An 82822-nucleotide genomic window follows, 5' to 3' on the forward strand; every position below is an offset into this window, starting at 1 on the left:
GTCGTTGGATGCGCATGGTAACGATTCCGAATCAGTCATCCGTGGCTAAGGCATTCCTAGAGTTTGATGAAGAAGGTCGTATGAAGCCTTCCGCTTACTACAATCGCATTGTCGATGTATTAGAAGAACTGATGAAATTCACCCTCTTGGTACGCGATCAAAAGGACTACTTGGTTGACCGTTACTCTGAGCGTGTCGAAACTGCTGAGCAATTAAGCAAACGTGTAAATCAAAAATCTATTTAGGAGCTAACAATGGGATTGTTTGAGCGCTACCTTACGATTTGGGTGGGATTGGCCATCATTGCCGGCATTATCGCCGGCAGTGTGATGCCTGATGTTTTTACCGTCATTGCGGGTTTAGAGTACGCCCACGTTAATTTCGTGATCGCGGTACTCATATGGTTAATGATCTATCCTATGATGGTGCAGATCGATTTTTCGTCTATCAAGGATGTGGGTAAAAGACCCAAAGGTTTATTACTAACCTTGGTCATTAATTGGCTGATCAAGCCTTTTTCAATGGCATTATTGGGCTGGTTGTTTTTCAAGATTCTATTCGCTCAGTGGGTGGACCCTCAAACCGCAAAAGAATACATCGCAGGGATGATTCTTCTTGGTGTAGCGCCCTGTACAGCCATGGTCTTTGTATGGAGCCAAATGACCAAAGGCAATGCAAACTACACCCTGGTACAGGTTTCTATTAACGATATCATTATGATTTTCGCCTTTGCTCCCATCGCAGGTTTCTTGCTCGGCGCTACCGACATCCATGTTCCTTGGGACACCTTGCTGCTGTCCGTTGTTTTGTATGTTCTAGTGCCATTAATTGCCGGCGCGTTAACTCGCAAAGCATTAGACAGCAAGCAAGATCACTCAAGGCTTGATGGATTTTTGCGCACTATGAAACCCTGGTCTATTGTCGGCTTATTGGCGACGGTTGTACTGCTATTCAGCTTTCAATCTGAAATCATCTTAGCCAAGCCACAAGCCATTTTATTAATCGCTATTCCCCTACTAATACAAACTTACGGGATTTTTGCCGTGGCTTATTGGCTGGCTCGTAAGTTTAAATTGCCCCATTCAGAAGCGGCTCCGGCAAGCATGATAGGTACCTCAAACTTTTTCGAGTTGGCTGTCGCAGTGGCCATTTCGCTATTCGGACTTCACTCTGGGGCCGCATTGGCAACGGTAGTCGGTGTGTTAGTGGAAGTGCCCGTGATGCTTTCACTAGTTTGGTTCGCTAATCGCACACGTCATTGGTTTGCTTAAAAGCCCCCTAAAAAGGATTCAGTATCATGATAGTGATTCATCATAACCCCGAATGTGGCACCTCACGCAACGTGCTTAAAACCATCCAAGATGCTGGCTATACGCCAGTGATTATCCCTTATTTAACGGAAGGCTGGAGCAGAGCACAATTATTGGCGTTATTTGCTGCAGCAGACTTAACCCCTAGAACAGCGTTACGTACCACCAAATCACCAGCACAAGAGCTGGGCTTACTGGATGAAAAGGTCACCGATGATGAAATTCTTGAGGCCATGCTAGTACACCCTGTGTTGGTCAATAGACCCATTGTTTGCTCTGAAAAAGGGGTCAAATTATGCCGCCCGAGCGAGCAGGTTCTCGACTTATTAGCACTCTGGCCAGCTGGCCCTTATTACAAAGAAGATGGTGAGCTTATTATCGATGAGCAAGGCCGTAAAGCGTCCTCTAAATAACGCCTAGCGGCTTTTTAAGCGGGCGTATAAAAAAAGAGGTATCGATTTCGATGCCTCTTTTTTGGTTCTACGTAGATGATATTTATGCGCTAAGTTTATGCACTAAGCCTTGAATGCCTAACGCATAACCTTGCACTCCCATGCCGACAACAATGCCTAAGGCAACAGGGGATATATAAGAGTGATGACGAAAAGCTTCACGTGTGTGAACATTGGAAATATGCACTTCGATCACCGGCACATCCGCCCCTTTAATCGCATCATGTAACGCAACCGATGTGTGCGTATAAGCGGCGGGATTGAACACCACGCCTAAGACTTCACCTTCTTTAATTCGACGCCCTGCTTCATGGATATAGTCAATTAACACCCCTTCATGATTAGATTGACGAAAGTCAATTTCATAGCCTAAAGCAGCAGCGGTATCACGACACAAAACCTCCACATCTGAGAGGGTTTCATGACCGTACATATCTGGTTCACGAGTGCCCAACAAATTTAAGTTTGGGCCATTTAATACCATAATGGTAGACATACAAATTTCCTCAACATGCAGAGAATCACACTTAATTGTGCACTCAAAATACCTAGAATCTCTGCATGATTATAAAGTAAATCACAGACCAAGAGACAGGCTTTAAAAAACGCACAAAAATCATCCTATAACCGACCTAGTGAACAAACTATGATCCGCTTGTTTTTGTCATGCCCTTTGACTACGGCGGACAAGAAAACCAAGTATTGGCTCTATTTAAGCCCTCTATAGATTCCCTATATACTATTTGAAAAATAGAGTGCCTATTAAAATCATAAGTTATAAGATGCTTATAAAAGATAAAAAGTAGAAAACAACTGATTAGTTTCAAGCTATTATTTTTTATTTCTTGTTATTCAGTTTTGGTATAGTTATTTATAAAAACAACATACAAGGATCGCAGTGTGGAAATGCAAATTCCTAATTTACGTCACCTTAGAGTGTTTCTCGCGGTTACCGAAAAAAAAAGCATCACGCGCGCTTCTAACAGCATTTTCCTGTCGCAGCCAGCCATCACTCAAGCCATCGCAAAATTAGAGAAACAACTAGGAGCGCCACTTTTTGAGCGCCATTCTGATGGTATGTACCCGACTGTTTCTGGGGAGGTATGGCACAATCGTGTGTCCCGTGCCATCGACCATTTACAAGTAGCGACCCTTGAAATAGTCAAAGAAAATACCCTAAAAGAAGTAACCCCTAAGAACCTCATCAGCTTAATCAGTACCACCCAACTTAAAGCGTTAGTCGCCGTGTGTGAAGTGCAAAACTTCAGTATAGCGAGCCGCAATTTGGCGGTGTCTCAGTCTTCTGTACATCGTGCAGCTCGAGATCTAGAGCGTTTACTGGGCGTGACTTTGTTTGAAAAAAACAGCATCGGTATACTCACAACCAAAGCGGCCAGAATGCTTTCTACTGCGACCAAACTGGCGTTCAGCGAACTGCGTCAAGGCATCTCAGAAATAAACGCATTGCAATGCCGCGATGTCAGTACCATTTCCGTTGGCTGCATGCCGCTTGCTCGTACCACCATCTTGCCGAAGTCGATTCTGCGGTTTAATGATGGCCACCCAGACGTCAACATCAATGTAACCGATGGGCCATATTCAGACCTATTGCATCACTTACGCCAAGGCGACATCGACATGGTGCTTGGCGCCTTACGTTACCCTGCCCCTGCCGACGATGTTATTCAAGAAGAATTATGGTCACCGGCGCTGTCAATTGTGGCTCGAAAAGACCACCCTTTAATGGAAAAAACGCAGCTATCTGCAGAAGATTTAGCACGCTATGCTTGGGTCGTGCCAGCCAAATCCACCCCCACTCGTCAGGCTTTTGAAGCTCTGTTTAACGATGCTAATGTGGCACCTCCAACGCGTATAGTCGAATCTAGCTCGCAGATATTAATTCGTGAATTATTGCTTGAGAGCGACCGATTAACCTTGATTACCGCAAGCCAAGTTGAACGTGAAATCAATATAGGATTACTAAAGAAAGTCGTCTTTTCTTTAGAGCACACTCGCCGCCCCATTGGGCTATGTGTCCGAAAAAGCTGGCTTCCAACTGTCACTCAGTCTCATTTTCTAAGCATGCTAAGAAATGTTTCAGATGATTTTCGCTAAACCTTTCAAAGCTGTCATTGCAAAATTTGAATACCTAACGCGGTTTATCGATTATTCCCTTACCTATCCCAATGCTAGATTGGTAAGCAATTAAAAAAACAAAGATCTAGTAAGCCCCATATCAACTTACCTTATTGCTGCTTACCTAGCTTTGATCATTTTCCACGCTCAGGAGTAGACTATGAAAATTTGTATCGCTGGCGCATCCGGTGCTTTTGGCATGAAACATATGGATGCGATTGCCGCTATAGAAGGAGCTGAGGTGGTCTCTGTTGTTGGTACCAAAATAGAAGCGATAAAAGCCTTCGCGACAGAACGTGGTGTACCACACTACACAACGGACCTAACTGAAAGTCTCGCCCGTGACGATGTCGATGCGGTGATATTGGCTACTCCAACCCAGCTTCATGCAGCGCAAACCATTCAGTGTTTAGAGGCAGGCAAACATGTCATGTCTGAAATTCCAATGGCAGACAACATTGAAGATGCTCGCCGTGTTGTCGCGCTAAAAAAAGCAACCGGTCTAGTGGCAATGGCTGGTCATACTCGCCGCTTTAACCCCTCTCACCAGTGGATCCAAAATAAGATCAAAGCTGGTGAGCTTAAGGTCCAACAAATGGACGTACAAACTTACTTTTTCCGCCGCTCTAATAAAAACGCGTTAGGCAAAGCTCGCTCTTGGACAGATCATTTGCTTTGGCACCATGCATGCCATACGGTCGATTTATTTCAATACCAAACGTCTCAAACGGCGAGTAAAGTACAAGCACTGCAAGGCCCTATTCATCCAGAGCTTGGTATTGCCATGGACATGAGCATTGGTATGAAAGTCCCAAGCGGCGCCATTTGCACACTCTCGCTGTCATTCAACAATGATGGCCCTTTTGGCACCTTTTTTCGCTATATCTGTGACAAGGGCACCTATCTTGCTCGTTATGATGACCTTTATGATGGCAACGATAACAAAATAGACTTGTCGGATGTTGCCGTGTCTAACAACGGCATTGAACTGCAAGATCGTGAATTTATTGCCGCTATTCAAGAAGGTCGAACCCCTAACGCTTGTGTAACCCAAGCCATTGAGGCGATGGAAACCTTGCATCGCCTTGAGCAATGCCTAGAAGACTAAAACAAGCTTTTTTTACGGGATAGGGAGCAGTCGCTCCCTGTTTTCGCTTTACCGCGCTATGATAGTCACACAAGCTATGGGCGTTTTGCTCAATCATTCAATACAGCACAACTAACCCCATAAAACAGCCCGTTACTTTGCCCAGCATCAAACAAGAAAGTAGCGGCATCACTGCGAGTAATAGACGAGGTAGCTATGTCTAAACATCCCCACCTAAGCAACCCCAGTATTGGCTTAGGCTGTATGAACCTTTCCCACGCCTACGGCTCCCCCCTGTCAGAAGAGGCTGCTATTAAAGCCTTACAAGCTGCTTTTGAAATGGGCTATCGTCATTTCGATACGGCAACTTTATACGGTGCAGGAAAAAACGAGCAATTAGTTGGTAAAGCGTTAAAAAGCCAACGTGACGAGTTTTTCCTTGCTAGTAAATGCGGCATGGAGATGCTGGATGGCAAACGAGTCATCAATGGCCGTCCGGAAACCCTACGCCGCCAATGTGAAAATAGCCTAAAACGATTACAAACCGAGCACATCGATTTGTACTATTTGCATCGTATGGACCCAGATGTTCCTATTGAAGAGAGCGTGGGAGCTCTGGGCGATCTAGTAAAAGAGGGAAAAATTGGTGGCATTGGCTTATCTGAAGTATCAGCAAGCATAGTGAAACGAGCTCATAAGGAGTCAGCACTGACCGCGCTACAGACCGAATATTCTCTCTGGACGCGCAACCCAGAAATAGCCGTGCTGGAAACAACACAAGCACTCGATATTAGCTTTGTTGCATTTAGCCCAGTCGCGCGTGGTTATTTATGTGGTGAGCTGACGGATATCTCAACATTAGAAGCCAATGATATTCGCAACAGCATGCCGCGCTTTAGTGCCGAAAACTACCCAAAAAACATGGCGCTACTGCAAGACTTTTTAGCGATGGCAAAAGACCTTGGCTGCACTCCAGCACAATTGGCACTTGCTTGGGTGCGTAGCAAAGGAGAGCATATCGTGCCCATTCCTGGGACACGTTCAATCTCTCATATGCAAGACAACCTGAACGCCAGCAGCCTCACTCTAAATGCGCAGCAATGCTCCGAACTGGATGAAATGATCCACCAAGGCAATGTCTCTGGTGCGCGCTATAATGCCGCTGCACAAGCAGATGTCAGCACAGAAGAGTTTGCTTAAATAGCCAATCAGCACATGGAATAAAAAAACGCGCCATCAACAATGGCGCGTTTTTATTTTCCATGCTGTGTCAAGATGCACAGGGTAAGGCCGCAATACTCGCAGAGTATTTAAACAATTTCGATGAGCATCTCGCCAGGTGTCACACGGTCGCCTTTTGCGACACAAACGGTTTTCACTGTACCTGCAACATTCGCATGCACTTCCGTTTCCATCTTCATTGCCTCTGTTACCAGTACCGCCTGCCCCGCGGTTACCGTGTCACCTTCAGCAACCAATACATCGATAATATTGCCCGGCATAGCCGCACTCACATGGCCAGGCTCTGTCGCTTTCGAACGACCACTGCCACCTTCAGAAATGTATTCATTTAAAGATTCGAACACCACTTCTTCTGGCATTCCATCAAGGGACAAATACAGCTTACGTTTACCAGCGCCAAAATCCCCTACTCCAGTAATTTCAACGTCATACACTTCACCATGCACATCGATCTTAAACTCAGTAGCAAGACCACCCGGTGCAGCTGCAGAGCTGGCTTGTTCTGGTGGTAATAAGGCTTCTGGCTCTAATGTGCCATCGGCACGCTGTTGCAAAAACTCACGTCCCAACTCTGGAAACATAGCAAAAGTAAGAACGTCTTCTTCTGATGTTGCCAACTCACCAATCTCTTTGCGCAATTTGTACAACTCAGGCGTTAAAGAGTCCGCTGGACGGCTTTCATTGACACTCTCATTCCCCACCGCTTTCTTTTGTATTTCACTATTAACTGTAGCTGGCGGTTGGCCGTAGCCACCTAATAGGTAGCGTTTTACTTCATTTGTGATGGTTTTATAACGCTGGCCTGCCAAGACATTATATACCGCTTGAGTGCCCACAATTTGTGAGGTCGGTGTGACCAATGGCGGGAAACCAAGGTCTTCACGGACGCGAGGAATCTCGGCAAATACATCGCGAATTTTGTCTAGCGCATTTTGCTCTTTAAGCTGATTGGCCAAGTTCGACATCATGCCGCCCGGCACTTGGTTAATCTGCACCGACACATCTTCACGGGTAAATTCACTTTCAAACTGATGGTATTTTTTGCGTACTTCACGGAAGTAGTCCGCTATTTCAGACAATAAAGTCAGATCCAAGCCCGTGTCATAATCCGTCCCTTTCAATGCCGCAACTTGGGATTCTGTCGCCGGATGGCTCGTACCACCAGCAAAAGAAGAAATTGCCGTATCAATACGATCCGCACCCGCTTCCACGGCTTTTAGCTGACACAAAGGAGCCAAGCCAGAAGTAGAGTGTCCGTGCACGGCAAGCGGTAAATCCACCGCCGCCTTAATGGCTTTGACCAAATCGTAGGTCGCATAAGGTGTTAACAGCCCCGCCATATCCTTGATCGCAATTGAATCTGCGCCCATGGCTTGCATGGCTTTTGCTTGCTCAACAAACAGTTCAGCATTGTGTACTGGACTGGTTGTATAACAAATCGTGCCTTGAGCATGCTTACCCGCTTTTTTAACCGCTTTCATGGCGGTTTCTATGTTGCGTAAGTCATTTAATGCATCAAACACACGGAACACATCTACGCCGTTATCTGCGGCTTTTTGTACAAAAGTTTCAACCACGTCATCGGCGTAATGGCGATAGCCTAATAAGTTCTGACCACGCAGCAACATTTGCAAACGGGTATTGGGCAATGCTGCCTTTAGTTGGCGTAAACGCTCCCAAGGGTCTTCTTTTAAAAATCGCACACAAGCATCAAACGTCGCGCCACCCCATACTTCTAGAGACCAGAAACCCACTTGATCGAGTTTTTCACAAATTGGCAGCATATCTTCGGTACGCATACGTGTCGCAATAAGTGATTGATGTGCATCACGCAGAGTAACGTCCGTGATTTCTACTTTTGTTTTGTTAACTTGACTCATGTTCCTTCCTCCTGCGGATTATCGACCAAGATGTGCGGCAAGGGCCGCAGCTAATACAAGCGCAATATCGCTTGGGTGACGTTTTACGGAATAATTTAATAACTCTGGATGTGCAGGCACAAAACCTGTGTTGAACTCACCTTTAATGAAATCTGGGTGTTTTAAGATTTCCTGGTAATAGTTCGCAGTGGTTTTAATGCCATGCAAACGCATGTCGTCGATAGCACGACGCCCACGGGCAATCATTTCTTCCCAAGTCAGCGCCCAAACCACCAGCTTCAAGCACATAGAGTCGAAATAGGGGGGGATTTCATAGCCGGTGTAAATCGCCGTATCTACTCGAACCCCTGGACCACCCGGTGCATAGTAGTGAGTAATGCGCCCAAAACTCGGTAAAAAATCGTTTTTCGGGTCTTCTGCATTGATCCGAAACTGCATGGCATAACCGGAATAACTGATGTCTTCCTGACGGAAACTCAGCGGCAATCCAGACGCGATTCGCAGCTGCTCGCGTACGATATCCACACCGGTAATTTGCTCCGTGATGGTATGTTCTACCTGCACACGAGTATTCATTTCCATGAAGTAGATTTCATTACCAGACAACAAAAACTCGACCGTTCCGGCATTTTCATAACCCACGGCTTCTGCGGCGGTTACCGCTAAATTACCTATGTATTGACGTTGCTCTGGTGTTAATTGTGGACTCGGAGCAATTTCGATCAATTTCTGGTTACGCCGTTGTATCGAGCAATCTCGCTCGTATAGATGGATAGCGTTACCTTGAGAATCAGCCAATATTTGCACTTCAATGTGACAAGGATCAACAATGCATTTTTCCAGAAAGACTTCTGCCGAACCGAACGCTTTTGTCGCCTCAGAAATAACTCGAGGATATTGACTCGTCAATTCTTCAGGGGTGTCACAACGGCGAATACCACGACCGCCACCACCTGAGGTGGCCTTGATCATCACCGGATAGCCAAATTTGTTCGCCAGCTGCAAGGCTTCATCAAGGTCTTTTAAGTTACCTTCAGAACCTGGAGTAACAGGAACTCCCGCCGCTCGCATGCTGTCGCGGGCTTGGGTTTTATCACCCATTTTGTTGATTACGCTAGATTTGGGTCCAATGAAAACAATGCCTTTTTGTTCACACAGTTCGGCAAAATGCGCGTTCTCAGACAAAAAACCATAACCTGGGTGGATCGCATCACACCCTGTTTCTACGGCCAAATTGACAATGCGCAGAGGATCCAAATAACCAGCGAGAGGGTCATCGCCCAACGAATAGGATTCATCCGCACGCTTAACATGCAATGCATAACGATCCGGCTCGGTGAAAATAGCCACTGAGCGAATATCGGACTCTGAACATGCACGTATTATACGAACCGCGATTTCACCACGGTTAGCGATCAACACTTTCTTCAACATGGGTCACTCCTTAACTTGGTGAAGTTTTAGCCTACTTAAAGAAATACAAAAGTAAAAATTGATATTTCAAAGGTTATCTATAAGGTATACGTGATGAATAAAAACAAAAATGAGGAGAAATATGGCGTCTTCCGTTCAAAATCTAGCCAACCGTCTAACTTTTAGACAGCTTCAGGTATTTAACAGTGTTTACGAATTAAATAGTTACAGCCGTGCTGGCGACATGCTTGGCTTGAGCCAACCTGCTGTCAGCAATCAAATTCGCCAACTAGAACAAGCCATCGAACAACCTCTGTTCGAGTATGTTGGTCGTCAGCTGTACAGCACGGCCATCGCTAAACGTTTAGCCGAGTGTACTTTTGCCATTTTTAATGAAGTGCAACGCTTTCAAAATGACCTAGGCGCCGAAAGCGGATTAGTGTCTGGGGAATTGAAACTGGTGGCGGTGAGCACAGCCCAATACATTGTGCCTTATTTGCTAAAAGCCTATAGCAGTCTACATCCAAACGTCACCATTTTTCTCGATGTCGTGAACCGTACTCAAGCGATTGAACGGCTCGAAAAAAATCGCGACGAGCTGACGATTATGGGCATGGTGCCAAACGATAAACCCATGTTAAGTATTCCTTTTTTGGGTAATGAGATGATCCCAGTTGTGCCCAAGGGACACCCATTGTTAAACCAGCAGGACCCAGTCACATTAAGTCAGTTTCTGGAACACACCTTGCTACTTAGAGAGCCGGGCTCAGGCAGTCGATTAGCGTTAGAGCTACACTGTCAGAAACAACGAGTTCGCTTTCAAAATGAAATGATCATGGGGTCAAATGATGCCATTAAGCATTCAGTGATCGCAGGACTTGGAGTTGCGGTGCTGCCACGCCTAGGTGTACTGCCAGAACTAACCTTGGGCTCCTTAGTAGAGCTCCCTATTAAAGATTTTCCGCTACGTCGCTCTTGGTGTTTGGTTAACCCTCAAGGTCAACATCCCACCCCAACCATGCGCTCTTTTATTGATTATGTGCAGCAAAACATCGGCCAATTTGAGTCCATGTTTCAACGCATCCAGACTCAGTAACCAGAAGCCGAGCCCATTGCCCATAAGTGGGCTCCGGCGAGGGCGCGCCATGGTGCATAATCAGCCAACCATTGCTCAGTCGCTTTGGCATCCATTACTGTCGGAGTCGCCAGTAAACTGGATAAATGACGACGTACCGCCACATCACCGTGCAATGACCCATCTAGCCAGCCAAAGCCCCTCAGTAAACCATAACTGACAGTCCAAGGCCCGATTCCTTTCAACGCCAGAAGTTGCTTGCTAAAAGCACCAATGATGGTGTGATCGAGCTGACTAGGCCAAACCAGTTTTTGCTGACAAATATGTTCAGCCAATAACAGCAATGTCGCTGCTTTGCTGTTTGACAGGCCACTCGCTTGTAAGCTCTCTGGTGTGGCGTGTTGCAGTGACTCAGCCGTTGGATAACACAATAAACCGCTAGAGTGCTCCATACCAAACGTTTGAATAAAACGCCGCCGTATTGAAATTGCCGCCTTGACACTGATTTGCTGACCAATAATAGCCCAGCTAAACGCCTCAAAGGGGGAAGCACTTTGCGGAATGCGCAGTCCTTTCTGCTGCTGCACTAAATGGGAAAAGGGCGTATTTTGACGGCTACAAAACCTCTCAAACGCCTCTATTCTCTGATCCAGACCCAACATATGATCAGCTAATTGCGATAATTTAGCGCTGTCTATCGACGCTTTTTCAGCATCGCAGTGTAAGCTAACCTGCACTCGATTTACGTCATTGAAATCAAAACAAAGACGCGCAGGATAAGCGCCCCAAATAAGCCCCTTTTCAATGACATTATCAGCATATCGCTCTGCCACCTCATGCTCATCTCGATGATGGAAAGCAATAAAGTCTTGCTTATTAAAGTCGCTCGGCAGAGCTTTGAACAAGGGATTGGTCATTCTTTGTTTCCTGCGACAAGGCTCGGCGCAGTTGATTCTCGCTCTAATAAACTGTGTTTACGCTCCACTCCCCAGCGGTAACCTGCTAAGCCACCACCTTTACGAATAACTCGATGACAGGGTATCAGCAAAGCGACTTTATTTGCCGCGCATGCCGTGGCCACAGCTCTCACTGAATTTGGTCTGCCTAATAACTCCGCCACCTCACTATAGGTTCGCGTTTCTCCTCGCGGAATCATTTGCAACGCTTGCCATACCTGTTGCTGAAAAGCAGTCCCCTTTATATCCAAAGGCAAAGCATCTGAACCAACAGCAGCCGAATTAGCCTGAGCTATCACTGCCTCAAACCAAGCCTTCCAAGTTTTTGAAGAAGACTTTATATCTGTTTCCTGCAAACCAACATTCTGCAAACACGCTGTGCCAACTTGCCCCTCTAACTCAGCCAGTAGTGCTTCCTTATCATCTCCTAGACTGACCGCACATATTCCCTTTTCGGTTGCTGCCATAAGACAAAAGCCAAGTTCGGTTGGCACTATTTGATAAAATACCGTTTGCTGTTGCCCCTTAAGCTGATCAGAGGGCGTTGTTGTTACTCTTGCCATACCCATTTTATGTACCTCTGAATAATAATGACCCGTTGAAGCGAAACCAGCTTGATAGGCGGCTTGAGTGATGTTTTTTGATTCAGCTAACGCCATTTTCATGCGCCGTATCCTCACTTGTCTTGCGTAAGATTTAGGACTCACGCCTACTTCAGCTCGAAAAACTCGTTGTAGATAGCACGGACTCCAGCCAACCCTTTGAGATAATGTCGCTAAAGTTAGCTGCGCCTCTTCAACTTCGATAATACGACATACCGTTCTGATTTTTTCTTGTTTTAGCGTATCACTGACTTCTGGGCGGCAGCGTTTACAGGCTCTAAAACCCGCTGACTTTGCATCGCAAGCCTGATCAAAAAAACGAATGTTTTCCAGCAAAGGCTGACGTGAAGAGCAATCTGGACGGCAGAAAATTCCCGTCGATAGCACACCATAAAAAAAATGCCCTACTGCTAATGAGTCGCGGTGCCGAATCGCCAAATACTTTGCTTGGGAAGTCTGATAGTGGTGCATTGAATTATGATCCCCCATTTACTCTGAGTACCATTAATAAGATGAGTATCAGCATAATCCGTTCTGTTTTATTCGGCACTCTAAATCTTGTTCTGTAATTGTAAGTAACTAGGCTCTTCCAAAAAAACAAACTCTACTCTTGATACTCTCATACACTTTTTTGTCACCTTTCTTCACATAATTATTGCATCAATTAAGTTGAATGTTTTTTATACTCCACACATCTATGTAGGATTTTCCCTACAAGCAACAACCAGAAAATCTTACTGATTATAGGGATGGAATGAACCATTATGTTTTTTAAGACAAAAGACAATAGCGCGGAAATTGAAGAAAAAAAGCGTACAGAATTAGACCGTGCCCTGATCCAGTCTTTGCACCAACACTGCGCTATTATTAGCTTTACCCCTGACGGTAAGATCTTAGAAGCTAACTCTCTTTTTCTTAACGCTACAGGTTACCAACTAGAAGAAATCCAAGGCAAACATCACGCTATGTTCTGTCTAGACAGTCTTACCAAAAGCCCTGACTATAAGCTTTTTTGGGATCAGTTAGCGGCAGGAAAAAGCCAAAAAGGCACCTTTCAGCGCAAGCGCAAAGATGGTTCAGACATCTGGCTAGAAGCCACTTATGTCCCCGTCGAGCTAGATGGAAAAATCGTTAAAATCATCAAAACAGCCAACGATATCACCCTAGAGAAATACCAAGCCGATAATCAAAAAGCCGTTTATAACGCCATTGACCGCTCCTCTGCTCTTATTGAGTTTTCACCAGATGGTACGATTCAATTTGCCAATGAAAATTTTTTGAAAACGATGGGCTATCACTCTAAACAAGAAGTCATTGGCAAGCATCATCGCATGTTCTGTCAAGACGAGTTTTATGCTTCTCATCCTAATTTCTGGCAAGAGTTGGCGACGGGTGACTTCAAGACAGGACAGTTCTTACGTATTGACAAACAGGGCAACAAAGTTTGGTTAGAAGCCAGCTATAATCCTATATTTGATGATCAAAATAAGGTCATCAAGGTGGTGAAGTTAGCCTCAGATATCAGCGCTCGCGTGTTGGCTCAAATGGCTATTCAAAACGCGGCAGAAGTGGCCCATACCACCTCAATGCAAACCGCTAAGGTCTCAGAAAATGGCGTAAAAATATTGCAGGATACGGTAAGTACCTCAAACCATATTATCAGTGAAGTTAACGCCTCAAGCGACCTCATTGAACAGCTCAACCGCCAATCAGAAAACATTGCCAAAATAGTCACCACCATTGCTTCGATCGCCGATCAAACCAATTTATTAGCACTTAATGCCGCGATTGAAGCAGCACGGGCGGGAGAACATGGGCGCGGCTTTGCGGTGGTTGCTGACGAGGTGCGCACGCTCGCCTCGCGCACTAGCAGCTCTACCGTTGAAATAGAAACCATGGTGGCACAAAACAGCGAACTGACCCGTAAAGCAAAGAGCAGCATGAACGGCATTCACAATTATTCGAGTCAAAACGCTGAACTAATTAGCCAAGCGGCTGATATTATTGATGAAATTCTAACTGGGGCAGAGCACGTATCAAGTACCGTTAATAAGCTAGTGCAAAGCTCTAACTAAAAACGCCTAATGAAAAAAATGGGAGCGCGAAGCAGATCGCTTCGCACTCCCAATGTAACTTATATCTTACAAGATACTTTTTACAAGATAGAAGCCAACTTAAGATTTTTCAGGCATTTCATGCTCAAGCAGAAGTAATCCAGCACCTGTATTTGAGATAGGTGCATGATAATTGCGATGCAACTGTGTGACCTTACCTCGAAGCGTACCACGCATGGCAATCCACATATTTAACTCAACCGTTTGCGCACCACCTTTTTTCACCAAGTCTAAGTTGCTATAGCGAGTCAATTCTTCTGGATTTGTCACCAATTTATCCATGTATTCAAGGTCGAACTCACGGTTTAAAGTGCCTGCCGCTTCGCCATCAAGTTGGTGAGACATGCCGCCCGTACCAAACACAGCAACGGTCAAATCTTCATCGTAAGATTCAATCGCCTTACCGATGGCTTGTCCTAGTGCGTAGCAGCGTTTAGGTTGTGGCATTGGATATTGCTCACAATTAATACACACAGGAATCACCTTTACATGGCCATAGTCATTACCCGGCCACATAAGGCTTAGCGGCACAGTCAGGCCATGGTCGACTTTCATTTCTTGGCAAATGGTCATATCAAAACCATCGTCGACAAGGCTGTTAGCAATATGCCAAGACAATTCTGATTCGCCGGTCACTGGCGGAATCGTTGCAATTCCCCAACCCTCGTCTGAGTTATGGTATTGATCGGCTACGCCAATCGCAAAGGTGGGTTTTTTATCAATAAAAAACTCCAAACCATGGTCGTTATAAAACAGCACAATGACATCAGGCTTTTTCTCATTAAGCCACTTTCTAACCGGTGGATAGCCATCAAAGAAAGGTTTCCAATAAGGGCTGTCTTCTTGTTTATTAGCCATTGCATTTGCAATGGCTGGAATATGAGAAGTCGTTATTGCGCCAATAATTCTTGCCATTAGCCTTCTCCTGATCCGCGTTTTTTTAACATTGCATTAAACGCGTCAAGGCTTTGTCCGCTTTGAATCGCACCGATATCCTGCATGTTTAACTTCAATAGCCCAGCAAACTTAGCCACATAATAAATACTGCCCCCTTCTTTCAGTAGGGCAATAATATTCCGCTCACGAATGGCTTTAATTTGCCTTTCTGTCAGGCCAAACTTCACACAATATGCATCAGGATCTTGATTAAATTCATCCCTTGCAGATTGCTCATTAAATGAGAAACACATTTTGTTTAAACCATACCCCTTTTTGGCCATATGACCATTAAAGAGGTAGGTGCCAGGAATAGGTTGTTCTGAGTCGTATTCGGACATGGTATGCGCCTTTTGATTATTTTTATGGCGTAGTCAATAGCGGTTCTTTAAGACCAATAAAGCCGCATTGGATTATCCACCAAGAGAGCTTGCTGAAGCTCAGCGGTCGGAGCAATGTGCGGGATAACATCCACCAGATGACCGTCATCTGGTACATGCACCTTCATATTAGGATGAGGCCAATCGGTCCCCCATAAAACACGCTCAGGAAACTTCTCTACTAGGGTTCGTGCAAATGGTACGACATCAGAATAGTCAGGGGCTTGTAAGGTTAAGCGCTCAGGGCAACTTACCTTGCACCACACATTGCTATTATCAGCCATAAAGTCGATAAAGCGTTTAAAATCAGGGTGATCAACACCATTGGCGACACTCGGTGTTCCCATATGATCAACCACAATTGTGGTGTTTAACTCTTTCAAGAAAGGGATTAGCTCAGCAAGATCCGCCGCTTCAAAATACACCACAATATGCCAGCCGAAAGGTCTGATTTTTTCTGCAATAGAAAAGAACACTTCTTTTGGTGTGCTATCAACGAGGCGTTTAACGAAATTAAAACGCACACCGCGAACACCCGCTGCATGCATCTCTTTTAACTCGGCTTCGGTAATCGAATCATCTACAAATGCGACCCCGCGCGCCAATTCACCAGCACTGTTTAGGGCGTCAATTAACGCTGAATTATCGGTACTATGACACGACGCTTGCACAATAACATTACGAGAAAAACCCAAATGATCACGCAGGGCAAAGAGCTGCTGTTTTGATGCATCACACGGCGTGTATTTACGTTTCGGGTGATAAGGAAATTTTTCTGCAGGACCAAAAACGTGGCAATGGGCGTCTACCGCACCAGCTGGCACGACAAAGGTCGGTTTACTGGGTGCAGGGTGAAAAGGAAGATAATCTTTATCCATCATGATTGTGTACCTATTGTTATTCTAGAAACAAAAAATCGCCTAAAGGCCATTTTTATGTGTAAATACCTGTCCATCTAGAAGCTTTCTAGCGGTTCTTAATATCGCAGCAGTGCCGATTTCGCCGTCTTCTGAGCGATCTAAAATGACCGTCATGGAACCAATCGGGTGCTCAACCTCTAGCGTCATACGGCTTGCTTCAGTCAATACCGCCACGGTTTTAGCCGGTGAGCCATCCAGTACTGCGGCAGTAGCGACACTTACCGCACCCAATACCCCGATAGAAGCATGGCAGCGATGAGGTATAAAGGTTCGCGTCGAAATGGCACCGCCATTTGTCGGTGCGCTGACCATGGTCATTTTCGGTACCGATTTAGACGACACATCACCAAGATTCATCATTTTTCCCGCCTGTAGACGGATCGATTCCAACTTCGCTTTTAGTGCCTCATTGGCTTCTAGAGTCTCACGGCTTTCGGTACCAGTAATCCCTACGTCCTGAGCGCACATCACGACTACCGGCATGCCATTATCAATACAGGTTACTGCAACGCCATCAATCACATCGACCGTGTTACCAGTGGGCAATAAAGCGCCACAACTGGACCCTGCAGTGTCTTTAAAAGTGATCGGCACTGGGGCCGAAAAACCCGGTACGCCGTCAATCCGTGCATCCCCTTCATATTGCACTTCACCCTCTTTGACCATGACGCGCGCCACGGCAATTTGTCCGGTATTTTGCATAAAGATTCGCACTGCGACTTCACCGTCCTGCGGCGCCTTAACCAATCCTCTTTCTAGAGCAAAAGGCCCAACACCGGCAAGAATATTGCCACAATTCTGTGCATCGCTCACCACAGCTTGGTCAACAAAAACCTGTAGAAACAAATAATCTACATCCGCATCCTGACGGCTTGATTGCTGAACTAAGGCGACTTTTGACGCTAACGGATCTGCCCCGCCGATACCATCAATTTGGCGATCGTCAGGGGAACCCATGACGCGCAACAAGAAAGCATCTCGCTGCGCTTCATTGGCTGGTAAATCGGATGCGATAAAGTAAGCACCTTTCGAAGTCCCGCCACGCATCCACATACAAGACGTGCCTTGATTAGACATATTTCAAACCTTTCGCTTCTAGGCGAGGGCGCATTTCATATATATCCAACCCTAACTCGCCATTCGCCATACGAACTCGCTTCGCCTCTTCATTCGCCATACGAGCACGAGCCAACTCCAGCACTTCAGCGGCTTTTTCACGACGTACAACCACTACCCCATCATCATCCGCCACAATGACATCACCGGCATTGACCGTTTGTTCTGCGCAAACGATTTGCACATTCACCGAACCCAGGGTTTCTTTGATAGTACCTTCAGAAAAAACAGCTTTTGACCAAACTGGGAAGTTCATTTGACGAAGGTCTCGTGTGTCACGAACACCGCCATCAATAATTAACCCCACAACGCCTCGTGACTGTGCTGATGTGGCCAACAAATCACCGAAGAAACCGTGAATAGAAGGAGAGGTCGGAGCGAAGACCATGACATCTCCTGCCTGACATTGCTCTATCGCAACATGCATCATCCAGTTATCCCCTGCGGCACCAGAGATGGTCACCGCCGAGCCTGCTATGGTTTTATCCATTTGGATGGGGCGTATATAGTGCGCTAATAGACCAACACGGCCTTGTGCTTCATGGATAGTCGCCACACCGCACTCAGCCAACCCGTCAATGACAGATTGCTCAGCTCGCTGGATCTGTTGAACCACTTTATTTTCCCTCATAACCTGCTCCTTATGCTTGTAGGCGACTAAAGACACGGCGCGCATTGCCTTCGAAAATTTCTTGCTTCTGCGCTGCACTCAATACTGTGTTGTTATCGATATAACGTTTTGTATCATCAAAATAATGGCCGGACTCTGGATCAACACCTCGCACTGCACCAATCATTTCAGAGGCAAACAAGATGTTCTTGGTCGGGATAATATCCAGCAACAAATCAATGCCACGTTGATGGTAAACACAGGTATCAAAATAAACGTTATTCAACACACGCTCGGCAAGGTCAAAACCTTGGTCTTGTGCCAATCCACGGAAGCGCCCCCAGTGATATGGAACCGCACCACCGCCATGGGGAATAATGACCTTAAGCTCAGGGAAATCCTTAAACACATCAGACATCATCAGCTGTTGAAAGCCTGTCGTGTCTGCACCCAAATAATGAGAACCCGTGGTATGAAAGCAGTCATTGCATGCTGCGCTCACGTGAATCATCGCGGGGATATCGTACTCACACATTTTTTCGTAAATTGGATAGAAAGAACGGTCTGCCAATGACGCATCTTGCCAATGACCACCACTCGGGTCTGGGTTCAAATTGATGCCAATGAAGCCCATTTGCTCAACCGTACGCACAATTTCGGCGACGGATTTCGCCGGATCGACACCTGGAGACTGAGGCAATTGAGCCACAGGGGCAAAGTTTTCTGGGAAAAGATCACACACACGACGAATTAGGTCATTTTGATGCTCTGTCCAATATTGGCTCGTGTACTCATTACCAATATGATGACCCATCCAGCTAGCACGCGGAGAAAAAATGGTTAAATCCGTGCCTCGCTCTTGCTGTAAGCGAAGTTGGTTATTAATAATACTGTCACGGATTTCATCATCTGAAACGACTACTTTTCCTTTTTCTCCAACAAACGAAGGGTCTTTAGCAACCTGCTCTTTTTGTTTATCTCGGTATTCACCTACCCCAGGAGGAGTGGTCGTGTAATGACCATGGCAATCTATAATCATGCTACTGCTCTCTTTCTTGTTTATGGTAACTAACACCCGCAAACAGCACACAGCGCAAAGAAAATGAAACACGCACCGTCTATGCCGCAAGTGAAAATTGATAGCTGAGTATTGATTTCTGACGCCACTTTGAACAGTTCAATTTAACTTAAAAGATATTGATTTTTGATATAGAAGAGAATTTAGATTTGAATATTCGCCTGACCCTTGAGCGCATAAAAAAGCCTTTAGTAATTTAAAGAGGGCATCTGAAAAACAAAACAAACAATTGATTTATAATATATTTTTTTAGAAATAGATATTTAATAACAAGACGTAACCAGTTCTTCTCAGCGATAGGCAGCCAAAAGAGGCACTTCCCCTTTTCCTATTATGCATTCAGTTTTTATGACATAAGAAAATCATACGCGATAAGCTAAGTCCCATAGCAAACCTCAGGCCAGCACCTAGACCGCTGACCATAAGGGCTTTACAGGTAAAAAAAAGCCGCTTCTAGAAGCGGCTATTAGACAATATCGTGTGTTGAATTAGAGTTGCGTTAATACGTATTCTGCAGAACTCACCTTGTATTCACCTGGCTCATCAAGCCATAGCTTTTGTACGATTCCATGATCGACTAACATCGCATAACGCAAGCTACGAATTCCCATTTTAGCCGCTGAAATATCCAGTTCTAAGCCAAGAGAATGGGTAAATTCTGCCAGTCCATCTGCTGCCATCACAAGGTGCTCAGCGTTGTTTGCTTCGCCCCATGCATGCATGACAAAAACATCATTAACAGACAAGCACACCACTTCATCGATGCCTTTTTCTTTAAACGCGTCGAAATGAACCACATAACCTGGAAGGTGGCTCGCACTACAAGTTGGAGTAAATGCTCCTGGCACTGCAAACATCAGTACTTTTTTTCCTGAGAAAAATTCAGTCACATCAACGCTTTCAGGGCCTTCAACACCCATAATTTGAAATTGACCATTAGGCAACATATCCCCAATTTGAACCGCCATTCTGATACTCCATAAAATAATAACGAGCGCATATTACAGGAAAAAAGCCTTCTATCGAGGGGCTACCCGCTAAATCCGCATTATTACACCGTTTTGAACTGTGTTAACAGTGCTCTTTGGTGTGTGGCCAAGGAAGAAAGTCGGCTACTGTCTTGCTCGCTTTGATCCGCGCCATGGGCGGCTTGATCCGACATGTCAGAAATCTCATGGACACTTTTGGTAATGTCCTGAGCCACTAAGGACTGTTGCTCTGCAGCGGTGGCAATTTGAGTACTTAAATCGCGTATTTCAGCCATGCTGGCTTGCAACTCATTAATAGAAGTTCCTACAAGACGGGTGTTTTCAACACTGCTGTAAGCCCCATTCCGGCTTTCTTCCATGCTCGCTACCGTTTGTTTCACGCTTTGCTGCAGCTGATTGATCACATGCTGTATTTCTTCTGTAGAGCTGTGAGTACGCGTTGCTAAAGTACGCACTTCATCAGCCACCACGGCAAAGCCACGCCCATGCTCTCCAGCTCGGGCAGCCTCAATTGCAGCATTCAAGGCTAACAAATTGGTCTGTTCCGCGATTTCTTGAATGACTTCCAATATGCGACCAATATTTTGTGAATACTCATCAAGCTGATTCACCACAGCCGTCGATTGCTCGAGTTGCGTAACCAGATGCTCTACATCGGTAATATTACGCTCCATTTGCTCACGACTTTCATTGGCTCGTAGGTCCACATGCTGAATTTGACTTAATGTAATTTCAGAGTTTTTAGCCACCTCTTGTACCGTCGCGGCCATTTCTGTCATGGCAGTCGCAACGCTCGAGGTTTGCTCATTTTGCGAGCGCATCAGCACTTTGGTGTCTCCCGCTAAACGAACATTATTCTGCGCTGACTCAGAAACATCATTTGATGCTTTATCAATATCCTTCATCACTTGCTGTAATTTTACAACTAAGTCATTGACCCAGCGTGATAAATCACCAAATTCGTCGTTTGTTTTCACTTGACTGCGCTGAGTAAAGTCCCCTTCAGAGATTTTCCCTAAAACGACCATAACTTCATTAAGAGGACGACGAATACTCCGACTCACCCACAGCGTAATGGCAATCGCAATCAAGACAGAAACCAGCAACACGACCCCCATCATCAAAGTAGAAAAAGCCGCACTGTCATTCGCGGCCACTTTCGCTTGATCACGCATAGACACAGTACTATTTAGTAACGCCTTGGTTAACTCATCGACTTTAGACATGCTAGAAGAAAGCTGCTTAGCAATCACTTCGGCTTCTTGATTGAGGCGGGTGTATTCATAAAAGTCATTGATGACACTATCTTGCTTCTGAATTTCCTCGGCCAGCAAATCAATTGAATCTTTAATATCCACGTTATTTAGATAGTTTAATTTATCCTCTAAACCAACAAACGTTTTGGCCATCGTTTCCTTCATGGACTGCATGTCCGTAAGGTCTGTCGTGTCAAAATAGTCACCTATTGATACTTGTAGGCTTTCTAGACGAATACGCACGTAAGATGCGGCAAACTTCGCCGCTTGGGTACCACTGTCATCACTAATGGATGTAAGGTCATCGATGGTGTAGGCAAGATCGTCTTTTAGATCGAATTTCTTATCTGGGATTTTGGCCTGCAGATTCAGCTTACGCTCATGATTCGTAAAAGCCACTTGCGTCGTTTTATAAAAGGTCTGCAGCTGAAGGTTCATCTCATTCAGCAGATCCTCCATCACGGGATGTTTGCTGACACTCTGCTGTAGCTCAGCAGACAACGAATCGGTATCGGCTTTATAACCCTCGAAAGATTTTTTTAACCCTGCTAATGAATCAGGTGATTTGCTTAACAGATATTGCAGCACGGCGGCATTGGCCAACGACAAATCATGGCTCAGCTCGTTACTTTGAGCGCTAATCTGAGCAACATTTCCTGTAATATCATTAAGACTGCCTTCAATTTTTTTAATACCAGTAAAGCCTGAGCCAGCAATAACAAGCAATAACAATAGTAAAACACCAAAGCCCAACAAGATCCTCTGGATTACAGATAGTGACATAACTAACCTCTAGCTAATGGAATTAATCTTCATATTATCTGCATGAAACAGGCCATATATTGGCAGAAAACCGACCTAATGGACAATTTATATCTAATGACACTTTTACTTCACTGACTGGCAGTTTAGCTCTTCTATCTGTGATCAAATGGCTAGCCATAGGCTTCCAGTAAGGGATCTGCTAAATTCAACTCATAATGACTATCAGGTTTCAGCTAGCCATGGATCAACCGCTCTACGAACAAGTCGCGCAGCAAATAGAAAAGCAAATTCTTGCAGGGACTTTTTTGCCCAATACCCGCATCCCTTCTCTAAGAAAATCCAGCAAACAGTTTAACGTTAGTATTGCTACAGTTATGCAAGCTTTTAGCCTATTAGAAGATCGCGGCTTAATAAAAGCGCGACCGCAAAAAGGCTACTTTGTACAAAGCCATCAACCCAACAGTGATGCGGCACAAATTACCCCAAAAAAGTACGATGGACATATGCACCGCTTACTCAATCAGCTGCTGCATGCCTCACAAGATAAAAACATTGCGCCTTTTGGCGCGGCCATTCCCTACAGTGATTTTCTCCCCATTAAGCAATTACAACGCTCTGTCGTGAGGTTAATGCGTGCCGACCCTGAAATTTGCTCCAGCTATGAGTTTACCCCTGGTTCACTAGAGCTTCGGCGACAAATTGCGATTCGCATGCTCGATACGGGCTGCCGACTGCAAGCTGATGACATCACCATTACGTTAGGCTGCCAAAATGCCATTATGCTGGCCTTGCAAGCCACCACCCAACCAGGGGACACAATTGCCATCGAAAGTCCGGCCTATCATGGCGTATTACAAGCCATCGAGGTACTGCACTTAAAAGCCATCGAAATTCCTTGCTCAGAAGACACTGGCATCGATCTTCAGCAACTTGAACAGGCCGCACAGCAATGGCCAATCAAGGCTTGTATTGTGACACCAAACAATCAAAACCCTACCGGGGCGACTCTCTCCAGCCACGCTCGGCAACACTTATTAAATATTGCCAGTCGCCATGATATCGCTTTAATAGAAGATGATGTTTATGGGGAATTGGGGTATCAAGAGCAACGTGAAGCGGCCTTAAAGGCCAATGACCACGAAGGTCGAGTCTTGTATTGCAGCTCTTTTTCAAAAAGCATCGCGCCGGGGTTTAGAGTAGGTTGGATAGTGGGAGGACGCTACCAAGACAAGATAGAGCATTACGCCTATGTTCAATCGCTGGCTATCCCCACCGTTACACAAACCGCCATCGCCCATTTTTTGGAACACGGCGCCTATGATCGTCATCTGCGTAAAACACGGCAACGCTATCAGGCCAACCTAGCCCGCTGCCAAACCTTGGTGCTTGATGCCTTCCCTGATGGAACACGCGTTTCTCACCCATCTGGAGGCTGCTTACTCTGGGTTACATTGCCTGATGCAGTTGATGCCATGCAGCTCTATCAGCAAGCAATGGCTCAAAAAATTGGCCTTTTGCCCGGCTTAGCGTTCAGCCTTTCAAACCAATTCTCCCATCATTTAAGGCTAAATTATGCTGTTTTATGGGATCAAAAAAACCTGCAAGCTTTATCAGATTTAGGTTCTTTAGTGCATGCCTTACAAAACGATGTGCTGACTGATAACGACATTTATCAACACTCTCCGACATAAGTTTTCAAAAACTCATGATTTATAACGTATTTTAAGTGGCAAACTGATAGAAAATGGATTAATTCTTAAATAGTGCCTGATTAAGGCTTTTTTCTTATAAGCTGAAGTTATGAATGTTTATTTTGCTATCTTAAAATTCGTCTGTACAGTCCGAACAGAAAGCGTACAATTCGCATTCTTTTTTAAACACTCTGCCTTTGCGGCCGATAACTTTAATACTTGAATTAGCTGGCTTGTTGCGATGGAATTTGTTTCACATCCGAAAGACCTTCCTTTAGAGATCACTCTCATAGAGGATCAACCTTTTCCTGTTTCAAATGGGAAAGATGTAGGGTTCGCCGGAATTACATGTTTTGCAGCCCAATACTTTGAAAGTGGGCGTTCAGTAAGAGTTACCCTAGAAGAAATCGACCCTAACTTTTGCGTTACTGGCCGTGTTGTCTGGTGTGACTGCGAAATGAACGAATACAAGGTCGCAATAGAATTCCCGATCAAAGACGAGTGCTATTGTGTGCGGATGGTTGAGCAACTGTCTCAAATTGAGCACTATCGACGCCAAGCTAAAACACAAGGCCGTCGTCTTAACTACAACGAAGCAGCGGCAGAGTGGATCCAGAAATTCGCAGCATCCTTCCCCGCATTTATCACCTAAAAGACCTTTATGACCCAATCTCTATCTCAACGTGATATTGACATTATCACTGACCAACTTGGTCGCACACCAAGTGGCATTAGCGCTATTGCACACTACTCTCCCAACCAGATTCCACAAGTACTCGAAATGGAAACCTGGGTGTTTGACCAACCTTTTCCCACACTGTACTGGTTATCTAGTAAAGCCATTGATAAGGCGCTTGCTAAAATCGAAAGCCAAGGGGTTGTAAAAGAGCTAGAACAGCGCATTAAAGACGACGAAACATTGCGCGAAGCCCACCACAATTCGCATCGCGACTACATTGCGCGACGCTGGGCAGCCATGAGTGACGAGCACAAAGCCATTATTGAAGAAAAAGGCTTTAAACCGTTATTTGAGAAACTCGGTATTGGTGGTATCAAAAACTGGGATCAAGTTCGTTGCTTACACATGCAATACGCCCATCACCTAGCTGGCGATAATGTCATTGGTCGCATTCTGGATGAAGAGTACGACATAAGAAGCATCGCAGACGCAGAATAACTGCCATTACAACAAGAGCCATAAAACACGCTCTCGTTTGGCATAGACAATAAAAAACCAGACTCAGTGAATGAAAACTTGAGTCTGGTTTTTTTCGTTTTTGCTCTCGCGATGATAAGCGATTTATTCTTCAGGGCGTGTACGGACTCGATTAACGGCTTCTTGCCAGCCTGCGTATAATTTTTCGCCCGTGCCTTGCGCCATACTTGGTTCAAATTGCTTTTCGGCCTGCCATAATTCACTAATCGCTTCTAGCGAAGAGAAAATACCAACCTGCAATCCGGCTAAATATGCCGCACCTAATGCCGTGGTTTCGGTGATTTTTGGACGCTCTACTTCTACTTCCAATAGGTCACTTAAAAACTGCACCATGACATCGTTAATCACCATGCCGCCATCGATGCGCAACGAACGGAAAGTCGCGCCATCCTGCGCCATAGCGCCAACCAAATCCTTGGTTTGATAACAAACTGAACGCAATCCTGCACTGACAATATCAGCCACACTGGTATCTCGAGTCAATCCAATCATTGCCCCCCTAGCGTCTGGGTCCCAATAAGGAGCCCCTAAGCCAGTAAACGCAGGCACCAAATACACAGAATCACCATTCAAGGCTTGTTGCGCCAAGCTTTGCGTTTCTTTTGCATCTTTAAATAAATTTAAACCATCCCGTAGCCACTGGATCGCCGCTCCCGCGACAAAAATACTGCCTTCTAAAGCATAAGTGACCTTACCATTTAACCGGTAACCCACCGTGGTAAGCAGTTTATGTTCTGAGCGCAGCGGCTTGTCGCCTGTGTTCAAAATGAGAAAGCAGCCCGTACCATAAGTACTTTTTACCATGCCCGCTTTGAAGCAAGCTTGACCTATAAGAGCCGCTTGCTGATCACCTGCCATTCCGTTCACTGGAATGCTTGCTCCTAACCATGACTCATCAATGACACCAAAATCGGCACTGCAATCCATCACTTCAGGCAAAATAACCTGCTCAATCCCAAATGCCTCAATCAACTCTTGATCCCACTCTTGGGTATGGATATTAAACGCCATGGTACGAGCGGCATTCGTTGCATCTGTTTTATGGGATCGGCCTTTGGTTAAGCGCCATAATAAGAAACTGTCTACCGTGCCAAACGCCAACTTGTTTTGCTGCGCTTTTTCTTTCGCTCCCTCTACATTGTCAATGATCCAACGTATCTTAGTAGCGGAAAAATAAGGGTCGATCAACAGACCAGTTTTTTCTTGCACACGCTCACTCAACCCCTGCTGGTGCAAGGTATGACAAAATTCACTGGTACGTCTATCCTGCCATACAATGGCGTTATAAATAGGCTGCCCCGTTTCTGTATCCCAAAGAATGGTGGTTTCCCGCTGATTGGTAATACCAATACTGGCTACCGATTTGGCATCGATACCTGTATCCTTGAGCACAGCACGACAGACGCTTAATGTGGACGTCCATATATCTTCAGGATCATGCTCAACCCAGCCATCATGGGGAAAATGTTGCGAGAATTCCTGTTGAGATTGACCTACTCGCTGCCCTAACTCATCAAATAAAATAGCACGAGAGCTAGTGGTGCCTTGATCAATCGCAAGAATATACTTTTTCATAGGAAAGGCTCTTTTAGGTCACTGTCATCTGGCATAAGCATTACGCCTGAGACTTTTTATTTTTTTTGTTTTGAACATAAATGTTCAAATGTGAATATCGGCTATTAAAAACCAATCTAGGCTTCTTTAGCAAGCAGTAAACTTTTTTAGGAGAATGAATCGATATGGGTCAGCAAACTCGCCAAGAGAAAATCGTCGCCATTGCTAAAGAAAAAGGGTATGTGACGATTGATGAATTGGCCAGCAAATTTTCCGTTACACCGCAAACCATTCGACGCGACATCAACGCCCTTGCTGAAGCTGAGCAAATCCGACGTCATCATGGTGGCGCGAGCTATGACTCAAGCACAACCAATGTAGCTTATGCTACACGCCAAATTATGCAGCATTCCGCCAAAGAGCAAATCGCCAGAAAATTGGCAGCCGAGATACCCAACTATGCATCCTTGTTTATCAATATCGGCACCACCACAGAAACCGTTGCACGAGCCCTGCTAAATCATCAAGGCCTACAGGTCATTACGAACAATTTGAATGTGGCTACCATTCTAAGCAGTAAGGAAGATTTTACCGTGATCATCGCTGGCGGTACCGTCCGCTCACGAGATGGTGGCGTAATGGGGGAAGCGACTATCGATTTCATCAATCAGTTCCGTGTCGATTATGGCATTATAGGCATTAGTGGCATAGACCCGAATGATGGCTCTCTACTGGATTATGATTATCAGGAAGTGCGTGTCGCACAAAGTATTATTGCCAACTCTCGTAATGTCTTTTTAGCGGCAGACAGCGTGAAATTTGGTCGTAATGCGGTGGTACGACTGGGTAATATTACTCAAGTTGACCGCCTGTTCACAGAAGAACACCCACCTAAGCCCATTCTTACGCTTATGAAAGAGCATCAGGTACGCCTTGAGCTTTGCGGCTCGCAACCTTAACACCTGTCATTGTCTGACCATTTACACACTATCCCATCTTAATAAAAAGCGACTATCTTAAAAGAAGAGGTCGCTTGCATTATTTGCCACTCAATGGCTTTTCCTTAAATACTCCACAGAAAATACCACTTGAAGCTTGCCAGCGGTCATATCAAGGTCTACTATCGAACATTAATATTCGTTTTCGAACAAAAATGAACATTATTATTCGAAATTCATAATGGGGCAGGCTATGAAACAAACACATTTCGACTTATTTATTGTCGGTGGTGGCATCAATGGTACAGGTATCGCAGCCGATGCAGCAGGTCGCGGCTTAAGTGTTGGATTGTGTGAAATGGGCGACCTTGCCCACGCAACTTCCTCCTCTAGCAGCAAACTTATCCATGGTGGTTTGCGTTATCTGGAGCATTATGAATTTCGTTTGGTGCGAGAAGCTCTAACAGAACGTGAAGTACTGCTTAAAATTGCCCCTCACCTTGTCACGCCATTGCGCTTTCAAATGCCACATCGCCCACATTTACGCCCTGCTTGGTTAATTCGCCTTGGTTTGTTCTTATACGATAATTTAGGTAAGCGTGAAGCTTTAGCAGGCTCTCATGGGGTCAAATATGGTGCAGACAGCCCACTAAAAAGCGACATCAGCAAAGGCTTTGAATATTCAGACTGCTGGGTAGACGATGCTCGTCTTGTGGTCATTAATGCGCTTAGTGCCCAACAAAATGGAGCGGATATTTTTGCCCGCACTCGCTGTATTTCTGCTCAAAGAGAAAAGGGGCAGTGGTTAATCACCCTAGAAAACCAGCAAACAAAAGAAGTACACAATATTACCGCTGACGCACTCGTAAATGCCGCTGGGCCTTGGGTGTCATCTTTTATTAAAAGCCAAATGGAACAAAAACCACCCTATGGTATTCGCATGATCAAGGGAAGCCATATTGTGGTGCCAAGGCTGTACCAACACGCCAATGCATTTATTATGCAAAACACAGATAAACGCATTGTGTTTGCTATTCCTTACCGTGAACATTACACCTTAATTGGTACCACGGATGTGGAATATCACGGCGATCCAGATAAAGTAGCGATTTCAGAAGAAGAAACCCAATACATTCTTGGGGTTGCAAACCAACACTTTAAAAAGCAATTAACCGCGGCGGATATTGTCTGGAGCTATTCTGGTGTTCGACCATTATTAGAAGATGAATCAGACAATCCTTCAGCCGTTACTCGTGACTACACCTTGCATCTAGATGACGCGAATAGTCAGGCACCATTATTAAGTATTTTTGGCGGAAAAATAACCACTTACCGCCAACTTGCCCTGTCGGCATTAAAGCAACTTACTCCCTATTTCCCTGCCATTGGCCAACCCTGGACAGACTCTCGACCTCTACCAGGTGGCGATTTAGGTATGCCACTTGATGCCTTCACTCTGCAATTACAAAAACGCTACCCTTTCCTTTCGGCGCATATGGCAAAACGTTTTGCCATGAGCTACGGCACATTAACGCACACTTTATTAAACACAGTGAACTCCCAAGAAGACTTAGGGAAACTGTTTGGTGCAGAGCTTTATCAAGCAGAAGTGGACTATTTAATTAACCATGAATGGGCATACACTGCGGAAGATATTTTATGGCGCAGAACAAAACTTGGCTTGGAGTTTACTCCAGAACAAGTCACTGAGTTAGAGAGTTATATTCAACAGACCTTAGCAAGCGCTGCTTGATAATACTCAACATCACTCCAAAGCCCACTTAAGCAATTGTCTAAGTGGGCTTTTTTTGATTTACTCATAGTAAGAATCTCACCGAAAATCCACCTCATCAGCTCATCTTTATTAGGATTATTGCTTGTATATGGACATTACGTTTTTTGATATCTCAATATGGGTTTATTTGGCATTGTTTGCCGCGGCATTTTTAGCCGGCGCAGTGGATGCCATTGCTGGCGGAGGTGGCTTGATTACAGTGCCCGTGCTACTGGCTGCTGGCCTGTCTCCCGTTGAGGCACTTGCAACTAATAAATTGCAAGGCTGCGCTGGAACTCTGTCTGCGTCTTACCATTTTGTCAAAACGAAAAAAGTGAATCTGTCCGATATGTGGTTGCCTATTACCATGACGGCGATCGGCAGTATAACGGGTACTTTATTAGTTTCTTACTTAGACAGCGGGTTACTACTAAAAGCGGTCCCCATTATTCTTATTGCCGTTGCTTTGTTTTTTTTCTTTATGCCGAAAATCCAGCCCTATATTGCCAGCAAATTTTCATTAAACCACACCCAATTTGCGGTCATTATCGGTACCAGTTTTGGTTTTTACGATGGTTTGATCGGCCCAGGAACTGGTGCTTTTTTCTCTACTGCTTATCTTTGCTTCATGGGGTTCACCCTAGTTGCTGCTACCGCCCACACCAAAATACTGAATGCAACCAGCAACTGCGCCTCTTTGCTGATGTTTGCATTTACTGGCCATATTATTTGGGCGTTAGGCATTGCGATGGCCTTTGGTCAATGGTTTGGCGCACAAGTCGGCTCTCGCTTAGTCATCACTAAAGGCGCCACACTGATTCGCCCTATGGTGATTTTTATGTGTTTGGCAATGTCTATTAAACTACTCTGGAGCAACACCTAGTTGAATAAGATCGTCTGGCGTTGTTAGACAATCTAATGGCGCATAGGCGTAACATTCTTCTACTAGCCAAGCGATCAATTGCTGGACGGCATCGCGCTGCCGTTGGGCATCAGGGCACACAAAAAGGTAGGCATGGCCTTCGTCGAGCGATTCAGAAAATGGCTGAACCAAACGCCCTTGTTGAATATCGTCCATCACCAATGGGGTTCTACCTAATGCGACCCCTTGGCCTGCAACCGCCGCCTGAACCGCCAGATCACCACGATTAAAACTGATGCCTCGGGAAGGTTTCACACCTTTCGCTTTAGCAAGCTGCAACCATTTGTCCCATTCCGCATAAGGGCTAGAAAAACGCCATTCTGAATCGTCATTCAGGAGCGGAACCTTTGCCAATTGCGCTGGCGATGTTAACTGACGATCATGGGCAAAGGCAGGACTGCAAACAGGAAACACCTTATCTTTGAGTAAAGGAATGGCTAGTCCACTGCTAGGTGCCAGTAAGTGGCTGTGGACAATCGCAACGTCGATTCGGTCCCGCTGAAAGTTCACTTCCCGCTCATTGGCCTGTATTCGTAGCTGCAAATCTGGGTATTTTTCTTGGAGACTGCCCAGTCGAGGAATCAACCATTTGGTGGCAAAAGACGGCATCACCGAGACGGTTAAAATCGTCGAAGACTCTTCTTCTTTTAGTTCAGCGATAAGGCCGTTGATTTCGGAAAAGCTATGATTCACCTGTACCGCCAAACGTGCCCCTGCAACGCTTAGCTCCAAGCGGCGGTGATGACGTATAAATAAGGTTAGCCCTAGGCGCTCTTCTAATTGGCGAATTTGTTGACTCACAGCACCTTGTGTCAGGTTCATTTCTTGCGCTGCTTTGGTAAAACTTAAATGGCGTGCCGCAATGGCGAAGGTTTCTAACCCATAAAGGGGGATGGATTTCATATTCGTCTCGAATTAAAGGTATTTCTGCTATTGCAGAAAAATCAATGTAGCACTCATAAAACAACTGAATTTTTCTTAGTTCAGATAAAATACTCAGAACTTAACCGATATTTGATTTATTTTTACAGAATTTGATTCTATCAAGATGTTATTAAAAATCCCATCTTGGATTAATTAGGCTAATCCAAGAGCCTAATTTATATCGCTTGAAATTCAACCCTTAAAAACTAGAATATGCCCATCTCTTAGGTTGAACAGCGACCTAGATCACCACTTAAATTCAGCCCTAACTGGGTTTAAGTTCTCTCAAAAACTGTCCCCACAGCCAGTCTTTGAGAAGGTTCTAACGGCATTTCCCACAGAATTCCGTTAGACCAACTGCTAGTTACTTTTTGTTTAAGCCGGACCTTTGTCCGGCTTTTTTTTGCCTAAATTTCGACGTTAAAGACGCCCATAAAATGTCATTCGGGCAGATTCAGAAAGCGCTACATCAGGCTTAGAGTTATAGGCCAGCACTACCAGCATACGGGTTACATCACCAACCACTGGCGTTACTCTATGCATCGCATTACGACCACGGAACAACACTAGCGTTCCAGGCCCTGTCGTCAATGTCTTGCTCTCACGATGGCCTGCCAACACCTCGGCTACCCCTTGGTAATTCATCTCGCCACTGTCCGCGTCGCGCATGTTTTCGATGTATTCAAACTCTCCTCCTTGCTCAGGACTTTGCAATAGGAGCGTGATGGCAAAAGAAGATTCATCAAAGTGCCAACCTAATTCTTGCCCCTCACTGGCATAATGCAAGTTAATAGAAGAAAGCGAATCCGCGTAATTAAACAACTCATCTTCCCCCAACACCGCCGCCAAAAAGGCACGAAATTCTTGGGCATCATAAAGCGCTCTAAGTGGTGAACCCTGAGAAATTTGATCGTCTGTAATACACCCTTTTGACGACTGCACGCTCTGATTTCGAGGGTGCTCTAAAGGAAAGTCCATGTCTGTTGGTTTTAGATATACGTTATGGTCATCTTTAGAAAAGTACGCTAACGGTTTCTTCTTATTGCCTTCAGCAACAACCCGTTGAATCGCTTCTAGTGATAAAAAGTCCGGCAGTACTAACGCACCATCTTCATCTAGGACATTTTTACAATGCTCGTGAAAAGCACGCTCTGTGATTGGATACTGCTTCATTTGAATAATTTCGTTAAGTAACATGCCATGACCCTCTTACGCGTTATTCTTTATGCAAAAAGAATAACTTATGGAAAATCTTCTGAGTAACGATATATTCTAAGTACTGTATTAAGCTGTACTTATGAATAAAAGTTAAACTATCCACTGAATTAATCTAGGCAGTTTTATGAAAATAACACAGCTTCCTCCTTTAGGCGCCCTGCTGGCTTTTGAAGCCGCAGCTGAGCAGGGCAGCTTTGCCAAAGCGGCAGAAGTGCTTTTCATCACGCCTGCCGCCGTTAGCCAAAAAATTCGCGGTCTAGAAGAGCAACTAGATACAAGCCTTTTTGAACGCTCCAAACAAGGAGTAATACTGACTCGAGTGGGTCAAAGTTATTTGATTTTCATTCATGAAGCATTGGAGAAAATCCGTCAGGGGCAACAGCAGGTTAAACAATTTTCAAACCTAGAGGTGATCACCATCACCACTTTCCCTTCCATTGCTGCAAAATGGTTAATGCCTCAAGTATTAAGCTGGATGGACTCTCATCCGACTATAGAAATTAGGGTAGAAGCGAGTCATTCTAAAGTCGATTTTAGTCGTTCCGCGTCAGATATTTGCCTCTGTTTTGGTAATCAAGACTACCCCACCCTGCATAATGATAAATTATTCAATGACTCTGTCTCGTTAGTTGCTAGCCCACAGTTGGTTGCTTCTGTTGATAATACCGACAAGCTAGAAAACGTCTTTCAGCAGCCTTTGATTCATATTGATTGGAGGGAACATAATCAAAACCTGCCAAGCTGGGAGGGTTGGTTAAAGGCGGCAGGTCTTTCTATTAAAGCAACAAGAGGTGGCCCTCATTTCAATCTATCTAGCATGGCGATTGAAGCCGCGGTACAGGGCAAAGGTTTGTTATTAGGACAAGATGTATTAATCAATGATGAGCTGAAAAGTGGGCGGCTGGTTAAGTTGTCTGAGGTAAGCTTACCCTTAGGACAAGCTTATTATTTAGCTTACCCTGAGCGTACGCTGGATAACCCCAATGCCGCTCTTTTTATAGAATGGATAAAACAAAAGGCTAAGGAGTTAACTCCTTAGCCTTTGGCAAAACACTTGCTTTAATAGTTGCTGATTAAGCGGCTTGGTCTTCAACCAGCTGCTCACTGAGCAAATTTGCTTGTGCCAACTTTTCCATCAAGCGAACTACTTGGCAGCTGTAGCCGTACTCGTTATCGTACCAAACGTATAGAGTGGCTTGATTACCGCGTACTTTTGTCGATAAAGAATCCAAAATACCCGCTTGCTGAGAGCCGATGAAATCTGAACTTACCGCATCAGCTTCTTCACTGTAGCCAATTTGGCCAGTCAATTCAGCGCTGTTTGAAGCTGCTTTAAGCAGAGCATTAATCTCTTCAACAGAAGTCTCTGTTTTAAGGTTCAGGCTCAATACCGCAATAGAAACGTTAATCACTGGCACTCGAATCGCGCTACCGCTTAGCTTGCCTTCTAAAGAAGGAATTGCCTTAGATACGGCTTTTGCAGCGCCTGTTTCCGTCATCACCATGTTCATACCGGCAGCACGACCACGTCGATCACCTTTATGAATATTGTCGATCAAATTCTGATCATTTGTGTAGGCATGTACGGTTTCAACGTGACCCGATACAACACCTAACTTTTCTTCTAAAACAGATAAAATCGGCGTGATGGCATTGGTAGTACAAGAAGCAGCAGAAACAATACGGTCATCGGCGGTAACATCATCGTCATTCACACCAAATACAACGTTTTTCATTTCTTTGCCTGGTGCCGTAAGTACCACACGCTCAATACCTGGACGGTTTAAGTGCACACTCAAACCATCATGATCGCGCCAGCGACCAGTGTTATCGACCAACAAAGCGTTATCGATGCCATATGCTTGATAATCAACGGTGGCAGGATCTGATGAGTAGATCACTTTCACAGGGGAGCCATTGATAATCAAACATTGGTTTTCTTCATCAACCTTCACCAAACCTTCGTAGGTGCCGTGAACGGAGTCATATTTCAATAAGCTAGCACGTTTAGCTAAGTCATTATCGCATGCTTTACGAACAACGATCGCGGCCAACGCCATACCGGGAGTGGTATGCCCAAGGGTACACATGCGACGAGCAAGCAAACGACCAATACGACCAAATCCGTACAACACCACTGGTGTTTCCATGCCGGTTTGAGGCTGAGCGGCTAATAAAGAAGCAACGTCTGCTTCAGCCAGTAATTCTTCCAGTTCAACAGCGGTTTGACTTACATTGCTGTTTAGCACTTCTTCAAGTACCTGATATACCTGCACAAGATCCAATTCAGGATGTTGGTCAAAAAGCGCCATCAGATTGGTGACAGAGTCAGCCATTAAGGTCTGACCAGCTAATTGAACTTTTACTGCTTTTTCACGACCCAATTTTCCTAACATAGGAATCATGGACTCTACTTGCGAAAGTGTTTGTAACCAAGTGCTTGTCATTTTTTGCCCCCGAAAAAAGACGCTGTTTCATCAATATGGGGCAAGTCTAAAGACAGTTTGAGCGGAAGACAAATTGAAACAAGACTACAAAAAACCTTTAAAATCGGGTGTTTAGCAACATTTTTTATGGAAATAACGAGATTAACAAAGAAGATTAGAAAGTTTACTACATAACCTACGAATACAAACCGTCAGAAGAAAAAATGATAGATAAATTTCGTAATTTGATAACAAAAAATGAGAGAAAATTTCATGAATTAATTTATAAATTACGTTTTCTTTCCGCCAAAATCCCCAATAAACAAAAACAACCGACAATAAACAGTGGTCGATAGAGGTAATCTACCTGTGAAATCAGCCAGTACACCAAAGGCTGGCTCCATAATGTTAGCAAACCATAACCAAAGGTACACATTAAGATAAAGGCCACCACACGAGCAATAAACACCCAAGAAGACGTCGCGCGCTTAAGCACCCCATTCACCTTATCACCATAAATGACTAAGCAGGTTGCCACTATGGCGAGTGCAATTTCGTGCAAATGAGGTTGTAGAAAATGAGCAAAGCGAGCATTTAAATCTAGGATTATCATCGAATAATTACTACTAAGTTAATGAAATAGAAGCCTAAGAAAAATGTGAATAAATCGTTTCGCCCCGTAGGGCACGGTCTAAAAGCAGGTATGCTTTGATAAGTATCTCATCAATAGGTCTATTATTCACATGCGATGCTCAGCGCGAACCACAAGCTTTTATACACATGCTGAGGCAGAGGACTTGCCCTCCCTAACTAAGACGCCGACTTTTGGCTCTTCTTATACAAAGCTTCAACATCTATTTGACCAGATTCAGATACCGTCTTAGGCTGCTGGTCGACATAAATAACCAATACATTGAATGTGGTATTGTGCAATTCAATATAAGTGCCGTCTTGAAACACCCATTTTGCTCGACCATAACCGTCACGTACATAGCCAATATTTGGCATACCGTATTTTTTAACCAACAAACTCCCTAATGCCTGACGCTTTTTATTACTTTCTACCACCCCAGACATGGTCGCTTTGATCAGATAGTCGTAATCATTAAATTGAATCGCTAACTCTCTGATTCCTAAAATACCTTCTTGCCCTAAACTGTAAGTAGCGACCCCTTTTTTATAGGATGGATATGGCTGTAACCCCATGGCCGAAAGGCGCTTTTCAAAATTTTCCTTGCTTAGATCATTGATTGTTAGGCCAAATAACTCAGCACCTTGATCGGCAATCGGTGTGCTTTTTCGATCAGCCGATTCATCCGCGGCAAAACTTGCCATCGAACAAAAAGCCAACACGGCGATGGATAGAAAAACGGCTATAATACGCTGTAACATCAATATATTCCCTTAAAAACACAACTCATAACGACTCTAAACGTCGCCCAACCAGAGTACACATTAGCTTAATAAACTCGTAAAGCGAATACACGCTTACATAGACTACTTAGCTATTTTATTCGCCTAAGCATTATATGATTTTTTCCTGTCTTGCAGCCCTTCAAAATAAGAACATATACTGCATTTACTATTTGACCAAATAGACAGCTTTATTAACTAGATGCGCGGAATTATCTCATTCGAAGCAGCAGATGCTCTCAAAACCTGCTAAAATCGTCGCCATCCAACCCTCTCGCTTTGAGAGACATATCAATTTATTTACCGAGGTAATACATGGCGCTTGTTATTGGTATCACAGGGGTATCTGGCAGCGGAAAAAGCCGACTTTGCTCTCTTCTAGCCGAAGGTCAAGGTGACAAAATCACCGTCCTGTGCCAAGACAGTTTCTACAATGGATGTGGTAGCATCGACCCAGATGTTTACAACTTTGATGACCTAAGCTCATTAGATTTAGAAAGCCTAACACTGGCAATTCATAACTGTAAAAATCGTCAACAACCCAATGAGATCCCTGAATACGATCACTCACAGCACAAACGTGTTGGCTATCGCAATCTTGAACCGACGCATATTGTATTGGTTGAAGGGCATATGATGTTTCAAGACGCAGGTATCCGTGATGCTGTTGACTACTTATTCTATGTCGATACCGACATGGACATTGCGATTGTACGCCGCCTGAAACGCGATATTGCCGAGCGTGGTCGTAATGTGAATGAAGTGACAAGCCGCTACATGCGCCACGTACGTCAGGCCTCACTGAAGACCATCGACATTCGTAGCAAAGCAGACTTTATTATTCCAAATAACAAGAGCTTCACGAATGCTGCTAACTTGTTACGCAGCCACATCGACTTTTTACTAAAAGAAAAAGGCGCTCTATAGCGCCTTTTAATTTACCTACGAAAGCTCGACTGGTTACTTCTTAATATCATCAAAGAAGCGTTTCACCCCATCAAACCAACTCTTCTGCTTAGGAGAGTGGTTACTTTCTTCACCCATACTGTCTGCCAACTCAGTCAACAGCTCTTTTTGACGAGCGGTTAGGTTAACCGGTGTTTCAACCGCAACCTTACAGATCAAATCACCTTGTGGTCCACCACGCACAGGTTTAACCCCTTTATTGCGCAAGCGGAACAACTTACCACTTTGGCATTCTGCAGTGACTTTTAAGCGCACTCTGCCATCTAGTGTTGGAACATCAATCTCACCACCCAAAGCGGCGGTAGTAAAGCTAATTGGCACTTCACAGTATAAGTTAGCGCCATCGCGTTCAAAGATGCTATGCGGTTTCACAGACACCTGCACAAACAAGTCGCCCGCTGGCCCACCGTGTGTACCGGCTTCACCCTCTCCAGAAAGACGGATACGATCGCCTGTATCAACACCCGCTGGAATTTTTACATTAAGGGTTTTGTATTCTTGAGTACGGCCCTGTCCGTGACAATCGCCACAAGGATCAGAGATAACCTGGCCTTGCCCATGACACTCTGGACAAGTTTGCTGAACCGAGAAGAAACCTTGAGACATGCGAACTTGACCAGCACCGCCACAAGTACCACAGGTTTTTGGTGTTGAGCCTTTCTTCGCACCTGAGCCTTCACATGTTTTACAGTTGACCAAGGTAGGAATGCGGATTTTCTCTTCGCAGCCCCACACGGCTTGCTCAAGATCCAACTCTAAGGTGTAACGTAAATCAGAGCCACGACGTGTGCGGCTTTGACCGCCACCACCTCCGCCGCCGAAGATATCGCCAAAAACATCACCAAAGATATCGCTAAAACCACCAGCACCACCGCCGTAGCCGCCACCTTGACCATTCACGCCTTCATGGCCAAAGCGGTCATACGCTTCACGCTTATCTTCAGAAGACAAGACTTCGTAAGCTTCACCAATTTCCTTAAATTTCTCTAAGGCTTCTGGATTATCTGGGTTTTTATCTGGATGGTACTTATTCGCTAAGGAGCGATAAGCTTTTTTGATCTCTTTTTTATCCGCGCCTTTGGCCACCCCAAGAACGTCGTAATAGTCTCTTTTGCTCATCGCTGGCATTCCTGAATAGATAAAGTCTGAATTAAAAAAACTGCTGAGATAGAGAGACGATAAGTCTCTTCTATTGACTGCTCTACAAATAGCAAAACACGGTCCTAAAACCGTGTTCGCTATAGTAGCCCTATAAAACTAGGGCGACGAAAACAAGCGTTTACGGCTTATTTTTTGTCGTCTTTCACTTCTTCGAATTCAGCATCTACTGCATCATCCTGCGCTTTACCAGCCGTTGCTTCTTCAGCACCTGGTTGCGCGCCAGCTTGAGCACCTTCTGCTTCAGCGTACATTTTCTGAGCCAAAGAGCCAGATGCTTGAGTCAACGCATTGGTTTTCTCTTCAATCTTCTCTTTGTCGTTAGATGTTAGCGCTTCTTCCAGTTCAGTGATTGCCGTTTCAATCGCTGCTTTCTCTTCTTCTGTTGCTTTATCGCCAGCATCAGTCAAAGTTTTGCGAGTCGCGTGAATCATGCCATCTGCAGTGTTGCGAACCTGTACAAGCTCTTCGAACTTGCGATCTTCTTCTGCGTTTGCTTCAGCATCCTGAACCATTTTTTCCACTTCTTCGTCGCTAAGACCAGAAGAAGCTTTGATCACGATAGACTGCTCTTTACCTGTTGCTTTATCTTTCGCAGATACGCTCAAGATACCGTTTGCATCAAGGTCAAAGCTTACTTCGATTTGTGGCACGCCACGTGGTGCAGGTGGAATGTCAGCCAAGTCGAAACGACCTAGAGATTTGTTCTGAGACGCTTGCTTACGCTCACCTTGCAATGCATGGATAGTAACTGCATTTTGGTTGTCTTCAGCAGTCGAGAAAGTTTGTGATTTCTTAGTCGGAATCGTTGTGTTTTTCTCGATCAACGCCGTCATTACACCACCCATAGTCTCGATACCTAGAGACAGAGGAGTAACGTCTAGAAGAAGAACGTCTTTAACATCACCAGAAAGTACCGCACCTTGAATAGAAGCACCGATTGCTACCGCTTCATCAGGGTTTACGTCTTTACGTGGCTCTTTACCGAAGAATTCAGTTACTTTCGTTTGCACAAGAGGCATACGAGTTTGACCACCAACCAAGATAACTTCGTCGATGTCAGAAGCAGAAAGGTCTGCGTCTTTCAATGCTTGGCGGCAAGGCTCAAGAGAGTTAAGAACAAGCTCTTCAACCAAAGACTCCAACTTAGAACGAGTCAATTTCACGTTCAAGTGTTTAGGTCCAGTCGCGTCAGCCGTGATGTAAGGCAAGTTCACTTCAGTTTGAGAAGAAGAAGAAAGCTCAACTTTGGCTTTTTCACCCGCTTCTTTCAAACGTTGTAGCGCTAGTGGATCATTGTGTAGATCGATGCCTGTGTCTTTCTTGAATTCCGCTGCTAGGAATTCGATAACACGCATGTCGAAGTCTTCACCACCTAGGAAAGTATCACCATTTGTAGACAATACTTCGAATTGCTTCTCGCCATCTACGTCAGCAATTTCGATGATAGAGATATCAAATGTACCACCACCAAGGTCATAAACCGCGATAGTAGAATCGCCGCTGCTCTTATCTAGGCCGTAAGCCAAAGCAGCCGCTGTTGGCTCGTTGATAATACGTTTAACTTCTAGACCAGCAATTTTACCAGCATCTTTAGTTGCTTGACGCTGAGAGTCATTGAAGTAAGCAGGAACAGTGATAACCGCTTCTGTTACTTTTTCGCCTAGGTAATCTTCTGCTGTTTTCTTCATTTTCTTAAGAACTTCAGCGGAAATTTGTGGTGGCGCTTTCTTATCGCCTTTGATTTCTACCCACGCATCGCCGTTGTCAGCAGAAACGATTTTGTAAGGCACCATAGAGATGTCTTTTTGAACGACTTTGTCTTCAAAACGACGACCGATCAAACGTTTCACTGCGAACAAAGTGTTTGCAGGGTTTGTTACAGCTTGACGCTTAGCAGATTGACCTACTAACACTTCACCGTCTTCTGAAAATGCGACGATGGATGGTGTGGTGCGATCGCCTTCAGCGTTTTCAATTACGCGAGATTTTTCGCCATCTAGTACAGCAACACAAGAGTTTGTTGTACCTAAGTCAATACCAATGATTCTACCCATGGTGTGTCTCTCCTATAAATTCGTTTATTACAATGATAATTCTGTATTTGGGTACGCTTTTGAGCTTTTCAACCGATCAGTGTCAAAAAAATGACGGTCTTTATGCTGCGCTCGAAACAACGACCATTGCTGGGCGTAGTAAGCGGCCATGAAGTGTGTAGCCCTTCTGCACAACATCCATCACGGTGTTCGGCTCTAGCTCAGGGTTTGGCACCATAGTAATCGCTTGGTGTAACTCTGGGGTGAACGGTTCGCCATGTGGGTCAACTGGCTTCACTTCAAAGCGGGCCAGAGTTTCCAACAAATCTTTTAGTGTTAACTCAACACCTTCACGAACCGGGTCAGGCTCGCCAGTCTCAGGTGCAGCGGTTAACGCTCGCTCTAGATTGTCTGCGACATTGATGATTTCTTTGGCGAATTTTTCTAGGCCAAATTTGTGTGCTTTCTCAACATCTAGCTCTGCACGTCTGCGAACATTTTGCGAGTCTGCTTGTGCGCGAAGCGCGGCCTCCTTGTACTGGGCAACTTCTTCTAACGCTTTCGCAAGCTCTTCATTTTCAGGTGCTTCTTCTAGCAGCTCTGCTTCAGGCTCTAAAAGCTCTTCTGTTGCTTGATTTTCTGCTTCGCTGTTCAAATCTTGCTCCGCTTCTACATTAGAATTTTTTTGCTGATCACTCATTTTTTCACTCCAAATAACAGAAAGTATTCTCTAACTGTGTTGGCTATATGGGGCCAGCTTTTTGCCTTTCAACAGCTAAACCACATAAATTTAATGGGAATGATTAGAAGCGCAGGGAAGAATCACCAAATCGGCGATTGAATTGGCAACAACAGAACGGGGAAAACAATATAAAACATTGATAAATATAGATATTTTAGGAAACAACAAGAAACGTCAGAATTAAACCTTTGAAGCACTTTAAATAACACTCAGAAGACAAAAAAGTGGTCATGATTTTATTTCTGCCATCTGATAACCCTGCTAACTGACATCGCATTTTGCCTAATTCACCATTGCCAAATGATATTCTCCTAGCACATACGGCCTATATCAAACTCTCACCTATATAGACCTTCTCCACGACGCCTGCCAGATTGATTATATTTTCAACAAAAAGAGATTAATTCTCTTCTCATACTTGTCAAAAAATGAGAAAGTACTGTATAAATAACCATATAAATTTTTTCTCTCATGTGGAGCGCATTATGCTAACGAGCATCGCTATTTCCAATTTTGCCATTGTTGACACCTTAGATCTGGAGTTTAAAACTGGCATGACTGTGATCTCCGGGGAAACCGGTGCAGGCAAATCCATCATGGTAGACGCCTTATCTCTGTGCTTAGGAGGCAGGACCGATGCGTCGGTCGTTCGACATGGGGAAAAAAAAGCAGATATCAGCGCAACCTTCGATATTACTCACTACCCTCATGTTTTCGAATGGCTAGAAGAACGAGATTTAGAACACGAGCAGCATTGCATATTACGCCGCGTTATCAGCAAAGAAGGTCGCTCAAAAGCCTATATTAATGGTCGCCCTTGTACCCTTGCAGATTTAAAAGAAGCAGGCAGTCATTTGGTGGATATTCATGGCCAGCATGAACACCAATCACTACTAAAGAAAAGCGCACAACGCTTACAAGTGGACGAGTTCGGACAACTTACCGAACTTGCTAAGCAAGTCAGCCAACAATACAGCCTTTGGCGTCAATTAAGAGAAGCATTAGCCGCACAGCAAAACCGTTCCTCTGAACAAGAAGCCAAGATCCAACTCTTGTCGTATCAAGCTCAAGAGCTAGAACAACTTGATTTAAAAGAAGGCGAAATTGTTGAGCTAGAAGCACAGCAAGCATTTTTAGCGAATATCGCAGACTCACAGCAGAAGGCTTACCAATCGAGTAGTATTTTGATTGATAGTGATGAAGGCACAGTGTGCTCACTACTGAATCAAGCCCTTCATAGCGCTAGCCAAATCAGCCCGGCGACTAAAGAGCTCGAAGAAGCCCTAGAAATGATGAACGCAGCACTGATCCAAGCCCAAGAGGCCGCCGACAGTTTGCACCATTATCAAGACACTTTAGAGCAAGATCCCGAACGACTCAGTGAAATAGAACAACGCCTTACAGAAATCTACGACACAGCACGCAAGCATAAAGTCTTACCTGAGGCGTTACTTGGGTTAAGAGAATCGGTCAATTTAGAACTGTCACAACTTCAAGGCAGCGAAGAAAGCATAGATCAGCTCAAAGAAAATGAAGAACGAGCTTATGAAAAGCTAACCGCACTCGCCACCACCTTGACAGAAAAGCGCATGGCTGCAAAAGACCTTCTTGCTAGACAGGTTGAAGAACAAATTCATGGCTTAGGCATGCCACATGCTCGTTTTTTTATTGATTGCCAACCACTTAACCAAGTGTCTGCAAATGGCTTTGAAGACATTGAATACATGATAGCGTCCAACCCAGGGCAACCTGCTCAACCTTTACGCAAAGTTGCTTCTGGTGGGGAACTGTCTCGTATCAGCTTAGGTATTCAAGTAGTAACAGCACACACCTCAGTGATTCCAACCTTGGTCTTTGATGAAGTCGATGTGGGGATTAGCGGCGGTATTGCAGAGGTCGTTGGACGCATGTTGCGCTCTGTAGGCCAACGCGGGCAAGTGTTCTGTGTAACGCATCTGGCGCAAGTTGCAGCCCAAGGCAATCAACATCTGCGGGTGAGCAAAAAAGTAGCGAATGAAGCGACGTCATCTCAGGTGTCGCAACTGCACGAGTCAGAACGTACTCAAGAAATTGCACGTTTACTAGGAGGGCTAGAGTTAACCGAACAAACTCTAGCGCACGCTAAAGAAATGCTTGGCAATGTACACCTACAATAAAAAATAAGCGGATATAGCCACGACTCTATGATGGCTATTATCCGCTTACTTTGGCCAAATGGCCTGTTATTTCTTCTTTGGGCGCACGTAAATGATCAAGCTATGATCTTCAATCTCAAAACCATGCTCTTCAGCAATTTCGTGCTGACGCTTCTCAATCACAGGGTCAACAAATTCAATCACACGTCCTGAATCCAAACAAATCATGTGATCATGGTGCTCGCCTTTTGCCAATTCAAACACCGCTGTGCCCGCTTCAAAGTGATGGCGCATCACTAAGCCAGCCGTTTCAAACTGAGTCAAAACACGGTAAACCGTCGCTAGACCAACATCTTCACCTTGATCTAACAAAGTTCGATAAACATCATCTGCACTGAAATGGCGATCACCAGCATTCTCTAAAATTTGTAAAATTTTCACGCGTGGCAAGGTAACTTTAAGCCCTGCCTTTTTTAGTTCTTGATTTTCGCTAGTCATGAGTCATTCTCTATTCGATCTTGTTGATAATTACTTTATCATTAGCATACCTAAGTTAGGATGATACAAATGAAAAAAGCAATCTTAGTAATATGCGCTCTATTTTCGCTAAGCGCATGCAGTTTATTTCCACCTCCGTATAAGGCTACCGTAACCCAAGGCAACCTCATTACGAAGGAACAATTATCTCAATTAAAAGTTGGTATGACACAATCGCAGGTCATTTATCTTTTAGGTACCCCTATGGTAAGAGATACCTTTAAGCCCAACGAATGGCACTATCTATATACAACTAAGTACGCAACACCTGAAACACCTAAAAGTGCAGCCACCAACCTCACCTTAACATTCGAGGGTGACAAGCTGGCTAAAATACAAAACGACTAATTATTTAGCTGTTTTTTGCTGCGCGGTTGGCTCTAGCTTGTTTAGGGTCAACCTTCAGCTCACGGTATATCTCAACACGCTCACCTTCTTTTAACGCTTGCGTTTCTGCATTTCTTACCGCTTTACCGAAAATACCAACCTTTACCTTTTCCAATTCCAAGCCTGGAAAAAAAGCGTCGATATTAGAACGCAATACGGCTTCTCGTACCGTACAACCTTCTTCTACGTCTAATGCAATGATTTTTTGTTTCTCAGGCAGTGCATAAGCCACCTCAACTCGTATTTTACTCACCGTAAACTACCTTTGCTCGTTTACTAAACGCATCCACCATCGCATTGGCTATCTGGCTAAATACACCACCAAAAGCGAATTTCAGCATACCACTAAGTTCAAACTCTATACTTAACGCAATTTTACAGCGATTAGGAGACAGCTCTGTGAACGTCCATATCCCATGCAACTTTTTAAATGGCCCTTTCACCAATGTCATTTCCACTTTGGTTGGCTCATTAAGAAAGTTCTTAGTTGTGAACGCCTGGCGTACTGGCCCTTTCCCAACTTCTAAGGACGCCACTATCTCCGTAGGGGTTTGGGATATCAGAGTCGAGTTTAAACACCCAGGCAAAAACTCAGGATACCCATTAATATCATTGACCAGTGCATACATCTGCTCACAGCTGTACTCAACATGAGCAAAGCGCTCTATATAACTCAAATCAAACTCCTATCCAGCCTGCGAGAGTGATAATAACCAGCACAGGAATACTGATATATTTCAATATGTTATACCAAATATGAAAGTGACCTACTTGGCGGGTAATCATTTCGTTACGCAATACGGTACGGGGGATAAACCAAGCCACTAAAAGCGACAATAAAATAGCCCCCAATGGCAACATAATTAATGACGTTAGCTTATCAAGTAGCTCAAAGAAATTTAGCCCAAACAACACCTTGCTGTCCCAGTGATTGAAGGATAACAGCACTGCAATACCAATAAACCAAACCGCGCCGCCTAACAGCAACGCTGCTTTAAAACGCGCAATGTAAAACTTCTCATGCAGCCAAGCCACAAACAGCTCTAACATAGAAATCGCAGAGGTCAGTGCTGCTATCACCAACAATAGGAAGAAGAATCCTCCAACAAGTTGACCAGCAGGCAAACTCCCAAAAATGATGGGCAAAGAAACAAAGGCTAAACTTGGGCCTGAGTCTAGATCAATATGGAAGGCAAAGGCTAAAGGAAAGATCACCAAACAAGCCAATACCGCAACAATAAGATCAATAGCAACCACTGCCGAACAAGCGCGCGCAATCGACATTCGCTTGCTCATATAAGCGCCATAGGCGAACATTGCCCCCATACCGACACTCAAGCTAAATAAAGCATGACCGACGGCAGACAACACCACGCCAAAAGTAACATCTTGCCAAGACCAGCGGAATAAGAAGTGGATCGCTTTCAACGAATATCCTTCTTCCAGTGAAAAGCCCGCCAGTAATAACAAAACGACAATCAGAACAGGCAATAAAATCCGTACCAATGCCGCTAAGCCTCGCGTGACAGACTGTCCAACGGTGAGTATAACCAAGGCAACAAAAATCGAATGCCACAATAGCATTTCACCTGGCGAGGCCAATAGATGGTCAAACATACGCACAGCATCAACCTGCGATATATTCACAAAATCGCCAGATATCGCCCTTTCTAGGTAACCAATAGACCAACCTGCAATGACACTATAAAAGGTCAAAATTAAAAAACCTGTTAACCCAGCAATCCAAGGAACAAGCACCCAAAAACGGCTTATAACCCGGCGTTCGCTCAGATCATTGATGGTATCGATGGGATTGGAGCGGACCGTTCTGCCTAACGCCACTTCTGCCATTAAAATCGGTAAGCCAACCAACAATAAGCAGGCACAATAAATGAGCAAAAATGCCCCACCACCATTTTCACCAATGAGGTATGGAAATTTCCAAATATTTCCCAAGCCAACAGCTGATCCGCTCGCGGCAAAAATAAATATCCACGGACTAGACCATATACCTTGTAAACATCGACTTTCGGGCATAAATTTAGCTCTTACTACTCAGTAGCGTTTAGATAATGAAAGATGAGAAGATGACTCTGTGGGCCAACCCTAGCTCATCACTATAAATTTATTTACTGGGTGTGAATTTTCTAACATTAAGGCGCATACCTCAAGAAAAGCATAGGTTTTTGCCGCTATCGACCGTATAATTTCCAACTATGAGTAAAGTAAAGAAAAAATCCAATAGCACGGGCACTATCGCGCTTAATAAACGTGCAAAATTTGACTACTTCGTTGACCAGAAGTTCGAAGCGGGACTTGTGCTATCTGGCTGGGAAGTAAAAAGCCTACGCGAAGGTAAAGGCCAATTAGTTGACTCCTTCGTTATCATTCACCAAAACGAAGCATGGCTTGTTGGGGCGCGTATAACGCCACTATTAAGTGCCTCTACCCACGTTGTATGTGAGCCGATGCGTCAGCGAAAACTGCTGCTTAATCGCAAAGAGCTGGACAAAATCATCCAGGTTACCGAACAAAAAGGTAAAACCTGTGCGGCCATGGCGCTGTACTGGAAAGGCAATAAAATCAAATGTGAAGTTGCCCTAGTGACGGGTAAAAAAGACCACGATAAACGCGGTACTGAGCGAGATCGTGACTGGTCACGAGATAAAGAACGTTTGATGAAGCACAGCACCTAATTCTTATCCGCTCAACTCAAGGTAAACTGAGCTAAGCAAATAAGAAGAAAGCACATAGATAACGGTTATCTCTAGCGCAAACACCTTGTTTCCGCTAGAATAACAACAACTTTGGGGATGACTTGGTTTCGACGCCGGTTACAAACCCTGAGGTGCATGTCGAGAGTGATGCGTGATCTCGTAAATCCCCCGCATCAATTTTATAGTCGCAAACGACGAAAACTACGCTTTAGCAGCCTAAACCGCTGCTAGTGTGCTGCCCTCAGGTTGCTTGTAGCCAGAGACTCTGCAGTATCATAAATTACAAGATGCTAACTGATGCCCCGCCTAGGGATAAGGTTCTAAGATTAAGTAGGCTCGCCATTAACACCCTGTCCTTCGGGCGGTTCGTGGTCAAATAATAGAAGTGACTAAGCATGTAGAGCCGATGGCAGAGGACTGGCGGACGGGGGTTCGACCCCCCCCATCTCCACCAATCACCAGCGTAAGCCCCGTTTTTCGGGGCTTTCGTGTACCTGAAGGGCTGGAAACCTTCACCAGCCATGAACGCCTATTACACCTATCGCGCCATAACTAGCCATATCAAAAAATACACCTTCTTCAATAAATTGCTTTTTAACAGGACAAAACCCTCCGGAAACAGATAACATTCAAGCTATCCAACAAACAGGTGGTAATAATCATCAAACCTAGGATAGAGCGCACTCATGGAATCAGAGCACATCGACCAATATTGGACCTTTCTAACACCTTGGTTAAAACAGCCAAGCATCCCAGCAAAGCAGAAAGTCGCCATTTATCCCCATAATGATTCCTTAGTGATCGACAAGACCAAAGACACGGTAACCAGTGATGGCGGCGTGTATGTCATCAACTATGACGGGGAACTGTTCGTTAAACGAGTACAAAAACAGTTAGATGGATTGGTGGCAATCACCTCAGACAACAAGAATTACCAACCAATGACAATACCGCTAGAAGGCTTAGCAAAACTTAAAATAATTGGCCGTGTCGTGTGGTCAGGCCATCCGATGATTTAGGGAGTACATCATGATAAAAATTCTTGTAGTTATTTCTTTAATACTCATTGTTACTTTTATTGTTGGAATATCATGTTTAGGGTTAAATCCAGACAAAAACTTCTATTTTAGCTCTGCAGCATTATTTATAAGTTTCATGTCTATTTCATACAACATAATAAAAGACAAAAAAAATAAAGAAGACACATACAAACCTGAAATTTTCATAGATAAACTAGAATACATAAAAAAATACGATGACCTTTCCGATAATGAGGTAGGCACTTTCTCATTAGTAAAAGGAGAGATTATAAACTTAGGAAATCATGCGATAGATATTAAAATCCAAACTTTATGTTTAGATAAAAAAATAATATCAGAGCAAAAAATACAATACCTTGAAAAAAATCGACACTTAAAAATACATCTAAAAAATATCGAATCTGAACCGGATCCAACTACAATAAAAATAAAATTCAAAGATTTAAAAGAAAATAAAAAAGAATTAAAATACGAGATTAAATTAAATGAACTTTTTTCTGAACCTGATCCTAGTGATGATGACAATGAACATAAAGGAACTGAATATTTTTCAGTTGAAATAATGAAGGCATCTCGCTGATGGTTATTAAAAAGATCTCTTCAGGCTACGAAGTCCGTTTTCGTGTGAATGGCAGTGGTAGTCGTGAACATAGGAAAGTGTTTCCGACTAAGGCCGAGTGTGAGCGGTTCCAGCGTTACACCATTGCACAGTTTGAAACCCAATCAGACGAAAAACCATGGCTAGAAAAAACTAAAGACATGCGCCGCTTGTCTGAGTTGGTGGAACTATGGGACGATACACACGGTCACTTCTTACGCGATGGCAAACGCCGTAAAAGCAAACTCTTGATGATAGCCAACGAGCTAGGCGACCCCGCAGGCTCAAGCCTTACCCGCCTGGAGTACACCCGCTGGCGTACCCAACGATCTAAAGAAGGCAAAAGCCCAAAGACATTAAATAACGATCTTGGTTATCTGTCATCCATGTTTAACACGCTGGTAAAGGCTGAGGAAATCCACTACCCCAACCCACTGGCCGACATAGACAACGTGCGAGTACCAGAGCGTGAACTGTCTTACCTAACTAATGACCAGATAACCGAACTACTAGACGAAGCCAAACGAGGCGACAACAAACACGTCTATCTGATTACAAAAATATCCCTATCAACAGGCGCGCGTTGGGGTGAGGCCGAAGGACTGACAACTCAAAGAGTACGAAACAACAAGGTCAGTTTTACCGACACCAAAAGCGGTAAAAATAGAAGCGTTCCGATCACACCGGAGCTATATAAAGAAATCCACGAACACGCAAAATTGACCAGGGGGAATAAGATATTTACTCCGTCAATTTCCAGCTTTAGACGCGCCCTAAAAAGAACAACCATTGAACTCCCCAAAGGCCAAGCCGCCCACGTATTACGGCATACATTCGCCAGCCACTTTATAATGAACGGCGGTAACATCTTAACCTTACAAAAGGTGCTCGGCCATAGTGACATAAAAATGACCATGCGCTACGCACATCTAGCCCCCGACTTCCTAGAAGAAGCTACAAGACTAAATCCAATATCTAAAGGAATATGAATGATAGACTCAAACTTTTATATTGCCATCATTACTATCAATGTAGGAGTAATAACTCTTTTCTCTACAGTTTTGGCCGCTAAATACTTCTATTTTGAAAACAAAGCAAAAGAAAGGATTTGCGAAGATATAAACAACATAAAAGAAATAGGGTTTAGAACATTTAAAAGCACTGGGGAATTAAAAACAGACAAAAAAACTAACAACATAAAAGAAGATTATAATTTTGAGCACAACCTATTAAACCTAAGAAAAGTAGTAATGAAGAACAGAGAGTCTATTACTTCAAACCCCATTGAACTACATGGAGTATTCGAAAGTTTTACTTCTATATTTTATAACAACGTTTTATTTGACATAAAAATAAAAAAACACCATCTTAGAAACATAAAACTGGAACATCTTTTTGAAATAGAAAATTTAATTGAATTAAAAAGAAGACTGTCAAAAAAAAGATATATTATAGAGTCTACTTTACTGTATTTAGACACCCATAGCTTGCACACAAAATTCACATTAAATGAAATTATAGAGCACTTCGTATCAGAGAATGAAAGTTTAAAAATAAAATCAAACATAATAAAAAGCTTACAAAATGAAATGAGAGGTTTCAGCAAAGAAATTCTAGAAGTAATAATATCTTTAGAAAAAACAATAAATTATATAAATTTAACAAAACTAAAGATCAAAGCTGACTCTTTAATTATAATTATCAGTTCTACATTAGGAGTTCTGTTACCAATTTTTTTCTTATACCTACAAAATTCAAATTTAGATGTTTCCTCTTTTTATTCAATATTTTTGTTTCCCATTCTGTCTGCGGGTACTGTATTAACAACAATGTCATCATTTCTTAGCTTATACTTTAAACGACACACATCCGACACACCGAACCACTAAAAAAGACCAAAAATACTGTATAAAAACACAGCATATATATCCTTATAATTCAATAACTTACTGATTTATAAAGATTTTTATATGGGGTTCGACCCCCCCCATCTCCACCAATCACCAGCGTAAGCCCCGTTTTTCGGGGCTTTCGTGTATCTGAAGGGCTGAAAACCTTCACCAGCCTTAAACGCCTTCTTGTGTTACCTATTCATGTTACTTAATAAGCACTCTTTTCTTGAGTCACTTCTTTGCACTGCTATTGAGCAGTAAAAAGTTAATAATGATGAGCGATGGCGGTGAACCAGTGCTTAGCAAAATCTTCAAGCGCTTCAGTTTTCATCAACTTAGGCTGACTGCTTAACGGCCTGGCACTACAATTGATCTACAAGTACCGCTGCCCACTAATAGCCTAGGTATTTTAACTGCCTTAGTAGCCCCGCTTCCTCTCGCTTATATTCTCCACCTGCTAGCGTCACTATTCGTTTAGCTCTGCCTTCTATAAGGTAAGAAGAAAAGAGCTGCTGGGTTATCACCAAACCTAGCTATTGTCCTAGAGAAAATACCTCATACTGCCCACTGAATATTACCCCAGTAGTTTCTGAGGTAATCTTTATCCACATGCTTCTCTGGTAATTTCACATACTCCACCAACAGATCCGGTGTCAGCCCTTTATCTATGCCTTCTCTTATTTTGTTAGAAACATACTGAAGAGTATCCCGCTGATTGATAAGCATACCTATCACTTGGGTTTTGTTCTCCACAGCCTTTGAGTCACGTTTTCTGCAGCACGCTGAGTCTGTGGCGTCACTTGATTAGTCACGAACGATCAGCGTTTAGCGCCTTACGCTGTGGATAGATCTCTTTTGGGGACGTTTTATCGCTCTTATCCACACTCTGTCTAGGACCAACCCACTAAAAATGAGCTTCTAGCACTGCAAAGCCACCCGTTTTTACCTTCATCTCTGCATGGCGAAGCTGATAGAAAGTTTGTCCAAAACTTAACAAATTTTTAAAAATCTAATAAAAACAATAACCTATATAAAAGCACTTTTTTATGCCTATTTTTCTATTCCTATGATGATAACAATCCGTGCTTATTTTCGAGGATATTGCATGGTTATTTGAATAATTGAATGTAAAGTGACACTAAGCCTTGACCTCTTTTTATTTTTATATTCGATGTTATTATTTAAAACATGGAAACACAGCAGACAAACTGCTTAAACGAATTATATTAAGGTGATTAATTATGAATACTTTTACTAAAAGCGCTCTAACTTTCCTAGCGGCTTCTTCTATTGCTTCTGTTGCTTTAGCAGCACCAGGCGATGCTACTTACGGTAAATCTCTACGTGGTGAAACTCATTATTTAGAGTCTCAATCACAAGAAATCAATGTTGGCATTGAAAACAATGCAGCATTCGCTCCTACTATTAAAGCTTCTTCTGAAAACAGCCACCGCGCTGAATTCTTACAAAACAAGCTTAACTAAGAAATAGGTAAGTATCGTTCTCAGAAAGAATGAAAGCCTTAATTAGCCAGCGTAGTTTCTACGCTGGCTTTTTCATTTTAAGAACAGATAAAAATATTTTTATTGGCAGCACCTTTCTAAATAAGGTGAAGTGGCATTAAAAAGAAGCCAATTAACTAGAGACTCTTCCCTATAGAATTAAAGCAACTATATAACTTTTATTCTATTTCAATCAAAAACCCTATAAAAATCGAGCCCTATAAATAAAATTAGCGTACGCTCTACCCTGTAGAATGGCTTATTTTATTAGCCTCAATAGAAGCGTCTAAGGAATACCCCTTATATTGCACACTTAAAAACACCGCCAAAGCGAGCTTCCACTGCTTTTTTCCAAACAAATTCGGCTACCGCTGCCTTATTTCTTCAATATTTGATGATTCATACCCACGCTACACAACAGAGCAGATAAGACACGCTGGTCACGCTTAAACTTCACCTTAATACCTTGTATTTAATATAGTTTATTGACAGCAAGTACTTACCAACTAAATGCATTTCAAGCCTATTTTGACGGTTAATCAAGCGCCTTTCACCAGGCTCTAGAAACATAAAAATACAATCCATACTTATTTCTATAGATATTGCACTTTTGTTTGAATAGTTGAATGTAAAGTGACAGATAGGCTTATGGTCTTTTTATTTATTTTTAAGCTGTTATTATTTAAAACATAGAAACACAGCAGACAATCTGCTTTAAACTAAATTATATTAAGGTGATTAATAATGAATACTTTTACTAAAAGCGTTGTAACTTTCCTAGCAGCTTCTTCTATCACTTCTGTTGCTTTAGCAGCGCCTGGTGATGCAACTTATGGTCAATCTACTCGCGGTCAAATTCACTCTTTAGAATCTCAAGCAAAAGAAGTTAATGTAAGCCTTGAAGATAATGCTGCATTTGCACCGACTATTAAAGCATCACAAGAAAACAGCCACCGCGCTGAATTCCTACAAAATAAACTTAACTAAGTTTAGAATTAATCATTCCAGTAAGAATGAAACGCCTTAATAAGCCAGCATGATTCGTCATGCTGGCTTTTTCATTTTATGCCTTCAAGAGCTCCCTGATAATCATCACCTATTAAATCAATAGAAATCGCGAATAGAAGAACTAAGACCAAAAACAATTAGACCTGTTCTTATTTTGATCAATATTTCATCGTTTTTTGATTAATCGAATATAAAGTGACACATAACCTTTTAGTCTTTTTATTTAATTTTAAAGTGTTAATATTTAAAACATAGAAACACAGCAGACAATCTGCTTTAAACTAAATTATATTAAGGTGATTAATTATGAATACTTTTACTAAAAGCGTTGCTACTTTCCTAGCTGCTTCTTCTATCGCAACTGTTGCTCTAGCTGCACCAGGCGATGCAACTTACGGTCAATCTACTCGTGGCCAATTGAACTCTTTAGAGTCTCAAGCACATGACGTGAATGTTAGTCTTGAAGGCAACGCTGCTTTTGCTCTAACTCAGAAAGCCTCTGCTGAAAACAGCCACCGCGCAGAGTTCCTACAAAACAAACTTAATTAAGTTGTTAAGTAATTCTCCATTCTAAGAAAGAATGAACGCCTTAATAAGCCAGCATGATTCGTCATGCTGGCTTTTTCATTTTCAGTACTCACCAAGCAGTAGATTCATATTGCAATTACCACCGTATCAGGATTGGGAAACACACCAAGAAAGGTAAGGGCAAGCCTGCTGGCCTCCACATGTGGATAAATGCTTGCTATTCGCAGCGAGCATCAAATTGAAGAGTGGATCCATTGACAAGATGCCTGTCAAAGAACACAAGCTTATATGGCTCGGAACTTTATGTGATTTATGCTTTCATTATAAAAAGGCAGGATTGTCGTGAACATATAGAGAGGGTTAGGATCATGAAAAGCATTTTGCTATTCGCCGCATTATCAATATTACTAAGCGGTTGCGCTTCGAATACCACTCTCTCTGGCCGTTATCTTAGTAATCTAGATCCCAATATTGATATAGCTAAGTCTGCCTCTATTTTAGTACGCTCAAACAAAGAAGGTGACTCACTAACAAACAGGCGCTACATCCCAGATGTGATCCAGGCCTTAACTCAGCTTGGCTTCACCAATGTTGCTGCACAAATGACAGCACCTGACTATATTCTTGTCGTGAACTTCACATCCAAACAAGAAAACCTTCAACAAACCGTACCTGTTTTTACCCGGCATCGAGGGACGCCTTATGTTATTTGCCACCAGAATAAAAATAATAACAGGGTCTGTACAACGCACTATCACTACAATGCCCCAATCGTAAGTGGTTATCGCTCCATCACAACTTCAACCAATCTCCATACCTTCGAATTTACTTTATACGATCAACAAGATACGCCTATTTTAGAAGTGACCAGTAACGTTGTTGATGAAGACTGCTCTCAATGGAAAATCTATAAGTTCCTGGCTGCTGATGCGATTGCTAGAATTAATTTCAGTACACCAGTCGATACTCAATACTCGGTCACCATGCCCGAGGATTATAGCTGTCAGCAATAGCCTTATTCTGTTCGCCGTGACAGGCAAATGATGAGCGCCAATCTTGACAAGAAAAAAGGTGACCCTTTTGCGTTTTTGCTGCGTAACTACCTATACTAAAGATTAAGGTAGCGGCACATAGCTACCTTATATCGATAGGTTGTTTTCCAAATCCAATAAGCTTTTTCAAAGAGCGAGGGGGAATCCATGATCAATCATGTATGGGGCTTAATCCATCATCCAGAGCGCGAATGGCGTGAAATAAACAAAGAACATGAAACCGTTAGCCATTTATATACTCACCATGTACTTTGGCTTTCTGCTATTCCGGTGGTGAGTGCTTTTATCGGTACGACCCAATTTGGCTGGACTTTTGGTGGCGATGAAGCCATTAAAGTATCGCTAATCAATGGTCTTAGTCTTGGCATACTATTCTATGCTCTGATTTTAGCGGCGGTAGCATTAGTGGGCAGTTTAATCTACTGGATGGCAGGCAGATATCCTTCGCGCCCAAGCCGTCATGAATGCATTGTCTTTGCAGGCTATATTGCAACGCCGATGTTTTTAAGCGGCCTTTTTGCACTCTACCCTATCATTTGGTTATGTACTTTAGCTTGTATTGCGGGGGTCTGTTATACCGGCTACCTTCTCTATAAAGGCACTCCGAGTTTTTTAGGTATCAGTCATAAACAAGGCTTTATTTTATCCAGTACCACACTCGGAATTGGCGTATTGGTGTTAGAGGCATTACTAGCGCTTGTGGTCCTATTATGGAGTATGGGATCTAGTAACAGTGTTGTCTGGCACTTTTTCCAATAACAAGACTAACCCGTCTTTCGCAGAACATTCAGAAAAGAGGTCACAAGCTCATTGCTTGGCATACCAACAAAAGTGCATTAAGGGGAGACCATATTGGGAAGATGCGAACAAGTCGTCTTTCCAAGCGGTATGGCCTCCCCTTGATGGACTCGTTAAATAGCATACTTTTATATTAGGGAAGGTATGAATAAGTCCTCCCGCCTCAGCATGTGGGTAAAAGTCTGAGATTTAAGGCGAGAAGCGCAACTTAATAGTCGCTCCATTGACCAACTTCTCAACTTTTAGATAAGGCTTTTAGTCCACACCCTACGGGTCTTTCAGAAAAAGAGCCACTCTTCGTTGTCGCTTTTTGAAAGGTGCCTACATGACTTCAAAGCGACGCCTTGCTTGGCATTTTTTCTTATAAGACTGAGAACAGGTGACTTATTCGTACCTTCCTTAGGTTCTTCAGCCTACCTTAATGATTATAATCTCAGTATGACGGACTCTTACATCGCCTTGATTAAAGAAGACGCTTGATTGCCTTTTCCTATGTCTTTTCAGCAACACCTCGCGTTAGCCGCTTATCTTGATGAACTTTTAATATTGTCATCAGTCTTATGGTGAAACCAGATCACTTAATGTGAGCCTCTTGAAGAGGATAGTTGAAGCTGGCTGGCTTATAGCGCCTCAACAATTCATTCCTTCAAATCAAATGCACACAAGGTGTAACCAATGACCTCGAAATAAATCGCTTCCAGACAATTGATTTAAATTAAGTTTTTAATCCCTTATTCTCTCTTTAACGGAAGGAAAAAGTAGTCTCTTAACTATCCGTTAAGGTCAAGCTTCGTTATAGTACAAACATGTCATTTTAAGGAACCTTAAATCGCTATGTCAGATAAAGATGCGACCCGAATCCCAGTTAATTTAACGCGAGGAGCAAAAAATTGAACGCTTTGATTTGGCTCCCATTTTTGCCATTACTCGGCACCTTAGTCCCTTTGCTTTTTGCACGTTTTAGCCGCACAGTATGTGCGTTTATGACCGCCGCACTACCCGCTATAACGCTACTGCTTATACTTTTTAATGCTGGTGCGGTTTTTAACGGCGAGCGTTTCTTCTCTTCGATCCCTTGGGTTCCCGCTATCGGCTTAGAGCTGGCCTTCCGCTTGGATGGTTTATCGCTGCTTTTCTCGATACTCATACTTGGCATTGGCTTACTTGTCATACTCTACGCACGCTATTATTTATCCGCTCAAGACTCGATCGGGAAATTTTACGCGTACCTAATCCTCTTCATGTTTGCCATGCTTGGCGTCGTGTTGTCGGATAACTTAATCCAGCTGTGGTTCTTCTGGGAATTAACCAGCATTAGCTCATTCTTGCTAATTAGTTTTTGGGGGCATAAGGTCGAAGCTCGCAAAGGAGCGAGAATGGCACTGACGGTTACCGGTGCTGGCGGTCTTGCGTTGCTTGCAGGTCTATTGTTACTTGGGCACACGGTTGGCAGCTACAGTTTACAAACCGTTCTTGATAGCGGCGATTTAATCAAAGCCAGCGCTAGCTACCCCATCATCACTGTACTCGTTCTACTGGGTGCATTTACCAAATCTGCGCAATTCCCTTTCCATTTTTGGTTACCCAATGCGATGGCTGCGCCTACTCCAGTTAGTGCGTACTTACACTCGGCCACCATGGTGAAAGCAGGGATCTTCCTCATGGCGCGCTTTTATCCAGCGCTAGCAAATACAGACCTATGGTTCTTGTTGGTCACCTTAACTGGTTTAGCGACCTTCCTAACAGGCGCTTACGTCGCCCTCTTCCAGCATGACTTAAAAGGGTTGCTTGCGAACTCCACCATCAGTCACTTAGGTTTAATCACCTTGCTACTTGGCATGGGGACAGACTTAGCTGCGGTTGCGGCCATTTTCCACGTCATAAACCACGCTATCTTCAAAGCTTCGTTGTTTATGGCAGCCGGCATCATTGATCATGAGTCTGGCTCACGGGATATGCGACACCTTAATGGGCTGTGGAAATACATGCCCTTCACTGCCACCCTAGCGATGGTTGCAGCTTCATCCATGGCTGGTGTGCCGTTACTTAATGGCTTTCTTTCCAAGGAAATGTTCTTCACGGAGACGTTACATCAGGCCTCTCTTGGCTCCTTATCTTGGATGATTCCTGTGCTTGCCACCTTAGGCGGCGTCTTTTCCGTCGCCTACTCAATGCGCTTTATTCACGACGTTTTCTTTAATGGCGAACCCGTTAACCTACCTAAAACTCCTCACGAACCACCACGCTATATGCGGGTGCCAGTCGAAGTTTTGGTCGCCTTATGTTTAATTGTGGGTATCTTTCCAAGCTTAATCGTCGGCGATTTATTGTACTCTGCAGCGGCTGCAGTGTTGAATGGTGCCGTTCCCGACTACAGTTTGGCGATTTGGCATGGTTTCACCTACCCTCTGCTGATGAGTGCCATTGCGATGCTAGGCGGTTTGATCATCTATACCAATCGCCATCATTTCTTTAAATTCCAAGCCCAGTTCCCGATGAGCGACCCTAAGCTAACCTTTGAGAGCGTTATCCAATCCATTACGCTAAAAGCACAAAAATTCATCAGCTTGACAGAAAATGGCTCGCTGCAGCGTTATGTGTTTCTCACCTTGTTGTTAGCCATCTCAATGAACGCTATTCCTTTGCTGCAATTAAATGCGACGGCTGGGTTACGTCCTGAGATTCCTCTTGATGCGCTGTCTGTCACCTCAGTCGCCTTGCTGTGTATTGCCGGTGTGGCGACCGTTATTTGGCATAGACGACGCTTAATTTCACTTTTAATGCTGTCTGTCGTAGGGCTCATTGTTTCTCTGGCATTCGCTAAGTTTTCCGCACCAGATCTGGCTTTGACACAGTTGTCGGTGGAAGTTGTTACGGTAATCTTATTGATATTGGCCCTGTTTTTCCTTCCACAGAAGACACCAAAAGAATCGTCTCCTCGACGTGTGGTACGTGATCTTGGTTTGGCGGCTTTTGTGGGTGGCACGGTAGGTACCATTTGTTACGCCCTAATGACTCGCCCACTAGACACCATTTCCACCTTCTTTTTAGAAAACAGTAAAACAGGCGGTGGTGGTACTAACGTGGTGAATGTGATCTTGGTCGATTTTCGAGGCTTTGATACTTTAGGCGAAATCACGGTATTAGGCATTGCGGCACTGGGGATTTACAAACTGATTGCCAGAATGCGCCTCTACATGCCTTCTAGTGACGGCAAAGGGCGAGCTTGGTCCGAAGATAAATACCCGTTATTGCTCGCGGTCATTTCACAGAGCCTATTACCATTAGCCCTGTTGGTCTCTGCGTATATTTTCCTGCGTGGTCATAACATGCCTGGTGGCGGCTTTATTGCAGGCTTAATTACCTCTGTGGCCATTATTCAACAATACATTGCACACGGCGTTGAATGGATCAAACACCGCCTTAAACTGGACTATCAGATCATGATAGGCAGTGGTATTAGCATCGCCACTCTCAGTGGCCTTGGCAGTTGGGTATTTGGCCACCCATTCCTAACCTCATGGTTTGATTACTTTTATCTACCTGTAATTGGGAAATTTGAACTTGCGAGCGCAATGATATTTGACCTCGGTGTATTTTTAACCGTCGTTGGTGCCACTATGCTGATTTTGGCAAACCTTGGCCAGTTAACGACCAGTGAACGCGCTACCCAAAAGGAGCATGATTAATTATGGAAGGTATGTACGCATTTAGCGTTGGACTACTAACCGCCTGTGGTGTGTTTTTAACCTTAAGAGGACGCAGCTTTTCTGTGGTCGTAGGGCTGACGCTACTGTCCTACGCAGTCAACTTATTTCTCTTTGCCAGCGGCCGCCTTAAACTGAATGCGGCGGCGGTGTTAGGTGAATCAGAGCATTATGGCGACCCACTCCCGCAAGCTCTGGTATTAACCGCTATTGTTATCGGTTTCGCGATGACGGCATTTGCCGTTATTTTAGCTATGCGTGCCCGTGCAGACTTAGGTAACGACCATGTTGATGGACAAATTCCCCAGCCTAAAAAACCTCTATTTCAAAAAACAGGAGGGGCGAAATAGATGCAGCATTTGAGCATTTTGCCCATTTTAATTCCGCTAATTTTTGGCGCAGCACTGCTTTTACCACCACTTTCTAAACACATCCAAAGACAACGTATTGCAGCTGTCATTGGTTTGTTTTTGCTTTTGGTGTCTGCTTGTTTCCTGCTTTTTCAAGTACAAACTCAAGGCGTGCATCTTTATGCATTAGGTGAATGGCAGCCACCATTTGGTATTGTTTTGGTCGCGGACCCCGTTTCTGTATTGCTCGTCGCTCTGACTTCTTTCTTAGCCTTCTCTGTAATGCTATACGCCATGAATGGACAAGATAAAAATGGCGCCTATTTCCATCCCTTGTTTATGTTTCAGGTGATGGGGATTAATGGTGCCTTTTTGACCGGCGATATCTTTAACCTATTTGTCTTTTTTGAGGTGCTATTAATTGCCTCTTACGCTTTGCTAATCCACGGCGGCGGAAAACAAAGAACCCAAGCCACAGTCCATTACGTCATTCTCAACCTAGTCGGCTCTAGCTTGTTCCTATTTGGCTTAGGAATTATCTATGGCACACTAGGTACCCTGAACATGGCCGATTTGGCGGTCAAGGTTGGACAGTTACAAGCTGAAAATGCCACCTTAGCCAAAACGGGAGCCTTGCTACTACTCGTGGTATTTGGTCTAAAAGCAGCCATGTTACCGCTGCATTTTTGGTTACCTAAAACCTATTCCAGCGCCAGCGCGCCAGTAGCGGCCTTATTTGCCATTATGACCAAGGTTGGGATTTACAGTATTTTTCGTGTTTATACCGTCATATTTGGCGAGCATGCGGGAGAGCTTGCGAATATCGCAACCCCTTGGCTATGGCCTCTATCTTTGTTGACCATTGCCATTGGGGCCATTGGTATTCTGGCCAGCCCAAATCTAAAAATACTCACAGCGAATTTAGTGATTGTTTCGAGTGGTAGCCTGCTCGCTTGCGCTGCGATAAGTTCAGAGGTGGCCACTTCCGCCGCCTTATATTACCTTGTCCACAGTACTCTTGTGTCAGCAGGCTTATTTCTACTGGCTGATATTATGGCCAGACAAAGAGGGAAAGCAGAAGATAGGTTCGTACGTTCACGGCCTTTTGTTCAACCGAAAACACTTGGTATTTTGTTTGCTGTTGGCGCCTTGTCTATCATCGGCATGCCCCCTTTCTCCGGTTTCATCGGTAAAGTAATGATACTTCAAGCAACCCAGTCTTTCGCTGCGTCATTATGGCTGTGGCCATTAATACTGCTGGGTAGTTTAGCCGCTCTTATCACTCTATCGCGAGCAGGTACCACCTTGTTCTGGCGCCATAATGGTAACTTATCCACAGAGAGTGAAGCGGCTAAGCCATTAGAACTCACTGCTGTTGTTTTGTTGCTGCTCGCGTCACCTATCTTGGTTATTTTCGCTGGCGATGTGACGGCTTATACCCAGAATGCAGCTCACTACCTCCATGATTTCCAGTTGTCTGCTTATAACTTACTTCCCGGAGTGACGCCATGAGATTCTTCCCTATGCCTTTCCACAGCATCATGCTGTTTGTGGTCTGGTTACTGCTTAATAATTCATTAAGTGCCGGTCAGATGGTGCTTGCCGCATTTTTCGCCATTACTATTCCTTGGCTGGTGAAGGATATGCGTGATGAGCACCCCAAAATCCGTCGTCCTTGGCTCGCGATTCGCTACGTTTTAATGGTAATGAAAGACATTGTGGTCGCCAATGTTGAGGTTGCACTGCTGATCATTGGCCCTATCAAGAAGTTGCAACCTGGTTTTGTGGCTGTGCCTATTAATATGAGTTCAGAACTGGGTATTACGGTACTGGCAAGCACGGTATCTTTAACCCCAGGTACTGTGAGTGCAGAAGTCTCAAAGGATAAAAACTGGCTCTATATTCACGCCCTGCATTTAGGTGATGAAGGCGCTCTAATTAAGGAAATTAAAAGCCGCTATGAAGCCCCGATTAAGGAGATCTTCGGATGTTAATTTGGACTATTACTCTTGTTGCGGTATGCATCTGTATTGCTCTCATACTCAATCTCTGGCGCCTTATACAAGGCCCTAGTGTTTCAGATCGAATCTTAGCCCTCGATACCATGTACATAAATACCATCGCATTGATTCTGCTATATGGCATGTATACAGGAAGTGCTTTGTACTTTGAAGCGGCTTTGCTGATTGCGATGCTCGGTTTTGTCAGTACCGCCGCCCTTTCTAAGTACTTACTTCGTGGCGACATCATAGAATAGGAACAACTATGCCTTTATATCTTGAAATTATTGTCTGTGTACTGCTCTTAATCGGTGGCATATTTCTATTGGTCGGCTCTTATGGGTTGGCGCGTTTACCCGATATTTATATGCGCCTACACAGCCCAACCAAAGCCTCAACGTTAGGCATTACTGGTGTTTTAATCGCGTCGATGATTTTACACAGCTACCTACAAGAGTTTATCTCCATTAAGGAACTGCTTATTACCCTGTTTCTTTTGATCACAGCTCCTGTTGCAGCAAATATGATCGCCAAAACCGCTATTCATCATGAAATCAAAGCAAAGGAGAAAACACGCGGTAAAGAGTTAATCAACAGCATGCGTAACCGCGATGCTCCACCTGAGTAAGCATTAGTTTCTATTCTCATAAACAAAAAAATCCCCTTCTCGTTGCGCAACGAGAAGGGGATTTTTTTGGTTTTATGGCCACGCTAGTGAAGCGATATGGCGGCGCTAATTTAACGACAAGATGTTTGTTTTGCTAATTCTATGTCGATAAATTTCACGTAAATACTTAATCGCATTCTTCACATTCTTGATATCAAGACGGATATCATTGATCGAAACAAAACGCTCACCGTCTTCGATCAACTCACGGTATTTCTTCTCATACATTGGTTTTATTGCATACCAATTTGTATCAAGGATTTTGGCCGGGTTCTCATACTCGGTGAAATACTTATCCACCATTTCTTCATCAAATTCTTCGCCTTGGATAAAACCAATCACCGCATTATCAATTTCATCCGTGTAACGATATTCATCCCGTGCAAAGCAACGCTTCATATACGCCACCATTAAGGTCAAAAAATCATCGCTTAAACACGGACTTTTTGCCACTAAAGTGGTTAATGACAAGTTAGCGGAAGCCCCAATCACTAAGGCATATCGCTTCAATGTGGTATTAGGGAACAAACGGTTCAAATGCACCTTGAGTCGATTCATCGCGGTAAACGATAGCTTAAAGTCTCGCGGCACAGAAATAATAGACACCACCGAGGAGCAGTTCTTAAAGAAATGCAGGTGGTTCAGTGTATTGGCATCATATTCGCTTTTACGATAGTCCATAATTGCCTGACGGTAGCGTTCAGACTCCACCGGTAACACACTAATCCCTTCGATCGCTGAAGTATCATCATTAAAGTGTGGCAACTCAATAGAACGACAAAATAGATCATCGATATCCACTTCGTTGTTTAAACCATTATTACGCACAACGCTTTCGGCGTAGGCCACAGCAACAGGGCCTGCAAGGCTCATAAATAAGTCATTGGCATCAAGACGAATCGTTTCTGAAATATCGATACCAGCGCGGCGGAAATAATCTTCATCGTAATCCGTTGTCACGGCTTGGGCGGTTAAAATATTAAAAATTTGTTGAGAAATATATTGGTTGGCATATTTCTCCATGGTGTTAACGTCAATGTCATCGATTTCATTGCCATTTTCTTCTTCGGCATAGCGCATGATATCGTTAGAAATCAACATCATAGAATTCCAAGGCCGAATGCGTTGCATGACATTTTCTGGCACTTGGTCATTGTCACGTTCTTCGTTATATGAAAAATCCCATTCTTCAGATACGTATTTTGTTAGCAAGCGCCCCGCGTTGATATGCAAGGCTTCCGAGATATCAATATTACGACCAGAGATATTCGGCAAGATACAAATACCAGAGGTAAAAATAGGTTCAAAGACAAAACTATGACGCTTATCGACCGCGTTTTTTTCTTCGACACGATAGTCAAACGTTTTGCTTAGGTAAGAGAACTGCTGAGCCAAACCGAATTCAGACGCCATCCCTGAACCTGTTCCACCACCCGCACTAAAAATATAAAAATACAGGCGTGATTGGTTGGCTTTAATGCCGCACGAATCCACCAAATAGGAATGCAATTGGCTCCATTTCTCATTTTTGAAACTGGAGGTGTCTTTATTAAGAATAATTTTGGCTAAATACTGACCCAGAATGGGGGCGTTACCGGCGCCACCAGCATGCACCTCTGAAAGGTCCATTATCTGCAGTTTCCGATAGGCATCAAGAAAACGCGCACGCCCTTCTTGATTCGAAAAGCGAATACGACCTTCGATGTCTTTATCCAAATCCCCTAACAGCACAATAGGCTCGATAAGGAAAACAGGTGTTGTGCTGGATTTTTTATCCATCGGCAAATGCTTTCTAATCCAGCGCATCGGCTTATGTTCGTTTTCTAATACCTGCTTCTCATGATACTCGACTTCATTCAGATAACTGGTACGGGCGTTATAAACAAGGGTGGCGACTTCTAATGCAATATTAGAACCACAGCGCCCTAATCCAACCAAACAAACCGATGGGAAGCTCTGTTCAAAATGGGAACTATCTTCAGAAATAGCAGGATGAATTTGATGACGAATAACATCGAGATTTTCTAAGATTTTTTCTAAACTGGGCTCGGTATAAAAGAAATGTTCAATTGGAAGTATATCTCGGCTCATAAAAAGATCCCTGTCAAAAGCGCGAATAGGTTACACAGGTCTAATGCTTCAACATCCCATGATAGCCAATAGCATGAGATAGTCCTGTTTTGGCACCATACTTAACACTCAATGGCACACCACACAGACCATTAGGCTAAAACAATATCACTATTTAAAGGCAAAGTAAGCATTAAGTAAAAAACCACTAGTTTTGTAGCTTTTGCTAAAGGGCAGCTTTAACTCATTGACTCACTTTATGAAATGAGAGGTTCTCATGCAGCAAGGTGGCGGCCTCACTACTGGGCATTGGCCGATAAAAATAGTACCCCTGATAGACTTGGCAGCCCATTTGATTTAATAGCTCAGCCTGCTCTTGAGTTTCAACACCTTCAGCGATCGTTACCAACTTCAAGTTGCGCGCTAGATGGATAATGGTTTCACAAATCGTCGTATCTTCCGTGTGTTTACCACACTCATCGACAAATGACTGATCAATTTTTAACACATCAATTGGCAGCCGTTTTAAATAACTTAATGAAGAATAGCCAGTGCCAAAATCATCGACCGATATGGTTATATTGAGTGCTTTCAGTGCCTTCATCACAGCAATACAGCGTTCAATATCTTGCAGCAACACACCTTCTGTTATTTCAATCTCAAGCAGTGCTCCAGACAGTTCGTATGCTTTCAGTTTGCCAGATATATAGGGCACAAAATCATCATGGATAAGATGCCTCCCAGAGATATTTACTGCAACAGGAACCAGTTTTAAGCCAATTTTCCGCCATCGGTTCTGCTGTTTTAACGCCTCATCGATGACCCACTCACCAATTTTCGTGATCAAATTAGATTCTTCTGCAATAGGAATAAAATCCACAGGCGACACTCTCCCTTTTACTGGATGGTGCCAGCGTATTAGCGCTTCTAAACCAATGATGTGTGACTTATCACCCCATACCTTAGGTTGATACTCTAAGCTAAACTGACCAAGCTCTAGAGCCTCATGCATTTCTTGCTCGAGGCCAAATTTTTTGACCACCACAGAAGCCATTTCAGGGGCAAATACTTGAGCGTTATCACGCCCTTTTTGTTTCGCACAATACATAGCAATATCCGCTTGCTGAATCAGTTTGTCAGCGTCTGTTGTATTGCCGTCAGAAAGCGAAATACCAATACTAGTAGGAATATTTAATAGCTGCCCTTTTACGCTCACTGGGGCCCGCATTATTTGTAGAATACGTTCCGCCCTGGCTCTAACTAATTGCTCAGAAACGTCTTCTGTCAAAATTAAAATAAACTCATCACCTCCCCAGCGAGCCACTATATCTGTGCTGTTAGAGACTTGAGTTAAACGATTTGCTACTTCGCAGAGCAATTCATCACCCGCCTTATGACCCAAAGTGTCATTAATGGTTTTGAATTTATCTAAGTCAAGAAACAGCAACCCCACTGAAGATCGCTGCTTACCAGCTCGTGATAGTGCACTGATCAGTTTATCCATTAAATAGGTGCGGTTATATAAGCTGGTTAACGGGTCGCTGTAAGCCAGAAAGCGTAACCTCTCTTGCAATTTAAACTGACGCGTCACATCTCGAATATGCAAGGTAAACTCTTCTTTTGCCGCATTGGAATTGTCTATGCCCGCTTTCGTAATGGTAATTTCGGCAGGGAAAGAGTTATGGCTATCGCGCTGTAGGCGAAATGAATTGCGTCGATTAAGCACCCACCCAGCGGAGGATGAGAAGCCTATGTTTAAGCTTGATAAGATGGCAAATCTATCTTCTTCAAGAATAAAGTTTTCGATAAAACTTTTGCCTGCGACTTGTTTTTTTAAACAGCCAAAAGTACGTTCAGCGGCGGGATTGAACTCAATGATCTCTCCCTGCTGATTAATTGTCACAATGCAGTCCATTGAGGAATCTAGAATGGCTGTCTTGCGCTGTTCACTTTTTTTGAAGCGCAATAAAGCATCATCACGATGGGCAATTTCCCCATTCACTCGGTTAATAACTTGGTTATATTTACGTGCAATTTGCCCAACTTCGGTAAAAGGCTCTTCCGGGACTGGGGATGAAAAGTCGGCATTATTTTGCTGGTACTGCATGGAAGTTAATAAATCAAAAAGCTCCGTCGTGGCACGATGCTCAGACACATTCATACCTTGCTCTTCGTCTTCCCTTGTCGCTCTTAATGGCAACACTTTGTTCAGCAACCACATAGCACCATAAGCCACCACAAAGCAGTATACTCCAATCGTAACGATACCAAGTGCTTGAATACCCAACTGCTGTGAGAAACTTAACCCTGTATTCATTTTTTCAGCATCACCAAAAAGAGCAACACTTAAGGTTCCCCAGATACCGGCAAATAGGTGAGCAGGAACCACGTCAAGCGCATCATCAAGGTGCAAGTGCGCCATTATGAGGCTGCCGTAATATACGATTAGGCCTGATACCGCACCAATAACAGCCGCGGCGGCGGGCGTCACCACATGGCAAGAAGCGGTAATACCGACTAAACCTGCAATGGTGCCATTTAAAATAAAGCCAACTTCAACATAACCGTCTCGCATGTAGTTAATGGCAGCGGCAATCAATCCTCCCCAAACAGCAGACAAGAAGGTATTTAGAATAATGATTGGCACCTCATTCGTCAGGGCTAATGTACTGCCACCGTTGAAGCCAATCCAACCAAACCAAATCAACAGAACACCTAAAGCAGATAATGGCAAGTTATTGCCTGGAGGTAAGCGAATACCTTGCTCAAAACGCCCTAGTCGTGGCCCGATGATCATGATCGCAGCTAACGCCACCCAACCACCGACTGAATGAACTACGGTTGAGCCGGCAAAATCAATAAAACCAAGCGCCTCTAACCAACCTTGTTGCGCCTGAGAGTCATATGCTCCAGACCATGCCCAATGCCCTGTTATAGGGTAAATAATCGCGATTAGTATGGCCGTGACCGCTAAGTACCCCATGAAGGTCATACGCTCAGCAACGGCACCAGAAGTTAAAGTGGCAGCGGTCCCACAAAACATCATTTGAAAAAGAAAAAAGCTGACTTGCCAAGGAGTGTTCGTCGACCCAAACACAAATTCATTGCGGCCGAACACGCCCCAAACCGATTCCCCAAACATAATGCCAAAGCCGAAAAGCCAAAACATTGCACTGGAAATAATAAAGTCGGAGATATTCTTAGCCGCTACATTAATACTGTTTTTACTGCGGATACGGCCACTTTCTAGGCATAAGAAACCGGCTTGCATCAAAAACACCAAAGCGGATGCAATTAATAACCAATAAAGATCTGACATACATTCCCTCTGTCGGTACAACTCTCCCTAACTTAACAGTCAGGTTATTGGCTTATTTCGAAATTTGTAAACAAGAAATTGCTTATCAAGGTCTCCTAATCCTATTCAAGACTCACGCCAACTTTCACTTTCAAGTTTCAAGAAATGATCAATCGATATCAGGTGAATGCGTTTTACACCGAGAGGGGAAAAACATTAGGAAAGGAGCGGAAAATTAATCTAAATCCGCTTTTAGCCCTATAACAACAGAATTTTCACCTGCACTAGGGCTCACGGTTTCACTTTATTGACAACAAGGAGTAGATTGTTTTTTGATCACAATTGATCAATAATTAAACACACCCCGTTGGATAGGAGGGTTTGGAATGGCCATCTCGCCTATATCAAACTCAGACTGGCATAAACTATTACCAAGCAAATCTTCACGGTCGAAATTTCAAGGCTTAGCTGACGCCACCCATACTGGCGATACTCTGCATTTATCCAGCCGAGCTAGGCTTATGAATGAACAATTTGCAAAGGGTGAAATGGTCGAGACAGAACAAGATTTTGTTCGTTTATCTTCTAGTACCGGCCACTCAACCCGCTGGTCGGGGCTGAGTCATGAAGAAGCCATTGCCATCTATCGTACAATTGAAGCAATGGCCTCAAAAACAGAACATCACTCTTAACTAAAAGTCAGTGTGTATCCATCACTTGAAAGGTAATCTGCCTCGCGCTGTAGATTCGCTAATGTCAGCGGACGGCTGTCTAGCCAGTCAGGCAAAAACTCCGCATGTAAGCTTTTTCCTTCTGCTTTTAAGGTAAAGATCGGCATGTCACCTTCTTTACGATCATTATGCAGCAAGATAGATAAACGTAACAAAATAGACAAGCGATCTAAATCCTGCTGATCACTTTTCGTAAATTTGTATTCCAATGACTGAGTAAATTTCCGACGGTGACGTAAAATAAGGTTCGCTAACGCTTGTTGCTCCTGTTGGGAGAAACCAGGCATATCAGACTCACCGATAATATACGCTCCATGTTTGTGATATCGGCTATGAGATATCCCTACCCCAACCTCATGTAACAAGCCCGCCCAGCGCAGTAAGTCCTCACTAGAGATACTATTCAACTGCCAACTATCTTGCACCTGAGCTAACGCTGATAAAGCGGTATGAGTCACCAGCTTCGCCTGCTCAGTATCAATATGGTATTGATTGAGCATGTAATTGACGGTTCGTTCACGGATATCTGATTCCGCATAACGCCCCATGATGTCATACAACACACCTTCTCGTAACGCACCAACGGAGAAATCCATCTGCTTGATATCAAAGCATTCAAATACTGCGGTCAAGATAGCGATGCCCGCTGCAAAGGTGTTTTTGCGCTCAGGTTTTAAGCCTGGAAGATCAATTTTATCCGCATGGCCTGCATCTAATAGGGCTTTTTGAATCTGCTTAAGTGTCTTCGGCGTAATGCCTTTCTTACTCCAGCCATTCTCTTTGATGATATTAAAAGCCGCTTTTATCGTCCCAGATGAACCAATCGCCACATCCCACTGCTCATCCAGATAATCATCTTGTATGCTTAATAACTCAAGACGGGCCGCCGTAACGGCTTTTTGGAAATTCGATTTGGTAATCACCCCGTCGGCAAAAAAGCGCTGACGGAAGTTTACGCAACCCATGTGTAAGCTTTCAGTGAGTATCGGCTCCAGCTGCTTACCAATAATAAACTCGGTACTACCACCACCGATATCAACCACTAAGCGCTTCGATTCCCCATGATCCATGGTTTTCGAAACCCCAACGTAAATAAGGCGGGCTTCTTCTCGTCCGGCAATGATTTCGACAGGATGGCTCATGATGTCCATTGCTTTACCAATAAAGTCATAGCGGTTCTTAGCCGCACGTAACGCATTGGTACCAACAACACGAACAGAACCAGCTGGCATATCTTCAATGACCTGAGCAAACTGCGCCAAGCAGTCGAGTCCTCTTTGCTGCGACTCTTCATCTAGGACGCCATGGTTTAACCCAGCGGCAAGTTGTACCTTCTCGCCAAACTCACTGGTAATACGTAACTGCCCATGAGTCACTTGGGCAATGACCATATGAAAGCTGTTTGAGCCTAAGTCTATTGCGGCAATTTTTTCAAAAGGAAAATCGTGAGATTGTTGCAAGAAGAGTGATTGCATCCAGAACGCCTTAAGTCGTGGTCTTGAACGGTAAAGTATATCAGGTGTGCCCAATAATAATAAGAAGCCCTAGAGCAAAGGCCGCATTAAGCTATTTGCAATTTCGTACTCTAAACCCTAGTTGGCGCATCTCTTATTTAAGAATATAAGGAGGGACCCGCAGAAAAATAAAAACTCAGGGTATTTGATCAAAAAATTATCAGAAATTGGCTTTTTCACGCTTTTCACTATAGACCTTGCCTTTAAGTCGCACTATAGTAGCTATGGTCTTAGTAAAAATCTGGTGATCGCTAGCTAGATTAAGACTCCAATCAAATCGTTTCACGCTGTATTGGCTTCGCCCTATCCGGGCCCATTTAGAGCAACCTTAGCAAAGAGTAATTCTTTCAATGGGTTTGTTGGTGCCGAGTAGCTGATACATTGTTAAATACTTCCAGACATTGATCAGAGTTAACGTTATAACCTGATCCCGTCAATTGTCCTTCTAAGATGAGCTAATGCAAAACCCGTTTATGAACCTTACCGAATTAAAACAGAAATCAGTACACGAACTCTTAGATATCGCTGCAGAAATGGGCCTCGACAACATGGCTCGTTCACGCAAACAAGATGTCATTTTCTCTATCCTTAAGCGTCATGCTAAAGGCGGAGAAGATATATATGGCGACGGTATCCTAGAGATTCTGCAAGACGGCTTTGGCTTCCTACGTTCCCCAGATAGCTCTTACCTAGCAGGGCCTGACGATATTTATGTATCACCTAGCCAAATTCGTCGCTTTAACCTACGTACTGGCGACACTATTGCCGGAAAAATTCGACCACCGAAAGATGGTGAGCGTTATTTCGCATTACTAAAAGTAAACGAAATTAACTTCGACAAACCGGAAAGCGTCCGCAACAAGATTCTGTTCGAAAACTTAACACCTCTGTTCCCTGATGAACGTTTATTAATGGAAGCAGGTAACGGCTCAACGGAAGACGTTACTTCTCGTATCATTGATCTCGTTGCACCAATGGGTAAAGGTCAGCGCGCACTTGTGGTTTCTCCTCCGAAAGCAGGTAAAACCTTCATGTTGCAAAACATTGCCAATGCCATCACTCGTAACAATCCAGAGTGTCACATGATTGTTTTGCTTATCGACGAGCGCCCTGAGGAAGTAACTGAAATGTCACGTACTGTTCGTGGCGAAGTTGTTGCTTCAACATTTGATGAGCCACCAAGCCGTCACGTACAAGTGGCAGAAATGGTCATCGAAAAAGCTAAGCGTCTAGTAGAGCACAAACGCGATGTGGTGATCCTGCTTGACTCTATTACCCGTCTTGCTCGAGCTTACAACACAGTCATCCCATCTTCCGGTAAAGTATTGACCGGTGGTGTTGACGCTAACGCCCTAGAACGCCCTAAGCGTTTCTTTGGTGCAGCCCGTAATATTGAAGAAGGCGGAAGCTTAACCATTATTGCAACAGCCTTGGTTGATACTGGCTCCAAAATGGACGAAGTTATCTTCGAAGAATTTAAAGGTACAGGTAACTCTGAATTACACCTTGATCGTAAGATTGCTGAAAAACGCACCTTCCCGGCGATTAATATCCGTCGTTCAGGTACTCGTCGTGAAGATCTACTAACTTCTGAAGACGAACTGCAACGTATGTGGATTTTGCGCAAACTACTGAATCCAATGGAAGACGTTGCCGCAACAGAATTCTTAATTGACCGCTTGCGTGTCACCAAAACAAACGATGAGTTCTTTGAGTCCATGAAGGGCAAAAACAAATAACATCATCTACGCGAATAAAAAAACCACTTTTAGTAAGTGGTTTTTTTTCACCTAAATTACCAGTATAACCAGTCATTAGATTGAAACCATTTTCCACTCACTGAGTGAGCGTGACTTGCAGCGGAGCAAAAAAGTGAAAGATGTAACAGCCAAAGTCAGTTCAGTTGAATTGATTAATCACAATGTCTACGAAGTAAAACTTGAAACAGAAGAAACGACATTTATTGCCGGTCAATATTTGATGATAGTGTTACCGACTGGAGAACAAGTACCTTACTCGATTGGTAGCGCACCACACACTCTGCCTACTCTGACATTATTTATTCTGGTTTCTGACCCTGATTCTCTTGCCCAGAAAGTCATTGATCATATTCGTGCAAGCGACAGCATTACGGTCAAAATGCCAGGCGGCGACAGTCACCTAGAAAGCGGTGCCTTTGTCGAGGATGTAGAGCATATTTTACTGATTGCCGGCGGTACCGGTTTTTCTCAAATGAAAAGTTTATACGACAGCCTCATTGAGCAGAAATTTAAAGGCCATGTATCGCTTTACTGGGGGCTAAGAACGCCGAAAGATATTTTCATGCAAGAGTGGATTCAACAGGCTCAAGACAGCCATACTTTTTCACTTGATGTCGTGGTCAATGAAGCAGACCAAGAATGGCAAGGTCGCACTGGCTGGCTTTATGAGGCGGTATTAGAAGATCACCCGGACCTAAGTAACAGCGTTGCTTTTATTAGTGGCTCTGTGGGTATGGTTTACGGCACATTGGATCAATTAGAAACGAAAGGGCTGCAAAAAGAGCGCTGTTTCTCCGATGTTTTCGCCTACGCACCTCACCCTGACAAGCCAGAACTATAAGCGCCAAGCTTATCGTTCCAATAAAAAAGCGAGCACCTAAGTGGCGCTCGCTTTTTTGTATCAAATCAGCAGAAACTATTTCGAGCGATCACATGTTTGCTGCCACAAGTCGAGAATATTAGCTTGATCTTCTGGCGTCACATTCTCAGCGTCTAGCGTATCTCTTAGGGTGCCTTCAAAGGCGTTATCGAATTGCTCAGAGCCCTCACCATCTGCACTGCTATGAAGCCCTAATAACCCTAACAGGTAAGCGCAATAAAATAACTGATCACCCTCTTCTGCTTGATGCTCAATGTCTCGTAGGGCGTCGCTAAGCTGGTCCGCGCGTTCTGCAAACGTTATTGCCATGTCTGTTCTCTTTTTCATTATTTACACTTGATAAATACACAAAAGCTGGACAATAAGCCCAGCTTTTCGAGTGTCTATATCGGCTATGGTTTCAGTTGTAAAGTGGTCAATGTTCGCTCTCGAACGGACAGTAGAAGATCTGTATTTTCTACTAGAGACTCACCATAAGAAGGCACCATTTCTTTCATTTTAGCTTGCCATTCTGGTGATGCCATTTTTTCAGGGAAGCAGCTTTCCAAGATATTGATCATGGTATTCACTGTGGTTGAAGCACCTGGTGATGCACCTAACAATGCCGCCAATGACCCATCTTTTGTGGTAATAGCTTCAGTACCGAATTCTAGCTTACCGCCTAATTTGTCATCTTTCTTAATGATCTGAACACGTTGCCCAGCATACGCTAGTTTCCAGTCTTCATCTTTAGCATTCGGAAAGAAGTCTCGCAGTGAGTCACAACGGTCTTTATGAGATTTTCGCACTTCACTGATCAGGTATTTGGTCAAGTCCATGTTATTTTTACCCACACATAGCATCGGCTTTAAATTGCCAGCTCGAATACTTAATGGGAGATCTAACATTGATCCTGTTTTTAGGAATTTTGTGGTAAAGCCTGCAAATGGACCAAATAAAATGGCTTTTTTGCCATCAATAATTCGCGTATCCAAATGAGGAACTGACATTGGTGGTGCTCCAATAGGAGCTGCGCCATACACCTTGGCAAAATGCTGCTCAACTAACTCAGGCTTTTCACACACTAACCATTGTCCGCTTACAGGGAAACCACCGTAGCCTTTACCTTCTTCAACACCTGCTTTTTGCAACAAAGGCAACGCACCGCCACCAGCACCCAAGAAAAGAAACTTGGTGTTGAAGCGTTGTGTCGTACCATTGTGATGAACCAGCACATCCCAAGTTCCGTTTTCGTTCTTGTTGATACTAGTGACTTCGGAATTGATGTGTAGCTCAAAGTTATCCGTAGTTTGAAGATGCTTTGCCATATTACGGGCAATCGCCCCGAAATTCACATCTGAGCCATGTTCAATGCGAGTTACCGCTAAAGGCTCATCCGTCGTTCGGTTATTCATGATAAGAGGCATCCATTCTTGCATCTTTTCACGATCTTCCGTGAACTGCATTTCTTTAAATGCAGGATGAGCACTCATCGCCGCATAGCGCGCTTTTAGTTTTCTGACGTTGTCTTCACCCCATACAAAACTTTGGTGAGGAACGCGATTAATAAACGCTTTTGGTGCAGGCAATTTGCCTTGTTCAACAAGGTAAGACCAGAACTGAAGGCTGACCTCAAATGCTGCATTAATGTTAACCGCTTTATCAATATTAATGCTGCCGTCGGCATTCTCTGAAGTATAATTAAGCTCGCAATAAGCAGCGTGGCCAGTGCCCGCATTGTTCCAGCCATCAGTACTTTCTTTGGCAATACTGTCCAATCGCTCTACCATGGTGATGGCTAGGCTTGGATCCAGTTGCTTGAGTAACATTCCTAGGGTAGTGCTCATAGCACCTCCCCCGACTAGTAAAACGTCTACAGAGTTTGAGGTCATATGATTTCGCCGTGTCATAGCCAATGGATTTACGAGTGAAGAGTAAAGGAGGCTTTTGGCCAGCAGTGGTAACTATCAGGGGAACTGCAATGCTTTCTCGTCACTCATCTCAGAACGCCTTTGTTTGCAACATAATGGTATGCAAAACTCAAAAACGAACAACCTAGCAAGGAGTCTGAGTAGGTGTAATTTAATTATACGGATTTTACGATTAATGTCTTGAGACCTTAGTATAAGATCCGCCTTTGTTTTCCTCTTATTTGCTTGAACATCAATTTTTTATCTACTTTTAGTGACAATATCAAAGTATTTCGATACATATGATTAACAGTTTTGTTCTATTCTTCTGCTATCTTTATAAAATAATATTCAGTATAAATAGAATAAATTCTCTAGATGTCGATGGAGGTGCCCTATGAACGCTCAAGATATCATGGTTCAAGAGGTGATTTGTGTGGACATTGACGCCCGTTTACCTGAAGTGAAAGCGCTTATGGAGCAAAATAGCTTCCATCATTTGCCTGTGACTGAAGAGGGATTACTGGTTGGAATCATCTCTGATCGAGATTTATTGCGTACCATTAGTCCTTTTATTGATAGCCTTTCTGAACAACCGCGTGATCTTGAAACCCTTAATCACGCCGCTCACCAAGTAATGACTCGACAGCCCATTACCGCGAAAGCAAGCTCCCCTATCAGTGAAATCGTCACTTGGATGAAGCACGTCGATATTTCTTGCGTGCCCGTTGTTGATGAAGAAAACCATCTATTAGGTATGATTACTTGGCGTGATTTAATTACCCACGCCAAGTTTTAACCTTAGAACAAGGCTTAATGTGTCTGCGCTTGATCGCCTAACTGGCCAACTAAATCTGTTTCTGTGAAGACATACTGTTCCGCACAAAACTGACAGTCGGCTTGGATTGAGCCTTGTTCAATCAACAGCTGGCGCACTTCATCAGCGCCCATTGAAATCACGGCATCTAATGTACGCTGACGTGAACAAGAACAACCAAACTGCAAGGTTTTTGGCTCATAAAGGCGGACTTCTTCTTCATGATAAAGACGATGCAATAGCGTTTCTGTATCTAACCCAAGCAATTCTTCATCTTTCACCGTTGCAGCTAGGTGAGTAAAACGCTCCCAAGCATCTTCATCACCGCTTTGAGCTTGCTCTGCCGGCAAACGCTGTAGGAATAATCCACCACATTGCGCGCCATTTGCGGCCAACCAAACTCGGCTAGGTAATTGTTCAGATTGATAAAAGTACTGTTCTAAGCACTCCGCCAAACTATCACCTACTAGCTCGACAATTCCCTGATAACGCTGGCCATTGCGTGGCGCGATCGTAATCACCAGGTACCCACCAGCCAAGACTTCTTTTAACGAAATCGTATCCGGTACAACTTGCTCTTCATCCCACTGGGCGATGCCTCGCAAGTTTTGTTGCTCATCACACTCCGTCATAAGTGCGGATAAAAAACCGTTGCCTTTCGCTTGAATCGACAGCACGCCATCGATTTTGATAATGTCCCTCAATAACGCAATGGCTGCGACAAACTCACCCAGTAAAACCTCAATGCCAAGTGGGTAGTTTTTACGCTTAATAATTTCTTGATACGCACTGTTCAAGACCACATGCTCACCTCGAACATTTGTGTTGTCGAAAGAGAAGCGTTGAATTTCGTTGATTGTTACGTCGTTCACAAAGATCACCTTGTGTCGCTATACGACACGAGTCAAAGTTCAAATGGATATTGCGCGCATTTTACCCTTGAGTGTCTGAATCATCCACTTTAAACCGTGTATTAACGGGGAATCTTTATCTTTCCTATTTCGTTTACCCCAGCGCCGCTCTAAAATGTTAAGCACTGCTTTTAACCTAGCTCCTAATCATCGATAGCAAAGAGATTCCCTGTTTTTATGATCCAATTTAGCGAAGTCAGTTTACAACGCGGTACACAGTTTCTTTTAGAAGACGCCGATCTCACTATTTTTGAAGGTCAAAAAGTGGGGTTGATCGGTGCAAACGGGGCCGGTAAATCATCCTTGTTCGCAATGGTGAAAGGCGATTTAAGCGCGGATACAGGTAGCGTTATTCTGCCCGGAAATCGACGTATCGCCTTCATGGCTCAAGAGGTAGAAGAGACCCAACGCAGTGCATTAGATTATTGTCTCGATGGCGACGATAAACTAAGAGAGATCGAAGCCAATATCGCCCAAGCTCAGACCCTAGGAAACAACCACGATCATGCCCACTGGCTAGGCGAATTCGAAACCGCCCATGGCTACACTGCACAGTCCCGAGCAGAAACTTTACTCCAAGGCCTTGGCTTTAAAATGACAGATATGCACAAACCGGTAGCGGATTTTTCGGGTGGTTGGCGAATTCGCTTAAACCTAGCCAAAGCCCTAATGTGCCCTTCTGATGTCTTGCTGCTTGACGAACCAACCAACCATTTAGATCTAGATGCCGTCATGTGGTTAGAAAATTGGCTACGTCAATACCCAGGCACACTACTGTTGATTTCCCATGACCGTGATTTTCTAGACGGCATTTGCAGCCATATTGTTCACCTTTATCAGAAAAAGCTTGTTCTCTATAAAGGTAATTACTCTAATTATGAACGACAGCGAGCAGAGCACTTGGCACAGCAACAGGCCAATTATGAGCGCCAGCAAGCCAAACGCGCACACATGCAACAATATGTAGATCGCTTTCGTTTCAAGGCAGATAAAGCAAAACAAGCCCAAAGCCGCCTTAAGATGCTGGAGAAGATGGAGCTTATTGGCCCGGCGCACATTGACTCTCAATTTGAATTTTCTATCCCAGTGGCAGAAAAAACCTCGCAATTATTGGTCAATTTATCACAAGCCAATTTAGGCTACAGGTTAGAATCTGGGTCACAGGTAATCCAACTCGAAGACACCAACTTTGCAATTCGAGATGGTCAACGCATTGGTTTACTTGGCCCTAATGGCGCGGGTAAATCGACCTTAATTAAATCCATTGTTGCGGAGTTAGCATTACTAAGTGGTGAGCGCATCACCGGAGAGAACCTAAAAATTGGCTATTTCTCCCAGCATCAGCTTAGCGCCTTGGACCTAGAGGCTTCGCCCCTATTACATATTCAGCGCCTTTCTCCAAAAATATTAGAAAGTGATATTCGTCGCTATTTAGGTGGCTTTGGTTTTACTGGTGATGATGCTTTAAGAGCAGTAAAAGGCTTTTCTGGCGGAGAGAAAGCACGCCTAGCGTTGTCATTAATTGCATGGACAAAACCTAACTTGTTGGTGCTCGATGAGCCAACCAACCATTTAGACTTAGAAATGCGCCAAGCCCTCACGGAAGCGCTGCAAGAGTTTCCTGGCGCCATTTTAGTTGTTTCCCACGATCGCCACCTATTAAACAGCACTGTCGATGAATTTTACCTCGTTGCTGACCACCAAATTCAGGCATTTGACGGTGACTTAGCGGCTTATCATAGCTGGCTACAAGCTCGTCAAGCTGCCGTCACACAACAAGAAAAAACGGCGGCCACACCGGATAAAGTAGAAAAAATCGACCGTAAGGAAGAACGTCGTAAAGCCGCCGAAATGCGCGAGAAATTGCGCCCTTTGCGCAAGCAAGTGGAGAAGTATGAAAAGGCGGTACAAACTGCTCAAGCTCACCTTGATACCATTTCCGACGCCATGGCAGACCCAACACTTTATGAGTCAGAGCAAAGGGATAAATTGCAAAGCCTGTTAACTGACGAAGCAAAATGGAAGAAGTCATTAGAAGAAAATGAAGAGGCGTGGTTCGAATTACAAGAAGAACTTGAAGAGGCGGAAGCCAATTTGGCCTAAATTAGCCGTATAGCTAATCAAATAACACTCGTACAGGCTTGTTTGACTTATCTCTGTCACACAAATTAAGTACATTTATACTCAGTAAAATAGGAGCTTTGGGATGACTTTTCCATACACTCGTATGCGTCGCATGCGAAAAAATGATTTTTCTCGTCGCCTCATGCGTGAAAACCGCCTAAGCACAGATGATTTAATCTATCCCATGTTTGTCATAGAAGGCACCAAGGTTCGCGAGAGCGTGGATTCTATGCCTGGCATTGAACGTGTGTCGATCGACCTTTTATTAGAAGAAGCTCAACAACTGGTGAACCTAGGCATTCCTATGGTGGCACTTTTTCCTGTTGTGGCGGCAGATAAAAAATCTCTAATGGCGGAAGAGTCTTATAACCCAAATGGCTTAGCTCAACGCGCTGTCCGAGCATTAAAAGAAGCTTTTCCTGAACTCGGTGTGATGACTGATGTGGCTCTTGACCCATTCACCACCCATGGCCAAGACGGTATTATTGATGACTCAGGTTATGTCCTTAACGACACCACAATTGAAGTGTTAGTTAAACAAGCCTTGTCCCATGCACACGCAGGTGCGGATGTGATCGCTCCATCCGATATGATGGACGGTCGTATTGGCGAAATCCGTGAAGAACTTGAGACTGAAGGCTTCATAAACACCATGATCATGGCCTATTCTGCGAAGTATGCTTCTGCCTACTACGGCCCTTTTCGTGACGCTGTAGGCTCTAGTGGTAACCTAGGGAAAAGCAATAAGTCTACTTACCAAATGGACCCTGCTAACTCTGATGAAGCAATTCGCGAAGTGCTACTGGATTTAGACGAAGGGGCGGACATGGTGATGGTGAAACCAGGCATGCCGTATCTTGATTTGGTCCGCCGGGTAAAACAGGAACTGGAAGTACCTACTTTTGTTTACCAAGTTAGTGGCGAATACGCGATGCATATGGCGGCCTTCCAAAATGGCTGGCTAGATAAAGACAGCATTATTATGGAATCTCTATTGGCCTTTAAACGCGCAGGTGCCGACGGCATTCTCACCTATTTTGCAAAAGACGCAGCACGTATACTTAAAGCACAACAATCACAATAAAGTAAACCGCACAATATCGAATACTCCGAAATTGGAGCTAAATTAGATCAAACATACGGTGACCTTCTGGCTAGGTTGGTGTAATTTATAAGTTAATAGCCACTTCGTATAGAAGTGGCTATTCGTGCAATACCTATAAAATAAGACGATGGTATTTGGGAGTAATAAAAAGGCATGTCAGAACAGACACTAACTGAACTAGATAAAAAGGAAGTCGCCCCGATTCTGACAAAAGAAGTGGGTGGAGAAGAATTAGTATTAGAGCCGATTCCAGAACAACCTCAGGATCCGAGTAAGGCCGCCTTAGAGGAACGCTTGCCAGAAGAAATTGATTTGGCAGACCCGGAGCTCTATTTTAATCGAGAACTAAGCCACTTGCAGTTCAATGCTCGAGTTCTTGAACAAGCCATGGATGAAAATCACCCAATTCTAAATCGCCTTACTTTTTTGTGTATTTTTAGCTCGAATATGGATGAATTTTTTGAAATTCGTGTCGCTGGGCTAAAAAGCCAACTGGAATACAGCCGAGAGAAAAATGGCCCTGATGGCATGCACCCGAAAAAAGTGCTGGGCTTAATCAGTGAACAGGCCCACAAATTGGTGCGTCGCCAGTACCGTATTCTTAACGACATCATTTTCCCAAAATTAGCGGCTGAAAACGTAAAATTCATTCGCCGCTCGGTATGGAATGAAAAACAGGCCGCTTGGGCAAAACGCTACTTCCGTGACTATGTGTTACCTATTATTAGCCCCATAGGTCTGGATCCTGCACACCCATTCCCGCGCCTTGCCAACAAGACTTTTAACTTTGTTGTTGAATTAGAAGGCCGAGATGCCTTTGGTCGAGAAAATGGTCTTGCTATTGTTCCTGCACCTAGTTCTTTACCTCGTCTTGTAAAAATGCCGGATGATGTAGCAGATGGTGGAGACAACCTTGTGTTTCTTTCCTCCATTATTCATGCTCATGCAGACCAGCTTTTTCCCGGTATGACAGTAAAAGGCTGTTTCCAATTCCGCCTTACTCGAAATGCAGATTTAGAGGTCGATTCCGATGATATTGGAGTCGATCTAGCGGGCGCCCTTAGAACAGAATTACAAAGCCGTCATTACGGTAGCTCTGTTCGCCTTGAGATCGCTGATAACTGCCCTACACATATAATAGATTCCTTGCTCAAACAGTTTGATCTGGAAACACAAGACCTTTATAAAACAGATGGCCCTGTTAACTTAAGCCGCTTAATGGCAGTGCTTGAACTGGTCGACCGTCCAGACCTTATGTACCCTCCTTTTTCCCCTGGATTGCCTAGAAAACTCGCCAGTTCAGGTGGGATTTTTGAAGCTATCAAGCAACGTGACTATCTCTTGATGCATCCCTTTGAGAGCTTTTCACCGGTTATCGACTTACTGAGCGATGCGGCTAAAGACCCTCATGTGGTTGCGATACGTCAAACTTTATACCGCACCGGCGCACGTTCACCTATTGCTAATGCCTTAGTAGAAGCGGCTCGTAATGGTAAGGAAGTGACTGTAGTGATCGAGCTACGGGCACGCTTTGATGAAGCGCAAAACCTAGCATTAGCCAGCCGTCTGCAAGATGCTGGCGCTATTGTTGTTTATGGTGTCGTTCGTCATAAAACCCACGCGAAAATGATCCTAATCGTACGCAGGGAAGGCTCGGAACTAACACGCTATGTTCACCTAGGTACCGGCAACTATCATGCGGGTAATGCTCGTCTGTATACCGATTACAGCTTTCTAACTTGCGATAAAGAAACCGGTGATGATGTACACCGCGTGTTCCAGCAGTTAACAGGCATGAGTAAAGAGCTGAAAGTGAAAAAACTGCTACATGCTCCTTTCACGCTACGCGACCGTTTGCTCGACATGATCAACCGTGAAGCAGAAAATGCCTTACAGGGTGAGCCATCTCGAATCATCATTAAGGTAAACTCCCTCACAGAGCAGCGTTTGGTTCAGGCTCTGTATAAAGCGTCACAGGCCGGGGTGAAAATAGACCTGATTGTTCGAGGCATCTGTACTCTGCGGCCTGGAATTAAAGGCATTTCGTCTAATATTCGTGTGCGTAGTGTGATTGGCCGCTTCTTAGAGCACACTCGAGTCTATTACTTTTATAATAATCGCAACCCTCAGGTTTACCTATCTAGTGCTGATGGTATGGATCGTAACTTGAATAACCGTATTGAAGTCGCCTTCCCGCTACAAGATCTAAAATTGTCGCGACGAGTGAAGAAAGAGCTCGAACTCTACTTATCCGACAATACCCAAAGCTGGATACTGCAAAGCGACGGCTCATATCAACTCTCCAAACCGAGAAAGGGTGAATATCGTAGTGCCCAACGCACCTTACTCAGCGAACTGGCAGATAGTACACGTTAACCTGTTAGTGTAATTCATAGATTCAAAAGGCCCAGCATAGTCTGGGCCTTTTGTGTATAACCACCTAGCTTATCCCCAGACTGTATCGTTCAGTCTTCCCTACTCATCGAATATATCTTAATAATTAAACTCTTGGAGAGCAGATAACGCCTCCTGTCTTTTATCCCAAGGAACAAAAACATGGTCATGATAATAAGCCGCGATCACATTAGCACTGATGCTTTTTTCGGTTAACTTATCGGAAACTGCCGCCGTTAGACCTACGGCTTCTAAGCTGGAATGAACGGTCAGCGTGATCTGACTAAACACCCCATCAAACACCAAGCCAGCTCGCTCTGCTATAGATTTTTCAAGCACTAACGTTAAACCTTCTGCCTCCATAAACGTAGCCAAAGGCTCCAACTCAATGAACTCCACTAGCTTTCCAGATACAGTACAAAATACATACTGAGAATCCTGTAAGCTTGGATTCATAGAAGCTAATAATTTCTCTAACTCAACTACTCCTGACATATCCCGCCCTTTCACCAACCATGAAATTTAAATAACCTTGCTAATAAAGACAGGCACCGTAGTTATTGCTAATAAAGACAGGCACCTTACTTATAAAGACAGACATACTTTAAATTCAGTAAAAGCGACTAAATTTAAGCTAGTACATTATTAATAGGCACAAATATACCTAGTAAAAGAAAGAAACGACAATCACACAACTCATGACCTTTTAAAAAGTAATGATTAAGCAATTTTTACACATGAGAAAACCTCAGCTTAAGGCCGATAGATGACATTCAGATTGCTATTGGATTCAACCGAGCCGCTGATTATGCTTGCTGTACCGCTTTCGTTGGTGAGCGTCACAATACTGATCAAGGGAGGCTGTTTGCCCGACTACCCTGCCCGTTCTGGCTTCAAATTCCGTGGCCATGCACAACCAATTGTCGGATGATAGATTCAGGCGCTGTAAGATAGGCAGCAGGGATCCATCTATGGCACCCTTTTTCCCCTCTTTGATTGTACGGCCAGTTATGTCGACCAACTCCAAATAATCTGTCAGTTTGAAAGGCAAACCATTGGGCATTTCCTGTCTAGGATTGCCGACAAATGGAAATAAGATTGTCGGTTGATTCGAGC

At 43.9% G+C, this 82822-nt stretch carries 76 protein-coding genes and 1 other RNA gene (1 of these 77 cut by a window edge); 43 read left to right on the forward strand and 34 right to left on the reverse strand.

Annotated features, from left to right (window positions below; genetic code table 11):
* The 3 genes in view from arsH to arsC are tightly spaced (at most 26 nt apart) and all read left to right on the forward strand, a layout consistent with a single transcriptional unit that may run on beyond the window.
* Positions 1–245 carry the 3' end of an arsenical resistance protein ArsH gene (arsH, locus tag DFP81_RS06455; RefSeq protein ID WP_115896936.1) on the forward strand. Its footprint begins 475 nt before the window's first position, so the window shows 245 of its 720 coding nt (coding positions 476–720); the start codon falls outside the window, past its left edge; the stop codon is at positions 243–245.
* 9 nt (positions 246–254) lie between these two features.
* Complete coding sequence (arsB, locus tag DFP81_RS06460; protein ID WP_115896937.1) at positions 255–1271, forward strand: ACR3 family arsenite efflux transporter; 1017 nt, start codon at positions 255–257, stop codon at positions 1269–1271.
* Positions 1272–1297: 26 nt separating this feature from the next.
* The gene (arsC, locus tag DFP81_RS06465) at positions 1298–1723 is read left to right on the forward strand and encodes an arsenate reductase (glutaredoxin) (RefSeq protein WP_115896938.1); all 426 of its coding nucleotides are present in this window, start codon (positions 1298–1300) and stop codon (positions 1721–1723) included.
* An 82-nt stretch (positions 1724–1805) separates the two neighbouring features.
* On the opposite strand, the gene aroQ is transcribed toward arsC, so the two are convergent.
* Positions 1806–2258 (reverse strand): type II 3-dehydroquinate dehydratase, encoded by a 453-nt coding sequence (gene aroQ / locus DFP81_RS06470; RefSeq protein WP_115896939.1) that lies wholly within the window; start codon positions 2256–2258, stop codon positions 1806–1808.
* A gap of 410 nt (positions 2259–2668) precedes the next feature.
* On the opposite strand from aroQ, the gene DFP81_RS06475 reads away from it, so the two are divergent.
* The 3 genes from DFP81_RS06475 (at position 2669) to DFP81_RS06485 (ending at position 6185) form a co-directional block, all read left to right on the forward strand.
* Positions 2669–3877: a LysR family transcriptional regulator gene (locus DFP81_RS06475; RefSeq protein WP_245959105.1), complete on the forward strand. Its 1209-nt coding sequence runs from the start codon at positions 2669–2671 to the stop codon at positions 3875–3877.
* Between the two features lie 181 nt (positions 3878–4058).
* A complete protein-coding gene (locus DFP81_RS06480) occupies positions 4059–5006 on the forward strand; it encodes a Gfo/Idh/MocA family oxidoreductase (protein ID WP_115896941.1) in 948 nt (315 codons plus the stop codon).
* Between the two features lie 195 nt (positions 5007–5201).
* Complete coding sequence (locus tag DFP81_RS06485) at positions 5202–6185, forward strand: aldo/keto reductase (protein ID WP_115896942.1); 984 nt, start codon at positions 5202–5204, stop codon at positions 6183–6185.
* Positions 6186–6295: 110 nt separating this feature from the next.
* Here DFP81_RS06485 and oadA read toward each other — a convergent pair whose 3' ends face one another.
* Both oadA and DFP81_RS06495 read right to left on the reverse strand, forming a co-directional pair.
* Positions 6296–8107, reverse strand: coding sequence for a sodium-extruding oxaloacetate decarboxylase subunit alpha (gene oadA / locus DFP81_RS06490; RefSeq protein WP_115896943.1), 1812 nt, complete (start codon positions 8105–8107; stop codon positions 6296–6298).
* An 18-nt stretch (positions 8108–8125) separates the two neighbouring features.
* Positions 8126–9541 (reverse strand): acetyl-CoA carboxylase biotin carboxylase subunit, encoded by a 1416-nt coding sequence (locus tag DFP81_RS06495; RefSeq protein WP_115896944.1) that lies wholly within the window; start codon positions 9539–9541, stop codon positions 8126–8128.
* Between the two features lie 121 nt (positions 9542–9662).
* On the opposite strand from DFP81_RS06495, the gene DFP81_RS06500 reads away from it, so the two are divergent.
* Entirely contained in the window at positions 9663–10616 is a 954-nt protein-coding gene (locus DFP81_RS06500) for a LysR family transcriptional regulator (RefSeq protein WP_115896945.1), read from the forward strand.
* Here the strand turns inward: DFP81_RS06500 and DFP81_RS06505 are convergent.
* On the reverse strand, positions 10610–11512 hold the full coding sequence (locus DFP81_RS06505; RefSeq protein ID WP_115896946.1) for a DNA-3-methyladenine glycosylase family protein: 903 nt from the start codon (positions 11510–11512) through the stop codon (positions 10610–10612). The two genes, DFP81_RS06500 and DFP81_RS06505, sit on opposite strands and share 7 nt — an antisense overlap.
* On the reverse strand, positions 11509–12624 hold the full coding sequence (ada, locus tag DFP81_RS06510; RefSeq protein ID WP_181903049.1) for a bifunctional DNA-binding transcriptional regulator/O6-methylguanine-DNA methyltransferase Ada: 1116 nt from the start codon (positions 12622–12624) through the stop codon (positions 11509–11511). The genes DFP81_RS06505 and ada overlap by 4 nt, the downstream gene beginning before the upstream one ends.
* A gap of 293 nt (positions 12625–12917) precedes the next feature.
* Between ada and DFP81_RS18505 the strand changes: the two genes are divergently transcribed.
* Positions 12918–14228, forward strand: a complete 1311-nt coding sequence (locus DFP81_RS18505; RefSeq protein ID WP_115896948.1) for a methyl-accepting chemotaxis protein — start codon at positions 12918–12920, stop codon at positions 14226–14228.
* A gap of 99 nt (positions 14229–14327) precedes the next feature.
* On the opposite strand, the gene DFP81_RS06520 is transcribed toward DFP81_RS18505, so the two are convergent.
* The 8 genes from DFP81_RS06520 to DFP81_RS06555 form a co-directional block, all read right to left on the reverse strand.
* A complete protein-coding gene (locus tag DFP81_RS06520) occupies positions 14328–15182 on the reverse strand; it encodes a class III extradiol dioxygenase family protein (RefSeq protein WP_115896949.1) in 855 nt (284 codons plus the stop codon).
* Positions 15182–15544 (reverse strand): protocatechuate 4,5-dioxygenase subunit alpha, encoded by a 363-nt coding sequence (locus tag DFP81_RS06525; RefSeq protein WP_115896950.1) that lies wholly within the window; start codon positions 15542–15544, stop codon positions 15182–15184. The genes DFP81_RS06520 and DFP81_RS06525 overlap by 1 nt, the downstream gene beginning before the upstream one ends.
* A 47-nt stretch (positions 15545–15591) precedes the next feature.
* Positions 15592–16464: an amidohydrolase family protein gene (locus DFP81_RS06530; protein WP_281272019.1), complete on the reverse strand. Its 873-nt coding sequence runs from the start codon at positions 16462–16464 to the stop codon at positions 15592–15594.
* A 39-nt stretch (positions 16465–16503) separates the two neighbouring features.
* The gene (locus DFP81_RS06535; protein WP_115896951.1) at positions 16504–17580 is read right to left on the reverse strand and encodes a 4-oxalomesaconate tautomerase; all 1077 of its coding nucleotides are present in this window, start codon (positions 17578–17580) and stop codon (positions 16504–16506) included.
* The gene (locus tag DFP81_RS06540; protein ID WP_115896952.1) at positions 17573–18250 is read right to left on the reverse strand and encodes a 4-carboxy-4-hydroxy-2-oxoadipate aldolase/oxaloacetate decarboxylase; all 678 of its coding nucleotides are present in this window, start codon (positions 18248–18250) and stop codon (positions 17573–17575) included. Before DFP81_RS06540 ends, DFP81_RS06535 begins: the two co-directional genes overlap by 8 nt.
* A gap of 10 nt (positions 18251–18260) precedes the next feature.
* Positions 18261–19268: an amidohydrolase family protein gene (locus DFP81_RS06545; RefSeq protein ID WP_115896953.1), complete on the reverse strand. Its 1008-nt coding sequence runs from the start codon at positions 19266–19268 to the stop codon at positions 18261–18263.
* A 527-nt stretch (positions 19269–19795) separates the two neighbouring features.
* Complete coding sequence (locus DFP81_RS06550; RefSeq protein ID WP_115896954.1) at positions 19796–20275, reverse strand: peroxiredoxin; 480 nt, start codon at positions 20273–20275, stop codon at positions 19796–19798.
* Positions 20276–20358: 83 nt separating this feature from the next.
* A complete protein-coding gene (locus DFP81_RS06555) occupies positions 20359–22335 on the reverse strand; it encodes a methyl-accepting chemotaxis protein (RefSeq protein WP_115896955.1) in 1977 nt (658 codons plus the stop codon).
* A 221-nt stretch (positions 22336–22556) separates the two neighbouring features.
* On the opposite strand from DFP81_RS06555, the gene DFP81_RS06560 reads away from it, so the two are divergent.
* From DFP81_RS06560 to DFP81_RS06570, 3 genes are all read left to right on the forward strand, one after another.
* The gene (locus tag DFP81_RS06560; RefSeq protein WP_115897028.1) at positions 22557–24008 is read left to right on the forward strand and encodes an aminotransferase-like domain-containing protein; all 1452 of its coding nucleotides are present in this window, start codon (positions 22557–22559) and stop codon (positions 24006–24008) included.
* Between the two features lie 241 nt (positions 24009–24249).
* A complete protein-coding gene (locus DFP81_RS06565; RefSeq protein ID WP_115896956.1) occupies positions 24250–24660 on the forward strand; it encodes a PilZ domain-containing protein in 411 nt (136 codons plus the stop codon).
* Between the two features lie 9 nt (positions 24661–24669).
* Positions 24670–25185 carry a DUF501 domain-containing protein gene (locus DFP81_RS06570; protein ID WP_115896957.1) on the forward strand — a complete coding sequence of 172 codons (516 nt, stop codon included), beginning with the start codon at positions 24670–24672 and terminating at the stop codon, positions 25183–25185.
* Positions 25186–25308: 123 nt separating this feature from the next.
* Here DFP81_RS06570 and glpK read toward each other — a convergent pair whose 3' ends face one another.
* Positions 25309–26799, reverse strand: coding sequence for a glycerol kinase GlpK (gene glpK, locus DFP81_RS06575; RefSeq protein WP_115896958.1), 1491 nt, complete (start codon positions 26797–26799; stop codon positions 25309–25311).
* Between the two features lie 164 nt (positions 26800–26963).
* Here glpK and DFP81_RS06580 point away from each other — a divergent pair, with 164 nt between their 5' ends.
* The 3 genes from DFP81_RS06580 (at position 26964) to DFP81_RS06590 (ending at position 30373) form a co-directional block, all read left to right on the forward strand.
* Positions 26964–27737 (forward strand): DeoR/GlpR family transcriptional regulator, encoded by a 774-nt coding sequence (locus DFP81_RS06580; RefSeq protein ID WP_115896959.1) that lies wholly within the window; start codon positions 26964–26966, stop codon positions 27735–27737.
* 232 nt (positions 27738–27969) lie between these two features.
* Positions 27970–29469 carry a glycerol-3-phosphate dehydrogenase gene (gene glpD / locus DFP81_RS06585; protein WP_115896960.1) on the forward strand — a complete coding sequence of 500 codons (1500 nt, stop codon included), beginning with the start codon at positions 27970–27972 and terminating at the stop codon, positions 29467–29469.
* Positions 29470–29599: 130 nt separating this feature from the next.
* Positions 29600–30373: a TSUP family transporter gene (locus DFP81_RS06590; protein ID WP_115896961.1), complete on the forward strand. Its 774-nt coding sequence runs from the start codon at positions 29600–29602 to the stop codon at positions 30371–30373.
* On the opposite strand, the gene gcvA is transcribed toward DFP81_RS06590, so the two are convergent.
* On the reverse strand, positions 30353–31315 hold the full coding sequence (gene gcvA, locus DFP81_RS06595) for a transcriptional regulator GcvA (RefSeq protein ID WP_115896962.1): 963 nt from the start codon (positions 31313–31315) through the stop codon (positions 30353–30355). The two genes, DFP81_RS06590 and gcvA, sit on opposite strands and share 21 nt — an antisense overlap.
* 441 nt (positions 31316–31756) lie before the next feature.
* The gene (locus DFP81_RS06600; protein WP_115896963.1) at positions 31757–32533 is read right to left on the reverse strand and encodes a HalD/BesD family halogenase; all 777 of its coding nucleotides are present in this window, start codon (positions 32531–32533) and stop codon (positions 31757–31759) included.
* 145 nt (positions 32534–32678) lie between these two features.
* Between DFP81_RS06600 and DFP81_RS06605 the strand changes: the two genes are divergently transcribed.
* Positions 32679–33593 carry a LysR substrate-binding domain-containing protein gene (locus DFP81_RS06605; RefSeq protein ID WP_115896964.1) on the forward strand — a complete coding sequence of 305 codons (915 nt, stop codon included), beginning with the start codon at positions 32679–32681 and terminating at the stop codon, positions 33591–33593.
* A 34-nt stretch (positions 33594–33627) separates the two neighbouring features.
* Here the strand turns inward: DFP81_RS06605 and DFP81_RS06610 are convergent, their stop codons facing one another.
* The 3 genes from DFP81_RS06610 to DFP81_RS06620 all read right to left on the reverse strand — a co-directional run bounded on the left by DFP81_RS06610 (position 33628) and on the right by DFP81_RS06620 (position 36372).
* The gene (locus DFP81_RS06610; RefSeq protein WP_115896965.1) at positions 33628–35001 is read right to left on the reverse strand and encodes a glyceraldehyde-3-phosphate dehydrogenase; all 1374 of its coding nucleotides are present in this window, start codon (positions 34999–35001) and stop codon (positions 33628–33630) included.
* 262 nt (positions 35002–35263) lie between these two features.
* On the reverse strand, positions 35264–35593 hold the full coding sequence (locus DFP81_RS06615; protein ID WP_115896966.1) for a DUF3392 domain-containing protein: 330 nt from the start codon (positions 35591–35593) through the stop codon (positions 35264–35266).
* A gap of 197 nt (positions 35594–35790) precedes the next feature.
* The gene (locus DFP81_RS06620; protein WP_115896967.1) at positions 35791–36372 is read right to left on the reverse strand and encodes a uridine kinase; all 582 of its coding nucleotides are present in this window, start codon (positions 36370–36372) and stop codon (positions 35791–35793) included.
* Between the two features lie 336 nt (positions 36373–36708).
* On the opposite strand from DFP81_RS06620, the gene DFP81_RS06625 reads away from it, so the two are divergent.
* Positions 36709–37320 carry a uridine kinase family protein gene (locus DFP81_RS06625; RefSeq protein ID WP_115896968.1) on the forward strand — a complete coding sequence of 204 codons (612 nt, stop codon included), beginning with the start codon at positions 36709–36711 and terminating at the stop codon, positions 37318–37320.
* A 33-nt stretch (positions 37321–37353) separates the two neighbouring features.
* Here the strand turns inward: DFP81_RS06625 and dnaJ are convergent, their stop codons facing one another.
* The 3 genes from dnaJ to grpE all read right to left on the reverse strand — a co-directional run bounded on the left by dnaJ (position 37354) and on the right by grpE (position 41253).
* On the reverse strand, positions 37354–38478 hold the full coding sequence (gene dnaJ, locus DFP81_RS06630) for a molecular chaperone DnaJ (protein ID WP_115896969.1): 1125 nt from the start codon (positions 38476–38478) through the stop codon (positions 37354–37356).
* Positions 38479–38645: 167 nt separating this feature from the next.
* Positions 38646–40574, reverse strand: a complete 1929-nt coding sequence (gene dnaK / locus DFP81_RS06635) for a molecular chaperone DnaK (protein WP_115896970.1) — start codon at positions 40572–40574, stop codon at positions 38646–38648.
* 100 nt (positions 40575–40674) lie between these two features.
* Positions 40675–41253, reverse strand: a complete 579-nt coding sequence (gene grpE / locus DFP81_RS06640) for a nucleotide exchange factor GrpE (RefSeq protein WP_115896971.1) — start codon at positions 41251–41253, stop codon at positions 40675–40677.
* 527 nt (positions 41254–41780) lie between these two features.
* Between grpE and recN the strand changes: the two genes are divergently transcribed.
* The gene (recN, locus tag DFP81_RS06645; protein ID WP_115896972.1) at positions 41781–43451 is read left to right on the forward strand and encodes a DNA repair protein RecN; all 1671 of its coding nucleotides are present in this window, start codon (positions 41781–41783) and stop codon (positions 43449–43451) included.
* 66 nt (positions 43452–43517) lie between these two features.
* Here the strand turns inward: recN and fur are convergent, their stop codons facing one another.
* Positions 43518–43928 (reverse strand): ferric iron uptake transcriptional regulator, encoded by a 411-nt coding sequence (fur, locus tag DFP81_RS06650; RefSeq protein WP_115896973.1) that lies wholly within the window; start codon positions 43926–43928, stop codon positions 43518–43520.
* Positions 43929–43997: 69 nt separating this feature from the next.
* Between fur and DFP81_RS06655 the strand changes: the two genes are divergently transcribed.
* Complete coding sequence (locus DFP81_RS06655; RefSeq protein WP_115896974.1) at positions 43998–44315, forward strand: outer membrane protein assembly factor BamE; 318 nt, start codon at positions 43998–44000, stop codon at positions 44313–44315.
* 4 nt (positions 44316–44319) lie between these two features.
* On the opposite strand, the gene DFP81_RS06660 is transcribed toward DFP81_RS06655, so the two are convergent.
* From DFP81_RS06660 to DFP81_RS06670, 3 genes are read right to left on the reverse strand one after another with little or no spacing between them, the layout of a single operon-like run.
* Positions 44320–44607, reverse strand: a complete 288-nt coding sequence (locus tag DFP81_RS06660; protein WP_115896975.1) for an RnfH family protein — start codon at positions 44605–44607, stop codon at positions 44320–44322.
* Positions 44600–45031, reverse strand: a complete 432-nt coding sequence (locus DFP81_RS06665) for a type II toxin-antitoxin system RatA family toxin (RefSeq protein WP_115896976.1) — start codon at positions 45029–45031, stop codon at positions 44600–44602. Before DFP81_RS06665 ends, DFP81_RS06660 begins: the two co-directional genes overlap by 8 nt.
* A gap of 1 nt (position 45032) precedes the next feature.
* Entirely contained in the window at positions 45033–46391 is a 1359-nt protein-coding gene (locus DFP81_RS06670; protein ID WP_115896977.1) for a sodium-dependent transporter, read from the reverse strand.
* A 179-nt stretch (positions 46392–46570) separates the two neighbouring features.
* On the opposite strand from DFP81_RS06670, the gene smpB reads away from it, so the two are divergent.
* The 6 genes from smpB (at position 46571) to DFP81_RS06700 (ending at position 50598) form a co-directional block, all read left to right on the forward strand.
* Positions 46571–47050, forward strand: coding sequence for an SsrA-binding protein SmpB (smpB, locus tag DFP81_RS06675; protein ID WP_115896978.1), 480 nt, complete (start codon positions 46571–46573; stop codon positions 47048–47050).
* A 113-nt stretch (positions 47051–47163) separates the two neighbouring features.
* Positions 47164–47525, forward strand: a transfer-messenger RNA (tmRNA) gene (gene ssrA, locus DFP81_RS06680).
* A gap of 232 nt (positions 47526–47757) precedes the next feature.
* A complete protein-coding gene (locus DFP81_RS06685) occupies positions 47758–48090 on the forward strand; it encodes a S24 family peptidase (RefSeq protein ID WP_115896979.1) in 333 nt (110 codons plus the stop codon).
* A 10-nt stretch (positions 48091–48100) separates the two neighbouring features.
* Complete coding sequence (locus DFP81_RS06690; protein ID WP_115896980.1) at positions 48101–48691, forward strand: hypothetical protein; 591 nt, start codon at positions 48101–48103, stop codon at positions 48689–48691.
* Complete coding sequence (locus DFP81_RS06695; protein ID WP_115896981.1) at positions 48691–49698, forward strand: phage integrase; 1008 nt, start codon at positions 48691–48693, stop codon at positions 49696–49698. Before DFP81_RS06690 ends, DFP81_RS06695 begins: the two co-directional genes overlap by 1 nt.
* Positions 49699–50598, forward strand: coding sequence for a hypothetical protein (locus DFP81_RS06700; protein ID WP_115896982.1), 900 nt, complete (start codon positions 49699–49701; stop codon positions 50596–50598).
* Positions 50599–51156: 558 nt separating this feature from the next.
* On the opposite strand, the gene DFP81_RS18200 is transcribed toward DFP81_RS06700, so the two are convergent.
* Positions 51157–51327 carry a hypothetical protein gene (locus DFP81_RS18200; protein ID WP_181903050.1) on the reverse strand — a complete coding sequence of 57 codons (171 nt, stop codon included), beginning with the start codon at positions 51325–51327 and terminating at the stop codon, positions 51157–51159.
* 515 nt (positions 51328–51842) lie between these two features.
* Between DFP81_RS18200 and DFP81_RS06705 the strand changes: the two genes are divergently transcribed.
* The 11 genes from DFP81_RS06705 (at position 51843) to DFP81_RS06755 (ending at position 62174) form a co-directional block, all read left to right on the forward strand.
* Positions 51843–52085, forward strand: coding sequence for a hypothetical protein (locus DFP81_RS06705; RefSeq protein WP_115896983.1), 243 nt, complete (start codon positions 51843–51845; stop codon positions 52083–52085).
* A gap of 762 nt (positions 52086–52847) precedes the next feature.
* The gene (locus DFP81_RS06710; RefSeq protein ID WP_115896984.1) at positions 52848–53090 is read left to right on the forward strand and encodes a hypothetical protein; all 243 of its coding nucleotides are present in this window, start codon (positions 52848–52850) and stop codon (positions 53088–53090) included.
* 327 nt (positions 53091–53417) lie between these two features.
* Positions 53418–53660: a hypothetical protein gene (locus DFP81_RS06715; protein ID WP_115896985.1), complete on the forward strand. Its 243-nt coding sequence runs from the start codon at positions 53418–53420 to the stop codon at positions 53658–53660.
* A 347-nt stretch (positions 53661–54007) separates the two neighbouring features.
* Positions 54008–54652 carry a hypothetical protein gene (locus DFP81_RS06720; RefSeq protein WP_115896986.1) on the forward strand — a complete coding sequence of 215 codons (645 nt, stop codon included), beginning with the start codon at positions 54008–54010 and terminating at the stop codon, positions 54650–54652.
* A gap of 186 nt (positions 54653–54838) precedes the next feature.
* Complete coding sequence (locus tag DFP81_RS06725) at positions 54839–55450, forward strand: Yip1 family protein (protein WP_115896987.1); 612 nt, start codon at positions 54839–54841, stop codon at positions 55448–55450.
* Between the two features lie 929 nt (positions 55451–56379).
* Positions 56380–59178, forward strand: coding sequence for a monovalent cation/H+ antiporter subunit A (locus tag DFP81_RS06730; RefSeq protein WP_115896988.1), 2799 nt, complete (start codon positions 56380–56382; stop codon positions 59176–59178).
* 2 nt (positions 59179–59180) lie between these two features.
* Positions 59181–59546, forward strand: coding sequence for a Na+/H+ antiporter subunit C (locus DFP81_RS06735; RefSeq protein ID WP_115896989.1), 366 nt, complete (start codon positions 59181–59183; stop codon positions 59544–59546).
* A complete protein-coding gene (locus DFP81_RS06740) occupies positions 59547–61058 on the forward strand; it encodes a monovalent cation/H+ antiporter subunit D (RefSeq protein WP_115896990.1) in 1512 nt (503 codons plus the stop codon).
* On the forward strand, positions 61055–61540 hold the full coding sequence (locus tag DFP81_RS06745) for a Na+/H+ antiporter subunit E (RefSeq protein WP_115896991.1): 486 nt from the start codon (positions 61055–61057) through the stop codon (positions 61538–61540). The genes DFP81_RS06740 and DFP81_RS06745 overlap by 4 nt, the downstream gene beginning before the upstream one ends.
* Positions 61534–61803: a K+/H+ antiporter subunit F gene (locus DFP81_RS06750; RefSeq protein WP_115896992.1), complete on the forward strand. Its 270-nt coding sequence runs from the start codon at positions 61534–61536 to the stop codon at positions 61801–61803. Before DFP81_RS06745 ends, DFP81_RS06750 begins: the two co-directional genes overlap by 7 nt.
* 8 nt (positions 61804–61811) lie before the next feature.
* Positions 61812–62174 carry a Na+/H+ antiporter subunit G gene (locus DFP81_RS06755; RefSeq protein WP_115896993.1) on the forward strand — a complete coding sequence of 121 codons (363 nt, stop codon included), beginning with the start codon at positions 61812–61814 and terminating at the stop codon, positions 62172–62174.
* Positions 62175–62279: 105 nt separating this feature from the next.
* Here the strand turns inward: DFP81_RS06755 and DFP81_RS06760 are convergent, their stop codons facing one another.
* The gene (locus tag DFP81_RS06760) at positions 62280–64304 is read right to left on the reverse strand and encodes an FtsZ/tubulin family protein (protein WP_115896994.1); all 2025 of its coding nucleotides are present in this window, start codon (positions 64302–64304) and stop codon (positions 62280–62282) included.
* Between the two features lie 223 nt (positions 64305–64527).
* Positions 64528–67602, reverse strand: coding sequence for an ammonium transporter (amt, locus tag DFP81_RS06765; RefSeq protein ID WP_115896995.1), 3075 nt, complete (start codon positions 67600–67602; stop codon positions 64528–64530).
* A gap of 365 nt (positions 67603–67967) precedes the next feature.
* On the opposite strand from amt, the gene DFP81_RS06770 reads away from it, so the two are divergent.
* On the forward strand, positions 67968–68273 hold the full coding sequence (locus DFP81_RS06770) for a hypothetical protein (RefSeq protein WP_115896996.1): 306 nt from the start codon (positions 67968–67970) through the stop codon (positions 68271–68273).
* On the opposite strand, the gene ppx is transcribed toward DFP81_RS06770, so the two are convergent.
* Positions 68270–69787 carry an exopolyphosphatase gene (gene ppx / locus DFP81_RS06775; protein WP_115896997.1) on the reverse strand — a complete coding sequence of 506 codons (1518 nt, stop codon included), beginning with the start codon at positions 69785–69787 and terminating at the stop codon, positions 68270–68272. The two genes, DFP81_RS06770 and ppx, sit on opposite strands and share 4 nt — an antisense overlap.
* 512 nt (positions 69788–70299) lie before the next feature.
* Between ppx and rho the strand changes: the two genes are divergently transcribed.
* On the forward strand, positions 70300–71565 hold the full coding sequence (rho, locus tag DFP81_RS06780) for a transcription termination factor Rho (RefSeq protein ID WP_115897029.1): 1266 nt from the start codon (positions 70300–70302) through the stop codon (positions 71563–71565).
* Between the two features lie 133 nt (positions 71566–71698).
* Entirely contained in the window at positions 71699–72427 is a 729-nt protein-coding gene (locus DFP81_RS06785) for an NAD(P)H-flavin reductase (protein ID WP_115896998.1), read from the forward strand.
* Positions 72428–72502: 75 nt separating this feature from the next.
* Here the strand turns inward: DFP81_RS06785 and DFP81_RS06790 are convergent, their stop codons facing one another.
* Both DFP81_RS06790 and mqo read right to left on the reverse strand, forming a co-directional pair.
* On the reverse strand, positions 72503–72775 hold the full coding sequence (locus DFP81_RS06790) for a YfcL family protein (RefSeq protein ID WP_115896999.1): 273 nt from the start codon (positions 72773–72775) through the stop codon (positions 72503–72505).
* An 83-nt stretch (positions 72776–72858) separates the two neighbouring features.
* A complete protein-coding gene (mqo, locus tag DFP81_RS06795) occupies positions 72859–74337 on the reverse strand; it encodes a malate dehydrogenase (quinone) (protein ID WP_245959102.1) in 1479 nt (492 codons plus the stop codon).
* A 415-nt stretch (positions 74338–74752) separates the two neighbouring features.
* Between mqo and DFP81_RS06800 the strand changes: the two genes are divergently transcribed.
* Complete coding sequence (locus tag DFP81_RS06800) at positions 74753–75154, forward strand: CBS domain-containing protein (protein WP_115897001.1); 402 nt, start codon at positions 74753–74755, stop codon at positions 75152–75154.
* A gap of 14 nt (positions 75155–75168) precedes the next feature.
* Here the strand turns inward: DFP81_RS06800 and hslO are convergent, their stop codons facing one another.
* The gene (gene hslO, locus DFP81_RS06805) at positions 75169–76044 is read right to left on the reverse strand and encodes an Hsp33 family molecular chaperone HslO (protein WP_115897002.1); all 876 of its coding nucleotides are present in this window, start codon (positions 76042–76044) and stop codon (positions 75169–75171) included.
* A 216-nt stretch (positions 76045–76260) separates the two neighbouring features.
* Here hslO and DFP81_RS06810 point away from each other — a divergent pair, with 216 nt between their 5' ends.
* The 3 genes from DFP81_RS06810 (at position 76261) to ppk1 (ending at position 81688) form a co-directional block, all read left to right on the forward strand.
* The gene (locus DFP81_RS06810; protein ID WP_115897003.1) at positions 76261–78186 is read left to right on the forward strand and encodes an ABC-F family ATP-binding cassette domain-containing protein; all 1926 of its coding nucleotides are present in this window, start codon (positions 76261–76263) and stop codon (positions 78184–78186) included.
* Between the two features lie 103 nt (positions 78187–78289).
* Positions 78290–79291 carry a porphobilinogen synthase gene (gene hemB, locus DFP81_RS06815; protein ID WP_115897004.1) on the forward strand — a complete coding sequence of 334 codons (1002 nt, stop codon included), beginning with the start codon at positions 78290–78292 and terminating at the stop codon, positions 79289–79291.
* 174 nt (positions 79292–79465) lie between these two features.
* Positions 79466–81688: a polyphosphate kinase 1 gene (ppk1, locus tag DFP81_RS06820; protein ID WP_115897005.1), complete on the forward strand. Its 2223-nt coding sequence runs from the start codon at positions 79466–79468 to the stop codon at positions 81686–81688.
* 117 nt (positions 81689–81805) lie between these two features.
* Here the strand turns inward: ppk1 and DFP81_RS06825 are convergent, their stop codons facing one another.
* Complete coding sequence (locus DFP81_RS06825; protein WP_115897006.1) at positions 81806–82201, reverse strand: ACT domain-containing protein; 396 nt, start codon at positions 82199–82201, stop codon at positions 81806–81808.
* A 271-nt stretch (positions 82202–82472) separates the two neighbouring features.
* On the opposite strand from DFP81_RS06825, the gene DFP81_RS18205 reads away from it, so the two are divergent.
* Complete coding sequence (locus DFP81_RS18205; RefSeq protein WP_181903051.1) at positions 82473–82637, forward strand: hypothetical protein; 165 nt, start codon at positions 82473–82475, stop codon at positions 82635–82637.
* Positions 82638–82822: the final 185 nt, after the last annotated feature.

This window comes from Marinomonas pollencensis (assembly GCF_003387375.1).
Classification (GTDB): domain Bacteria; phylum Pseudomonadota; class Gammaproteobacteria; order Pseudomonadales; family Marinomonadaceae; genus Marinomonas; species Marinomonas pollencensis.

Excerpts from the sequence above, each read along its gene's own strand:
- DFP81_RS18205 (WP_181903051.1), top strand. The coding sequence starts at position 82,473 with ATGACATTCAGATTGCTATTGGATTCAACCGAGCCGCTGATTATGCTT.
- DFP81_RS06610 (WP_115896965.1), bottom strand. The coding sequence starts at position 35,001 with ATGACAAGCACTTGGTTACAAACACTTTCGCAAGTAGAGTCCATGATT.
- DFP81_RS06620 (WP_115896967.1), bottom strand. The coding sequence starts at position 36,372 with ATGTTACAGCGTATTATAGCCGTTTTTCTATCCATCGCCGTGTTGGCT.
- amt (WP_115896995.1), bottom strand. The coding sequence starts at position 67,602 with ATGTCAGATCTTTATTGGTTATTAATTGCATCCGCTTTGGTGTTTTTG.
- DFP81_RS06745 (WP_115896991.1), top strand. The coding sequence starts at position 61,055 with ATGAGATTCTTCCCTATGCCTTTCCACAGCATCATGCTGTTTGTGGTC.
- DFP81_RS06810 (WP_115897003.1), top strand. The coding sequence starts at position 76,261 with ATGATCCAATTTAGCGAAGTCAGTTTACAACGCGGTACACAGTTTCTT.
- DFP81_RS06580 (WP_115896959.1), top strand. The coding sequence starts at position 26,964 with ATGGGTCAGCAAACTCGCCAAGAGAAAATCGTCGCCATTGCTAAAGAA.
- oadA (WP_115896943.1), bottom strand. The coding sequence starts at position 8,107 with ATGAGTCAAGTTAACAAAACAAAAGTAGAAATCACGGACGTTACTCTG.
- DFP81_RS06545 (WP_115896953.1), bottom strand. The coding sequence starts at position 19,268 with ATGATTATAGATTGCCATGGTCATTACACGACCACTCCTCCTGGGGTA.
- hemB (WP_115897004.1), top strand. The coding sequence starts at position 78,290 with ATGACTTTTCCATACACTCGTATGCGTCGCATGCGAAAAAATGATTTT.
- ppk1 (WP_115897005.1), top strand. The coding sequence starts at position 79,466 with ATGTCAGAACAGACACTAACTGAACTAGATAAAAAGGAAGTCGCCCCG.
- DFP81_RS06655 (WP_115896974.1), top strand. The coding sequence starts at position 43,998 with ATGAAAAAAGCAATCTTAGTAATATGCGCTCTATTTTCGCTAAGCGCA.
- arsB (WP_115896937.1), top strand. The coding sequence starts at position 255 with ATGGGATTGTTTGAGCGCTACCTTACGATTTGGGTGGGATTGGCCATC.
- DFP81_RS06500 (WP_115896945.1), top strand. The coding sequence starts at position 9,663 with ATGGCGTCTTCCGTTCAAAATCTAGCCAACCGTCTAACTTTTAGACAG.
- DFP81_RS06555 (WP_115896955.1), bottom strand. The coding sequence starts at position 22,335 with ATGTCACTATCTGTAATCCAGAGGATCTTGTTGGGCTTTGGTGTTTTA.
- DFP81_RS06710 (WP_115896984.1), top strand. The coding sequence starts at position 52,848 with ATGAATACTTTTACTAAAAGCGTTGTAACTTTCCTAGCAGCTTCTTCT.
- DFP81_RS06540 (WP_115896952.1), bottom strand. The coding sequence starts at position 18,250 with ATGAGGGAAAATAAAGTGGTTCAACAGATCCAGCGAGCTGAGCAATCT.
- DFP81_RS06715 (WP_115896985.1), top strand. The coding sequence starts at position 53,418 with ATGAATACTTTTACTAAAAGCGTTGCTACTTTCCTAGCTGCTTCTTCT.
- DFP81_RS06825 (WP_115897006.1), bottom strand. The coding sequence starts at position 82,201 with ATGTCAGGAGTAGTTGAGTTAGAGAAATTATTAGCTTCTATGAATCCA.
- gcvA (WP_115896962.1), bottom strand. The coding sequence starts at position 31,315 with ATGAAATCCATCCCCCTTTATGGGTTAGAAACCTTCGCCATTGCGGCA.
- dnaK (WP_115896970.1), bottom strand. The coding sequence starts at position 40,574 with ATGGGTAGAATCATTGGTATTGACTTAGGTACAACAAACTCTTGTGTT.
- DFP81_RS06670 (WP_115896977.1), bottom strand. The coding sequence starts at position 46,391 with ATGCCCGAAAGTCGATGTTTACAAGGTATATGGTCTAGTCCGTGGATA.
- recN (WP_115896972.1), top strand. The coding sequence starts at position 41,781 with ATGCTAACGAGCATCGCTATTTCCAATTTTGCCATTGTTGACACCTTA.
- rho (WP_115897029.1), top strand. The coding sequence starts at position 70,300 with ATGAACCTTACCGAATTAAAACAGAAATCAGTACACGAACTCTTAGAT.
- grpE (WP_115896971.1), bottom strand. The coding sequence starts at position 41,253 with ATGAGTGATCAGCAAAAAAATTCTAATGTAGAAGCGGAGCAAGATTTG.
- DFP81_RS06770 (WP_115896996.1), top strand. The coding sequence starts at position 67,968 with ATGGCCATCTCGCCTATATCAAACTCAGACTGGCATAAACTATTACCA.
- DFP81_RS06720 (WP_115896986.1), top strand. The coding sequence starts at position 54,008 with ATGAAAAGCATTTTGCTATTCGCCGCATTATCAATATTACTAAGCGGT.
- DFP81_RS06705 (WP_115896983.1), top strand. The coding sequence starts at position 51,843 with ATGAATACTTTTACTAAAAGCGCTCTAACTTTCCTAGCGGCTTCTTCT.
- DFP81_RS06480 (WP_115896941.1), top strand. The coding sequence starts at position 4,059 with ATGAAAATTTGTATCGCTGGCGCATCCGGTGCTTTTGGCATGAAACAT.
- dnaJ (WP_115896969.1), bottom strand. The coding sequence starts at position 38,478 with ATGAGCAAAAGAGACTATTACGACGTTCTTGGGGTGGCCAAAGGCGCG.
- DFP81_RS06550 (WP_115896954.1), bottom strand. The coding sequence starts at position 20,275 with ATGGCGGTTCAAATTGGGGATATGTTGCCTAATGGTCAATTTCAAATT.
- DFP81_RS06615 (WP_115896966.1), bottom strand. The coding sequence starts at position 35,593 with ATGATAATCCTAGATTTAAATGCTCGCTTTGCTCATTTTCTACAACCT.
- DFP81_RS06565 (WP_115896956.1), top strand. The coding sequence starts at position 24,250 with ATGGAATTTGTTTCACATCCGAAAGACCTTCCTTTAGAGATCACTCTC.
- DFP81_RS06570 (WP_115896957.1), top strand. The coding sequence starts at position 24,670 with ATGACCCAATCTCTATCTCAACGTGATATTGACATTATCACTGACCAA.
- DFP81_RS06560 (WP_115897028.1), top strand. The coding sequence starts at position 22,557 with ATGGATCAACCGCTCTACGAACAAGTCGCGCAGCAAATAGAAAAGCAA.
- smpB (WP_115896978.1), top strand. The coding sequence starts at position 46,571 with ATGAGTAAAGTAAAGAAAAAATCCAATAGCACGGGCACTATCGCGCTT.
- ada (WP_181903049.1), bottom strand. The coding sequence starts at position 12,624 with ATGCACCACTATCAGACTTCCCAAGCAAAGTATTTGGCGATTCGGCAC.
- glpK (WP_115896958.1), bottom strand. The coding sequence starts at position 26,799 with ATGAAAAAGTATATTCTTGCGATTGATCAAGGCACCACTAGCTCTCGT.
- DFP81_RS18505 (WP_115896948.1), top strand. The coding sequence starts at position 12,918 with ATGTTTTTTAAGACAAAAGACAATAGCGCGGAAATTGAAGAAAAAAAG.
- DFP81_RS06485 (WP_115896942.1), top strand. The coding sequence starts at position 5,202 with ATGTCTAAACATCCCCACCTAAGCAACCCCAGTATTGGCTTAGGCTGT.
- DFP81_RS06625 (WP_115896968.1), top strand. The coding sequence starts at position 36,709 with ATGGCGCTTGTTATTGGTATCACAGGGGTATCTGGCAGCGGAAAAAGC.
- DFP81_RS06505 (WP_115896946.1), bottom strand. The coding sequence starts at position 11,512 with ATGACCAATCCCTTGTTCAAAGCTCTGCCGAGCGACTTTAATAAGCAA.
- mqo (WP_245959102.1), bottom strand. The coding sequence starts at position 74,337 with ATGACCTCAAACTCTGTAGACGTTTTACTAGTCGGGGGAGGTGCTATG.
- fur (WP_115896973.1), bottom strand. The coding sequence starts at position 43,928 with ATGACTAGCGAAAATCAAGAACTAAAAAAGGCAGGGCTTAAAGTTACC.
- DFP81_RS06695 (WP_115896981.1), top strand. The coding sequence starts at position 48,691 with ATGGTTATTAAAAAGATCTCTTCAGGCTACGAAGTCCGTTTTCGTGTG.
- DFP81_RS06685 (WP_115896979.1), top strand. The coding sequence starts at position 47,758 with ATGGAATCAGAGCACATCGACCAATATTGGACCTTTCTAACACCTTGG.
- DFP81_RS06760 (WP_115896994.1), bottom strand. The coding sequence starts at position 64,304 with ATGAGCCGAGATATACTTCCAATTGAACATTTCTTTTATACCGAGCCC.
- DFP81_RS18200 (WP_181903050.1), bottom strand. The coding sequence starts at position 51,327 with ATGCTTATCAATCAGCGGGATACTCTTCAGTATGTTTCTAACAAAATA.
- DFP81_RS06525 (WP_115896950.1), bottom strand. The coding sequence starts at position 15,544 with ATGTCCGAATACGACTCAGAACAACCTATTCCTGGCACCTACCTCTTT.
- ppx (WP_115896997.1), bottom strand. The coding sequence starts at position 69,787 with ATGCAATCACTCTTCTTGCAACAATCTCACGATTTTCCTTTTGAAAAA.
- DFP81_RS06725 (WP_115896987.1), top strand. The coding sequence starts at position 54,839 with ATGATCAATCATGTATGGGGCTTAATCCATCATCCAGAGCGCGAATGG.
- DFP81_RS06790 (WP_115896999.1), bottom strand. The coding sequence starts at position 72,775 with ATGGCAATAACGTTTGCAGAACGCGCGGACCAGCTTAGCGACGCCCTA.
- DFP81_RS06700 (WP_115896982.1), top strand. The coding sequence starts at position 49,699 with ATGATAGACTCAAACTTTTATATTGCCATCATTACTATCAATGTAGGA.
- DFP81_RS06750 (WP_115896992.1), top strand. The coding sequence starts at position 61,534 with ATGTTAATTTGGACTATTACTCTTGTTGCGGTATGCATCTGTATTGCT.
- DFP81_RS06475 (WP_245959105.1), top strand. The coding sequence starts at position 2,669 with ATGCAAATTCCTAATTTACGTCACCTTAGAGTGTTTCTCGCGGTTACC.
- DFP81_RS06605 (WP_115896964.1), top strand. The coding sequence starts at position 32,679 with ATGAAAATAACACAGCTTCCTCCTTTAGGCGCCCTGCTGGCTTTTGAA.
- DFP81_RS06535 (WP_115896951.1), bottom strand. The coding sequence starts at position 17,580 with ATGTCTAATCAAGGCACGTCTTGTATGTGGATGCGTGGCGGGACTTCG.
- DFP81_RS06495 (WP_115896944.1), bottom strand. The coding sequence starts at position 9,541 with ATGTTGAAGAAAGTGTTGATCGCTAACCGTGGTGAAATCGCGGTTCGT.
- arsC (WP_115896938.1), top strand. The coding sequence starts at position 1,298 with ATGATAGTGATTCATCATAACCCCGAATGTGGCACCTCACGCAACGTG.
- DFP81_RS06740 (WP_115896990.1), top strand. The coding sequence starts at position 59,547 with ATGCAGCATTTGAGCATTTTGCCCATTTTAATTCCGCTAATTTTTGGC.
- DFP81_RS06690 (WP_115896980.1), top strand. The coding sequence starts at position 48,101 with ATGATAAAAATTCTTGTAGTTATTTCTTTAATACTCATTGTTACTTTT.
- glpD (WP_115896960.1), top strand. The coding sequence starts at position 27,970 with ATGAAACAAACACATTTCGACTTATTTATTGTCGGTGGTGGCATCAAT.
- DFP81_RS06800 (WP_115897001.1), top strand. The coding sequence starts at position 74,753 with ATGAACGCTCAAGATATCATGGTTCAAGAGGTGATTTGTGTGGACATT.
- DFP81_RS06755 (WP_115896993.1), top strand. The coding sequence starts at position 61,812 with ATGCCTTTATATCTTGAAATTATTGTCTGTGTACTGCTCTTAATCGGT.
- DFP81_RS06600 (WP_115896963.1), bottom strand. The coding sequence starts at position 32,533 with ATGTTACTTAACGAAATTATTCAAATGAAGCAGTATCCAATCACAGAG.
- DFP81_RS06530 (WP_281272019.1), bottom strand. The coding sequence starts at position 16,464 with ATGATGGATAAAGATTATCTTCCTTTTCACCCTGCACCCAGTAAACCG.
- DFP81_RS06735 (WP_115896989.1), top strand. The coding sequence starts at position 59,181 with ATGGAAGGTATGTACGCATTTAGCGTTGGACTACTAACCGCCTGTGGT.
- DFP81_RS06590 (WP_115896961.1), top strand. The coding sequence starts at position 29,600 with ATGGACATTACGTTTTTTGATATCTCAATATGGGTTTATTTGGCATTG.
- DFP81_RS06520 (WP_115896949.1), bottom strand. The coding sequence starts at position 15,182 with ATGGCAAGAATTATTGGCGCAATAACGACTTCTCATATTCCAGCCATT.
- aroQ (WP_115896939.1), bottom strand. The coding sequence starts at position 2,258 with ATGTCTACCATTATGGTATTAAATGGCCCAAACTTAAATTTGTTGGGC.